A 115343-nucleotide genomic window follows, 5' to 3' on the forward strand; every position below is an offset into this window, starting at 1 on the left:
ACTCGGATCAAGGAAGTATTTATACAGCAAAAGAATTTCAAGCGTATGCCAAAGAAAACGGCATGATCACCAGCATGTCCCGGAGAGGAAATTGCCATGATAATGCCGTCATGGAAAGCTTCTTTGGTCATTTAAAAAGTGAAGCTTTCTATTCACAAAAGATAACAAAAGTATCCAACACAACTGTGCGAAAGATTGTGCTAGAATACATTCATTACTACAATTGTGTGCGAATTCAAGAAAAATTAAACCACCTATCCCCTAAAGAATTTAGGGAACAAGTGGTTTAGGTGTTTTGATTGGTGTCCCGTTTTCGGGGTTCACTTCAGTGCCTACCGAGGTTTTTTATTTACACTTCACACAATATAGGCATTCTACATAAACTATAACTAAATGCCTATAGTTTACGAGGTGATCCATATGAATACGCAATTACAACAAAAAATAGAAGAAGCTAGAGAAACGTATATTGGCCGGATATTTACATTTGGCGGCTCAGTTTTATTTTTAATCGGTTCATTCCTCGCAGTCACCACAGCCTATAAAGCGTATAATCGTCTATTACATTCATCAACATAAAAAAAGACGGGAGATCCCCGCCTTTTTTTATGCAAACATTTTAAATACACCTATCGCATTTAAAAATACAATTATTACAGTTACTGGAATAACATAACGAAGTAAGAAGAACCAAATGTTAAATAGCGTTTTCCCTTTCGTTTCCGTCACTTCTAATTCTTTCATTAACAATTCTTTACTCATTTTATTTGGTACAAATAATGAAATAGCTAGTACTCCTAACGGTAGCAATACGTTACTTACCGAAAAGTCGACTAAATCAAAGAATGTTTTCCCAAATATTTTCACGTCACTCATAATCCCAAATGATAACGCCGATGGAATACCGACTGCAAAAATAAGAATACCAATTAATAATGATGCTGATGGACGCTTCTTCTCATTACCTTTCGCAACAGATGCTACTACAATTTCAAGCATTGAAATTGCTGATGTTAAAGTCGCAAAGAAGAATAAAATTAAAAACATAATAAAGAAAAATTGACCAAATGGTATTTTTGCAAATACTGCTGGAAGGACGATAAACAGTAATCCTGGCCCTTCAGTCGGTTTAACTCCTAATGCGAAAATCGCTGGGAAAATTGCTAATCCTGCAAGTACTGTAACAAAAACAGTTAAACTTACAATAGATGTTGCTGATTTCGTTAAATGTTCCTCTTTCTTTAAATACGAACTATACGTTACCATTACTGAGGCACCTACTGTTAGCGAGAAGAAAGATTGTCCCATTGCATATAAAATCGTATCTGCTGTAAGCTTTGAAAAATCTGGCTTTAAGAAGAACTCTACTCCAGCAAAAGCACCATCGAGTGTTAGCGCACGAACAATAATCGCAATAAATAAAATAAATAATAGCGGCATCATGTACTTACTTGCCTTTTCTATACCTTTCTCTACACCTTTACTTACAACAAAAATCGTACAAAGCATAAAGATAAATTGTGCTCCAATCGCACTTAATGGATTTGAAATCGTTTCACCGAACAATTGTCCATAATCAGCTACTCCATTCCAGAAACTTCCTGTCACACTATAATATAAATAAAGTAAAATCCATCCACCTACAACACTATAAAAAGATAGTACACTAAAACAAGTAACAACTCCCATACGACCAATCCAAGGATATAATTTGCTATTTGGCACTAGTACTTTATAAGCTGTAACCGCCTCTTTTTGCGTGCTACGTCCAATAACAAACTCCGCTATTAGAAGAGGCATACCTATAAATAAAGTTAATAGTAAAAATACAAGGAAGAATGCGCCTCCCCCGCCATTACCTGCAACATATGGAAATTTCCATATCGCACCAAGACCTACTGCGGCTCCGGCTGCTGCGAGTACAAAGCCTATTTTCGACGTCCATTGCTGTGTTTCTTTCATCATAAATTCTCCTTTTCTGAATATTTAAACTTTTGTTAATTATACACTTTCATTTCATACTCGCACACCTCCTTTAGAAAATAAAAAAGTCCCCTACACGCAAATATGCATGTAGAGGACGATATATGTAATGTAAATACCGTGGTACCACCTCAATTGGATTGATAAATCCCACTTGTTCAAGTACAGGAATAATTCCGATACTCTATCCTTTTAACGGCGGAACCCGGGTTGCCTACTACAATGTTCAACATACCTCTCGCAAGCCCATTCTGTATATTTTATCGTACCGGGCTCCCACCTAATCCCAGCTCTCTGAACGCATCAAATATACGTACTCTTCTTGCTCATCGATTTCATCTATTGAAGTTACTTGTGATTATAAATTATATTTTTATATTTGTAAAGCGCACTTTATCTTTTATTATTTTAAAACCTTTTCCTCTAACTCTCGTAAAAAACTTTCTCTTTTCCCCTCGTTTTGCACATATACTGATTTCAACACTTCTTGGAGCAATATATTTCGTTCCCTCTTTTCTAACTGTAAATCTTTTAACTTCAACCTTACTTCATATAAAAAATCTAAATACGATTCATATGTCTCATCATATTTATTTGCAATCTCATCTCGAATTTTTTTTGCGAGCTTTGGGCTCGCTCCCCCAGTAGAAACTGCTATATTAAGCAAACCACGATGAATCGCTGCCGGAAAGTGAACATTACCACTTTCCGGATTTGTAATAACATTTACTAATTGATTCTCGGCGGCATCTTCAGCAACTTGTTCATTTAATATTGAATCACTACTCGCTGCAACAACTAAAAAAGCACTTTTAATATCACTTTTTTCATATTCTCTTTGATACCAACGAATTTTCTTTTCTTCCACAAGTTTTACTAAATTCGCATCTAATTCTGGACTTATCACAACTATATCCGCACCCTGTTTGAGTAAAGGAATAATTTTAAATCCTGCAACTTTTCCCCCGCCAATAACAACAACGCGCTTCTCATTAACTCGCACTGTAAGTGGATACATACTGATCTCCTTTCAATAACTCCGTCGTTTTCTGAATTAACATATCTTGAAACGCTTCATTCTTCCCTAAATATGGAGTGATTTTTATCTCTTCCAATTCATATTGGCGCACTTCTTTCTCAATATGTTTCATAAGTAAACCTGTAAATAACAAGTAAGGCAGTACAACGATGTTCTTTTCTTTTCGTTCTACAACTTCCTTTAACTTCTCCTCAAATTTTGGCTCTGCAGCTGCTAAATAACAAACTTCTACTTTTTTAACCTTCTCTTTTGTTTGAAATAAAGAAGCAATCCAGTTTATATCTCTTAATACTTCAGGATCACTGCTCCCTCTTGCAACGAGAAGTAACGTCACTTCATTTTTATCTTCCTGTTCGATGCCACTTCCGCTATACACCGATTTAACAAGTGTTTCTGATACACCAAACGGATTACCATAAGTCACTTTAACATTCGGATATTGATTCTTGAGCTTTACCAATTCAAACGGAATATCTTTCTTCACATGACCTGCCGCTAATAAAAAAACAGGGATAGCAATAATCTCCGTGGCCCCACGCTTCACACATGTACGAAAACCATCTTCAATAGAAGGATTCGCTAACTCTAAAAAACAAACTTCTTGAATAGTCGCTTCTATACGGCTCATGCACGATGTAATAAATTGAATCGCCTCTTCTTTCGCTGTCTTCAAACGACTTCCATGACATATATATAAGACGGCTTTCATTTTACAACACTCCACTTACTTGATAAGCATTTTCTGTTTGCTTCTCAAACCAATGGATTTTTTCTCTAAAACGGACAACTTCTCCAATTACAATCATGCTCGGATTTTGAATTTGCTCTTTTTTCGCAACATCTACAATTGTCCCTAACGTTCCAACAACTGTGCGTTGCATAGACGTCGTCCCCTGCTCAATAATAGCAGCTGGCGTACTTTTATCTTTTCCATGCTTCATAAGTTGCTCACATATGTAGGGCAAATTACTAACCCCCATATATACCGCTAAAGTCTCTACACCTTTCGCTAAACTTTCCCATTTCACTTCTTCTTCAGCACCTTCTTTCCTATGCCCAGTCACAATAGCAAAACTTGCACTTGCATCACGGTGCGTCACTGGAATGCCCGCATAAGCAGGAGCAGCTATTCCAGCTGAAATACCAGGAATGATTTCAAATGGTACACCTTGCTTTGCTAATGCTTCAGCTTCTTCTCCCCCTCTACCAAACACAAATGGATCGCCACCCTTAAGCCTCGTTACAACTTTTCCTTTTTTCGCATACTTAATAAGAAACGTGTTAATTGTCTCTTGCTTCATCGTGTGATAATTCGGGAGTTTTCCGCAATAAATTAAATCCGCGCCAGGCTTTGCGTGTGAAAGCAGCTCTTTATTCACAAGTCGGTCGTATAAAATAACATCTGCCTTCTCAATACATTTCAACCCTTTAACAGTAATTAAATCTGGATCGCCAGGACCTGCTCCAACAATATAAACCTTTCCCATCATCTCTCCTCATTTCTTCTATTAAAATGAAACTTCCATTCGTATATAAGAATGGAAGTTTTTATTTTTTCGTATTACTGATCTCTACTCATGAATAACAAATGCCCCACCTTTTCGAATCTTCTTTTTTTCAAACAAAGAAATCTCTTTTACCTCTGGCAACGGTAAAAAATGCTTTTCAAGCTCAATCTCCGCAAGCTTAAATGCCTGTTCTTCACTTTGAGCAACAACAACAATCGGAACAATACTATTTACTAACACAGCTTCAAATCGATATAAATCCATATCGTCCCTCCTAAGACGCTATTACTTCTTCTAGCACGTTATTTAACGCTATTTGTAATGTATCTACACCAACACGACCTACAAAATCATAAAATGTCTCGGCTGGTAATTTATTCTCTTTGAAATAACTTATAAATGATGCAAGTACATCTGGTAAATCTTCGCCATCTATTTTTCCTTTTAACTTTTGATTATAAGCACCACCATCTAACAACGTTCCACCTACGTATATTTCAAACGCTTCAACAATGCCTTTTTCCTTCGTTTTCATTTTCACCCCTTGTAACCCAATGTCAGCAATTTGACGTTGACCACATGAATTCGGGCAGCCTACCATATGAATTCGAACTGGAACATCGAGTGCAATTTGTGTATCTAAGTATTCTGCAATTTTTCGTAATCTTTCTTTCGTTTCTACTAGTGCAAGATTACAATATTCAATACCGGTACATGAAACCGCATGACCAATAAATGATTTCGGGCTAGCAGATATCGCTTCAAACAGCCGTTCACTAAGTAATCCTTTTACATTTTCCGGAGGAACATTCGGAATAATGAAGTTTTGCGAGTTACATGTACGAATTTGTCCATTTCCATATTGCTTTGCGATTCTTGCAATCTCAAACATTTCTTCTGCATGTAAACGACCTACCGGTACATTAAAACCTACATACTTTAATCCCTTTTGTTTTTGGTCTTGAACACCATAAAAATAGCCTGCATTCCATCCTTTGAGTGCACTTTCCCCTTTACTTTGTAAAGGCCCTGTATACTCTATTAGTTTCTCTTTAAATTTCGCTGCTCCCCAGTCCGCAACAAGAAATTTCAACCGAGCTAAATGACGTTTTTCACGATATCCAAAATCACGGAATATAGTAGCAATCGCAATCGCCACCGCCTTCACTTCTTCTGGTAAAACGAACACATCTAATTCATCAGCTAAATACGGTCGAGCTGATAATCCTCCACCTACTTTTATATGAAAACCAACTTTTTTCTCACCATCTATTTCTTTCGTTGCAGGCGTAAATGCAACACAGTTAATTTCTGCGTTTGCTGAATTATAAATATTAGAACTAATAGACATTTTAAATTTACGTGGCAAGTTAGAAAACTCTTCATTATGTTGGAAGTAATCATATACTTCTTTTACAATATGCGTTGTATCGAATAGTTCATTTGCATCAATTCCAGCAAGCGGATTACCTGTAATATTCCGCGTTATATCACCACAAGCCCCCGCTGAAGATAACCCAACTCTTGCTAATCTTTTAAAAATATCTGGAATTTGCTGAATTTCTAACCAGTGAAACTGAATCGCCTGTCTCGTCGTAATATCTATTACATCACGTCCATAATCTTCAGCGATAGAAGCAAGTACTTCTGCCTGTGCATTTGTAATAATCCCTGACGGAATATTTACCCGCATCATAAAATAACCAGCTTCTTTCGGTCTTTGTAAATACAAGCCTGCCCATTTAAAGGCATCCCACTCTTCTTTCGGAATAGATTCGAAACCATTTTCCGCATAGTAAGGAATATCATTAAAAATTTCTAAGCCATCTTTTTCTAATTTATTTTTCTCGGTCTGATTTAATTTTTCATTGTTAGCCCATACTTTTTCATAACTCATTGTTTATCCCCCTATATAAAACTACGCTCTTGTAAGTACTTCACGATTTGTTCTGCACATTCTTCAATAGAATATTTGTGCGTTTCTACAATTAATTCTGCTTGCTCTGGCTCTTCATAAGGCGAATCAATACCTGTGAAATCCTTAATATCACCTTTTCTTGCCTTTTTATAAAGCCCTTTCGGATCACGTTTCTCACACTCTTCAATCGGACACTTCACAAAAATTTCAATAAATTCATCTGCCGCTAATAAATCTCTTACTTGTCTGCGGTCTACTCGAAATGGTGAAATAAATGCTGTAAGGACAACTGCTCCTTGGTCTACAAATAACTTTGCCACTTCGCCAATACGTCTTATATTTTCCATGCGATCACTTTCAGAAAATCCTAAGTCTTTATTTAAACCGTGGCGAATGTTATCCCCATCCAGCACATAATTTCCAATATTCTTTTCAAACAGTTTACGAGCGACCGCATTCGCTACTGTAGATTTACCCGAAGCTGATAAACCAGTAAACCAAATTACAAAACTGTGATGCCCATTCTTCACTCTTCTATCATCTTTTGAAACCGAAGCTGTATGCCAAGTAATATTCGTATCCATCTCGTTCTCTCCCTATTCTGTTACTACTTCTTTTTTTAAACCTTTAATTAGCACTTCTACTACTTCTTTACGACTAAATGTACTTGGCGGAATCTCACCGTTTCTTAATAATTCTCTTACTTTCGTACCCGATAAAATAACATGATCTTCTTTTCCGTGCGGACATGTTTTCGTTGAAGCCATCGCTTCACATTTCGTGCAGTAAAAACTATGTTCAAAGAATAGTGGTGTAATTCCTAACTCTTCTATCGTAAAATTTGTGAAGATTTCTTGCGCTTCGTATGTTCCGTAATAATCTCCTACTCCAGCATGATCACGCCCTACAATAAAGTGTGTACATCCAAAATTCTTTCTTACTAACGCATGAAATATAGCTTCCCTTGGTCCTGCGTAACGCATTGCAGCAGGAAATACACTTAAAAAGACACGATTTTTCGGATAATAGTTTTGAAGGAGTACTTCATAGCTTTCCATTCTTACATCAGCAGGAATATCATCCGATTTCGTTTCTCCAACGAGTGGATTTAAAAAGAGACCATCTACAATTTCAAGAGCAGATTTTTGAATATACTCATGGGCACGATGTACCGGGTTTCTCGTTTGAAATCCGACCACTGTTTTCCACCCACGTTTTTTAAATGCTTCCCTCGTTTCAATTGGGTCTAAATGATAAGAAGGAAATTGATTATTTTCAAAGCGTTTTGTTAGAATAATAGTTCCTCCAACGTAAACGTTTGGTCGTTCATATAATTTTTTCACTCCTGGATGAGCCTCATCCGTTGTTTTATATACAAGTAACGCTTCTTTTTCTTTATCTGGTACAAAAATATCTTCTATTTGAATGACACCGTATATATTTCCATTGTTGACAAGCTTTACTTCCTCTCCAGCCTTCAGGCTTTCTGCGACTTTTTCTGTTACCGGTAATGTAATCGGTATACTCCACACACTACCATTTGCTAAACGAAGCGTTTCTACAACTGAATCATAATCTTCCTTCCCTAAAAAACCAGTAAGCGGGCTATATCCACCTGTCGCCAATAGTTCTAAATCACTTAACGCAATATTGTCTAATTTAATTTCTTTTTCAATTTGTGATACGTCATATGTCTCATCTATACGGTTTACTAATTCGTTTACTATGCTCATTTTTCTATATCCTCTCTTAGTTTTATTTCAAGATTCATCTTATTGGTAATGAAGACCACATTCAGTTTTCATTTTTCCAGCCCATCTACCATCTCTTAAATCGCCACCATCCCCTACAGGTAACGTACATTTCTCACATCCAATACTTGGATAGCCAACATCATGCAACGGGTTATACGGCAAGCTATGTTTGTATACATATCGCCAAACTTCTTTCCACGTCCAATGAATGAGTGGACAAACTTTAATAGATTGAAAACGATGATCTTGATTTATAAACTTTGTATGCTTACGTGTTTCTGATTGTTCCCTTCTTAAGCCCGATATCCATGCTTTTTCCACGACTAATGATTTTTCTAAAGGTAAAATTTTTCTAATCTTACAACAAAGATTCGGATTGCTCTCCCACAGTTTTTCACCATGCAACTTCGCCTGTTCATCAAGTGTAAGTTCTGGCTGTTTTTCTATAATATTCAATGAAGGAAATCGTTCCCGCACTTTTTGAATTAATTCATACGTTTCTTGAAAATGAACATTTGTATCCAAAAATACAACTTTAGCAGATGGATTTACTTGGTTTATAAGGTGCAGCAATACCATACCTTCCACCCCAAAGCTACATGCGTAGACAATCTCATCTTTATATTCTTTATAAGCCCACTTTAATACTGATAGCGCACCTTTCGTTTCATCTTCTTCCGAAAATGAAACAACATTTTCTTCCCACGTTTCATACGTCAACATGTTTTTTCCCCCTGTAAAAGCAAAAAGACGGTTTTAACCTAATGAAATAGGTTAAAACCGCCTCTAGTTTTTCTAGTCAGCGCTTTTCACTTTAAACGTACTTTTTCACTTTTCTCTAACTGAATTACTTTTCCATCTTGCACAACAATTGTAATCGAACCATATTTCATATCAGCAAGCATCGCTTCAATCTTCTCGGATACTTCATCAAAATGTTCCCGTACACTCACGCGAACAGCCCCCCTTTTTATTCATAAAAAAAATCTTTCCCATTTCGAAAAGACTGTTCGGTAATATATTTTACCTTATCTTTCAAAATGGATTCCATTTTGCTGGATTTAGCACCTTGCTTTCTATAAGCAGGTTGCCGAGCTTCTTCGGGCCAGTTCCCTCCGCTTCTCTTGATAAGCTTTGTATTTGTATTTTATCACAATTCTGATTTTTTTCAATCCTAGTTTTCCGATATATTTTAATTATTTTATTTTACAAAAAAGGAATTGCCCATCCGAACAACTCCTTTTTCTATTTAGACAAGCTCTTTAATACGTATGCGATCGTTCCCAATAATATTTTCATATGTTTCGCGTTCCACAACTACTTGCGATGTTCCGCCTTTTGCAAAGACAACGGCTGGTCTTCGAATCCGATTGTAATTATTCGCCATCGAGTACCCGTATGCTCCTGTACAGGAAACTGCTAGTAAATCAGAAGCAGCGACTTTCGGTAAATGAATATCCCAAATCAACATGTCTCCACTCTCACAGCATTTCCCGGCAATCGAAACGAGTTCCTCATTCTCATCATTCCCTCGATTCGCTAACATCGCTTCATAACGCGCACTATATAAAGCAGGTCTTAAATTATCTGTCATTCCACCATCGACTGATACATATTTCCGAATACCAGGAATATCTTTCACAGATCCAACTGTATAAATTGTTGTCCCAGCATCACCTACAATGCTACGGCCTGGTTCAATCCATATTTCTGGCAATGGATATTCACATACAGTAAATTGTTCTCTCACTGCACTTGTTACAGCTCGCACATATGTCTCAAGAGTTAATGGTGTATCCGACTCTGTGTAGCGTATTCCAAATCCCCCGCCTACATTTAACACTTTTACTACATAGTTTGTTTGCTCTCTCACTTTTTCTAAAAATTGGCGAAGAACTTCAATTGCTCGAACAAAACCAGCTGTTTCAAATATTTGCGATCCGATATGTGAATGAATCCCTAGCACATTATAATTTGATTTTTGTAAAGCAAATCCAATTGCCTGCATCGCTTGACCGTTTGAAACGCCAAATCCAAATTTCGAATCATCTTGGCCTGTTGTAATATATTCATGTGTGTGCGCCTCTACTCCAGGCGTTACACGAATTAATATGTTCACAAATTTCCCATGTTGCATCGCTAAATCGTGTAAAACTTCTAATTCAAAGAAATTATCTACGACAAAACAACCAATATTCGCCTGAAGAGCCATCACTATTTCTTCTTCTGTTTTATTATTTCCATGAAAATGAATACGTGATGCTGGAAATCCTGCTTGGAGCGCAGTATATAATTCTCCCCCAGAAACAACGTCTAATGACATATTCTCTTCACGAACTACTCGGCACATCTCCATGCACAAGAACGCCTTGCTTGCATATGCTACTTGATAAGAGAAACCACTTTCTTTAAAAGCACGATGAAACGCTCGGCATTTTCCTCGAATAGACTCTTCATCGTATACATAAAGTGGTGTTCCGTATTGCTTTGCTAGCTGCGTCGTATCGCACCCTCCAATTTCTAAGTGTCCTTGCCCATTAATTCGGCTTGTGCCGTGTAAATACATTTAAATTCCTCCCTTATTTCCTCTAAAACTCATAACCCCAATCTTCTATTCATTGCAGCACGCTTTTAGATAGACAAAAAACGCGCGGAACAATGTTCACACGCGTTTCTTATTAGGAAAAATATATATTGAAAAAATAAACGAGTTGTTATCTCCTCAAAATAAGAAACCGCATCAACATCTCCAAATAGCTCTCCATAAAATAAATCTTATGACAGTACTACATTTATTCAATGCAGTCCCAATATATGAATAAGATGGTTATTCTTATATTTCGGCAATAGTCCCTTTCAACCTATGATCACAGATTCCATTAAATCTCCCATAGCTTACTCTTTCCTATCGCGGCCTCTACCTTTGAGAGTAGATGAGGTAAGTCTATTTAATTTTCAAACATCTAATTGTTGCTATTAACAATACCAAAGGACCATTTTATTTGTCAAACAATTTTTTATATTGTTTTTTTACAGTTTAACTTTGTATCGTTTGGTAAGCGCTTTACTGAAATCTTTGTCACTTCCCATTCGCCTTCTTCGTTATTAAATGTAATCGTTACCTTCTCAAATGGCGGAGCAATTTTCCCAGCAACACGTTCATACTTTGTCACTTCAATACTTGCTTGAAATAAATATGTACCGCTATACACTTTTTTTAAACTAATAATTTTAGGACATTGATACGGTTTCAAACTTCCATATTGTTTTTCAATTGCTTTATTTATTTTTGGAAATAAAACAGAATAAAGTGCATCTTCCATAAGAGGTGCATCATATTGAGCTATTGACACACTCGGTGAGGTAAAAAGTATAACAATACCGCATGCTATAAAATATAATAATTTCCGCATTATAACCTCCGTATTATCACGCGATTCTTTCTGCGTACGATAATTATCATACATAGAAATTCTGTTTTATTGTCTCCCACCACTCTTTTTCTACTCGATTATTATAAAAAAGCCCACAACTCTCTTTTATTTTCGTATAATGATACTCATAGTATAATAATCATAATAACAAAGGGCTGTTCGTATATATATAATGAGTCGTTAAGCAAACTGACTCACAAGAACTGTCATGCTTTTTAGGAGAGGAGTATATTATGCTACAACATCTGTTTCCAAAACTGCGATTTGCACTCGTTGCAGTCGTTTTACTATGGATTAAAACATATATTGTGTACAAGCTAGCATTTGATATTAAAATTGATAATTTCTTTGAAGAATTCATGCTTTTTATTAATCCACTAGCTGCGTTACTTTTATTTTTCGGCTTAGCTTTACTTGCATCTAAGCACCGAAACCGAATTATAATTGGAATCAGTTTTATACTGTCATTTATTTTATTTGGAAACGCAATGTTTTATGGGTTCTATAACGATTTCGTTACTTTCCCGGTTTTATTCCAAACAAACAATATGGCTGATTTAGGGACAAGTATAAAAGAACTCTTTACGTACAAAACATTACTTTTATTTGCAGATGCAATTATTTTAATGTTTATTTCGCGTAAATTCCCATCATTTGGTGACAAAACACCACTTTCCCGCTCAGAGAAGCGAACTTTCTTTAGCGGTGTAACAGCTTTATTAGCACTACAAATTGTTGTATCAGTTATTTATAAACCACAAATGTTCTCACGCTCATTTGACCGTCAAACTGTCGTGAAGAATTTAGGTTTATACACATATCATCTATTTGATATTACGCTTCAATCCAAGTCTTCAGCTGAGCGTGTATTTGCAAGTGGGGATGGATTTTCTGAAATCAAAAACTATACAGACTCAAAAGACAAACAAGTTGATAAAAAATTATTTGGAGCTGCAAAAGGTAAAAATGTAATTTTAATTTCAATGGAATCTACGCAAAGCTTTGTTATTAATAAAAAAATAAATGGAAAAGAAATTACACCATTTTTAAATGAATTTATTAAGGATAGTTTCTATTTCGATAACTTCTATCATCAAACTGGACAAGGCAAAACTTCTGATGCCGAATTTATCGTTGAAAACTCACTTTATCCGCTAGATCGTGGTTCTGTATTCTTTACTCATGCAACAAATGAATACACAGCGACACCAGAACAATTAAAGAAATACGGATATTCTTCTGCCGTCTTCCATTCAAATGATAAAACGTTTTGGAATCGGGATGTAATGTACCCTGCGCTTGGATATGATCGTTACTTTAATTTAAATGATTACGCAGGAACGGAACAAATGTCTGTCGGTTGGGGATTAAAAGATAAAGAGTTCTTTGAACAATCTATTCCAAAGTTAAAATCTTTACCGCAACCGTTCTATACAAAATTTATTACATTAACAAATCATTTTCCGTTTCTTCTAAATCCGGAAGACCAATATGTTGATGAATTCAACTCAGAAAGTGGTGTTGTAAACCGCTACTTCCCAACTGTTCGTTACACAGATGAAGCTCTTAAATTATTTATTAAACAATTAAAAGAAGAAGGACTGTATGATAATTCCGTTATTGTCATTTATGGTGATCATTATGGTATTTCCGAAAACCATAACGCAGCTATGGCACAGTTCCTAGGAAAAGATACTATTACACCATTCGATTCTATGCAATTACAACGCGTTCCTCTTATTATTCATGTGCCTGGTCAAGAAGGAAAAGTTGTTTCTAAAGTATCTGGTCAAATTGATATTAAACCAACGCTCCTTCATTTACTTGGTATTAAAACAAATAAATCCGTTGAATTTGGAACTGACTTATTTATTAAAGAAAAAGACCCGCTTATGGTAATGCGTGATGGTAGCTTTGTTTCTGAAGAGTATGTTTATACAAAAAATATGTGCTACAAAAGAAGTACGGGTGAAGAAGCTGACATGACGCTATGTCAGCCGTATATTGAAAAAGCAAAAACAGAATTAAAACTCTCCGATAAATTAATTTATGGAGATTTATTACGTTTCGATCCTAATAATCGATATAAAACCGGAACGATGACAACGAAATTTGAATAGTAAAGGAAGCAACTTTATACAAGTTGCTTCCTCTTTTTATTTTCACTTAATTTATTCCTCATCCTTCTATGAAATCTTTCACAAATTGGTAATTTCTTTCGTATGAGGAATAAATTTATGGTATGATAAAATAAGTAAACTTTCATACACTAATTAAGAATTTATTACAGAAAGCAAGGGATCAGATTTTGTATAGAGCAGCTATTCCAAACTTATTTACGCTCGGAAATTTATATAGCGGATTTTTATCAATCGGCTATGCATCTTTAGGATATTATAAATCAGCTGCTATTTTAGTACTTATCGGGATGATGTTAGATAGTCTTGATGGTCGTGTTGCTCGTTTATTACGTGTTGATTCACAAATGGGAAAAGAGCTCGACTCGCTTGCAGATGTCGTAACATTTGGTGCAGCACCTGCTGTTTTAATGTATTACACATCTTTCTCAAACTACGGAATCATCGGATTATACATAGCGGGATTATTCCCTCTTTTCGGAGCATATCGTTTAGCACGATTTAATGTAACACCATCTTCTACTTCAATGAAATATTTCACTGGAGTACCGATTACAGCAGCGGGAGGGCTTGTTGCTTTCTTAACATTATTTTCACATACCATTCCAAAAATCGTTCTTATTACCGTATTTGTAACGTTCGCATTTTTAATGGTGAGCCGCATTCGTATCCCAAGTTTAAAAGATGTACCAATTCCACGATATAGCATCATTATTACACTATTTTTAGTTGGAATCATTATTACAATGTATCAAACAGGATTTGGCAATTTTTCTGTTTTCTTATTCATTGCCATTCCACTATATATTTTGTACATGTTATCTCAATTCATTAGACAAAGACCGTCTAAAAAAGCGAATAAAGAAAAATAAGAAAACCTTCCGAGTCCGGAAGGCTTCTTTTTATTTTGTGACTAATACCTTTTGATTTACAGGTGTTACTGGCTCTTCGCCGTTTAATACAGCTAAAATATTTCTGACAGCCATTTCAGCCATCGCATCACGAGTTTCAAACGTTGCATTCCCTACGTGGGGAGCAAGTACTACATTCTTTAACTCTTTTAGCTCTTCTGTAATTTTCGGTTCAAATTCAAACACATCAAGAGCTGCCCCTTCAATTTCATTCGTTTTTAATGCATGAGCAAGTGCTGCTTCATTCATAATTGGTCCACGTGAAGCATTTACAATATACGCTGTTTTCTTCATCATTTTAAACTGCTCTTCATCAATCATATGATGTAATTTCGGATTATAAGCACAGTTAATTGTAATAAAATCTGCTGTTTGTAATAATTTTTCCAACGTCACATACGTTGCTCCCAGTTCACTTTCAGCTTCAAACTTACGATTTGGCCCTGTATATAAAACATCCATTCCAAATGCTTTCGCACGTTTTGCAACAGCCTTCCCGATTTCTCCAAGACCAATAATTCCGATTGTCTTACCGTGGACTTCTCGTCCTAAGAAAAATAACGGTGCCCATCCGTTAAATCCAGTCGTACGACATAACGTATCCCCTTCAGGAATTCTACGCGCCGCTGCTAAAAGAAGTGCAAATGTTAATTCTGCAGTCGCTTCCGTTGATACTTTCGGTGTATTCGTTACTGCAATTCCTTTTTCACCCGCATACGTGTAGTCAATATTGTCGTAACCAGCACCATAGTTTGCAACAATCTTTAAATGAGGCGCTGCATCAATAACTTCTTTTGGCACCTTTGTCGAAAGTAAACTTAACAATGCATCTTTATCTTTTACACGCTCTGTTAATTCATCTATAGAAATTAACTCCTCTTTATCGTACATTTCTACATCATGATCTTTTAATAGTTCTAATCCAATTTCCGGAATTTTTCCCGCTACTAATATTTTTGCCACTACTAACACCTCTTCTATAGAAAATAAGATATCTCTTATATTTCATTGTAAGAAATCCACATATAAAAACCAAGGAATTTGATTATAGTTTTGAAAATCGACACTTTTCCATAAAAAAAGAGGAGATGCAACTCTCCCCTCTTCTTACGCTTTTTCCTGCGATTCTTTTCCGAGCTTCACATCAATCGTTCCTTCTGCAACCGTATCGCTAATTTGCTCCTCAATAACCGATTGAGATGCAGCATTCGTTTCAGAAGTATAAGCTTGTTGCTGTGCAACTTGTACATTTTGTACATTTTGTTTATTTTGTTGTTTCGCCATTTCTTACCCTCCTTTTCATTCTTTCTTATTTTGAACAAAAAGGGTGGTTTTCATCAAAAAATTGCGTTTCATTTTGAATTTGTTACTTCTTCTTCAAGCGACCTCATTACTCTTGCTCGCTTCGTAAATGTTGCAACCTGAGTAACACCGTGAGCTCGTAGTGTTTGTACATTTTCTTGTACATAGTTCCCTAAATCATTTGGATAATGGGCATCCGAAGAAATCGTAATTGGAACACCATACTTAGCTAATACTTGTAAATATAGTGGACTTGGGCACATTTCACGAACAGGATAACGATAGTACAATCCTGCATTTATTTCTGTTGCCGTATTCGTTTCTACTAACGCACAGGCAATTTCCTCATAATAAGAAAGCTGTTCATTCTCATCCAATCGATAATTAAATACCTTTATATTATCTAGATGAGCGATAATATCAAATAACTCGGTACGAATCGCACTCTCAACTGTTTTAAAAAACGTATCGTATAATGCGCGTAGGTCATGCACCTCAAAATATTCTTTCGTATCTGGATTATCAAATCCCCAGCCATTTAGAAAATGAACGGAACCAATTACATAATCAAAGTCTCCTAGCGCTAATAATTCTTTTAACTCTCCTTCACAACCAATAAAATAATCCGCTTCAATTCCAAGTTTAAGTGTGACACCTCTTTTACTCCATCGTTCTTTCGCCTCTTCAATTGCCTTTGTAAAATCATACAGTGAAACTACCCTTACTTGATCTAACCATTCTTTCTGTATACGACCGAGCTTAGAATCACTAATATCTACATATTTTTCATAATATCCTTTTGCTTCATGAAAACGATATAGATGATCAACAATTCCCACTTCTTTTATTCCTTTTCGCACAGCTTCTTCTAAATATAGATCTATCCATTCTGTTGTAAATGGCCCTTCCTTCACACGCTTTTGCAAACGCTCTTGTGTTTTCATAAGCCAATCAATAGAATGCCTTTCTTGAAGCGGTTCATAACATTCCAACGCTTCATTTATTTTAGCAAGCCACCCTATTGAATACGGTCCTTCTTCTAAGTGAAGATGATAATCTACTTTCATATACATTCCCCCTTATAATGTATCTATTTCCCTTCTATCCCCAATTCTCGAAAGCTTTTCATTTCGTTCTTTCACCTCTCGCATGACATCTTCCAATGCGATATTTTTTTCAGCTAATAAAACGAAACAGTGATAAAATACATCAACCATTTCTTTCACTACTTCTTCTTTATCATTATTTTTACATGCGATAATTACTTCAGCACACTCTTCACCAATTTTCTTTAAAATTTTATCTTCTCCTTTTGAAAATAAATAATTTGTATACGATTCAGGAAGTGGGCTTTCCTTTCGTTCTTCAATTGTTTTATACAGCAACTTAAAGGCATTTTCCATATGTATCCCCCTATATAATTTGATAGTGAAAACATGTCTTCTCCCCCGTATGACAAGCAGGTCCTACTTGTTTCACATTCACAACAATTGAATCTTGATCACAATCTAAGTATAGAGATTGCACATATTGAACATTCCCTGATGTTTCTCCCTTATTCCATAACGACTGCCTCGAACGAGAGTAAAACCATGTTCTTTTCGTCTCTAACGTTTTTTCATATGCTTCTTCATTCATATAAGCTAGCATTAAAACTTCTTTCGTACCTTCTTCGACGACAATTGCCGGTATTAATCCTTTTGAAAAATTAGGTTTCATAATCGCACCTCAACATTTGCATCTCTTAATTTTCGCTTTACACTCTGCACTGTCGCCTCACCATAATGAAAGATGGATGCCGCTAACGCTGCATCAACTGTTGTCTTTTGAAAAACTTCTATAATGTGATCCGTATGACCACAGCCTCCTGATGCGATGACTGGAATGGAAACACTTTTTGAAATTTCTTCTGTTAAACGAAGGTCATATCCGCTTTTCGTTCCATCTGCATCCATACTCGTTAACAAAATTTCACCTGCCCCGAGTTTAACAACACGCTTCGCCCATTCTATGGCATCCATTCCTGTGTCAACTCTTCCGCCGTTGACGTATACGTTCCATTTACCTTCTGCAACTTTTCTAGCATCAATTGCCACGACAATACATTGTGATCCAAAGTGTTCTGCCCCTTCTTCTATTAGCTTCGGGTTTCGCACTGCCGCTGAGTTTATTGAAACTTTGTCTGCTCCAGCTCTTAGTAAATTGTACATATCTTTCACACTTGAAATCCCCCCGCCAACCGTAAGAGGAATAAATACTTTAGCTGCTGTTTTTTCTACAACATCTATAATCGTTTTTCTTCCTTCATGAGTCGCTGTAATATCTAAAAATACGATTTCATCTGCCCCTGCCTCGTTATATGCTTCAGCTATTTCAACCGGATCACCGACATCTTGTAATCCTATAAAATTTACACCCTTTACGACTCGCCCTTCTTTCACATCTAGACATGGAATAATTCGTTTCGCTAACATAACTTCGTTACCTGTAACACTTCTTCTAAATCAATCGTTTTCTCGTAAAGCGCCTTTCCAATTATGACACCATATATATTCATATCATTTAACTTTTTCACATCTTGAATAGATGCCACTCCTCCAGAGGCAATGAGACGAATGCCCACACTTTTTTGAAGTAACACCAATTGTTCAAAATTTGGCCCTGCAAGCGTCCCGTCTTTCGAAATGTCTGTAAACACAATCGTTTGAACACCTAAACTTTCCATTTGTTTCGCTAAACTAATATAAGAAATTTCAGACAGATCAAGCCAACCTCTCGTTGCTACGAAACCATTTTTCGCATCAATTCCAACAATAATTTTCTCTTTATATAGACGAACTGCTTCCTCTAAAAATGACTTATCATAAAGAGCTGCTGTTCCTAAAATCACTTTTTCTACACCTACTGACAATAACTCCTCCACCGCTACAAGTGAACGAATTCCTCCTCCCACTTGCACAGGAATACGTACCGCCTTGCAGATTTTTTCAATGACGGGCAAATTTAACGACTCGCCAGCAATTGCACCGTCTAAATCAACAATGTGTAGTATTTCCGCTCCAAGCTTTTCAAATATGATTGCCTGCGCTACCGGATCTTCATTCATCACCGTTTCTTTACTAAACTCTCCTTGATAAAGTCTAACGCATCGTCCTTCTTTTAAATCGATAGCTGGGAAGATTTCCATGTTTCTACCACCCCTTGAAAATTTTTTAATATTTGCATGCCAATTTCGCCACTTTTTTCTGGATGAAACTGTGCACCAAATACATTTCCTTTCGCTACAAACCCTGGTACTTGCATTCCATAATCACTTACTCCGCATACAATTTCATCTGGACAATCCGCGTAATATGAGTGAACATAATACACGAAAGAACCATCCACTAATCCATTCCAAAGCGGAAATTCTCTTTCCTTCCTTAATTCATTCCATCCCATATGAGGAATTTTATACGAAACTTTTAACTTACGAATTTCCCCTGGTAGTAAACCTAGCCCGCTACAATCTTTTAGTTCCTCACTTCGTTCAAATAAAAGTTGCATGCCCAAACATATACCGAGGATTGGTTTTCCTATGTCACAAACTTCTTTTAATACACACACTAAATCTCTTTCTTCTAATACGTCCATCGCTTTCGGAAATGCACCTACTCCCGGTAAAATCACGCCATCGCTTCTCAATATCTCTTCTTTATCACTCGTTACAATGTACTCTGCCCCAATATATTTTAATGCTTGCTCTACACTGCGAATATTCCCCATTCCATAATCTATAATGGCAATCAATTACAACATCCCTTTCGTTGAATTTACACCAGTAATGTTGGCATTTTTTTCGACCGCTTCTCTAAGTGCTCTACCAAAAGCTTTAAATAATGCTTCAATTTTGTGATGTGTATTACTTCCATATAGAACGCGCGCATGTAATGTAATATTGGCAGCATGTGCAACTGCTCTAAAAAATTCTTCCGTCAATTCTGTATCAAAATCCCCGAGCTTCGGATTTGTTAATTCCCCTTGAAATACACAATATGAGCGTCCACTTATATCAATTGCGACAAATCCTAAAGATTCATCCATCGGTACATACGCAGAACCGTAACGATTAATTCCCTCTTTATTTTGCAATGCTTCTTTCAAGCAATTTCCGAGTACAATTCCAACATCTTCAACGGTGTGATGTGCATCGACAAATACATCACCTTCTGCTTCAACTTGCAATCCAAATCTTCCATGTCTAGCAAATAAAGTAATCATATGATCGAAAAAACCAACCCCCGTTTGAATAGATACATTTGTACTTTCATCAAGCTGCAAACTTAATTTAATTTTTGTTTCTGTCGTCTGACGTACTTGACTGGACTGACGCATTATTTTTCCTCCTCAAACCTTATTTGGATTGCTCTCGCATGTGCATGTAACCCTTCTTTATTTGCAAGCTCTGCAATATGATGCTGTACATTTTTTAATGCTTCCTCCGTATAAGAAATAAAACTTGATTTTTTCACGAAATCATCGACTGATAACGGAGAAAAAAATCTTGCCGTTCCGCTCGTTGGTAATACATGATTCGGTCCCGCTAAATAATCCCCGAGCGGTTCAGGTGCATATGGCCCAAGGAAAATAGAGCCTGCATGTTTCACATAACCTAGAGCATTCATCGGTTCTTTTATATGTAACTCTAAATGTTCTGGAGCAATTTCATTTGATAACTTTAGTGCCTCCTCTAAAGAAGGAACGATAAAGATGGCTCCATTTCTATTTATCGATTCACGTGCAATTTCACTTCTTGGTAACGTTTCTAACTGTCTTTCTATCTCTTTTTCTACTTCTTTAGCTAGTTCCATATTCGTTGTAATACAAATCGCCGTCGCCCTCTCGTCATGCTCTGCTTGCGATAATAAATCCGCTGCGATATATTTTGCATTACCTGTTTCATCCGCGACAACTACAATTTCTGATGGACCAGCAATCATATCGATATTTACTATTCCGTATACTTCTCGCTTCGCTAGAGCGACATACAAATTTCCCGGTCCAACTATTTTATCCACTTTCGGAATCGATTCCGTCCCGTATGCTAAAGCAGCAATTGCTTGCGCGCCACCTATCGTATAAATTTCATCTACTCCCGCAAGATTTGCAGCAGCTAATATATGCGGATCAATTCCTCCTTTCCTCGGCGGTGTTACCATTACAATCTTTTTCACACCTGCGAGTTTCGCCGGCAATACATTCATTAATACTGAAGAAGGATATGAGGCTGTCCCACCCGGTACATATACACCTACATTTTCTAACGGCCGAATGAGTTGCCCTCTAATTATCCCTTTACTTTCACAATCGAATATTGAGTGCTTCTTTTGCTTCTCGTGATACGAAACAATGTTTTTCTTCGCCTCTTTTAAAGCTTCTAAAAATGAATTCTCTACAAACATACTCGCTTGCTGTATTTCTTCTTCACTTACACGAAAATCTTTCATCTCTATACCATCAAACTTTTTTGTATAGAAAGATAAAGCTTCATCTTTCCCTTCCCTTACATTTCTAATGATTTCTCTTACACTTCTTTGAACAGTTTCTTCTATTATATTAGCGTTTTCTCTTAGCACTTTTACTTTAGATAATGCCTCCTTAAAGTCTTCATAAATGATTTTCATTTTAAGTCCTCCTATTTCCCTGATAAGATTTCTTGCTCCATCATATTTATAATACTGAATATTTCGTCTTTTTTAGTTTTTAAGGCTGCCTTATTTACAATCATCCGAGCCGATATAGAGTGCATTTCCTCAAATACAATAAGTCCATTCTCTTGTAATGTTTTTCCTGTTTCAACAATATCTACAATCGCATCTGCCAATCCAAGAAGAGGAGCGATTTCTACAGAACCTTCTATTTTAATAATTTCTACATCCTCTCCCTTATCATGAAAATAAGTAGAAGTAATATGTGGGTATTTCGTAGCAATTCTTTTCTTCCGGTAACTCTTCGGATTATACGTAGGAATAGAAGCAACACAAAACTTACAAATCCCCACTCCTAAATCCAGCATTTCATAAATATCTTTCTCGTTTTCCATTAAAATATCTTTTCCAACGATCCCAATATCAGCTACCCCATGTTCTACATAAGTAGCAACATCAACCGCTTTTACTAAAATAAATGAAACATTTGTATTTTTACTTTGAAATACAAGCTTCCGACCTTTATTTTTGAGCTCAAAACAATCAATTCCAATCTGCTCAAAAAGTGAAATGACATGTTTTTCTAATCTTCCTTTCGTTAACGCAATTTGAATGTTACGCATGAAGCCTCTCCTTCTTTCTGGACTACCCATTTCTCATTCCATACATATTCCACTAAATATTCATTCTTTGCCTCAACGACCGTTCCTATTTTATTTTTCCTTGCAAATTGAAAGGTATCGCTTAGATTAGAGAATAGAGATAACCAAGCATTCTTCCCATCCTTTCGAAGTAAATTTCGTAACCTTTCTGCTTCCGCTAATCTATTTAACTCATAATGAATCACAATATCAATTTGATTTCGTTCATATGGTTCTTGCTGCTCTTGCAGCGCCTTCACAATTTGATTTACTTGTACCGCGAGTCCAACAGCTGGCAGCATTTCTCCAAAATTCCCAATTAGCTCATCGTATCTTCCGCCACTAACGATTTCTTCTCCAATTTCATATATATATCCTTTGAAAATAACACCCGTATAGTAATCTAAGTGTTGAATCATGCCCAAATCAATTGATATGTAAGAACCATATCCTAACGTTTCAATTGTTTCATACATTTCTTTTACTCTTGCAATTGCCATTTTCATTTCATTACTTGAAGCAAGCTTTTCTGCCTCCTCAATAACTTCTAAATTTCCAAATAGCCTTGGTAATTTCTCAAGTAATCTTACTGTCTCATCGCATCGATCTAATTTCTTTTCTCCGATAAAATTTGAGAGGGCAGCATAATTTTTACTTTCTATATACGTTCTAAGTACCCTTTCTTCTTCATCATGGATGGAGAGTTTTTTTACAATACATTTATATAACTGTACTTGCCCAATCTCAATTGTAAAAGATTGCACCTTCAACTTTTGAAGTGCTTGAATGACACTTATTACACATTCAATTTCAGCTCTTACATTATCAATCCCGATAACTTCAATACCACTTTGTACGATTTCATTATATTTTCCAGAATGGGATTCATTCGCTCGAAATACATTCCCGCTATACGTCACTTTAAGTGGCGTATCCCATCTCTGTGTTCCAATCACTCTTGCTAAAGGAATTGTCATATCTGGACGTAAAACGATAATCCTTCCCTTTTCATCAAAAAATTTATACATCTTCTCTTCATCTATCGGTCTATTTTGAAATGCAAAAACATCATAAAATTCAATTGTAGGTGTTCTTATTTCCTCATAACCTCTCTCTAAAAAAGTAAGCCTTAATTTTTGCTCCACTTCTTCAATTAACGTACATTCTTCGAATAAATAATCTCTCGTTCCATTCGGGTTTGCCCGTTTCCATTTTGTCATCTGAATTTTCACACCTTTCCCCTTCTAATGTATGCCTATTTCATTCACCTAAGCCGAAAATAAAAAGAGCCTTGTAGACAAAATACCTACAAGGCTCTTCAGTAGAGTGTAGGTACAACGGGAATACCCCTTGTACCTACACGTTTTCACGCTAGGTTCAAGGGTTTCATGTATGATGATGTAGTTGTGTAAGCATTGTAATAGATTTTATTGTATTCATAATACTTACTCCCTTTCTCCTCTGATTTTCACATAGTATATAACAGTTAATTTTGAATGTAAATACATTTTTAATATTCCGTCACTTTTTTAAATATAAAGCCACTTTTCTTTCATACTCTTTTATTTCTTGTTCATATTGCATTGTAATACTAATTTCATCTAAACCATTCAATAACTTCTCTTTCCACATTTTCTCGATTGTAAAATGAAATCTGTGCATATTCGTTATAATTATTTCATTTTCTAAATCAACTGTGATTTGTTCCCTCGCATCTGTTTTTGCAAGTTGTTCACGCATATCTTTGTCCATTACAATCGGTAACATGCCATTCTTCATACAATTCATATAAAAGATATCGGCAAATCCTCCAGCGATAATAACGCGGAAACCATAATCAGCAAGCGCCCATGGAGCATGTTCTCTAGACGAGCCACATCCAAAATTATCACCTGTGATTAATATGCTGGCTCCTTTTCTTTCTTGCGCATTAAGCGGGAAATTAGGGTTTTCTTGGCGATTATTATCATATCGCCACTCATCAAATAAAAACTTCCCAAACCCAGTTCTTTCAATTCTCTTTAAATATTGCTTCGGAATAATTTGATCTGTATCAATGTTATCATTCATCAGTACTGCGGCAGTACCTTTATGAATACGAAATGGCTCCATCATAACTCTCCTTTCTAATATCAACAAAATGACCATGTAACGCAGCCGCTGCCGCCATTGCCGGGCTAACTAAATGCGTTCGTGCTCCCTTTCCTTGTCTTCCTTCAAAATTGCGATTTGACGTAGAGGCACAATGTTCTCCTTCAGGCACTTGATCTGGATTCATACCTAGACACATTGAGCATCCGGGCTCTCTCCATTCAAATCCAGCTTCTTCAAATATGCGATGTAATCCTTTATGCATCGCTGCTTCTCTTACCCTTTGAGATCCAGGTACAACAAGTGCTCGCACACCTTCTTTTACTTTTTTACCTTTCACGACAGATGCAGCAATTTCTAAATCAGAAAGCCTAGAATTTGTACAAGATCCAATGAAAACATGTTGAACTGGAATGTCATACGTACTTTGTCCGGGACTCAACCCCATATAAGAAAACGCTCTTTCGTCATTTGCATCATGCTTTTCTGGCAATTTCTCATCAATCCGAACACCCATACTAGGATTTGTTCCCCACGTAACGTACGGCGCTAAATCCGTAACATCTACTAGAATATGTAAATCATAAACTGCATCTAAATCTGTATAAAGTTCTGACCATTTTTCCTTAATAGATTCATAGTCTTTCGGCGCATATTTACGCCCTTTTACGTAAGCAACCGTTTTTTCATCTGGTGCAATAATGCCAGCCTTTGCTCCCCCTTCAATTGCCATATTGCAAAGCGTCATCCTCTCTTCCATATCCATAGCATGAATGGCCTCTCCGTAAAACTCCATTACGTAACCTGTTCCAACTGCTACTCCGTACTTTGAAAGGAGATGTAAAATAATATCTTTCGCATAAACACCTTGCGGTAACTTTCCTTTTAACTCAATGCCCATCGCTTTCGGCTTTCGTTGCCATAACGTTTGCGTTGCTAATACATGTTCCACTTCACTCGTACCAATACCAAACGCTAGTGCGCCAAAAGCACCGTGTGTTGCTGTATGACTATCACCACAAACAATCGTTTTTCCTGGCTGTGTGAGTCCAAGTTCTGGTCCTATAACATGAACGATCCCTTGCTCTTCATCTCCGATATCCGCTAATGGCACCTGAAATTGTTTACAGTTTTCCCGGAGTGTATCTAGTTGCTGCTTCGCAATGCGATCGGTAATATTCCAAACATCTTTCGTTGGAATATTATGATCCATTGTTGCAAATGTTAAATCTGGTCTGCGGACTGTTCGATTTGTAAGCCGCAAGCCTTCAAAGGCTTGCGGTGACGTTACTTCATGAACAAGATGTAGATCGATATATAATAAATCCAATCCATTTTCATTTGTCGCAACTACATGTCTTTCCCAAAGCTTATCTAGTAACCTTTTCCCCATTATTTTCCTCTCCCTACTAACGCTTGCTCTTCCATTTCTTGCATAACTGCCTTTGTAAATGAAGTTGTCGTTTCAGTCCCCCCGATATCTGCTGTACATTTTCCTGATTTAAGGACTGCAGAAACTGCTTCTTCAATTGCATATCCTTCTCTCGTTAATCCGAACGATTGCCCAAGCATCATTGCAACAGAACGCATCATCGCAATTGGATTTGCCTTATTTTTCCCCGCAATATCCGGTGCTGATCCGTGAATAGGCTCGTATAATGAAGGCCCCTTTTCAGCGTGACTTGCTGATGGAAGCATTCCTAATGATCCAGCTAATACTGAAGCCTCATCACTTAAAATATCACCAAATAAATTTTCCGTTACAATAACATCAAATCTTCCTGGATTCCGAATTAATTCCATAGCCGCTGCATCTACTAAAATGTGTTCTACTTCCACATTTGGGTAACGAAGTGCTACTTCTTCTGTCACAGTTCTCCATAGTTTACTAGATTCTAAAACATTCGCTTTATCAATAGATGTTACTTTTTTCTTCCGCTTATTTGCTAATTGAAAGGCATACGAAACGATACGTTCAATTTCATGTCGATGATACGTAAGTGTATCTGTCGCCACTTCTTCCGTTCGCTCTTTCGGATAAGAAAAATAAATTCCGCCTGTTAATTCACGAACGACAACGAAATCAATTTCATCAGCATTTTTTAATGGTGATAAATGTGCAGTTGCACTTTCTACCGTTACAGGGCGAACATTCGCAAATACACCGAGTCCTTTTCTTAATGCTAATAATCCTTTCTCAGGCCTTTCTTTCGCACTATCCCACCTTGGTCCACCTACTGCTCCAAGTAAAACCGCATCACTCGCTAAACAGGCGGCAAGTGTTCGCTGTGGTAATGGTTGCCCAGTTAAATCGATAGCAACACCACCAAAGTACTCATCTTGCAAATGAAAATGATGTCCATATAGCCTTTCTACCATATGCAATACTTCCTTCGCACTTTCCATAACTTCTGGACCAACACCATCACCAGCTAAACAAACGATACGTTTTTCCATTTTTAACACTCCTTTTAACTGAATTTTCAGAACTTCGATTTGATAGGTGAGGAAAGCTTCTCTCACCTATCAAATATTTATTTCACAAGCGCTATAAGAGATTTTAATTTCCCTGCTGCATGGACATAAGCTCTCGCCGACGCTTCCAATACGTCTTGCGCAACTCCGAAACCTGATATTTGGTGACTACCTTCTTTTAATTCAACATGAACGTGAGCAAGTGCATCTTGACCTTGTGTAATAGATTGTATGCGATAATCTGCCAATTCACATTCTAATCCTAAAATTCTTTGAATCGCATTGTATATCGCTTCAATACTACCAGAACCAGTGGCTGCATCTTCATATACATTTCCTTCCTCATCCTTCAGCACAACTGTTGCGCATTGTGTACTATTTGATACGAAATGCACTTGTAATTGCGTAATGTTATATTGCTGGGCTGCAAATGCTGCTTCACCAAGCATAATTGCGCGTAAATCTTCCTCAGTAATTTCCTTTTTACGATCCGCCAATTTTTTAAATGCTTCGAATGCCGCATCTCGCTCTTCATTTGTAAATTCATAACCAAGCTCTTTCATTTTTTCCGTAAACGCATGACGGCCAGAATGTTTCCCAAGTACAAAGAGATTTTGAGATTCTCCTATAAGCGCTGGTTCGATAATTTCATAAGTTGTTACTTCTTTTAGAACCCCATCTTGGTGGATGCCTGATTCATGAGCAAATGCATTCGCTCCAACGATTGCTTTATTTTTCGGTACAACCATACCCGTTAACCTGCTTACTAATGTACTCGTTGCCTTAATCTCTTTTAAAGTCATCGAAGGTTCTGCTTTATAAAAATCTTTTCTAATATGAAGAGCAACCGCAACTTCTTCTAACGCTGCATTCCCTGCTCTTTCTCCAATGCCATTAATCGTTCCTTCTACTTGCAATGCTCCACCTTCAACCGCAGCTAACGAATTTGCTACTGCCATACCAAGATCGTCGTGACAATGACAAGAAAAAATCGCTTTTTCATATGATGGAACGGATTCTTGTAAGTATCTAAAAAGAGAATAATATTCTTCCGGATTCGTATATCCAACTGTATCCGGAATATTAATTACATTCGCTCCTGCGCGAATCGCAGTTTCTACTGCTTCAGCTAAAAATGCTCTCGATGTTCTTGTCGCATCTTCTGCAGAAAATTGTACTGTCGGAAATAATGATTTTCCAAGCGTAACCGAACGATGAATACTATTTAACACATCTTCTTTTGACATACAAAGTTTATATTTCATATGAATATCACTCGTAGCTAGAAATACGTGTAGACGAGGAGATACAGCACCTTTCACAGCTTCATATGCTCTTCGAATGTCACTTTCTTTCGCTCTAGCTAAACTCATAACCGTAGCATTTTGAATTGTATTCGCGATGCGTTTTACCGATTGGAAGTCACCTTCGGAAGCTGCCGCGAATCCAGCTTCCATTACATGAATACCAAGCCTCTCTAATTGCCTAGCAATTTGTAACTTCTCTTGTTCATTTAAATTTACTCCTGGTGATTGTTCGCCATCACGAAGCGTTGTATCCATGAACAAAATCTGCTTCATATTATTTAATCCCTACCTTTACTCGCGGCTGTACGAAAGGCATCATTTCACGTAATTTACGTCCAACTACTTCGATTTCATGTTCATTCTCTTTCTCATTTGTCGCATGGAAATTTGGTTTTCCTGCTTTATGCTCTGCAATCCAGCCTCTTGCAAATGTACCATCTTGAATTTCTGCTAATACTGTCCCCATCGCTTTCTTCGTATCTTCAGTCACAACGCGCGGTCCTGATACGAAGTCTCCCCACTGCGCTGTATCTGAAACTGAATATCTCATATTTTCAAGTCCACCTTCGTACATAAGGTCGACAATTAGTTTTAGTTCATGTAAACATTCAAAATATGCAAGTTCCGGTTGATAACCAGCATCAACTAACGTTTCAAATCCAGCTTTTACTAGCGCAGTTACTCCGCCGCAAAGCACAGCTTGCTCTCCAAATAAATCTGTTTCTGTTTCTTCTTTAAACGTCGTTTCTAATACACCGGCTCTCGTCGCTCCAATTCCATCAGCATAAGAAAGTGCCTTTTCAGTCGCAACTCCTGTTGCATCTTGATATACGGCAAATAATGCAGGAACAGCCCCGCCCTCGGCGAACGTACGACGTACGAGATGCCCCGGTCCTTTTGGCGCTACTAGAAATACATCTACATTAGCTGGTGGTTTTACTTGATCAAAGTGAACATTAAATCCATGTGCGAACACGAGAGAGTTTCCGGCCTGTAAATTTGGTGCAATTTCAGCTTCATATACTTCTGGTTGTAATTCATCAGGTAGAAGAATCATTACTACATCAGCTTTTTCCGCTGCTTCTGCTACTGTATATACAGAAAACCCATCTTCATTCGCTTTATCCCAAGACTTACCTTTTCTTAAACCTACTACTACATCAAATCCGTTATCTCGTAAATTTTGCGCATGCGCATGACCTTGCGAGCCATATCCGATGATTGCTACTTTCTTTGCCTTTAATACATTTACTGTTACATCTTTCTCATAATAAACTTTTGCCATTTTCATTTCCCCCTATATTTAAATGATTATTGAATTAACATAACTTGCTTATCCTGTTTTTTCATACTACGTGTAAATGCTGTTACACCTGTTCTCGCAATTTCTTTCAAACCGTATGGACGAAGTAATTCAATTAACGCTTCTACTTTATCTTGCGTACCTGTTACTTGCACAACTATGGAATCCTTCCCAACATCTATTACAGCGGCTCGAAACGGTTCAATTAAACTATATAATTCTGCCCTCGCTACAGAAGTTGCTACTTTAATAAGAGCAAGCTCTCTAGCAATCATTGCTTCTTCTGTAATATCTGACACTTTCAGAACATCGATTTGCTTATGAAGTTGTTTAATTAACTGCTCAACTTGCTGTTCACTTTCCACATGCACAACTATCGTCATTCGTGAAATATCCGATGATTCCGTATGCCCCACTGAAATACTTTCAATATTAAAATGTCTTCGGGTCATAACACCTGTAATTCTATTTAACACACCGCTCTGATTACGAACTGTCGCTGTAACAATTCTCTTCACCTTTTTTCCACTCCCTCCATTTGGTGAACACCTTTCCCGGGCGCAACCATCGGCATAACTTTCTCAGATTGAAGTACACGGCAATCAATTACGACTGGTTCTTGTAATTCGATCGCATGCTGGATTTGCTTCTTTGCAAGAAGTGGATCATCAATACGAACACCTTTTATACCATACGCATTCGCAAGAGCGACGAAATCTGGTTGGCATAGCAATAAAGAATGTGAATATCTTTGATTATAAAATTCGTCTTGCCATTGCCTTACCATCCCTAAAGCTTCATTATTTAAAATAAATACTTTAACAGGTAAAGAATGTTCTTTTAATACACTTAATTCTTGCAGAGTCATTTGAAACCCAGCGTCACCGACAATTGCAATGACTAGTTCATCTGGCTTTGCAATTTGTGCACCAATTGCTGCCGGAAATCCAAATCCCATCGTCCCTAATCCTCCAGAAGTTACCCATTTATCTGGATTTTTCAACGGATAGTATTGTGCTGCCCACATTTGATGTTGCCCAACGTCTGTTGTTACAATCGCTTCTCCTTTCGTGATTTCATATAGCATATCAATCGCGTATTGAGGTTTAATACTTTCAGAATTTCGTTTATAAGAGAATGGATACTTTTCTTTTCTACTCTTTAATAAAGAGAGCCATTCATGATGATTTTCTTTCTTTCCTTCTGATTGAAGCAATACTTCTAACGCCTGCTTAGCACTTGCAACAATAGGAATCTCTGTTGGCACATTTTTCCCGATTTCTGCTGGATCAATATCAATATGTGCGACAGTCGCACCTTTAGCAAAATAAGCTAAATTCCCAGTAAGACGATCGTCAAATCTCGCACCTATATTAATCAGTAAGTCGCATTCATATAACGCCATATTAGCTGTATAAGAACCGTGCATTCCCCCCATCCCTAGAAATAGCTCATCATCTGGTGGAAAACCACCAAGTCCAAGTAATGTATGCACAACAGGGATTTCATATTTACGTGCAAAACTTGTCAATTCTTTCGAAGCTTTCGCATGCAATATACCTGCTCCAGCTAAAATTAACGGTTTTTTTGCGGTTTCAATTGCTTGTAGTAATTTGTTTATTTGAAGTAGATTCGGTTCATAATTTGGATTATATCCTGGTAAATCCATTTGTACATTGCTACATCGCTCACCTTTCTCGACTACCATATCTTTCGGAAGGTCAATAACGACTGGTCCTGGTCTTCCTGTTCTAGCAATATGAAATGCTTCTTTAATAATTCGAGGTAAATCTGAAGCCTTTCGCACTTGATAGTTATGTTTTGTCACCGGCATCGTAAGCCCCATAATATCAGCTTCTTGAAAAGCATCACTTCCAATTAACGTCGTTGCTACTTGGCCTGTAAATACTACAAGTGGCAATGAATCAATCATCGCGTCTGCTAGACCAGTAATAACATTTGTAGCACCTGGTCCACTCGTTGCAATGACAACCCCTGGATTACCAGTAATTCTGGCATATCCTTCAGCAGCGTGAATAGCCCCTTGCTCATGCCTTGTTAAAATATGCGGAATTTCACAATCATACAGTGCATCATAGAGAGGTAAAACGGCACCACCCGGATAACCGAAAATCACTTCTACGCCTTCCTTTTCTAGCGCTTCTAACAATAGCTGTGCACCAGTTGCCAGTTTCTCTTCCGTTTTTGAAGACATTGTTCTTATAAGCCCCCTTTTTCAAACTTTTATACAATAAAAAAATCCTACGTCCACACTCCAGCTATGTGCTGAAGGGACGAAAGATTTCGCGGTACCACCCTTCTTTGCAAGAATACTCTTGCCTCAGTGATCCATAAATGGATCTAGCTAATAACGGAGCTACCGTCTAAGCCTAGACAAATGCTTTAGCTTAGCACTCAAGGGCGATGTTCGTCGACGTGAACCATCGGTTTTCAGCAACCACCGACTCTCTGTGAGGCTTCACAATCAACTACTCCTCCCTATCAACGCTTTCTTATGTTAAAAAAGTTGTTATCCAACTTTATTTTCTTCGTAAATTTTCTCTCCATCTTCTACAACTAACTTACGAAACTCTTCTAATAAACGGTTCGTATGTGGACCTGTTTGCCCTAAGCCAATCGTTCTACCATCTACTGTCGTAACAGCAATAACTTCAGCAGCTGTTCCTGTTAAAAACACTTCATCAGCTACATATACATCATGTCTTGTAAATAACTCTTCTCTTACGTCATACCCAAGTTTTTCGCCGATTTCTAAAATAGCGTTTCGTGTAATACCTTCTAACGCTCCAGCAGAACTTGGTGGTGTAATTAATTTATTTCCTTTTACAATAAACACGTTATCTCCTGATCCTTCAGCTACATATCCTTGATCATTTAACATAAGTGCTTCTTGTACTCCAGCTAATTTCGCTTCAATACGAACTAAAATATTGTTTAAGTAATTTAAAGATTTTACTTGAGGGGATAAAACATCGGGACGATTTCGGCGCGTTGCAACTGTTACAACTGGAATCCCTTTCTCATAATATTCTTGTGGGAATAAAGATAATTGTTCTGCAATTACTACTACATTCGGCTTCTTACATGAATCGGGATCTAATCCAAGATTTCCTGCTCCTCTCGATACAACAAGGCGAATGTATCCATTAGATAATTTATTTTGTCGAATCGTCTCAACAACAATATTTGTTACTTCATCTAATGAATATGGAATTTCTAAAAGGATTGATTTTGCTGATTCATACAACCGGACAAGATGCTCTCTCAAACGGAAAACATTACCGCTATAAACTCTAATTCCTTCAAATACTCCATCGCCATATAAATAGCCATGATCATATACTGAAACTTTTGCTTCATCTTTTGGAACAGATTCTCCATTTAAGAAAATCCATTGCTCATTCACTGGAAGCGCCTCCTATGTTCTATGAATTTTTTATTGTTTCCTAGTTTACTCTCCTTTTTAAATAAATCAAGTGAATTTTTAGAAAATTTATAATCTTTAATCGTACGTACATCTTAAATTATATTGATTTAACAACATTGTTAACGTTTACAAAAAGTTCAAAATTTTTTTCGCCAATTTTCACTAAAAAAATATTTGTTTAAAAGAAGGATTTTCATCAATTAATACGAATCTATTGTATTCAATAAACGGACGTCCGATTTTATAAATCCGGGAATATATAACGACTTTTGCTGAAAAAGGGGGAAAATAACAAAAATAGCGCTGTCTAAAAATAACATTCATATTTTTCATTTCGTAATCATAATCCTATTTTTAAAAAACAATTTGTCAAAATGAAGGAGGAAATAAATATGGCGTGTGTACAAATTAAAGGAACGAGACAAGAGGTAGTAGAAATGCTGCAATTATTTGATCTAATGGACACGAAAGGTTTTTGTAAATTCGATAATTACGTAGAGGTAGAACCAAATACGCAAGAACATAATCATTTTATTGCTTCAATCGACATCCATTCAAATACTTCTTCTGCACAAGATACATTAAACGATCAATTCGTTAGTCAAATGCTTACTGGCGTATATAACGACTAAACAAAGATTTACTTCCTACCGTCTTTTCATAAATATATGCAGTGAACTTGAGCATACTAGCAATTAGATGGTAGGAGGTGAGAATTATGGCTAGAATTGGCGTTGAAAACTCATTAACAGACGTTCAACAAGCTCTTCAGCAACAAGGTCATGAAGTTGTTACACTTAACTCAGAACAGGATGCACAAGGGTGTGATTGTTGCGTTGTAACTGGGCAAGATTCTAATGTGATGGGCATTGCAGATGCATCAATTAAAGGATCAGTCATTACAGCTCACGGTTTAACAACGGATGAAATTTGTCAACAAGTTGAAAGTCGCACTTAAAAAATGAAAGAGGACTCCTTTTAAAAGGAGTCCTCTTTTTTATATTCACCTAACGGGAAAGTAACATATACTGGATGAAAGCCCTACCTCTCTCTCATCATTACGGTTCCACTGACCGCTCCTTGATTCACTAGTATACATATATAGCTTACAAATACAATTTATAGGGTTTGTTCACAAAAGTTGTTGATAAAATTACCCGATCTTTCGCAAACTTTTCGTATTGCATTCATAAGAGATATTTACTTTACACTAGCTGTAACCGAGACACGAACTAAAATTCTAACACCAATACAATAACTTGTCAACTTTTTTCCACAAATTAAAAACAGACAGTAACGGTTTGTCTGTTTTAGAATGGAGCTTTTTCTTTTATTACATATACAACAAAGCCGCTTACTAACATAAATAAGCCAACTACTAAGTTTTTGATATTAATCATAAATTCCTCTCCCTTATTCCACACATCATATATATTTACATTTCAATTATTCCGATCATCCTAAAGCGCACTTTTTCTAATATATCATAATTCCTAAAAAATGCAAGTTCACTTTCGACGACCATTCACAAATTTATCTACAGTGCTTGGTACCGTATTTAAAGCCTTTTCAATTAAATGTGTACTACTATTAAGGTGTAATACTTGCACACCGTTAGAACCGACTACTAAAAAAGCAACTGGGCTAATAGAAACCCCAGCCCCGCTTCCTCCTCCAAATGGATGCCCTTGCTTGTTCTCTTTATGCTGATTTTGCCCACCGTTATGTTTTTCAGTAATGAAATCCCCTTTAAAATCACTTCCACCAGCTCCAAAACCAAAAGCCACTTGAGATACTGTTAATACTACATTTCCGTCAGCTGTTGAGACCGGGCTCCCAACAATTGTATTTACATCTACCATCTCTTTTAAATTTGTCATTGCCGTTTTCATTAAATTTTCAATTGGATGTTCCATTATGTATTGCACCCTTTCCTCATTATTCCTTTTTATACTTTCCAAAATAGAGGAAGTCATACTAACTTTTCCTATTTCAAGAAAACATTTTCCTCCTTTTATAAGATACTACTCCCTGTACATGCTCCGGTATAGTGAAACTTTAATCAGTGGGATGTGTACGTAGCTCGACTCCCACAAATAGCAGGATAAAAAAGAAAAAGAGATACATACTACTATTGAACCTTGTTATGAAAGGAGTCATGACTTTGACTGAGAAATTTGATGATTATAAAAGAAGAGATAGAATAGATAGTGATTATAGTGACTATAAAGAAGAGTACGCCGCTGAGGTTGCACCACAACGCATTGATTATGATTACGATGATAAAGACGATAAAGATGTTGTAAAATCATCCGCCGCTGGATCAACTGCTGGTTTTATCGCTCTTGCGCTATCTATCTTATCGCTATTTACATTCCCAACACTATTTGGTCTTGTTTCTGTTTTACTCGGTATTTACGCTTATAATCGCGGAGCTACTGTAACTGGCGGTATCGCTGCAGTTGTCGGTGGGATTGCTGCACTTATCGCAATTTTATTCCGAGTAGCACTAATTGGTTTACTGTTCTCTCTGTTCTAAAAAAGAAAAAGGTATCTCGCTTAACGGGGGATACCTTATCCTGTAAACACATCTTCCGATGGATATTTTATTTTTTGTTTTGCTGGTCGTGCTAAAGAGAACACAAGTGTTAATGGTCCAATTAATCCGCAAAACATAACAAACATAATAATACATTTTCCTAATGCCGATAGCTTTGCAGTAATTCCCATCGTTAACCCGACTGTGCCAAACGCTGATATTGTCTCAAATAATAATTGAATAAAGCTGAAGTTTTCTGTAAGCATTAATATAAATACCGCTGCAAAAATAAGTATTTGACTCGCAACAGCAATCGCTAAGGCCCTCGTTACTGTCGACATTTTAATTGTACGCTGAAATAAAACAATTTCCTCCTTTTTTCTAAAGAAAGAAAGGACAGATGTAATTAAGATAACAAACGTTGTTAATTTAATCCCTCCACCTGTTGATACACTTCCTGCACCAATAAACATTAAAATCATTGTAAATAATATAGATGATTCTTCCATACCTCCATAGTCAACCGTATTGAATCCAGCTGTCCGCGGGGTAATACCTTGAAAGAAGGAAGCCCATAGTTTTTCATTTAAAGATAAATTCCCTAACGTCTCAACATTATTATATTCCAATACGAAAATTACAATCATTGCTATAACATTTAGCACTACTGTTCCAATAATCATTATTTTTGAGTGAAGTGATAATTTTCGAAAACTACGACTATACCATATATCAATTAATACGGTAAAACCGAGTCCCCCGATTACAATTAAAGAGCAAATCCCAATATTAATAATGGGATCCCCTACATATCTTGTTAAATTATCTGGCCATAAAGCAAATCCTGCATTATTATAAGATGCAATTACATGAAAAATACTATAGTATAAACCTTTTCCAAAACCAAACTCTGGAATAAAGCGAAACGATAAAAAGATGACCCCAATAAGTTCAATACAAATCGAAAATATAAAGACACGCTTTACTAATTTTACAAGACCACCTATATTTGTTTGATTAAATGCTTCTCCAATTAATAAACGATGGCGTAATCCGATTTTTTTACCTAGTACCCAAACAATTAAAATGGCAATTGTCATAAGACCTAGACCACCTGTTTGAATTAAAAACATAATAACAATTTCGCCAAATATCGTAAATGTACTTGCTGTATCCACTACTCCCAAACCAGTTACGGTCGCTGCTGACGTTGCTGTAAAGAAAGCATCTACCCAACTAATATGTGCTTTCGTTGCGAATGGTAATTTCAACAACAAACCGCCAACCACAATTAAGCAGAAAAAGCCTAATGCTAATATTTGTGGTGGGTTTAATCGTATAAGACGATTATACAGCCCTTGTTTTTTTGCTACGTCCATATCACTAACTCCCTTATTAAAGTGAAGCTTTCCCCTCATACAATAAAAAGCTTTTTAAAAGCCCTTAAATAATTGGGACAAACCTTATATTCTCATAATATAGTTGAGCATAATCCTTTTTTTCATAGATTACAACTTTTATTTATATTCAGATTCCTTTTCATTTTATGCTGGAAAACTCTATATCCTAACTCAATATTGTTAGCAATAACAATTTCATATGTACTATTTTTCAAATCCCCATATCTTTCACTCTATGTTCACATAGAGGTCACATCCACCTTTTATAGTATATGTATCGAAGCTGTTCCTCCCTAATTTATAAGACATTCCCCAGTGTCTTTGAATAGCTTCCATCCCTAATTAAATTGACATAAATTGTCCCCTTCCTTGACCATCTTATAAATGATGGTCTTATTTTTTTTGTCTTTCTATCTTTTATTTAAAACTCCCTCTCTCTTTCACCCTATGTTCACATGAGAGTCACACCTACCTTTTATAGTATATGTATCGAAGTTGTTCCTCCCTAATTTATAAGACATTCCCCAGTGTCTTAAAGCAACTTCCATCCCTAATTAAATTGACATAAATTGTCCCCTTCCCTAGACCATCCTATGTGATGGTCTATTTTATTTTCCAAACACAAAATCAGTCTATCTACACTTAAATAAAAACCAAAAAATTCAGAAAATATTGTCAAATTAGGTATTTTTTCGGTATAATTACTTTAGAAAGAAATTTCGCAAAAACAAAAGGGGGGATTTTATTGAAACAAACAAAAGCAATCTTAATCGCATTATTTCTAGGTCTAGTTGTTGGACTCACTCTAAATTTAGCTGCTCCATCTATCTTTGAGCCACTAAATCAATATGTGTTCAACCCAATTGGTCAATTATTTATTCGACTTATTAAAATGCTAGTTGTTCCTGTTGTGTTCATTTCTATCGTACTTGGTGCTGCCGGCCTTGGAGATCCGAAACAACTTGGAAGAATCGGTTTTAAATCAATTTCATTCTTTCTCGTAACAACTGCGGTTGCCATCTCTATAGCGGTTACATTTGCACTTATTATAAAACCAGGAGCTGGCGGTAATTTTAAAACAGAAGGTCTTAAGTATGAAGGTGCAAAAACTGAAACATCTTTCGTCGACACATTGCTAAATATCGTACCAGATAACCCAGCAAAAGCGATGGCTGACGGAAACATGTTACAAATCATTGCCTTTGCCGTATTGATTGGACTCGGTATAGCTATTTTAGGAAAACGAGTTCAAGGTATCCATTCATTACTTGAACAGGGCAACGAATTAATGCTGTATCTTGTTAATCTCGTTATGAAATTAGCCCCAATTGGAACATTCGGTTTGCTCGCTTCATCCGTTGGTAAAATGGGGCTTGCAGGCGTCGCTGCGATGTTCAAGTATATGATTGTCGTTATGTTAGTACTCATTATTCACGGGGTCTTTGTATATGGTGGCTTATTAAAGGTATTAGCAAAAGAAAGTATTGTTCGTTTCTTTAAACATTTCGGACCAGTAATGGCAATTGGCTTTAGTACATCTAGCTCTAATGCATCGCTTCCATTTGCAATGAAAACAGCACAAGATAAGCTTGGCGTTCCAAAAGCGATAAGCTCATTTGTACAACCACTAGGGGCAACTATTAATATGGATGGTACTGCCATTATGCAAGGGGTAGCCACTGTATTTATCGCTCAAGTATACGGTGTTGAACTTACATTACCGCAATTAGCTATGGTCGTATTAACTGCTGTACTAGCTAGTATCGGTACTGCTGGTGTGCCAGGTGTTGGACTTGTAATGCTTACAATGGTTTTAAATCAAGTAAATCTACCAGTAGAGGGTATCGCTTTAATTATCGGTATTGACCGTATTCTAGATATGTCTAGAACAGCTGTAAACATTTCTGGTGATGCAATTTGCGCAATGATTGTCGCAAAATCAGAAGAAAAATATAATACTGATCAATCGGCAGCATCTTAAATCAAAAAAGGAGTGAAATATATTCACTCCTTTTTTGATTTACTCCTTTTTTGATTTACTCCCTTTTTTAGAACGATATTCTTTCCCTTTATTATCATTACCAGTTTCAAATTCAGTGCTAAATTCCTGATTGAACTGGCCGGACTTTGGTGATCCTTGATTACCGCTCCCTTTACTACCGTTACGATTCGTCATATTTCTCCCTCCCTTCCTTGTATTAGTAGTATGGCGCTCTATCTTTTTTCATACACATTTTATTTTTTAACATCTATTACACACGAAAGAAGACCTCCCATATATAAGGAAGATCTTCTATTTCATCACGTAAGCGTTTTCTTGTTTATAATCACTTAAATAAGTTTTTTGGAAATTGAAATCATTACATTCATTTCATCTTCTGAAAGTGCAGAGAATCTTTCTTGTAAATATTGTTTTTTCGCATCTTCCATTTTCGCAACTAAATCTTTCCCTTGTTCTGTAATCTCTAAATACACAACTCGGCGATCTGATGTAGAACGTGAACGAGTTACAAAACCTTTATTAATTAATTTTTCTGTAACAGCTGTAATATGACTATTCGACACATTTAATTCATTTGCTACACGCGATACCATTTCTTTATTCGTACGATTTAATATTCTCAGGACGATGAATTCATTCCACGGTATGTAACCACCGAATATTTTTCCGATATCATTACGCAATGTGCGAAACATAGCAAACACATTTGTCGATAGTTCTTCCATTAATTGCTCTCGATTTTGAGACAACATTGACAGCTCCTTTTATTTCATTTAGTTAAATAAAAACCTTATTAATAATTTTACATGAAATCTTACTTTTTGTCACCTTATTTTCCCATAATTCGTAGTTTTTTAATATGTATTTCATGATAAAATGAAGTCAACTTCCAGAAAAAGGGGGTATTTTAATGCGTGAGGAGGAGAAGTTCTCAAATCTCAGCCTAAAAGATAAAACGATTATCATTAGTATTATTGCTCTTTTTCTCATTATAGTTTTTGCATTTATATTTTTTGTATATGTAGGAATCTTTCAAATTACAGGTATAGAGTATAGTTCACGTAATGCGTTACTTCTCTTTTTTTTATTAATCACTTTCTTAGACAGTATTACATTTTTCATCTTCAGTTTCTTCAAAGCGCTGCTATATCCACTGACACAAAACATGCCAAATTGGATTTCTATTACTCTTTTCTCATTCATTGAAATTACACTAGATTGGTTCGTCATTCATACTGCTGATGATTGGATAGAAAGCGTACAAATGTCCAACATAGCTGAATTATGTGTCGTACTATTCTTTTTCCTCTTAAATAAATTATTAAGTGACGAGAAAGAGTAAGAATACAAGCTTTTCTATATAAAAATTGGTACAATGAAAGCAAATCTTACTAAAGAGGTGCTAATTATGAACTTACAACAATGGGCTGATAAAGGTATGTCCTTTGATACATATGTGAATGAAATGCAAGTAAACCAATATGAGCTACTACACATTTACAATAACTTTTTAATTCCAAATGAATTACTCCCTGTATTAGAAGAACGTCAAAATGACGGCTGGCGTGTTATCGTATTAACTGCTGATTGGTGTGGCGATGCTCTTTTATGCGTACCTGTTATGAAACGAATTTCTGAAGTTGCAAATATTGAAATGAGTTTATTAATTCGCGACGAAAACTTAGAATTAATGGATCAATATTTAACAAATGGAACAGCACGTGCGATTCCAATCTTTATTTTCATTGATAAAGATGGAAATGAACAAGCCGTCTTTGGACCACGCGCTCCAAAAGTACAAGAATTAGTAACTTCAATGCGCGCTACATTACCTGAAAAAGAAGATCCAACATTCGAAGAAAAACAAAAAGAAATGTATGCTAATTTCCGTGCTACATTAGCTGATGATACTTCTCTTTGGGAGCATGTAATGGAAAATATGGTGGAAAAAATAGTAAAATAAAAAAACTGCCGAGCTCGGCAGTTTTTTTATTACATAATGAAGAAATAGAATACCGCAGCTAAAATGAAACGATAATAAGCGAACGGTGTTAGTTTCACACGAGATAATAATTTCAAGAATGAAACAATTGCAAGCATCGCAACAACGAATGCAGTTACAAATCCTGTTACAAATAGCGTTATATCTGCCGAGCTTAATACATCCCAGCTTTTAATTAAATCTAATCCACTTGCAGCTACCATCATCGGCACCGCTAAAATGAACGTATATTCAGCTGCCGCTGTATGCGACACGCGAGCTAATAAACCACCACTGATTGTAGAACCAGAACGAGAAAATCCTGGCCAAAGAGCTAAACATTGAAACATTCCAATTGTAAATGCCTGTTTATATGTGATTTCATCTAACGTTCTTGCTGTACTTGGTTTTGAAAACTTCTCAGCAACAATCATTAAAATACCACCGGCTACTAAGCTAATAACAACTGGTCCTGGACCAAATAAAACCTCTTTAATAGTGCTATGGAATAATACGCCAAGTATCCCGGCAGGAATCATCCCGATAATAATATGTAATAAATTTAACGATGGTCCGTCTGTTACTTTACCTATTCCAACTAACGACCATAGACGCTTCCAAAATATAACAACAACTGCTAAAATCGATCCCAATTGGATAACAACTTCAAAAACTTTCGCTCTCTCATCGTCAAATCCAATTAAATGTCCTGTTAAAATCATATGTCCTGTTGATGATACTGGTAGAAACTCTGTTAACCCTTCAACAGCACCCATGATTAAACCAATTAACCAATCAGCCACAAGTAGTGCCTCCTTAATAACAAATAATATGTAATTTTTTCACACCTTATCATAATACCTTATCCCTTTTCAAAGTGCATCCTTTTTTTATTGGTTTCATATGTTGTAGGCGCGTATTTCTTTTCTAATCTTTGATTAAATTGTATGATAGTAAGAGTTTGTTTTTTTATATGGAAAGGGGATTTTATGAAAGAAACTACTTCATTTTCACAAAAGTTAAAGCAATTTGTATTACTATTTTTTCCGATTTTCGTAACGCAAATGTCATTATTTGCGATGAGTTTTTTTGATACAACAATGTCAGGACATGCAAGTCCAACTGATTTAGCAGGTGTTGCAATTGGAACAAGTATATGGCTTCCAGTTAGTACGGGATTAACAGGAATTTTAATGGCTACTACTCCCATTGTTGCACAGCTCGTCGGATCCAAGAAAAAAAAGGACGTTCCCCACGTTGTCATACAAGCAGTTTATTTAGCAATTTGTGCTAGCTTCGTTGTTATCCTCATCGGTTTCTTCGTCGTTTCACCTATTTTAAACGGCATGCGCTTAGAAGAACCTGTGGAACGAATTGCAGCTCAATTTTTAAGTATTATCGCAATAGGAATTATACCTTTATTCACTTACACTGTTTTACGTGGATTTATTGATGCATTAGGAAAAACTCGAACAACGATGATTATTACATTGCTATCATTACCAATTAACGTAATATTAAATTACCTATTAATTTTTGGTAACTTCGGTTTCCCAAAGCTTGGTGGTGTCGGAGCAGCAATTGCTTCCACTGCAACATATTGGTGCATTTTAATTATTACAGTCATTATTATTCAGACGAAAGAGCCTTTTGCCTCTTTCAACATTTTCAAACAATTATATTGCCCTTCTCTTTCTAGTTGGACAGCATTCTTAAAGCTTGGCGTTCCTATCGGATTTGCTATCTTTTTTGAAACGAGTATTTTTGCTGCGGTAACGCTCATGATGAGTAATTTTAGTACGACAACTATTGCAGCTCATCAAGCAGCTATGAACTTTGCTTCCTTGTTATATATGACTCCGCTCAGTTTAGCAATGGCAATGACTATTGCAGTCGGATTCGAAGTTGGAGCAAAACGTTACGATAATGCAAAACAATACGGACTGATTGGAATTGGATTAGCCCTTGCCTTTGCTTTATTATATTCGATTCTTCTCTACTTCTTTGATAATCAAATTGCTTCTATTTATACGACAGATGCAAAAGTTCATCATTTAGCAAAAGAATTTCTTATCTTTGCGATTTTATTTCAAATTTCAGATGCAATTGCAACCCCTGTACAAGGAGCTCTGCGTGGTTATAAAGATGTAAATGTTGCTCTAATTATGACTTTAATTGCTTATTGGATAATAGGTCTACCACTAGGTTACATATTAGCAACGTATACAGAATGGGCCGCAAAAGGCTATTGGATCGGTCTTATTATCGGTCTAGCATTTGGCGCTGCCTTCCTACTTATCCGTCTCTTTCAAGTACAACGAAAATATACAACACAAAACAGCCGCTAATAATAAAGTGGCTGTTTTCTTTATGCATATTTTTTCTTGTAACGTATAATATAATGAAAAAGAAAGGTGGGTACATATGGACGAAAAAGAAAAAAAGCAACCATTCGATGAAGAATTTGCCCCTGAAATTTCACCTGGATATCGGCAAGATGTACATAAGCCACCTAAATATAAAAACACTTCGTTTTTAATGGGCATTACCATTTTCGCTGCTGTATTACTCATACTTATCATTTTCGTTTATTTTTGATGAAAGGTGGCCTATTATATGAAGAAACAAAATTCCAATCGTTCCAAAAGAACTGTTAAAACACAAAAAGGATATGCAGGCGATTCTGTTCATACACTTAAACAAGTAGAGCAAGGAAATTTATATATTGCTCAAAAAGAACTTGGTCAACAAAATGAAAATCTTTAAAGGTCCTTGATTCCTTGAGGGCCTTTTTATTCCGCATTAAGTAGTACACCCCCAAATGATCTATTGAGCAATGAATTTCCTTTATTGTACGCGCTGCTTTTGTTCTAGCACCATAAATATATTATTAACCTTTACAATTTTCACTTCATAATTCAATTTCATTTCGCTTCTCTTACCATTTTCAGTACCCGCAACGTACGCTACAGCTTGATAGAGAAAACTCTCATCTGTCTCTTCACGTATCTCCTCGTTTGTAAATTTATACTCTAACTCTTGAAAACGATTTGGATAATAATTTTCCATTAATTGTTCATACCCTCTATTTAAAAATATTTCTTCACCTTTTCGTTTCACATCTTCTTTATTATTAAACTCAAACACTGATAGTTGTTCAGTCACAAAATGCTCTCCTACCTTTTTCATTTCATTATGAGTTAAATTTTCTATACTTTTATTCTTTAACTCCTTATTTAATCCGTACTGATCAATCGGTTTAAAGGTAGCAAAAACCTCCTCTTTATATGACCAAAACAATACAAAAGCGATACATAGAGAAATGATTAACAGTCTTTTTTTCGTAATACTCCCGCCCTTCTTCATAATGATAGCTATATTTTAACATATAGAAAGAAAATTCTGATATCATAAAGTAGAATAACTTAACTCAGAAACGAGGAACAATTATGGACTCTTACAAACATTATATAAAAGAAGCTTTGCCTAATCTTTCTATACGTTCATATAAACAAAATGAAGAAGGATGGGATAATGTAGCAGTTATAGTAAATGATGAGCTACTGTTTCGTTTCCCGCGAAAACAGGAATATGCAATGCGAATTCCGTTAGAAAAAGAACTATGCACAATTCTCACTCAATCACTACAAGAAATCGAAGTTCCACAATATCACCTAATTTATAAAAATGAATCTGAGGAGGTTCCTCTTTGTAGTTACTATACTCTCATTCATGGTGAACCATTAAAAACAGAAACAGTTGCCAATCTGGAGGATACAGAGCTAAAAGCAATTATTACACAATTAGCTACTTTCCTTACGGTACTACATAGTATTCCTTTAAACCAAGTTACACCGCTATGTTTCCCTATTGAAAAAACATGTACCTACTGGAAAGAGCTACAAACAAAATTAAATCAATATCTCACTACTAACCTTACTTCATTACAGAAACTAGCCTTAAATCGCTTATTTGAAAATTTCTTTGCATGTTTAGCTACATCCACTTTTCAAAACACAATCATTCACGCTGATTTTACACATCATCACATTTTATTTAACAAGCAGAACAAAAGCATTTCAGGTGTTATCGATTTTGGTGATGCGCAAATTGGCGATCCTGCTTTTGATTTTGCAGGACTATATTATGATTTCGGACATGAGTTTACTACTTCTGTATATGAACAGTACAGTACACTTATTTCTCATCATGATCCATTACTCATTCACCGCATTACTACCTTTTATCAATACAGTCCTTTATTACATAATATTATTTATAACTTTGAGTCAGAGAATGAACTCGAATTCATTACAGGTACAGAACAGCTAAAAATGATATTACAGGGATGAGATTACATTCTCTCCCTATATACTCTCTCCTCATACATCATTAACTTTTTATCCATTTCAACAATAACTTTATACAATTGAAATGCCTGTAAGATTTGCAGTTGAATTTCAAAAGGAGCATTTTGTTCTTTTAACCATTGAAATACTTTCGTTTCATCTTTCATTAATTATTCCTCCCTTTATCCCGCTATTTGCGGGCAGTAAGACCCCCACCTCAAAATTCAGCGGAAGCAAAGAAGTTAGGTGGGGGGCGGGCTGCCCGTTAAAGCCCGATTGGTTAAGGCTAATAATCAGTGGGGGATGAACAACCCCCCCACTGATTAAAGTTTCACTTTATTAAAATCTGCTACAAATATACCGTAAATGATGAAAAGCTTTTCATGTCAATAACAAAAAAGGATGCAAAATTGCATCCTTTAATGTACGATATTTTTCTTCTGCTTCGCTTCTTTCTTTACTTCTTCCCTTTGGCATTCGCTACGAAACGCGCAACTCATACACTCAGAACGAAAATGACGCTCTGTATAATGCTCAGGTTGCTGTAACATTTCTTTCATTCTAGATAAATCAGCCATTCCAGTTATAATATCTTCCTGTTTCGGAATGTACTCATACTTAGTTCCTTCTATTAAATTAATAACTTCAATTTTTCCTGGAAGAACGCCGAAAGCTTTATAACTGAATACTGTTATTAGCTTCTGACAAAGAGCAAGCATTTCCTCATCTGCATCGACAACATACTTTTTAATTACAAACGACTCAGCACTCCACTCACCAACTTCAAATGTCAATGACATGTGGACACCTAACTCTTCCATATATGTTTGAAACTTCTCGTATAAAAACAATGGTGGTGTCTGACTATCATCCCTTTCAACAAACTGTAATAAGTGATCCGTTAGCTTCGCTAATACAATATAGTACTCTGTCTTCGAAGCAAACATATTAATCCTTACTTTTTTCCAACACTTTTCTATTAATATTAAAAGTACAATTTTCGTTTGTTGACCCGCAGGTAGCGTGTAATACTCGTTAATAATTTGATTCACAATCATTTGTGCTATTTGTTGCCATTCAAATGAAGAAGGTTCTCTTCTTTTTATATGACGAAAATAAAATTTATGCGGACACCGCATAAAATCATACAAATGATAATCTGTCATCGTTTTAATTGAGATTTTCTCATGCACTTGCTCTTCATCTCCCTTCTGCCATTAAGAAAGGTGTTTTACAAATTCAGCTCCAAACTGTAAACATTTCTCTACATCTTCATCTTCTGGCGTTAATTCTACTTTTAGTCCTTCTAACACAACTGCTGCACCGCGCTCTTGTAGCTTTTCTATTAAAATGTCAACCGCCACTCCGTATTTCGGATAAGCCGAATCACATGATCCGAATACTGCCGCTTTTTTCCCAGTTAAATCAATAGAATCCATTGCATCATAAAAATCTAAGAAATCATCAGGAAGATCACCATCTCCCCAAGTGTATGCACCTAAAATAATTCCATCATACTGTTCTAATATAGAAGCTTCTGGTGAATCCATAATATCAATAACTTCAATTTCATTTTCTGTTTCACGAATTACGCCGGCAATATGGTCAGCCATTTCCTCTGTATTTCCACTCATACTTGCAAAAATCATTACTAACTTACTCAACTGAACCTCTCCCTTTACTTTGTATCTCTTTTTCTGTTTGAATACTCTTCTTCTCATCTACATATTCAGACCGAATTATATTTCGTTGCCATTCCATATGCTGATCAACATCTTTATTTTTATCTTTTAATCCCCTCCGTAGAAGGTGAAATTTTTTTCTCATTAACATGTCGCATCCATCCTATTGATAATAATTATCAATTTCAACTACATTTAGATTAATTGACATTGATTATCAATGTCAACAACTATTTTTAAAAAAATGATTAAAATGTACAAGCTTGTCCGTTAGCTATTCATATACTATGAATGAGCATAGTTCTTTCTCAGCCCTCTCTGACGGAAAGAAATAAAAGCAACTGCAATAGAGCGCAGTTGCCTTTTTTTGTTTTTCTATGATTTTATTAACCTTATAGTCGTCTCTAAAAATAGCTCCACTCCACAAATTAATGCTGATTCATCCACATCAAATTTCGGATGATGGTGTGGATAACAAGTATCTATATTTTCATTACCTGTTCCTAATTTAATGAAACAACCCGGCGCTTTTCTTAAATATGCTGAAAAATCTTCTCCTCCCATAGAAGGTTCAAGCTTCACAACACGCTCATTCCCAAACAAATGTAGTGCACTTTCTTCTACTACTTTCGTAATATATTCATCATTAATAACAGGATCATATCCGTAACGATACGTATATGTATAATCTCCTCCATGTGCTTTTGTAATTCCTTTCACGATTTTCTCAATTTTTTCTTCCGCTTCTATTCTTAATGTTTGATTAAAAGAACGTACAGTTCCCATTAAAGTTGCTGTACTTGGAATAATATTATCAGCCATTCCCCCATGAAACTGCGTAACTGAAACGACTCTTTGCATGAAAGCACTTGTATTTCTTGATACGATATGTTGTAAATTTGTAATAATCTGTGCTCCGATAACAATAGGATCAATCGTTTCTTCTGGACGTGCTGCATGTCCTCCTTTGCCTTGAATCTCAACTGTAAATACGTCTGGAGCTGCCATCATTGGCCCATACGCAATGCCTATCTTTCCGCTCTCCAATCCAGACATAACATGTAAACCTATTACATAATCAACACCGTCCATAACGCCCGCCTCGACCATTTCTTGTCCACCACCAGGGTATACTTCTTCTGCATGCTGAAAGAATAGACGAATTTCCCCTACAAACTCTTCCTTCATATTTGATAACACCTCTGCTGTACTTAATAAAATAGCTGCATGAGCATCGTGCCCACATGCATGCATCACTCCTTTATTTACAGACGTATAAGATTTCCTTGTCTCCTCTTGGATTGGTAAAGCATCTATATCAGCTCGAATCGCAATCACTTTCCCTTGCTTCACGCCTCTTTTAATTGCTAGTACACTATACTTCGTCGGTCTCGTTACTTCAAAAGAAGAAAACGAGCATAATGTATCATATATAAATTTCGAAGTTTCTTTTTCATGAAATGATAATTCCGGATACTTGTGGAAATGTCGTCTCCATTTTATAATGTTTTCTTCTGAAATAAGATCCTTCCAAACCCTCTTCATTAGAGATTCCTCCTTTTAAGAAACTTTAGGAATTCATACATTAACTATGAAAAAATGCAAACAAATATTGCATTTCTATACATTCTCTCAGGGCAATTTTATACATTCACACAATCCACTTCCTATTTACATATCAAACCCATTACAAATTCATGCTGAATGTAATATAATTGCTAAGTTAGGGATTTTCTTTTTTAGTATTTAGTGCTAATATCAGAAAAGAGCCTTTTGACTTATTTTTACCTAAAATGTGGGATTTTGTTTTTTTCACAATAATGTAGGACATGATACCTACAAAGAGCTATTATTTCATTAAGAGAGGGAAAGACATGGAAAGATTAAAAGAGATATGGTCTCGACCACTCACACAATGGATTGCAAAGACGGTTTATTACCTTGCAATTTTATTTGCATTACTTTGGTTGTATGGATTCCATGATACAAACACAAGTACATTTATTTACAATGAATTCTAGGGTGGGAACGTTATGAAGTTATTAGAACTAATTGAAAAGTGGGCTATTGAAACGCCTGATCAAACTGCTTTTGTTTGGCGAGATGCGAAAATTACGTACAAACAATTAAAGGAAGATTCTGATGCGTTAGCACATTGGATTTCTTCTGCGTATCCAGATGATCGTTCACCAATTATGGTGTATGGCCATATGCAACCTGAAATGATTATTAACTTTTTAGGATGTGTAAAAGCTGGACATGCTTATATTCCTGTAGATTTATCTATCCCAGCTGATCGTGTACAACGTATCGCTGAAAATTCTGGTGCGAAATTACTTTTATCGGCAGCAGCAGTAACTGTAACTGATTTACCAGTTCGCATCGTAAGTGAAGACAACTTAAAAGATATTTTCTTTACTCATAAAGGGAACACTCCAAATCCTGAACATGCGGTAAAAGGTGATGAGAACTTCTACATTATTTACACATCAGGAAGCACAGGTAATCCGAAAGGGGTTCAGATTACTTATAACTGCCTTGTTAGCTTTACAAAATGGGCTGTAGAAGATTTCAACTTACAAACAGGGCAAGTATTCTTAAACCAAGCACCTTTCTCATTCGATTTATCTGTCATGGATATTTACCCATCATTAGTAACAGGTGGTACACTTTGGGCAATCGATAAAGATATGATTGCGCGTCCAAAAGACTTGTTTGCTTCTTTAGAGCAATCGGATATACAAGTATGGACTTCCACACCTTCTTTCGCTGAAATGTGTTTAATGGAAGCATCCTTCTCTGAGAGTATGCTACCGAACATGAAAACATTCTTATTCTGCGGTGAAGTATTACCAAATGAAGTAGCTAGAAAATTAATTGAGCGTTTCCCAAATGCAACAATTATGAATACGTACGGTCCAACAGAAGCTACTGTCGCTGTAACAGGTATTCACGTTACAGAAGAAGTACTTGATCAATACAAATCACTTCCAGTTGGCTATTGTAAATCAGACTGTCGCCTTCTTATTATGAAAGAAGATGGCACGATTGCACCTGATGGTGAAAAAGGTGAAATCGTAATTGTCGGTCCAAGCGTAAGCGTTGGATATTTAGGAAGCCCTGAATTAACAGAAAAAGCATTTACTATGATTGACGGTGAGCGCGCCTATAAAACAGGCGATGCTGGCTATGTAGAAAATGGTCTTCTATTCTATAATGGTCGTCTTGATTTCCAAATTAAGCTGCATGGTTATCGAATGGAATTAGAAGAAATTGAGCATCACCTTCGTGCGTGTTCTTACGTAGAGGGAGCAGTTATCGTTCCAATTAAAAAAGGTGAGAAATACGATTATTTATTAGCGGTTGTTGTTCCTGGAGAGCATTCGTTTGAAAAAGAATTCAAATTAACATCTGCAATCAAAAAAGAACTCAATGAGCGATTACCAAACTACATGATTCCACGTAAATTCATGTATCAATCTTCTATTCCAATGACACCAAATGGAAAGGTAGATCGCAAAAAATTATTGAGTGAGGTTACAGCATGACCGCATATGGATCATTTTATTTTTTCGCTATAGTGGGCATTTTATTAATACCTACTATCATAGCTGGATTAAAAGGTAAAATGTTGCGTAAATATAATGCCGTTTTAACATTAGTCATGCTTGCTATTATCTTCTCAGATAAACCAAAGCAAGCAATGATGTTAGCTGCATTTATTATTTGGCAATATGCCCTTATTAAAGGCTATTTAATTTTAAGAAAGCAAAATAATAGTACATTCACATTTTGCATAGCTGTTATTTTATCGATTTTGCCTCTTATTTTGGCAAAAATCGCACCCTTTGCATCGTTATTACCTGAGTTAAAACTTGTTGTTTTTCTAGGTATATCTTACGTAACATTCAGAGCAGTTCAAATGGTATTTGAAGTTCGTGATGGTTTAATTAAAGAGCTTTCTTTCTTTAACTTCTGGGAATTCGTTTTATTCTTCCCTGCAATTTCAACAGGACCTATCGATCGTTACAGAAGATTCCAAAAAGATATTCAAAAGCCACCTAGCGCTGAAGAATATCAAAATTTACTATATACAGGACTAAATCGTATTTTCCAAGGTTTCTTGTATAAATTTATTATTGCTTACTTAATAAAGCAATATTGTATGGATCCAGCATTCGCTCAACACGATACAATCTTTTCAAATATGATTTACATGTATAGCTATAGCTTATATCTATTCTTTGATTTTGCTGGTTATAGCTCTTTTGTAATTGGTGTAAGTTATATGATGGGAATTAAAACGCCAGAAAACTTTAATAAGCCATTCCTTAGTCGTAATATTAAAGACTTCTGGAACCGCTGGCACATGAGTTTATCATTCTGGTTCCGTGATTTTATTTACATGCGTTTCGTCTTTTTTGCAACGAAGAAAAAGTTAATTAAGAACCGTTACACAATTTCATATATCGGTGCATTTTTAAACTTTTTCATTATGGGAATTTGGCATATCCAAGGAAGCGCTGTTGCGCAGTATATTATTTATGGTCTATATCATGCCGCACTGTTTATTTTATTCGATATTTTCGAACGAAAAAACAAAAAGCATAAGTTTTGGCCAAACAATAAATTCACACGCATCCTTGCGATTGTAATTACGTTCCACGTTGTATGTTTCGGTTTCCTAATCTTCTCTGGACACCTTAACAGATACTTTTAATGCACCCTTCTTATTCCATTAAGAAGTTGCACATATAATAATTTCGGATATAAAGGAGATTTTAAAAATGGCAGAATTCAAAGAGCAAGTATTAGATATTTTAGAAGAAGTATGTGAAAACGATATTGTGAAAGAAAACTTAGATGTTCAATTATTTGAAGAAGGTATCCTTGATTCTTTCGCTGTAGTATCTTTATTAGTTGAATTCCAAGAGCGTTTAGATATTGAAGTTTCTATTTCTGATTTTGACCGTGACGAGTGGGCTACACCAAACATGGTTATTAAGAAGTTGGAAGAAATCCGATGAACAAAGCAAAATTTGGTCCGATGCTTTTAGCATTGGCCCTTTTTGCTGTATTCTTACTTATTCCAACGCGCTTCCTACTTCCACTTTTAAGTGATGAAAAAGTAGAACAAGCTGCTACTTCTTTAAAAGAAGAAAAAATTCAAAGTATGATTTTACAGCAAAAGATGTTAGCAAATCCAAAATATCTTCCGATGTACGGTTCATCGGAATTCGCACGTATGGATGCTTTCCATCCATCTAATTATTTTAAAGTAAAGCCTGAAGGATTTACGCCATTCCTTCTTGGACGCGGCGGAACACAAGATCTTGTACATGTGTTAAACTTCGCATCTACAATGGATCAATTGAAAGATAAGAAAATGGTATTCGTTCTTTCTCCGCAATGGTTTGTACCACAAGGTATTGATGAAACGCACTTTGCACCTAACTTTTCAAAACAACAAGGTTACCACTTCATTTTCAACAATGATTTACAACCTGAAATGAAAAAACAAATTGCAAAGCGTTTATTAAACTTTGAGATTGTAAAAAAAGAAACTTTATTAAAAATTTCGCTTGAAGGTATCGCTTATGATGATACGAAGTATAAAGTAAAAGCACTTGCAGCTAAACCTTTCGCTTATATTTACCGTAACATTTTAGATCGTAAAGATTTATTTACAGCCATGTTTAATATTAAACCCCACAAAGAGAAGCTCGATCCTTCATTAAAACAAATGAACTGGGAAGAAGCTCGTAAACATGCGGATCAAACAGGTGCAACAGAATCTGGATCTAATGAATATGGTATCGAAGATGGTTACTTCAATAGCAAAATTAAGAAAAAATTAAAGCAACGTGAAGGTTACTTAAAAAATGATGCTTACGACCAATCGCCAGAATATGAAGATTTACAAATTGTACTTGATTTATTAAAACAATCTGGTGCAAAACCACTCTTCATTTCTGTTCCTGTAAAAGGTCCTTGGTACGACTACGCTGGCTTCCCGAAAGAACGCCGCGAAGCATACTATAAGAAAGTTCATGAGCAAATTGAAAAAGCTGGTTATCCAATTGCCGACTTCTCAAATCATGAATACGATAAATACTTCTTAAAAGATCATATGCACTTAGGTTGGAAGGGCTGGGTTTACATCGACGAAGCCATCCAACAATTTTATAAAGCAAATTAATGAAAAGACCGCTTGAATTACTCAAGTGGTCTTTTTGTATATATTTTGTAATTGTTCGATTGCATTCTCCGCTTCTTTCATAACTCGCTCCACTACATGCTGAGCTGATTCGATTCGTGCCAACGATGCTGCCTGTCCTGCCCAAAGTGACATATATTCTTCCTTATTTTGCTTCGCTGCCTCTTGGCGTATTTTAGAAGTTAATACGTTTTGCACTGGATACATCGGAAGCCCTTCTTCTTTTCCTTCATGTCTCTCTATAAATTCATTACGGATACCCCGTGCATATTTCCCGGAAAACGCACGAGTTACAGTTGTGCTCGTATCTGTACTATATAAAATCGCTTCTTTATACACATCGTGCGTAATACTCTCTTCACTTATTAAAAAGGCGGATCCCATTTGAACACCTTCTGCTCCTAGTGCCAATGCCGCAACAAGCCCTTGCCCGTTCATTACACCACCTGCTGCAACAATCGGGATATCCGGAACTGCTCCTACTAACTGAGGTATTAACGCAAAGGTACCGATCATAGCATCTCGTTCTTTCCCAATAAACGTTCCTCTATGCCCTCCGGCTTCGCTACCTTGCCCGACAATAATATCTACTCCTAGCTCGGCAAGTACTTTCGCTTCCTTCACATGGGTAGCTGTTCCGATAACTTTTATTCCACTTCTTTTCAAATCATTTATTTCTTCTTTTTCTAACGTTTGAAATGCAAAACTAACGACCGGTACTTTTTCATCTAATAGCACTTGTAATTGTTCCTTATAGCTTTTTGGAAGCTTTAACGTCCCTTCTACTTCTATACCTAATTCTCTATTCACTCCACTTAGTAATACTTTCGCCTCATTTACCTTCTCTTCTTCTATTTGTATCTCTTTCGTTACAAGTAAATTAACACCGAAAGGCTTATCTGTTAGTTCTCTTATTCTATAAATTGCTTCACGAATTTGTTCTGGGCTCATATAGCCCGCTCCAAGCATCCCTAACCCTCCGCTATTACTTACTGCTGCAACAAGTTCTGGCGACGTAATCGCGCCTGCCATACCGGCTTGAACGACGGGATACTCAATTTTTAATATGTCTGTTACTCGACTTGTAAACATCATTTTCCCTCCTATTTCCCTTATATCTTCTTTATTTGATAAGCTTTCCCCTGCTTTTGCAAGGGTTGAACTTCATATGAAGCGAATATATTGAAAGAGAAGGAGGCTGAGCTTAATGATTTATCCAAATGCATTAAAACAAGGTGATACAGTAATGATTATTGCACCATCTGGTCCACCTACAATCGAAAATGTATTAAAAGGTGTGAATATATTACAAAAGATGGGGTTATCTGTAATAATCGGGAAGAGTGTTTACGAGAAATATGGATTTTTAGCCGGAAGTGATCAGGTTCGGCTTGACGATATACATGAAGCATTTACAAATAATGAAGTAAAGGCAATTTTTTGTGCACGAGGTGGTTATGGAAGTGCTCGTCTTCTTCCTCACATTCAATATGAAGTTATTAGGCAGAATCCAAAAATCTTTTGGGGATATAGCGATATTACAGCTTTGCATACTGCTGTTTCACGTTATGCAAAGCTTATAACATTTCATGGTCCGATGATTGAAGAACTAGGAAAAGGTATTGATTCCCTATCTTTCTCCTCTTTCAATCAGCTATTCCATCCGTATTCAACCATTTTATCTGCATCAGAATGTATCGTGCCTAGCTCTCACAGTAAAGTTACAGGTACGTTAGTTGGAGGAAATTTAGCTGTGTTAACGAGTATAATTGGCTCGCCCTACGAGATAAATACGGACAATACACTTTTATTACTTGAAGACATTGGTGAAGAACCGTACCGCATTGACCGTATGTTAAATCAGCTACTTTTATCTGGAAAGTTTAATGAATGCATGGGCGTTATTTTCACAAGTTGTCACGACTGCCCCCCTTCAAAGCCATCTCAATCATTGCAAACAATATTATATGAATATTTCACGCCATATCATATACCTGTCCTATTCGGTTTACCAATTGGACATATAAGTCCAAACATCGGTATTCCACTTGGAGCTACAGCAACAATAAACACAAATAATAAAACAGTCTCTATTTCTTCCGGTATAGCCACTCCATGTTCAAATTAAAAAGGAAAAGCGATTACGCTTTTCCTTTTACTTATAATAATTAAAAATTCGTCCAGATGCGATATCTGCAATTTCTTCTGGAACAAATGTTTTACTTATATCAGTGCCAACATTTAATACAGCTGTAGCATCTTTCTCAATGCTACCAAATAACTCTTTCCCACGTATCGTAATAAGGGGCGTTCCTTCTGGCAACACATCTTTTACAAATTTCATTTGTGTAAAGAACGGAACGATCCATCTACCCTCTCCTTGGAAATGACGCAAACGAAGTATTCCTTCTGCTGCCCCGTCCTCTGCTTCTAGTGAACCAGCAACATAAAACTCAGTAGATAAGAGCAGTTCATAAAATTCCTTTTGCTTCTGTTTATCATCCCCTGCTACAACAAGTACTTCTTCTATTCTCTTTACCGGAATTTGCTCCATATGATGCCACCCCTATTTCAAAATGATTGTACTTAGATTATACGAAATATTCTTATTTTTTTCTATATAATTCGCAATTATTTTTTTAAAATAATTTTAATGCTTCTTTTGTCGTCACAATCGTAGCAAACTCTTCATGTAAATTTACAAGCGTCATATTGTGAATATCTTCTGCACTATACTCTTTACCATCTAAACCTTTACGGTTAAAAGTAGCCGTTGCATCACTCACTAAATACGTTGTAAATCCTAAATTCCCTGCCATTCGTGTCGTAGTTTCCACGCAATGATTTGTCGTTAATCCCACAACTACTACTGCATTACATTTCTTCTCTCTTAATTGCTCTTCTAAATTTGTCCCAATGAACGCGCTATTAACGAACTTCTGAATAACCACTTCACCAGGTAGTGGTTGCACTTCTTCTTTAAAGTTTACCGTTTCCGCTCTCTCATAAAACATTGACTGAGCATTTTCTTTATTTACATGTTGAATATGAAAAACTGATTGTTTCCTTTTTCTCCATTCTTCTAACAAAATTCTCATATTTTCTTCAGCAAAAATATTATTTCTCTCGCCCCAATCTGGTAATTGAAATGCCTTTTGTACATCGATTATGATAAGTGCTATTTGATTTGTCATCATTTCCCCCTTAATTTGGCTGTAATTGAAATAGAAAACCAAGTTGTTGTGACGCAGTAATAAAGCAAACATAGGCGCAAAGCTCTACAATTTCTTTTTCTGTCCAATATTGTTTTAATACGTGAAACATAGTATCATCTATCGCTTTTCGGTCATGAACAAATGTATGCGCAAAAGTAACGGCTACACCTATCTCCTCTGCCTTTTGCACACCTTCAGGTCTTCCCTTTGCCATACAGTATGGACATTCATTCCCATACGCTAATGTTCTTCTCACTTGCTCCTTCAACTCTGCTGAAAGAGTTCCTTTATTGTACAGTGTATCCTCTAACGTACTCCACGAATGTAATATATCCGAATTATGCCCTAATAACTTTTGAAACTTTGTATCTCCTACATTTGATAATGAAATTCTCTCCATCATTTCCCCTCCTATTTCCTTCTGTTTTATTGTAAAATAAATAACGTTCACTTTACATTTCATATGAATCTTAATTTATATTTTTCCTTTACAAAAATCATTATTTTACTGGAGGTATATTTACAAATGCAACTAGACCGTGTTGATCGAAAAATTTTAAATGAATTATATAATGATAGTCGCCTTTCTATGCGTGAATTGGCGAAACGAGTAAACTTATCTGCTCCGTCTACTGCAGAACGTGTTCGTAAACTTGAAAGTGAAGGCGTTATTCAAAAATATACAATCGATATCGACTATAAAAAAGCAGGGCTAGTTTTAGATTGTATTTTAGAAATCACTTTAAAAAATGGTGATACAACACGTATGCAACAGTTTATTCAGTCTTATCCATCTGCAAGTTTTTGTTACCGAGTAACAGGAAGCTTATGCTACATTGTAAAAATTTCTGTTCCTTCACTCGTTGAACTTGAAGAATTTATCAATGATGTTTCTTCATATGCAACGACAGTTTCTCATATCGTATTATCAGAAGTATCTCTTACTCCTGATATTGAACATATCTTCCCAGAAAATTAATTTATTTTTATTCATAAAATATAAAAAAACCCCTTACATTAAGAATAAAAATAATATATCATGTATTAAAATACATAAAGTTCGAGAAAGGGGCCTTACATTGAAAATCTGGTTTTATGAAAAAACGGCACAATTAGATGACTTACTTGGTATTTGGGACAATGTTCCAACCATCCCGCGAATTGGTGAAAAAGTGGAGATTTTAAAGACGGTCCGCACTGTTACAGATATTAAATATGTAAAGAACGGTAATAATTTTCGTGTGGAAATTATTACAAATTAAAAAGCAGCTCCTAAGGAGCTACTTTTTAATTATCTATTATGTGCTTTCTTTATAATGATTTTATCTTCTTCCACAGATACTGTTACATAATCATTTTCTTCTAACCGAAGCTTATTTACAACCTCATCTGGTAACTCTATAGCCATCAATCTATCGGTTATGATCACTTGACTATACACTTCATTTTCTTGTGATGCACTCACTACTTTTAGCTCATTTATAAACCGTACTGGTGGCACGCCAACTTCTTTTACTGTACGCCATTGTTTCCAAATGTAAGGAATTAACCAAAGTAATCCGACAATCGTAAGACCGATACCAATCCATAAATTACTTTGCGCTTGTAATTCAGTAATTGAGATTGTACCACTTTCTTCTCCACCGAAAAATTGCATACTTGTTGCAATCAAATTATTTAGAGCGTGCACAGCTATATTCGTCCATATATTTTTTGTGTTTATGTATAAAAGACACATAACGACACCAAACATGAACGCACCAATAACATCAAAATGTCCTAGGCCAAAAATAATTGAAGATATAATTACAGCTTTTTTAATTCCCCATTTATAAGCCATTCGCTGTAAGAAAAATCCCCTAAAAATAACCTCTTCCATAATAGGCGCTAACACACATGCTGAAATGAAAGTAAATATCGTCATATATATGTTACTCGTATTAATAACATTTCCGTCTTCTAACATAGTAACTAAGAAATTCGGTAACGTATGTGCTAATATGTAAAATTGAATCTGAGATATGCCAACCGAAAAAATCATTCCCATTATCGTTGCTAATACAATTAATCCCCAAGGTAAACGTCCTGGCTTATCAAAAAAACTGTTAAATACAACATTATTTTTATTTGTTTTTACGTATAGCCAAAGTAACGGAAATACAAAAAATACAGTTATTTGTGAAATAACCTCCATCGTATTCTCAGAAACATTTGCTAGACCTAATGGAATCATTGTAAGGAACACCCCTATAATCATCCATCCAAAAAAACTACGTAGTCTTATACGTGAAAATGCATAGTGCACATGAAACACCCCCAAAGATAGTAAAAAATAAAGTAAAACTTGAATCAATATTTTATAGGCGTCCTTTCCTTATAAATAATTGGATAACTAAATTACAATATGAATCTAGTTGAAATTCTTCCTATTTTTCTCAAATCATTTCAAACAGCATATCTCTTAAAATACCATATCTCTGTTCTTCAAGTTGCAATCTAAGAGAAATTTATGTAATAAAAATCCCCGTTTTTACAAGCGGGGATTTCTTTTATTATAATACGTCACGTTTTTGGAATAATGCACTTGAAGCTACAAGTAACACAACAAAGTATGCAACTACAAGTAATAATGAAGTTGTAAACGTAAATTCTGTAAATGTAGGTTCTACTCCACCACTAATTAATTTATTACTGTCGTAAGCTCTTAAATCCAAATGGAAGAATACTACAAACTTCGCTACACCTTTTGCAAACATCATTAGTGCCATATTAATTGCTCCTTGTAAGAATAATAGGAACATCGTAATAATTAATGGTAATACAGACTTTCTAAATACGTTTGCTAAGAAAAATGCAAGTGTTGCAAAGAAAAATGGCGATAGCAACTGATATAATATTGTTTTCAAAACAATTCCTAACGTTAATTCAGTTTTACTACCGTCCATTACAATTAATCCAATAATCATGGCAATTAACATACTAGCAAATACAATAAATAACATCGTTAATAACACTGTAATATATTTAGAAAATAAAACTGTCATTCGTTTTCTTGGACGAATTAATAATTGTTTAATCGTTCCTTTTTGGAATTCATCTGTAATTGTACGAGAAGCTGTTGTAATTCCAAAAATCGTTGTGAATATCATAATTAAGCCGATATCTGAACTTACAAAATCTAAGTAAGATCCACTTAAACTACCAGCTTCACCCCATTTCGCCAGTACTACAGCTCCTAAAATCTCCAATAAAGCAATGACACTAATTAAAATATACATACCTTTTTTCGCATGTAATTTTAAAAATTCATTTTGAATTAATTTAAACATTACGCTTTCACTCCCCCAGTAATCGCTAAGAACTCATCCTCTAACGTTTTATTTTGAACAGTAACTCCGTATACAAGCACCTCAGCATGAACAAGTTTTTTGACAAGTTGCGGAATGTTTTCTTTTGTTACAGATGCTACAATCACATTCCCTTTTGCTTTACCTTTAATAATTTCATTCGCTTTCTGAACTTCATCTACTTCAAACGCTACAACGACTGCCTCATCATGTTTCACTTTTTCATGTAAGTTGTACTCTTGTACAAACTCACCTTGTTTAATAATAACAACGCGATCACACATTAATTCAATTTCACTCAATAAGTGACTTGATACGATTACAGCAATATTCTCTTCTTTCGCTAAACGTTGTAAATAATCACGAATTTGGCGAATACCAGCTGGATCTAATCCATTTGTCGGCTCATCTAAAATTAAGATTTTTGGCTGATGAAGTAATGCCTGTGCAATTCCTAAACGTTGTTTCATACCAAGTGAATATGTTTTCACCTTTTTATGAATTGCATGCTCTAATTCAACAAGCTTTACAATCTCAGCAATACGCTCTTTACTAATCGGTGTAATGGCCATGTTCGCAAAATGCTTTAAGTTTTGCATTCCTGTCATATAATCATATAGTTCAGGATTTTCTACAATCGCTCCAATTTGCTCTAGTGCCTTTTCACGCTCCGAGCGAATACTATGTCCACAAATTGTAATATCGCCTTCTGTCATTGAAATAAGACCTGTCATCATACGGATCGTCGTCGTCTTACCGCTACCGTTCGGTCCAAGGAATCCGTATACTTCTCCTTCACGAACCTCAAATGATAAACCACGAATAATTTCCGTTCCACCAATCTTTTTTCGAACATTCTCTAATTTTACTACTACGTTTCCCAATGCTGATTCCTCCTTTAGACTTCTAGTTTTTTATCGATAATATAAGCAATTACATATATTATTAGAGCACTAACCATTACCATGAAACTTATATTAAAAATATTAAATCCATTTTCTTGAAACATATTAATAAACAGACTCTTGCTTTCACTATGATATTCTACTCTTCGCAATACTTGGAAAGCTGGAGCTAATTTTCCTAGCAAAGTTGTCGCTAAAGTAATTGCGATATTTATTACTAGAAAAATAATAACGATTAGTATATTTTGCGCTTTTTTCTTTTTAACAAGTAACTTAACTAAAGTAATCACTAATATAATTTGTAACACACTAAACAAAAATTCAAATAAATCGCTTATTGTATATATTAAATTGTTTATTATGCCCATTTGCATAATCTCTTTTGCCTCTATATATACAGAAGTCGTAGGAAAAGCTAATACATAACTTACGTAGAAAAGAATTCCACATATCCCATACCATATAGCCATTGCGATAAATGAGAAAATAAGCATAGAAATTACATATTGTTTCCCAGATATTGCTGTAAGTCGTAACATTGGATTAGTTAGTAAGCGTGAATATGATTTCATTGTTTGTATAAACATATAAACAACATAAAAGAAAAATATAATCATAATGATTCCAAATATGCCCTCTTGTCTACTGATAGCCGCATCACTTTTTCTTACAATCATTTGTGAAAATAACACAGCTTCAATTAGCACAAAGAGTAAAAAAGTAACAATATATCTTTTCTTATTTACATTCCATAAATAGGAAAGTACTGACTTCACTTACTAAACACCTCCTTAAACAATTCATGAACCGCTTTTCCTCTCTGAAAACGAATTTCTTCTACATTTTCATATAGAACCATTTCTCCATCTTTTAAAAAGATCACTTCATCAAAAATATTTTCAATTTCATTTATTAAGTGAGTGGAAATTAATATCGTACAATCTTCTCTATAGAACTGTAGAATTAGATTCAATACATGTTCTCTAGAAAGAGGATCTATCCCGCCCAATGGCTCATCCAGTACGTATAGTTTCGCTTTTCGAGAAAACGTTAAAATAATCTGCAGCTTCTCAACCATACCTTTTGACAATGCTGTAATTTTTTCTTCTAACGGTATTTTAAATTCTGCAATCGTATCTACCGCTTTTTGAATATCGAAGTCTTTATAAAAATCTCGGTAGAAAAATAAAGCGTCTTTTATAGTCATCCAATCATCAAAGACTGGCTTATCGGACATAAATGAAACGATTTCTTTCGTCTGTAATCCTACCTTTTTACCGTCTATTGTAATACTACCTTCAGAAGGGTGTTGCAAACCTGCAATTATTTTCAATAACGTCGTTTTCCCGCTCCCGTTATCTCCAACAAGCCCAACGATTTTCCCTTCCGTAATCTCTATGTTTAATTCACGGATCACTGCTTTTAATCCGTATCTCTTCCATAAGTTTTCTATTTTTAATAGCTCTGTCATTGGCTCTCCTCCCTCTTATCATGTAATGAAGAACGAAGAATTGTAAGAATTTCTTCTTCTGAAAAACCTAAATTGTCCATTCCATCTATAAAAGAATGAAGTAATTCTTTCGCCATCTCTTTTCGCAGCTCCATAATTTTCTCCCCTTCATTCGTTACATACCGGCCCATTCCTCTACGTGTTACAACAACTCCATCCCGTTCTAGCTCTTGAAATGTACGCTGAATCGTATTTGGATTCACTTGTAATTCACTGGCTAATTCACGGACAGAGGGAATTTTATCGCCAGGCAATAAATGTCCTGTTACGATCTCTTTTTTTATGTATTCCATTACCTGAATGTAAATTGGTGTATTTGGAGAAAACTCTATTTTCATTTCTTCCCTCCTTTTGTATCGGTGTACTAGTTAAATAATACACCGATACAAAAAGTTTGTAAATACCCATTTAATTACAAAAAAGTTCTATCCGTTAACTGAATAGAACTTCCAAAATATTAATCACTATACAAAAATAATAGTGTTATGTAAACAAAATTATAAAGAAAAGCTGTCTTATCAATCAATAAGACAGCTTTTCTTTATAATCCTATATTAAAAGTTAAACACGAAGTCATCGTCAGCTAACTTTTCAACGTTCGTTGCTTTTACGTAACCATTTCCTTTTACAGAGAAGAAATCATGGTTTTTCGTATCTGTACGTAAACCATTTAAAACGATTGGGTTAATTTCTTCTTCTTCAAACTTCGGCTCAAGTCCTAAGTTCATAAGCCCTTTATTCGCATTGTAACGAACGAAACGATTTACATCTTCTACAAGACCGATAGAAGTGTAAATTTCTTCTGTATAGGCCATTTCAATTTCATATAGTTCCATTAATAACTCTTTTGTTTCCTTCTGCACTTCTTGTTGCTCTTCTGCAGAAAGTTCTGCGAAGATTTGTTGTGCTAAAATACCGACGAATACGCCGTGAATTGACTCATCACGAATTATCAAGTTGATAATCTCACCACTTGCTGTTAGTTTTCCTTGACCAGCTAAGTAAAGCGGATAGAAGAATCCACTATAGAATAAGTAACTTTCTAAGAACACACTTGCTACCATTGCCATATATAGCTCTTTTTTCGTCACTTCAGGCTTTAACAAACGACGATAATAACCAGTAATAATACCGGCCTTTTTCTCAAGTAATGGATGATTGTCTACCCAGTCAAAAATATCATCAATTTCTTCTTCTGTAGCTAATGTTGTGAAAATGTGACTATAACTTTTCGCATGTACTTCTTCCATAGCTCCCATGAAAGCTAATACACTTTTCGCTTGTAAATTTTCAAGATGAACAAGTACAAGAGGCATACCTTCGCCGCCTTGTTTCGTATCTAAAAGTGTTAAACCACCTAATACACGCTTATAAGCAATCTGCTCTTCTTTTGATAATTGTGCCCAAGTATTTTTGTCAGAAGATACCGCGATTTCTTCTTCTGTCCAAAACTGAGCGATATTTTGCTTCCAAAACATTAAACTAAAATCATCTTCTTTTTTGTTCCAGTTTACCGCACGCATTAAATCGCCCCTTCTCTAAATATGATAACTAAGCATGAGCAGGGTTCAGAAAACCCTGCTCATCATGTCTCACTTTTTATATTAAACGGTACAAGCCACACACTCTTCCACACTTAATTTACGTGTTCTCGTATAATACAGACTCTTTAAGCCTTTTTTATGTGCATAGATGTAGTAACGTGCTAATTCACGTGTTGAAATATCACTATTAACGTAAAGAATTGTACTAATTCCTTGGTCAATATGTTCTTGAATTTCTGCGATTAAATCAATTAATTTAAACTGATTCATATCGTAAGAAGATTTATAGTACCAGAACGTATCTTTTGATAAATACGGCATTGGATAATATGTTGTCGCATTCGCATATGTTCTTGATTCGATTTGACTTACGATCGGCATTACGCTTGAAGTTGCATTTTGAACGTAACTGATTGATTGTGTTGGAGCAATGGCAAGACGATATGAGTTATATAAACCATTCTTCTGCACTTGCTCTTTTAAACTTGTCCAATCTTCTTTTGTTGGAATATGAATTCCTTCAAATAGTTGCTGAACTTTTTCAGTTACTGGGCTGTAATCTGTCGTTTCATACTTTTCAAAGTATGTGCCATTCGCATAATCAGATTTATCGAAGTCTTTAAATGTCTCGCCTTTTTCTGTAGCGATTTCCATACTTTTCTCAATAGAGTAGTAATTTAACATCATAAAGAATGTACGAGCAAACTCTTTCGCTTCTGCACTTTCATAAGCGATTTTATTTTTTGCTAAATATCCGTGTAAGTTCATTGCTCCAAGTCCAACTGAATGAAGCTCATCATTTGCTTTTTTCACAGTTGGTGCATTCGGAATGATCGTCATATCAGAAACAGCTGTTAAAGCTTCCATTCCTGCATGAACCGCTTCACGAATTTCTTTATTTTCCATTACGTTTACAATATTTAACGATCCTAAGTTACAGTTAATATCACGACGGATAATGTCATCTGTACCGTAATCATTTATTTCTGAAGTTTCTTGAAGCTGGAAGATTTCTGTACATAAGTTCGACATCTTCACAGTTCCAATATCCTTCAATGGATGTTGATTATTTGCATTTGATTTAAACATTAAGTATGGGTAACCAGACTCAAGCTGAATCATAGCGATTTTAATAAGCATATCACGTGCACTAATATCTAGTGGCTTCTTCTTCACTTTCGGATTGCTCATTAATTCATCGTACATTTCATCAATGTCAATATCATCTAAATGCTTGCCATATTCTTTATAAACCGTATAAGGCGCGAAAACATGGAAAGGTTCGTTTTTCTCAGCAAGCTCAAAGAACTTACTTGGAACGATAATTCCGATTGATAGAGACTGAATACGGCTCTTCTCATCGGCATTTATTTTTTTTGTATCAAGGAATTCAATAATATCCCAATGGAAAATGTTTAAATATACTGCGCCGGCACCTTTTCGTTGGCCAAGCTGATTCGCATATGAAAACGAATCTTCAAGCAATTTCATAACAGGCACTACACCACTTGCAGCGTTATCAATACCTTTAATTTGCTCACCACGTGCGCGTAGTTTAGATAAGTTTAAAGCTACTCCCCCGCCGATTTTCGATAATTGCATCGCAGTATTAATGTTAAAGCCGATTGAATTTAAGCTATCGTCCATCTCTAACAAGAAACAAGACACCATTTCTCCTCTTCTGCTTCTTCCCGCATTTAAAAAGGTTGGTGTCGCTGGTTGGTAGTTTTGTTTTACAATCATGCTTGCGAATTGTCTTGCCTTCGAAACATCACCGCGTCCTAAGTATAATGAAACAATTGCTACACGATCTTCATAGCTTTCTAAGTATTGTTTTTGATCATTCGTTTTTAACGCATAATCTTTGTAGAACTTAGATGCTGCCATATAAGATTGGAACTCGAAGTTTTCACCATAAGCGATGTTATATACTTCCTCTACTTCCTCCAAGCTATACTCGTCCAGAACGTTGTAATAGTAATCATGTTCTTTCATATACTCCATTCGCTCTGCCACGCTATTAAAAGGAACGGTATTCTCTCTAGCTTCTTCCATAAAGACTTCTAATGCCTCTTTATCTTTATGAAGCTGATAAAAACCGTCCTGCATTTGCGTGATTTCATTATTCAGTTCAATGTGTCGCAATCTCCCGCACCCTTTCCTTAAAATATTCTACATCGTTATTTGTTCCAGATAACTCAAATTTTGATACAATAGGCACTTCATATTTAGTAGAAATCTTGTCAGCACTTGCACCGAACATGTCTCCCCAGTTACGATTTCCGCTTGCAGATACGCCTTTTAATTTTTCATTATTGCGCTCTAAAAAGTCTAAAACACGTTCTGGTACATTGCCAAAACCTGTTGTATACGTAATAAGAATAAAGTCTTCATCTATTACTAGATCTTCATCAATTTGAACGGCCGGCATATTTAATTTGTGAATGAAACGCTTCACGTTTCCTGTCATAGAATCATATGCAACTAACATTTCCGACCCTCCCTCTCAAATCTATATTCTCTATATGTTGTTCTTGATTTCTCTATATATTGTATTACGTTTCAAAATAAGACACAAGATATATGTATAAATTCTTTCTTTTTTTAACTTTTACTTTTCGACATGATAGCCGTTTTTTTTCAATACAATGACTATGAAACAACATTCTAAAACTCATGTCAATAAAGTGCTTTTCAAAAAAGTTGTCAACGAATTTAACCTTATTTTTTAAAAAGTTAACAATATATTTTGTCATAAAACGTTAGATACTGAAGAAATATATTTCTCCAGCATCACGCAAAAAAGAACAGATATGAAACTATAATCTGCTCTAAAAAACGATTACATTTATCAAATCTACCTTATTAAATATATTATACATATACTTTCGTTTTTCGTTACATACTAAAAGATAACTATTATAGAAAAAGATTATTATTATGGAACTTCAATTTATTTATGAAAAGTTTATTCAGAGTGCTCAATACGCAAAATATCTTTTACAAATATGTGATGTGGATTTTCATCTTTATCAAGCATTGTACATACAGGAGCCTCTTCATCAAAGTATACAATCATTCCTTCTACGTACTGATATGTATGTTGAACTTGTACAGTTACTTTAATTTCTATCGCTTCTTCATATGCTCTTTTTATTTTCTGAAGCATTTTTGCTGAACATTTTCGTTTCTCTGGATACATAACCATTCCCATAAATCTATTGCCGGCTCTATCTTTCCACATATAATCCCAATGTGGTAAAATGCCTTGTTTAAAATCGCCCATAATTCCCCTCTCCTTTATCTTTTATTTATCCCGCATTAAACGTTCGATTGGTGTTGGCTACTAATCAGTGAGGGATGCCCTGCTGATCAAAATTCCCCTTTATGAACGTGGCGTTTCTGAATATGTATAAATCACTTGCCCGCCTCGCTGTGCGTTACCAATGAAATGCTTAAAGTCTTCTCTATTTACAACAACTTCTCTGAACGTATAAAATACATCTTTCGTAACAACATACTCCGTTATTTCACCATTTTTCAGCTGATCTAAAATTGTATTTGCTAATTCTTTATCCATGTATTTCACCTCTCTGCAATATTTTATTTTATCGTATATTCTATAGGTCAACAACTGTAAAATTATCCCGCTATTTGCAGGCGGTCCGATTGGTGTTGGCTACTAATCAGTCGTGGAATGAACAAAAAGTCTTACTGATTAACGTTTCATTTTATCTCGTTGTTATGCCATGATTTTATTTTCGTTATTTCGCAAACAATATCGTTTTACTATATGTCCACTAAATATCATATACTAACATAGCTACTTCTCTATATCAAACATTTCGGCATTCAATTATGCAAAGTTCAATACCACTATGCTACAATATACAAATAGAACTAGGAGGGATACTATGATTCGGAAAGCAAAAAAGACAGATGCAATGGCAATAGCTCCTTTATTGTATAATGCTCTGCATGAAATTGCTGAAAAAATCACAGGTAGCACAGTTAAAGCAGAAGTATTACTAGGACTTGAGACATGGTTCTCAAAAGAAAATAACCGTCTGAGCTACGAAAACTGTTTTGTCTATGAACAAGACGAGAGTGCAGTTGGAATTATTGTCGCTTATCACGGTAGTGAAGCAACACAGCTTGACGCACCAATCGTACATCACTTAAGAGAATTACATAAAGATGAATCAATTACGTTAGAAAAAGAAGCTGAGCTTGATGAGTATTACATTGATACATTATCAGTTTCAAGTGCACACGGCGGAAAAGGTATCGGTTCTAAATTAATTGAAGCTGCCGAAATCTATGCAACTGAAAAAGGGTATGAAAAAATCGCTTTACTTGTTAATTTAGAAAACACACGCGCCTATTCACTATACGAAAAGTTAGGTTATAAAAAAGATGAAATTGTTATGCTAGTAGGCGAACCTTATGCTCATCTCGTAAAAACATTAAACGTCAAAATTTCTATATCTTAAAAAGAAAGCACACGATTTATATAAATCGTGTGCTTTTATGTTAAATTCGTATTTAATATATTTCCATCCATCGCCTCGTGAAACGTATATGTTGTACATCCCCATGGCTTTCTATGCAAAACAGGAGAACCAGACCATCCCATTGCCCTCAGCTCCGTTCCAATCATCGAATTAAAATACTTATGACCTACAAGAGCAATACTTCCATGTACGAGAGCATAACGATGTAACAGGTAAGCCGCTTGCCTTGCCCTCTCTCTTATTTCCTTATAAGACTCAACATCTTTATGGTAGCCAAGTATCCATAATGTTCGTCCAATGAACATCCATACCTTAATTGTGCATTTCAACCACTTCGGAGCAAAAAAGCATGAAGGAACTTCAGCTTCTCTAAAAAGAGAATTTTGCATAAAAGATAAAGAATCCGTCAATTCAGCTGCTGATTGTACAGCACGCCTTTGATCACTTGTTAAGACAAATTTCGCTGCTTCAATTGCCTCTATTGTTTCTATCGGCATTTTAGCTTTTTGTATCATTGACTCGGAATCATACTGTTTCATCCATTCGTGAAATGAATTAATTGTCATCGGTTCTCTTATACGACCTAAACAACCATGACGAATAAAAGAAATCTTCATTCTTTTCACTCTCCATTCATCACTTACGAACTCTATTATGCACTAGTTCTAAATATCATACCACGCAAGAAAAGAAAGTTATATACCTTTACATCTCCCCACCACTATCATGTGTTATCGAAGCATGGATACCATCCATCCCATCAAAATATGTACTCGTATCATATTGACGAATCTTTTTTAAATGCATATAAGAAAATAAAAATAAAATTAAAGCTATAACACTCCCCACAAATTCAAACATCATTTTACCGCCTCTAATTTCTCCCACTTCAGCAGGTTATTCTACTTTTTCATTATACCTCGATATAAAGATTCCCGCATTTTTGCTATTTTTTTCAAATAACATGGATTTTCTACATATTTTCTTACAAAAAGTGAATATTTTTCGAATTTTCACTTTGGAAACATTTACAAAGTAGGAAATATGGTTCAAAATAGGAGGAAATAAAAAAACCCAAATTTATTCTTTTTTTGGGAAAACTGTAACAAGGAGAGTTGCTTATGCAGATCGCAGAAACTGGAGATATCATCGAATTTAAAGGTGGAATGCAAGGCCGTGTTCAAAAAGTAAATCAAAACTCTGTTATTGTTGATATAACAATTATGAAGAATTTTAGAGAACTAGATATGGAACCTCTTACAGTTGTAAGTCATAAAAACTATACTGTCATTAATCAAAATGCATAATATAATAAAAAGAAAGGGCCTGTATAGTATACAGGCCCTTTCTTTTTATTAACGATTATCAATTGTTTCCGGATATAGATCGTGGTTCATCATGCGGTAGTCAGCCATTTGTTCATACTTCGTCCCCGGGCGACCGTAGTTGCAGTATGGATCAATTGAAATGCCACCACGTGGTGTAAATTTCCCCCATACCTCAATGTAACGTGGATCCATTAATTTAATTAAATCGTTCATAATAACGTTCATGCAATCTTCGTGGAAATCACCATGATTGCGGAAACTAAATAAATACAACTTTAAAGATTTACTCTCTACCATTTTTTGCTCTGGAATATAGCTAATATAAATTGTTGCAAAATCTGGTTGTCCTGTTTTCGGACATAAACTTGTAAATTCAGGACAATTGAATTTTACAAAATAATCACGGTTTGGATGATTATTATCAAATACCTCTAATATTTCTGGGCTATATTCAAATAAATATTTTGTATTTTGATTTCCTAGTAATGTTACATCTTTTAAATCTTCATCTAATCTTCCTGTCATTTTAAACATCCCTTCTCGTTATACGCCGCGTTTATTTCCCCATACTAACGCATGAAGCTGGGGCAATACTTTTGCATCATTCATCTCTTTACAATTTACAGCTTTATCAATCAGCCACTCATACTTATCTAATAATTTTTTAATAAGCATCGCATCATCCACTGTTTTTGTATCATCGTTTCCTACTTGTAAGAAAAATGGTACATCTGGATAACGTTCGTGCATCTTAACTGCATATTCAAAATCATGATCATCGAATACTACTACTTTTAAACTAATATCTTTTCCTGCTAGTTTCTGAATAATAGCATCTAACTTCTGAAAATCTGTTTTCATCGTCGAACTTGGTGGTTTTGGAGAAATTGTTACTTCATCAATTTGAAGTAACCAATTTTGCCATTTACTCCCTTGTGTTTCAATTGCCGTCCGCATTCCATTTTCTTTTAATATAGAAAGAAGAAACTCAATATTTTTCAGCAATGCCGGATTTCCGCCTGAAATCGTAACATGAGAAAAATTTTCTCCTCCAATTGTAACAAGCTCATCCCAAATATCTTCTGCTGTCATCTGTCTAATTTGATTTTTAGCTGATCCATCCCATGTAAAAGCAGAATCACACCAAGCGCAGCTATAATCACAACCAGCCGTACGGATAAACATTGTCTTTTGCCCTACAACCATTCCTTCACCTTGAATAGTCGGACCAAATATTTCTAAGACAGGGATTTTACTCATCGAGCATCCACTCCCGTCTTACTTCCGCATAACTAGTCGGCGTCTCAAATAGACGAACAAATTCTACGCGAGCTCCTTTATATTCGTTCACTCGATTCTCTTTAGTTAGTGCCTCTGCCATCTTTTCATAAATCCAAACGACCATATTTTCAGCAGTCGTATTCATTGCAGGTAACGTTTCGTTTAAATAACGATGATCTAAATAAATTTCGATTTCATTCTTCCAAATCTCTTTTATATCACCAAAGTCAATTGCAAGTCCTATTTCATTTACATATCCACTAATTCCAAATACAACTTTATATGTGTGACCATGTAAGTTTTTACATTTCCCTTCATAACAGTGTAAATGGTGTGCTGCATCAAATGTAAATTCCTTGCTGACCATTACTCTTTTATTATGGTATTTGAGCTGTTTACGCTGAATATCCTTGTCCATTTTTTGCAAATTTTCTACGATGCGAAATCCAAAGAAATTATCCATTAGTTGTTCGCTCCTTCGCGTTCTTGTAGGTACGTATCTAATCCTGCTTTACGAAGTTGGCACGCTGGACATTCACCGCAACCATCACCAATGATTCCGTTATAACATGTTAATGTTTTTTCTCGAACAAACTCAAATGCTCCAAGTTCATCTGATAATTTCCATGTTTCAGCTTTATCAATCCACATAAGTGGCGTGTGAATGACAAACGGGTAATCCATGGATAAATTTAAAGTAACGTTTAACGATTTCACAAACACGTCACGGCAATCTGGATAACCACTGAAATCAGTTTCACATACACCCGTTACAATATGACGTGCTCCAACTTGTTTTGCTAATACAGCAGCAAATGATAAGAAGAGTAAATTTCGTCCATCTACAAATGTCGATGGCAATTCACCTTCTTCATGTGTAATCTCCATATCCGTTCTCGTTAACGCATTTGGAGCAAGTTGATTTAATAGACTCATATCTAGTACCGTATGCTTTATTCCTAGCTCTTTTGCAATTTTCGCTGCACAATCAATTTCTAGCTTATGACGTTGATTGTAATTAAACGTTACAGCTTCTACCTCTGCAAACTGCTCTATTGCCCAAAATAAACATGTTGTACTATCTTGTCCTCCACTAAAAACAACAACTGCTTTTTCTTTTTTCATTTCACTCATTCTCCTTCTCTACTATAAATAAGAAGAAAGAACGTTCTTGAACTGTCACAATAAAAAAACAAAACAATACCTAAGGATATTGTTGTTTCCATAGTTTTTTATAGAGGGAGTTCGCGAACCTCTCCCGCGCGGTGCACGGAATTTCTTCTTTCATTGACACAGCTTATTGTAACATATTGTATACTAGCGTAAAAATTTCTGATTTTTCCGCTATTTATTATTTCATTTCTTTCATTTTATAGTATGATTAATTTAATATAAGAAGAGAGGAGGCATCCCACTGAAATCCTTTATTATTTATCTCTTTTTAAATATATTATTCATCCTTATTACAATGCTCGTATATCATTTATTTTGGAATCAAAAAGGGAAACGCTCTCCTAAATTAAATTCAGCTATATTTATTGTATTGTGTTGCCTCGCTACCGTACTCTGTATTACATTTGCAGCAAAAACAAATAATGGTTTTCAATTTGATATGCGCCATATTGTATTAATTGTCGGTACATTAACGGGAGGGCCTATTGCTGGTGGTTCTATCTTAGTTGTATTAAACATATATCGCTTATTATTAGGTGGGGTAGGTGTTTTGCCATCTCTTATCGGTTCTGTTCTTCTATTTATTGTTCTACTATTAACATATAAATTTTTCAATCGAACTTCTAATCGTATAAAAATAACACTTGCTATTATCTACAGTCTCACATACGGATTTAGTTGGATACCTTTCTTCCTTTCAAAGGTTACAAATAAGACTGATTATATACCGCATATTATTGTATATGAGTTATGTTCAATGCTTGGTACGATCCTAATTTTATATTTACTACACATATTACAAACTCAAGTTCGTCTCCAAAACGAACTTATAAATGCTGAAAAGTTTCATTTAATTGGTGAAATGGCAGCGTCTATCTCTCATGAAATTCGCAATCCATTAACTTCAACGAAAGGGTTTTTACAACTGTTACAATCAGATACATGCACTGCGCAGGAACGAAAATTATATATCGACATTGCCATTAACGGCATCGAACAAGCAAATCATGTTCTTACAGATTATTTAACTTTTGCCAAACCAAGCATTGAAAAAGAACAAACATTACAGTTAGAAGAAGAATTACTACATGCATTGTCGTTAATTACACCGCTTGCTAATTTAACAAATGTACGTACTCATTATATAAAGCAAAGCACTTCTTTTTTTATCGCTGGAGAAAAACAAAAACTAAATCAATGTTTATTAAATATTTTAAAAAATTGCATTGAGGCTATGCCAAAAGGCGGTGATCTTTATTTCACATTAGTTCCTGATCATAAGCATATTCAGTTATATATAAAAGATACAGGAATCGGTATGGAGTCAGAACAAGTAAAACGGCTTGGTTCGCCTTTCTATTCAACGAAAGAAAAAGGCACTGGACTTGGAATGATGGTCGTATTCAGTGTTGTTCAAGCTATGAACGGAAAAATTGATATTATAAGTGAAAAAGGAATCGGTACAACCTTTTTATTAACTTTTCCACTCATACAAAAAACGTGATGAAATAATCATCACGTTTTTTCTATTCCTTCAACTAATTCAGCAAAAGCTTTCACTTTTCCGTGCGGTTGTTGATTTTCTTTACGCGCTTTCCAGGCGCGCTCCTCTTCTCGCTTCTTCTTAGACATATTTTTTCAACTCCTTCTTTTCTTTCTCCATGTAGTATTCCAAAATAAGAAAGAAAACTATGCACATATCAAAAAAGAAGTGGTTTCCCACTTCTTCCACTTTAGCGTTGCAAAATTGCATGTTTCGCCTCTTTTAACTGCGTAAGATGTCTTTGTTCATGCAAATCAAGAAATTGAACCCATTGATACAAATTCAGATCATTAAAAACAGGATGCTTTAATCCATTTTCAAATAGATCTTTTTCATCTATAACACTATGAAGCGCGTGTAATAGTTCTTGTCGTGAATGTTCTAGTAATTGAATTCCTTGCTGTTTTTTCATTAAAGTTTCTGTTGGTTGCATTTGCTGAGGAGCTTCTCGTTTATGTGTGCGATCAAGCGTAAGTTGGAGGTCTTTAAATGGAGTCATGTTTCTTTCGTTTTTTTGTAAAGCATATACAAGGGCAGACGTGACAGATTGTTCAACTAAATGCAAGTGGTGTAAAATTTGAGTAATACTCCATTTATCACGGCGTGGCTTTACATTCACTTCTGTATCATTTAACATTTCAATTTCTGATAATAGCGTGCTTCGGGTAGACTGTAATGAGTTTACTAAACTTTCTAAACTCACATCCATATTAGATTGAAGCATACTTGTTCCCCCCTTTTGTTGGTGAAAAGAGGTGCTCCTTATTAGAAACACCCTTCAGTATTCTGAATTTTCTTTTATTATCTCATCATTTCCCCATTATGTCGATGTTAAACATGTGAAAAAAAGCGCATGTTTTTTACAATTTTGTGTCGTCAATCGCATGTAACCATGCTTCAATTTCTGTAATAACACTTTTCACACAGCCTTCAACAAATGGTGATGTTAAATTTGCAACTTCTACTAATTCTAAGAACGATTTACTTCCACCTTGTTGGCACAGATTCACATAATCTTCCCATGCCTCTTGTCTATTATCTCTTGCACGTTTCCAAAATTGTAGCGCACAAATTTGAGCAAGCGTGTAATCAATATAATAGAAAGGTGAGCTATAAATATGCCCTTGACGTTGCCAAAAACCACCGCGCTCTAAATAATCATTATCCTCATAATCACGATGCGGTAAGTATTTCTTCTCTATGTTACGCCATGCTGTCTTACGCTCTTCAGGTGATGCTTCTGGATTTTCATATACATAATGTTGATATTCATCAACTGATACGCCATAAGGTAAAAACAGAAGTGCTGAACTTAAGTGAGAGAAGTAATATTTATCTGCATCTTCTTCAAAGAATAGCTTCATCCATGGCCATGTAAAAAATTCCATACTCATAGAGTGGATTTCACACGCTTCATATGTTGGCCAATTATATTCTGGAATTTCAAATTTACGACTTTCATATACTTGGAAAGCATGACCTGCTTCATGTGTTAATACATCAATGTCACCAGATGTTCCATTGAAGTTTGAGAAAATAAATGGCGCTTTATAATTCTCAATATATGTACAATATCCGCCACCAGCTTTTCCTTTTTTCGCAACTAAATCTAATAAATCATTATCTAGCATGAAATTGAAAAATTCATCTGTTTCAGCCGATAACTCTTTATACATCGTCTTTCCATGATCAACAATCCAATCCGCATCTCCTTTTGGAGTTGGGTTCCCTGTAGCAAACTCAAAGTTTTCGTCGTAATAAGCTAACTTCTCTACACCGATACGTGCTTGTTGTCGCTTTCTTAATTCCGTTGTAACGGGAACGATATAATCCAGCACTTGCTGACGGTAATTAGCCACCATCTCCGCATTATAATCTGTACGGTACATTCTTGCATATCCAAGTTCAACAAAGTTTTTGAAACCTAAAGATTTTGCGATTTTCGTTCTCACTTTAACAAGTTCATCATAAATACGATCTAGTTCTTCCTCATTTCCAGCTAAAAATCCGTAGTATGCTTCACTTGCTGCTTTACGTTCGCTTCTTTCTTTTCCTTGCATAAACGGAATCAGTTGCGATAACGTTCTTTCTTCTCCAGCAAAGTCAATTTTTGCCGATGCTAATAACTGTGTATATTGCGACGATAATTTATTTTCTAATTGTAAATCTTTCACGACTTCATCTGAATATGTTTTTAAATCACATTCTGCTAGAGCAAATAATTGTTTTCCATAATACGCCTCTAATTCTTCACGAAATGGAGAATTAATGAGTGCCTTATAATATTTTGTACCATATCCTTGTACAACTGGAGAGAATTCATCAAAGAAATCCTGCTCCTCCTTATAAAAAGTATCCGTCGTATCAACAGAATGGCGAATGTAACAAAGGTTTCCCATTGTACCAAAATCGTTGCGAATTTCATTAATTGAATTAATGACTTGTTTTTGTTCTTCTACAGTTTTTGCTTTATCAAACTTCTCTAAAGCAACAGTAAATTTCTCTTTTAACTCTTCAATATTTGGGCGTTTATATTCATAGTCTTTAAATGACATGAACGAGCCTCCTCTCCATTACATACCTTTACTATAATTCAATACGTATTCCCGAATTCCCTCTTAATTTTCAACAAAATTCGGCAGTTACTACCCTGAGTTCATTGCAAATAAAAAAGCCTTGGATTTATTTATCCAAAGCTCCTTTGGAACATATTATTATTTTTCATACTTCCCAATTTTTTTTAATAGATCAAGTAATTCATCTTTTTCATCTTTCGTTAACATTTCAAAAGACTGATGTATAACTTTCTCATGCCCCGGAAAAATAGAAGCAATAAAGTTCTCGCCAGACTCAGTTAATTGCGCGTAAATAACACGTCTGTCATTCGGACATGGGATTCTCTTTACTAATCCCTTTTTCTCCAGCTTATCTACAACATATGTAATGCTGCCACTGGCTATTAAAATGCGCTCACCAATTTGCTGGAGTGGTTGACCGCCTTTATGATATAGCAGTTCTAATACAGCAAATTCAGTTGGATTTAACCCGTTACTTTGTATAGATCTATTTGTAGTATCCATAACAGAACGATGTACACGAGATAATGCAATAAATACTTTTAAAGATTGAGAAATATCTTCTCGTTCATTATTTGATGTCATACAACTTTCAACCCTTCACTTAAATTCTCAGCAATAAAAAGAAAATGCCACTTCATACTTCATGTGAATTCCGAATGAGCATTCACTCATCCATTTCCTCTCCCCTAATATATTAAGAATCATTCTTGAATAAAAACATGACAATTTTAACATAGTTTATATATAATGATAATAAAAAAAGAAGGAGTACCACATTTGAAAGTCAAATTCCAAAGCATAATTATATATATATTGCTTGTTATCCTACCGACGATAGGGATTGGTGCTACATTTTATTCGTATCATACATATAAAATGAAACAGGAAAACAAATTATCCGCTCATACAGTTCTCTTTTTATATAGAGACTATTTAGATCATCATCTTGGTGAAGCAATTTCTGCTTTAGACATGCTTGCAAAAGTTGTAGGCACCGAGACTGGTAATATAAATGGCATTAAACAAATTGTACATGATACAGATGGAAACGATGCACGCTTTTCTGGTCTATATTACGCTACACCAAAAGGGGTCATTACAATCGCATCTGAAGATGAATCAAAGCCTATAGATGTTTCAGACCGTAAATATATTCAAGACGTGCTACAAACTAAAAAAACCACTGTATCATCAGTCATTACTGATCGCGTTCTTGGACATAAAGCTATTATGATTGCTGCCCCCATATTCAATAAACAGAAGGAGCTCTCAGGATTATTATTAGCTAGTTTACGCTTTGATTACATTTCATCTTCTTTAAATGCCATTAAACCACAATACCATTTTGAGGTAACTGATAAACATGATGTAGTTTTTCTAACCGATGATAATAATGACACAAGTGATACGCATTCTAATATGCTTACTACCCCACTCCAAAGATTAAATTGGAAGGTCTCTGTTTCACCATTACCTATTCATCAAAAAACCTTATACCAGTGGGTTGCAATAGAGTGTATCGCTACTTTATTTTTAATGTCTATTTTATTTTTACTTGCTCAATATATGTTGTTAAAACGTCAAACAAAGCTTGAAAGACAACAAAATGAACTACAGAAAATTGAATTAGTTGGAACTTTTGCAGCAAGTACAGCACACGAAATCCGTAATCCTCTTACTGGAATTAAAGGACTCGTCGCTCTATTAAAAGAGAAATATAAAGATGAACAAGATCAGTTCTACTTTTCCGTAATTGAACAAGAAATAGAGCGAATCAATGAAATTGTAAGTGAATTTCTTATTCTCGGCAAGCCAACCGCCATCATCGAACAAACATATGACGTAAGAACAATTCTAAATGAGGTAGCATTAATTATTCAATCTGAGGCGAATTTACATAACATTGTATTCCATTTACATTTGCCAGACCATCCTGTTCATATCCGTTGTTCGAAAGACCATATGAAACAAGTGGTTTTAAACATTACAAAAAATGCAATTGAGGCCATGACTTCTAGTGATACACTAACCATTGTAGTAAAAAACAATGAAACACACGCACAATTGCAGATTATAGATACTGGAAAAGGGATTCCACAACATATTCAAAAACACCTCTTTCATCCGTTCTTTACTAATAAAGATACTGGAACAGGTCTTGGACTTGTCATATGTAAACGAATTGTAGAGATGTATAATGGGCATATTTTTATTGACAGTACAGAAAACAAAGGAACGACAGTTCATATCGAAATTCCGTTACACATAGTATAATTATCCTTATCCTATAAGGGTAATTATACTTATTTCATAAAACCAGCGACAAGCATTCGCCAAAAATTATTCGATTTTCCTTCATACCCGATTTGGAAAATTGGTATTTTTATAATTGAAAACCATTTCGGTGTTTGTTTTTCTTTATAACACTGATATTGTAAAATAAGCTTGTCCAATTCTTGACTAACTTGAATTGTCTCCCTACTATTTAGCCCACTTGTTAATCCTAGTTGAATCATTTCTTCACGTTTCATATGAATATCACGTGAAAGCTTTTCTAATGTGTACTTCCTTTTTACAGTAAACATCCATATCCCCCTTATTATACTTCCATGCTCTCAACTTCACTTCTCCATTGACTTTTTTAACTACTTAATCATATGCAAATTTGAAGAATCAGAAATTTTAACATTTTCTCCCTGTAATTTACAAATCTTTACCCTCACTTTGAGAATTATTACAAATTATTCTATCTTTGTAAATACATTCGCAATAATAGACATTTTTTTCATCTTCTTTTTTTACAAATTCTACGTAAACCGGGGATTCTTAATTTTCCACCTACTTTTCTTCGACATTTTTTGTTTAATTTATATAAAAAAGCAAAACATAATGATGATTGATAAAGTGAAACTTTAATCAGTGTTTTTTGTTCAGCCCCACTGATTATTAGCATTCACCAATCGGGCGTTTATCGGCAGTGACTCTCCCACCTATCCAGCCCAATGTTGAGGTGGGAGTCTTACTACCCACAAATAGCGAGATAACAATAGAAAGGAAATATTTATATGCGAAAATATACGATTGCATTGTTCATCATTGTTTTGTTTTTACCGTCCTTCTTATTTCCTATTCAAGCAAATGCTCATACGAATAAAGTTGCTATTGTCATTGATGATTTCGGCAATAATATGAAGGGGACTAATCAAATGTTATCACTTCCCATTCCACTCACTGTTGCTGTTATGCCTTTTCTTCCTTCCACAAAAGAAGATGCAATAGCTGCCCATAAGAAAGGCCATGAAGTTATTATACATATGCCAATGGAACCTATTAAAGGTAAAAAAGAATGGCTTGGACCGAAAGCAATTACAACCGATTTAAGCGATGAAGAAATAAACAACCGACTTGAACAAGCGATTCAAGAAGTTCCGCATGCAATAGGAATGAACAATCATATGGGGTCAAAAGTAACAGCGGATGAAAGAATTGTTCGCCTTATACTTGCTGCTTGTAAAAAACACGGTTTATTTTACTTAGATAGTAAAACTAATCCTAATAGTGTCGTCCCAAAAATCGGAAAAGAATTAGGAGTTCCTATTATTGAAAACCAACTATTTTTTGATGATGTGTATACAGCAGGACATATTTCAAAACAAGCCCAATTACTCATCAAAAAAATTCAAGAAAAACCTATTATGGTAGCTATCGGGCATGTGGGCCCCCCAGGTGAAATTACATCACGCGTTATTGAAACTTCTATCCCTAAAATTCGTGAGCATGCAGACTTTATTTTTTTATCTGATCTAGCATTATCCCCGCCTCCTGTTTCAAAATAAAGTTTATTACTCACATAGAAAAGTACCTATCTATATAACAGATAGGTACTTTTCTTTTTAACTTAAATATAATCTACATGACTCACTCTGAATCCTTTTTTCTCTATTTTTCCGATTAATTGCTTTAATCTTGTTTCATCTAACTCATCTGATATATTTACAATAACGCGGCGGATATATTGATCACCGTTATCGAGTGTAAACAACCCACCGATATTATATGCTTTTAACAATGTCCCAAGCTCTTTAATCGTTCCCTTACAATCTTGTGTTGCAATTGTTAATATATAACCACCTGTTCGCATACCAAATGAATCTTCAATAACATCAAATATATTCGAATGCGTTAACATACCGACAAATTCATTATAATCATTTAGCACGGCTAAAAACGGAAGCCGACGAATTACATAAAAGGCTCTGAAGAAGGAATCCTTTTCAAAAATAAATGCATTGGAATTGTCAAGCATATCTCCTGCACTTACATGCTCTAATCCGCTATTGCATTTTTTTTCTAATAAATCTACTTTATAAATAATCCCCGTGAATTTCTTCTCATCTTCTGCTAATACCGGGATGGCTCGAAATCCCGTTTTGTTCATCGTTTGCAGTGCCTCTTCACCAGAATCATTTATTTTGCAAAATGTTACTTGCTGCTTTGGCAGAAAATGATATTTAACTCGCAAAATATGTTCCTCCTTACATGTCAACATGTAATCTATATATAATAAGGAGACCTATATTTTATGAGTGAAATTATTTTTAAAACGCTTTCATTTATTTATTAACTTGTAGCCATATCACATTCATTTTTATATAACAGAGCTTCTTGCGCCCTTAATCATTAATAACTTTACATGATAGTTCATTAAATATTCTATACCCTCTAGCCATTTTTTCGCTTCTTCTGGCGTTTTTCCCCACACAATCATGCCGTAATTATGAACAAGAACTACTCCTCCACCTTCAATGAAATTCGGAACATTTCTTTCTAATAAATCAGCGAATTTTTTTTCATCTTCTACAATTGGAATTGTCATTTCTGTTATACCTTCTTTTCCGAAAACACGTTCCACACTGCGTTTATCGAACGTTACTTCTCCTTCTTCTCCATATAACTCAGATATTAAATGACTATCTACAGTCTGCACTTGTAAAATACATCCTGCACTACTTTTTTTATAAATATCCGCATGCATAAATGACTCTGCAGCTGGTTTTTCTTCATTTTCAAATACTGACTCGCACATGCAATTTACGACAATAAAATCTTCTTCCGAAAATAGCCCTTTATCTCTTCCCTCAACATTTACTAAAAATGTTAACGGCTCTTTTGACGTACATAGCGACAAACTAATTTTGGTACCATAAAACCAATCACGAAGTGCCAATTCAGATTTCACATCTTTTAATTCATTCCATTTCTTCAGAAAAAATAACATTTCGTCACCCCCGGCATAATATTCATATAAGGTTCGAATCCTTTCTATGTAAAAGGAATATTTTTTGATTATTCTAAAAATTTAATTGAATTATCACATGAGAATGCTTTTTTGTCAATATAGTTTCGCGGTTCTTCTTTAAAATAGGCTATTCATATGTCTATACTCCTATCTATTGTTTGCACATAAAAAAATGCACTATTCTTTAATTAAAGAATAGTGCATTTTCCTCACTTTTTATCCCGCTATTTGCTGAGCAGTAAGACCCCCACCTCAAAATTCAGCGAAAGCAAAGAAGTTAGGTGGGGGGGCGGGCTGCCCGTAAAAGCCCGATTGGTGAGGGCTAATAGTCTGTGGGGGATAAACAAAACCCCCACAGATTAAAGTTTCACTTCATTTCTTTATTGCATTATATAAAAACTGTGCATATTGTTCACGTGTTACGAAATTATCTCCTAAAAAATTCCCTTCCCCGTCACCTTTTGATATTTTATTATCTACTAGAGCTTTCACATATCCTTTCGCCCAATGGCCATTTGGTATATCTTTGAAATTCTCTGCACTATTTTCATTTTCTTTTAACTGAAATACTCTTTGTAGTACTACTGACATTTCATATCGAGTTAATACTCCATCTGGACGGAATATATCATTTCCATACCCTGTCATAATACCAGCTTGAACCACTGCATCAATAGCCGTTTCATACATATTTCCTTTCGTATCTGTAAATGCCGTTTTTGGTTCTAGATTATTTTCTAATTTTAAATACCTTTGTATTAGAAGAGCTACTTGTCCACGAGTAATGTTATCACCAAATCCAAATTCACCATTTCCATAGCCTATAAATAACTTTTCTTTCGCTAAGTAATTAATTGCTTCTTCTGACCAATGTCCCTTTGGTACATCTTTAAATTCTACCACTTCTGTTTTCTCATCTTCTTTAGATGTATTACCGTCTTTACTTTCTACTACATTTTGAATAACAGACCCTGTAAAGAAGATTCCTGTATCCGCAAATGGATCTTTCACACCAAATTCATATACTTTCTCACCTGGTGTACTCCATTTCACTACACCATTACTATACGTACCGTTATCGCTCTTCAGACGGATTTTCGTAGAAACCTCACCATCTTTTTCATATATAGGTACTTTTACTTCTTTATTTACTTCTGTTTCCTCTAAAAATACTTTTTGGTTTTGGACATTGATATAAGCCGTCTTACTTAGTTCTATAACTGGTCGGACATCACGGATTTCATTTGCAACAAAACTTAGAAATACTAATTTTTGCAAATTGCTCACTGGTGATAAGTCTGAAATATAATTCGCTTCTAAATCAAGCTTTTGTAAGTTTACTAGACTTGATAATGGAGTAATATCTTTTAATTCATTATTAGGTAAATCTAATTCTGTAAGCTGAGTCATTTTAGCAAGTGGTGTCACATCTTTAATTTGATTTTTCCCGACAAATAATTTATTTAATTGATTCATTTGATCAATACCCGATAAATCTTTAACATTATTACGCGTTAATACTAAGTCTTTTAAAGGTAATGAATATAACGGTTTAATATCTTCAATTTGATTACCTGCTAAAGTTAAGTATGTTACATTTTTTAAAGCACTTAATGGAGCAACGTTCTTAATTTTATTATTTGCTAAATTCAAGTAATCTAGTTGTTCCATTTTCGCTAATGCTGTTACATCTTCTATTTGGTTGCCTGATAGATATAAAGTTTTTACATTTTTCATTTCAGTTAGTGGTGCAACATTTGTAATTTTATTATTACTTAAATCAAGAGACTCTAAATTATTCATCTTAACAAGTGGCGTTACATCTGAAAATTCATTACCACGCAAAGCTAAATGATTTAATTGCTTTAGGTTCGCAAAGAACGACGGATCTTTTATCTTTGCATTCGCAACTGTTAAAGATTTTAAATTTGGCATATATTTTAATGCACTATAATCAAGTATCTCGTTTGTATTTAAAAACAAATCCTTTACTTGTAATAACTCTTCTTTCGTAATTGGTGTATTTAAATCTTTTCTATTAAATACTTTTTTATTAACAAGTTCTCTTAATTTGTTATCTGTTATCATGTTTTGATTATCAACTGGATTATCCGTTTCCGTATTGCCTGAATTAGAGTTATCATCTGGTTTCTCTGTTTCTTTGTTACCTACAGTTGGATCTTTAATTTCAAATTGAACTTGATATTTGTGATCATATCCAATAGCTGGAATAAGTATATGCATTTGCATATTGTGCTTCTTCTCAAACTCGCCAATTTCAAATTGAACTACTTTCGTTCCATTCTTCCTCTTATCTTCTGACAAAACTTTCACATCATGAAATACACCAGGCTGGTTTCTATCTTCTATTCTAAGATATTGAAAATAATCGCTATCTTGCATTGTTACAGTGACAATTTTTTTGCCAGCTACAATTGTTACTTTAGGATCTTTTATATATTGAGAAACCATAGATGGCTCGTCTTTTTGATCCTTATATATTTTAATCTCAGTATCATACGTGCGATCACTCGCTGCTGCTACCGATTGATTTGCTTCAACTTTTAGTGCTGCTAATGCTGGAGTAGAGTACGTAGCAAATGGAATTGCTAATGTTGTCGCTACTACTAGCGCCTTCATATAATTTTTTTTCAAAATAATATCCCCTATCATATATAATTTTTATAATTGATAATACTTATCAATTATCCACAAATAAATGATAATGAATCTCATTATCAATGTCAATGAGAACATTACATTAAATTTATATTTTTAAAGATAAATAATAAAAAGCCCTTTATTCAAAGGGCTTTTTTACCTATCGTATGAAGAATTTCACTTTTTTCCTTCTCATTAATGACACCGATTTTTTGCAAAATATTCGCGTACAATACAAGTTTATTATATATTCGTTCTGACATGTTCGCCCTTCTTTCCTTCGACCAACTTTTTTTGTATTGGTAAATTATATGAAAGAGATGAGAAAATGTGTCCACTTTTTGCATAAATGCAAATCTTTTATTTTACGATTTACAGACAATAAAACTCCCTCCTAAAAATTAGGCGGGAGTTTAGGTACTTTCACTGTATTTAACAAACTGTCCACTGAATATTATGCTTCATAAGTTCTTCTTCAAAACTATATGGCATTTTTTTATCACAAATTACATGTTGAATACGTGAAAATGCTGCTATACGATAATTCCCTTTCACGCCTACCTTCGTATGATCACATAAAATATATGTTTTCTCAGCTAATTTCATCATCGCCTCTGACAATTTCGCTTTCTCTAATTCAAAGCTGGAAACTCCAAAACTAGGTAATAGCCCATCAATCGAAACGAACGCTTTATGAAAATGGAATTGCTGTATTACTTGCTGAGAAATAGACCCTGATACACGCGAATGCTTTGGAGATACTTTTCCACCTATAAATAAAACTTCACCGTGAAACATCTTTTTATTAATAGAAGAAATTAATTGTGTTGCGACTGGAAATGAACTTGTTACAATCGTTAAGTTTTTACGATGAACAAGGTATGGAACCATTTGAAGCGGTGTACTTCCATCATCAATTGCAATAACATCACCATCTTCTACAAATGTCGCTGCTTTATAACCAATTCTTTTCTTCTCTTCTATATGTAGCATTTCTCTTTCTAACATTGGTGCCTCTACCCCAGCGCCTGGAAGTTGAACAGCTCCACCATACACTTTCTTCAGCTTCTTTTCACGATCTAATTCTTCTAAATATCGACGAATCGTTTCTGTTGATACAGCAAATTCTCTCGCTAATTCTGAAACCTTTACTTTCCCTTTAAACTCTACCTTTTCAAGAATGGTTCGCTTTCTTTCTTCTCCTACTACAGACATAGCTTCACCTCATTTATATCTCCCTCATAAACTTCCTTATTTATACAAGGTTGTAATTTTCTTTATAAGCAGAAACTTCTTCATGAATATGAATACCGCGCTTTGCTAGCTCATCAAAAATCAATTGTGGATTTTCAAAAGCTTCTTCAGGCGTAACAACACCCACCCTATTTACATTTCCATTTGCAATTAACTCTGCAGCAATCCCAAATGGAATACCGACGTTTCTCGTATACGCTCTTAACTTTTCCCATCCTACAACAGAACCATCAGATAACGGATGTGTATGATATAACACATGTCTTTGCTTCTCATTATTTTTCATACCTATTACTTCTACATGAAGTGCATAACCATAAACCTCTGTTTCTTGTCCTTCTTTCGATTGTAATAAATACTGCGAAATACAATCCATAATACCAATTTCTTTCCCATTTATTTCAATCTGATCATTACGCAATATGCCGTAATCATATAAAGCACGTACAAGTTGCATATTTTGCTTTGGCCAAGTTCCTCTCGTCTCTATCAGTTTGATACCTTTATTTTCTAGTGCCTTTGCTAACGTAATTGTTTCAGAATGCGGGATTATATACTGCGTTGTCTTACCATAAGGCGCTGGCAATTCTATTTCTCTCGGACGCGCAAACGGAAGTACTTGCTTAAATTCACCATCTTCATACACTGTACGCGATGGTAAATGTGGATCATATTCATATGTCGTTGTCTCTGTAATTGATGCAGAAAAAGCAATCGGACGATACGAACCGTGACTTACGCGGATCGACTCTACAGTATCCAGTTGATTTGCTGCATGCATTGCCATCATTTGTGTTACACCTGGCGTCATGCCAAATCCAGGTAAACATGTTTTTTCGTTTTGAACAAATATAGCATGCGATTCATTTTCTTCACCAAATCCATTTAAGTTCACACCGTGACAGCCTGCTTCTGCAATACAGCGGGTCGACAATCCGTTTAGCTTTATCGTCGTACCGTCCATTACAATGTCATAACCAATCATTTTTGCAACCGTATCCTCGTGATTCGTTACATCTACTTTTACAAAATCAACACGAGGATCGTTGAGCCATTCTACTACTTTACGGCCCTCTTCCTCGTTAAAATCAGCTACTGTAATCGTCTCAAAAGATGAAAATTGAACTAAATCCAAAATAGCTTCACGACAAATTTTACCTGCTCCACCTAAGCAAAATACTTTCATCCAATAACAGCTCCTTTAGCAATACTATCAACTAAGCGATTAATATCTTCTTCATGTACATCACCGATATTTCCAATGCGAAACGTATCTACTTTCGAAATTTTTCCAGGGTAAATAACAAATCCATAACGCTTTAATTCGTTATATAACTGTTGAAACTCGAACCCCTCTTTTGGATAAATGAAAGATGTAATAATAGGAGATTGATATTTCTCATCTACTAGTGGCTTAAATCCGATTTCTCCCATTCTATTCACTAGTAGTTTTTGATTGTTGTAATATCGATTGTAACGCGCTCTCACTCCACCCTCTTTTTCTAGTTCAAGTAGTGCTTGATAAAAAGCATGTACAACATGTGTAGGTGAAGTAAAACGCCATTTCCCATTTTGTTTTTCCATCGTTTCCCATTGATCATATAAATCAAGAGATAAAGAACGTCCTTTTCCTTTACACTTCAATAATTCATCACGTTTTGCGATTACAAATCCGAATCCAGGAACCCCTTGAATACACTTATTTGCACTACTAATTAAAAAATCAATTTGTAAATCAGCAATGTCTATTTCAATCCCGCCGAAACTACTCATCGCATCAACAATTGTAACCTTCCCATACTGCTTCCCTAATTTACATACATCTACAATTGGATTTATAATACCTGTCGTTGTTTCACAATGAACAACTGCAATATGCGTAATCTCTTTATCTTCTTGCAATAACTTTTCTACTTCTACAATATTAGTAGGTTCCCACTCTTCTGTTTGACTGACCACTACATCAATCTGTAACATCTCTGCCATTTGCACAATGCGCTTACCGTACGCACCATTTGTACAAACGAGAAGCTTCCCATTTGCCGGAATAACAGAACCAATTACTGCTTCAACTGAAAACGTACCGCTTCCTTGCATTAACACTGTTGTATATTTCTCTTCTTCCTTCGTCGCTAACGATACAAGTTTAGCTCTTACTTCTTGCACCATCGTATTATATTCAACATCCCACGTACACCAATCGTATAGCATAACTTCTTTTACTGATTTTGTTGTCGTTAATGGTCCTGGTGTTAATAATAAATAGTGATTTTCATTCATGATCCAGTGCCCCTTTTATGAAATAATTAGTTCTTGTTTCTCGATATGTTCTATTACGTTTTCGAGCTCCTGCATCGTTTCAATCGTAAAATGAGCCCCATTTTCAACAAACCGATTACGAACTACTTCTATTTTTTCACGAAGCTCTACCGAATCCATACTCTCCACTTCCTCTTCCGTTAAACCGAGCTCACTACTTCCAAGAATTACACCAACTGTCCACATTCCAGCATTTCTACCTTCTTTCATATCTGATACTGTATCCCCTACTTTTATCATATGGTTCATCGGATACACATCAAGTTCCATTGCATTTTTATAGCACATCCATGGATATGGACGGCCTGCTGGAACATCATCTGGCGTAACAAGAAAATCAGGTTTATATCCTTGTAACGCCGCTTCCTTTGCTACAATATCCATCATTTCTCTCGTATAACCAGTTGTTGAACCGATTTTAATGCCTCTCTCACGTAAAGAAGCGATTACTTCTTTTACCCCATCAATCGGCGTAGCATAACTTGGCAAAATAGAAAAGAGAATTTCTTCAAACTCTTCATACATCTCATGAATGTCTGCTTCTGTTGGTAATTGACCGAAGACACGCTTCCACTCATCCGCAATACGAGGCATTTCTGTTAGTGCCCTTACATGATCTATTTTTAATAATCCCATTGGCTTACGTGCTTCTTCTGCTGTAATTTCAACGCCGCGTTTATGAAAAATCTTCATGAATACTTCTAGTGGTGCAAAACATCCGTAATCAACTGTCGTACCTGCCCAATCAAAAATAACTGCTTCAATTTTCATTCTGTCCATCACCCTTCTTACTTATCTTTTTTGCCATTGTGAAGTTCGGTTACGAAGTGCTTTCGTTCCCCATTCATATACAACTCTCACTACAATATTTGTAACAACAATAAGTACACTCATTGCAGCTGCTGGCGCTACATTTCCTGCATCATCCATATTTACGATTGATACGGCAGCTAGTTTAAAATCAGCTGCATATAAGAATACAACTGCTGACACAGTTACCATCGAATTTACGAAGTAGTACATTACCATTTCTAAAATTGCTGGTAAACACATTGGTACTGTTACTCGGAAGAATGTTTTATAAAACGGAATACCCATCGACTGCGAAACAAGCTCAAACTCTCGGTCTAATTTCTTTAAGGCAGTCGTTGCCGTGACAAATGTTACAGAATAAAAATGAATGATATTTACTAGTACTAACACAGCGATTGTTCCGTATAAAGAATGAAACGGATTCGTTACTGATAGTCCCAGAATTTGAATCGTTGGTTGACTAAAGAAAAAGACATATCCTAATCCGAGTACTAAACCTGGTATCGCTAACGGCACTATAGAGAAAAAGTAACCTGTTTTTCTAAAAAATTGTAGCTGGTCTATTTTCTCAATTGCATATGCGAATACAAATGTTAAAATCGCCCCAATAACTGCTGTAACTGCTGAAACAATTACGCTATTTTTAAATGCTTCAAGTCCATCTCCTGTTAAACTCGAAAAATTAAAATGCTCAAATGTAAAACTCATATTATATGGCCATACTTTCACACTTGCAGCAATACCAACTGCAACAAATAATAGAATGATCATAAGTGTAATTACACTACAATATATGAATGAGATTACATCTCTTTTCTTATTAGCTATTATTCTGTATGGTACTGCTTTTGAAGATAAGAAATTCGCCTGCTTTCTTTGCGTAATACGATCAACTACAAATGCGAATATAGCTGGGATTAATAAAATCATTCCGACAGTTGCACCCATCGGCATATTTTGCTGCCCAATTACTTGTTTGTATACGTCAGTAGCAAGCACATTATATTGCCCACCAACAATTTTTGGTGCCCCAAAATCAGTAAAACTAAGTGTAAACACAACAAACATTGCACTAATTAATCCGTACTTTACACTAGGTAAAGTAACAGTGAAAAATTGCTTTGTTTTACTCGCCCCTAACATATTAGAAGCTTCATATAAACGATAATCAGATCCTTGAAAGGCAATTAGCAATATAAGAAATGCTTGCGGAAATGTATACATAACTTCAGCTATTACAATTCCTACTGGTCCATATAAAGGGATTTGTATACCTTCAAATAACCCAAACATTCCTTTCGTTACTAGCCCTTGATTACCAAATAAATATGTAAGTGCTATACCGTGCATCATCGTTGGTGCGAACAATGGTAATAACGCTACATACTGAAATACACGCTTTCCAAAAACATTCGTACGGGCAATTGCATATGCGTAAACGAATGCGATTGCAACTGAAATAATTGTTGTTGCGCCCGAAATCCATACTGTATTTTGTAAAGACTGAACTAAAGTTGGTGTTGTGAAATATTTACTGAAATTCGCTAAACCAATGAAAACTCCATCTTTATTATAAAAAGCTTGTGTAAATAGTTGTAATAGCGGCAATACAAGTATGATAAGGAAGGAAAGAATCATACCGATAATTACGAGCCTTTGGATCCATTCCTCTTTCCCAATACTTCTCTTAATCTTTTTTTTCGTACTTTCTACCTTATAGTTTTCTAACATCTCCATCTATACAATGACCTTCTTTCCATATGACAACATATGATTTTCTGAGAAAGAGATTTGAATCGGCTTTCCTTTTCTAATAGCGGTTGCTTCTACTTCTGATGCTAATATATCCACTACAATTTTTTCATTATAAAGGTGTGTGTTTTCTTCTACGACTCGCACTTCCGTCCGATATACGGATCCGCGAAATTCCATACTTTCCACAACTGTTTTAATACCTTCCTTTTGTACAATTGTTACATGTTCGGGACGAATTGCATGTTCTTCGTTATTTTTCGAAAAGAAATTAATAGAACCAATAAAATCTGCCACAAACGGATTGGCTGGTCTTTGATAAATCTCCTCTGGTGTTCCAATCTGCATAATTTCCGCATGATTCATTACAACAATTTTATCAGCCATCGTTAATGCCTCTTCTTGATCATGCGTTACCATAATCGTCGTTACTCCTATTTCCTCTTGCAAATCACGCATTTCTCTACGTAATTTTTCACGCACTTTTGCATCTAAAGCTGATAACGGCTCATCGAGTAACAAAATATCTGGAGACAGAGCGAGCGCACGTGCAAGTGCTACTCGCTGCTGTTGTCCACCAGACATTTGAGCAGGATATTTATCTTTTACATTCAGCAAATCTACAAGTTTTAACGCATCTAGCGCTTTCTCTTTCACTTCTGCTTTCCCATATTTTTTTGTCCTTAAGCCGTATTCAATATTTTCAAGTGCTGTTAAATTCGGAAATAAAGCATACGATTGGAAAACCATTCCGAAGTTTCTCTTTCCAGGAGGCAATGCTGTAATATCTTTGCCATTCACAGCTATACTGCCAGTCGTTGGTTCCTCTAGTCCCGCTAAAATGCGAAGCAACGTCGTTTTCCCACAGCCACTTGGGCCTAATAAACAAACAAACTCATTTTTGTTCACAGTAAAAGAAATATCTTTTAACGCTGTAAATGCATCAAACTGTTTTTGAATGTGTTGAATTGATAAATATTCGCTCATTTTTCTCTCTCCCACTCACTTACTTTTTCGGTTCTGCTTTTTGGCCAAACTCTTTTTCCCATTTTTCTAAAATTTTGTCACGATTTTCTGCTGCCCATTTAAAGTCATTCTTTTTATATAATTTTTCAGTAACATCTTTCGGGAATCCCTCTGGAAGTTTATAGTCATTTTTAATTGTCGCAAATCCATTTTTCTCAAAGTATAACTTCATTATATCATCAGTAATTGCCCAATCTAAAAATGCTTGCGCTAATTTATCATTTTTCGCATTATCTTTCTTAATAAGTGCGTTCGCTTCTACTTCCCATCCTAATCCTTCTTTCGGCAGTACAACTTCAACTGGGGCACCTTTTTGTTTCTCTTTTAAAGCACTATAAACCATTGATACACCGACTGGATATTCACCTGCTCCTGCTAATTTTGCTGGTTTTGATCCTGAATGCGTATAACTTGCCATATTATCATGAAGTTTCTTCATGTAATCCCAGCCTTTATCTTCACCCATGATTTGTAGCCATGCAGAAACTGTTAAAAATCCTGTTCCAGATGATGCTGGATGTGGCATAACAAGTGTTCCTTTATACTCTGGTTTCGTTAAATCTTCATATGATTCTGGCATCGGTAAATTTTTCTTCTTTAACTCTTCTTTATTTACAGCAATCCCCGTCATAAATGCAGTATTTCCTACCCATTTTTCAGGTTGCTTATCATCTTTAAATTGCGGAAGAACACGATCTGCTCCTTTTGGAGAGTATCCTTTTAACATATCTTTTTTATCTAAAGCTAATAGACTTGATGCCGCAGTTCCCCATACAACATCTGCTTGTGTATTTTTCCCTTCAGCTAGCAATTTCGCAGTAATAACTCCTGTTGAATCACGTACAATGTTTAATTTCACATCAGGATATTTCTTTTTAAAGGAATCAAGATAAATTGGTACAAGCTCTTCTTCAATTGCTGTGTAAACAGTTAATGATCCAGATAATTTGTCATCTTTCACTTTCGCTCCAGCACTTTCTTCCTTCTTTGCACCACACCCCATTAATAACGAAAATACCATTCCAGTCGCTACAGCTTTAAAGATTGTTTTTTTCACTGTTTCTCTCTCCTTTTACAAATCTTATGTACAACTCAAATATAAACAACTAGTGTAAAAGCAGTATTAAACCAACATTAATCTTTTATTTGTTGTTTGTTTTTGTGTAATACGTTGCTACTTCTATGTTTTTTCGCATTTTTCTGCTAATAAAAAACACTAAATTTACAAATAATTAAAAAAACCTTTATAATCCCACAAAAAAATGAGGCGTTTGTAAAAAACGCCTCATTTTTGTTTCCCTTTTTTTGAATTACGATTAGCATACTTTGCGCTATTTTCTCCTTCATACTCTAATGCAAATTCTGCATCTGGTAAGCTTTCTTTCGGAGTTTTATTATTATTGATTGCCGCATTTTGTTTCACTTTTCTTTTTACCAATACATTCACCTGCTCTCAAGAAATCACTTTCTACTCTAGTTTGAAACAATTTAAAATAATTATTACTGGCAAGTGTTAACAAGTACATAAGAGGCATTCGATGGAAATACTACGTATGAAGAAATCATTATAAAAAGGAGCGATGATTTTGAAGAAAAAAGAAAAGATTCAATCACCAACTTTAGACGAAACGCTCCCGCATCAAATGCATTTTCCATCTTTTAAAGGAACAGGAAAAACGATGCAACAACCTTTTGTGAATCAATATGATGTTGTAATTGGAGACAGTAAATATAATTCCGAGAACAGTCCACTTAACAATTGGAGTGATGAAGTAGATCCTGCCATTATGGCTGGTGATGAGTGGATCCATCCTACAAATGATATTGGGTGGATTTCAGAAGAAAATCAAGAGTTGCTAAAAAACGAATCAGATAATAAAAATGAAACTTTTATGCATCCACAATTTGGCATTAACGACTAAAAAACCATTCTACCTAACGTAGGTAGAATGGTTTTTTACTATCCAATAATAATCCGTTCTTTCGGGTATTTATAGCGAGGTGGTTGTTCCCTTCCACCACTAGCTAAAATAAATGTTAAAATACCAACGCGTCCGATAAACATAAGCACAATGAGTACAAGTTTCCCAACAGTTGTTAAATCAGGCGTAACACCTGTTGATAGTCCCGTCGTTCCGAAAGCAGAACAAACTTCAACAATTAAGCTCATAAGCGGTACATTTTCCGTAATAGATAAAATGAATAGCGCAGTAGCACATAACAAAATCCCCATCGTCATAACGACAGATGCTTTCAGTACATCCTCTTCATGTAACTGACGTTTGAAGACTCTAACTGTTCTACCGCCCCTTGCAAAGGTGTATAGTGACAATATACTAACAGCAAATGTTGTTGTACGTATTCCGCCCCCAACCGAACTTGGAGATGCCCCTATAAACATTAATATACTCATAAATAAAAGCGTCGGTTGTGACAATTCACGTATATCCATCGTAGCAAGTCCACCACTTCGCGTCGTCACAGATTGGAATAATGTATAAAATACAGTTTCATGCCATGACTTTCCTACTAAAAAATGATTTCTCTCCAGTAAAAAAATCATAATTGTACCAACAACAACGAGTGCAAAAAATGTTGTTGTCGTCAATTTTGTAAATAATGAAAAACGAAATAATTGTTGTCCCCTTTTACTAAAGAATTGTTTCACTTCCATTAGCACTGGGAAACCAATCGCTCCTAAAATAATTAGTAACATATGAATCATTTGAACAATATAATCTTTTTTATACGGAATTAATGATTGTCCTGTTAAATCAAATCCGCCGTTCGTAGTCGCACTAACCGCTGCAAAGAAACCGTGAAAATAAGCTTCTTGCCAAGTCGGAAAATAAAGTAAAAATCTTGTACCTAATAGGATTGCTCCAATAAGTTCTATCGAAATAATTACAATTAAAATAGAACGCATCAATTCTACAAGCCCCGATAAATTTCCTTGATTATGGTCTGCCATAATTAATCTTCTTCTTTGCAAACCAATCTTTTTCCCCGTAATGATCCAAACAAATGTACCAAGCGCCATAATTCCTAAGCCGCCTAATTGTAAAATAAGGGCTAAAACAATAATTCCTGCTGTAGTAAACGTATCTGAAATCGTAATAACAGACAGTCCCGTAACACTTACCGCACTAACCGATGTAAAAAGGGCATCTATAAATGTCCATTTCACACTAGGCTTCGTAACAAACGGTAAACTAAGCAATATTACCGATACAACTACCGCTAATAAATAAAACAAAACAATGAGTTGTACAGGACGTAATTTTTGTAAAAACTTTTTTATATCTCTCATTCCATCACTTCGCTACCTTTTTTCTATCGATTAAATAAAGAAAAATCTTTACTTTCTTTATTTGTAAATAACTGCTCAAATAATTTGGCAAAGACCATTCCATATACAGTTCCATTACCTCCATACGGCAATGCGTAAAACAAATTATGTATCTTTTCGTCTTCTTTTAAAATGGGGAGACCATCATGAGTACCACCAAATGCGGCTGCCCAATAGTAGTCTGCCTGTATATTTTTATACTGCGGGAACAGTTCTTTTACAATATTAATAAGGATATCACGCTTATGCAATAATTTCGTATCACCGATTGTTTGAATTTGCATCGCTTCATCTAATCCGCCTACAATAATGCGGTTTCGATACGTTCGAAAATATAAGTAGGGCCGTGCCGTTTCCCAAATTAACGATCGCTCATGCCAGCCTTCAAACTGATCTATTTCATTTGTTACAATTGCATAAGAAGTTTCTACTGTTGTATTCTTTTCTTTCTTTCCAAAAAGCGCTTCATAACCTGTCGCCATAATAATATTCTTTGCTACAATTTGATTTCCTGTTTTCGTGTAACAAATTAAATCATTTTGGTGTTTTTTTATATGTATTGCCTCTGTATGTTCATATATATTGGCTCCCATTTGATTTGCTTTATGCAAAAAACTATGCGCTAGTAAATACGGATTCACCTCAGCATCACCTTGCGTATATAACGCTGCTTGTTTTGCAAAAGAATAACGTTTCTTAATATCAGCTTCTGTAAAATATTCAACTGGAAATCCATAATTCTGTAACGTATTATATTCCTCTTGTAAAAATGAGACATCCTCACTTTTACTTGCATAATATAAACTATTTCGCAGAATAAAATGGGGATCAATATCAAGAGTCGGTATAACCTCTTCCATTGTTCTTAGCGCTTCATAACAAAGCTTATATGCTCGTAGCCCTTTTTCTTTACCAAATGTATGAATAAGAGAGGTTAACGATTTATCATGAAGAAATTGTAGTAAACCTGTATTAGCAGCTGTGCTACCACACGCAATTGCTCTTTTTTCAATAAGTGTAACACTCATGCCAATTTTCGCTAACGAATGCGCTATATGAGCACCTGCTTCGCCACTTCCGACTACAAGTACATCACATATCATATCACTTTCTAACGGTGGATAACAAGGTACAGAAACTCCTGTATTCCAAAACAACTTACCGGTCATAAGTTTCATAATCATACTCCTAAAATATAAATTTCTCCTTTCTATGTTTTGTTATTTTCCATAAAAAAATCCAACTAACATAGGCTAGTTGGATTTTTTATTTTTAATTAGAACGCTCTTCAAGCCAATTTCCAATCGTCGGATATGTTTGTTTTACAGCTGTTCCACCGTAAACAATAGACATATGCCCTGTCGGTAAACATACATATTGTTTATCTGTGCTAGAAATATGGTCTAGTAATGCTTCTACTTGACATGGCAAAGCGATATGATCACGTTTCCCGGAAATATTTAAGACATTCGCCTTAATATTTGCAAGGTCTACCTTTTGTCCGCGAATAACAAGTTCACCCTTAACCAGTTTATTATTTTGATAAAAATCACGAATCCACTGTCTGTATGATTCACCTGGGAACGGAATACCATCACCAACCCACTTTTGAACCAATCTCCAGCTTTCGACGAAGCGCTCATTCTCTGAACGATCTACTAAAGCAACATATGGACCAACAAAGTTCGTAATTGGTTTTAACATTTTGTTTCCGAAATCAATCATTTCTGGCGGGATATTTCCAAATGTATCAACCGCTTTATCTAAATTGAAGTATTTCTCATCTAATAAAGGACCATACAATCCTGTTTCAGAGAAATCAAAAGGACTTGTCATGAAAATTAAATTACGAATTGGCATGTGCGGATGAAGTGCTGCATAAATGGAAGTTAGCGTTCCACCCATGCAATAACCAAGTAAAGAAATCTCGTCCGCTTTTGCAGTTCGCATTACTTTTTTTACTGCTCTTGCAATATAATCAAACACGAAATCATCAAATTTCAAATGACTATCTTCTAAACCAAATGTGCCCCAATCAAGCATATACACATCAAAACCACGATCCACTAGATATTCCACTAAACTATTTCCAGGAGTTAAATCCATAATATATGGTTTATTAATAAGAGCATATATTAACAGAATTGGCACTCTTTGTGTTTTTTCTTGTTTTGGAATGTAGCGATAAAGCTTCGTCTTATTCTTCGTCCAAATAACCTCTTTCGGCGTTAATCCTACTTGCGGCTCTGGTTCACGTAATAAAATTTCACTCGCCCTTTTCACTCGGCGGTATGCTTTTCGGTACTCTTCTGGGTATAGCTCTAATTGCTTTTCCCATTCTGTTGCGAATGTAGTCATTTTCCTATCTCCTTTTTGGTCGATTTCCTTCTAAAAAAAAGAAGTGCATTCCTGCTATGGATATGCACTTTTTTCTTACTTCATTACATATATAATCCGCCGTTAATGTTTAATTGCTGACCTGTGATATACGCACCGTCACGGCATAGGTATACTACACCTTTTGCAATTTCATCAGCTTGACCAAAACGTTTTTTCGGGATTTTTGCAACGATTTTTTGACGTACTTCTTCTGGTACTTCTGCTACCATTTCAGTATCAATAAATCCAGGACAAATTGCATTTACAGTGACATTTGTTTTTGCAAGTTCTAATGCTAATGATTTTGTAAATCCTAACATACCCGCTTTTGCTGCTGAGTAGTTTGTTTGGCCAAATCCACCTGCTTGGCCAATAATAGAAGAAATGCTAATAATTCTTCCTTCTTCCGCTTCCGTTATGTATGGAAGAACCGCGCTTGTCGTATTAAATACGCTACTTAAATTCACGTCAATTACGCGCTCCCAATCTTCACGATTTAACTTTTTGAATGTACGATCTCTTGTAATACCAGCATTATTAACAAGAATATCAACTTTACCAAAATGATTCACAGCTTCTTCTACAAGTCGGTTTGCATCTTCTACTTTAGAAACATCCGCTTGCACTGCATAAACGTCATGTCCGTCTTTTCCTAGTTCATTTACTAAATTTTCAGCTGCTTCTTTACTGCTATTATAGTTAATAACTACTTTCGCTCCCTCTTGTGCTAATGCTACTGTAATTGCTTTTCCAATCCCTTTTGCTCCACCTGTTACAATTGCTACTTTGCCATTTAATTGAACCATTTCTTTTCCCCCTTAAATGAATTTGTGAACGATTGTTATGAATCATTTTGGTACTCATACTGTAGAGTCCCTATATAATTATGTTTCGCTGTTTACACGTGAAAGAGATTCTCCCTCTCTCTTTTACCTGTTATAAACAAGCGCTTTTATCATTTTTTATTTTCCGGCTTATTCGCAGGCTTTATCTCTTCTTTTACAGGTACTTGTAGTTTAGCTAGTACTGCATTTTGCTTTTCTAGCAATTCTAAAATTTGATCTACTTTTGTTTCAAGCGTACGAATATCTTGTTTCACTTTCGTCACATCACGCTTTAATGTAGGAGCTTGTCCTAAAGAATCTACTTTCTCCTCTAGAAACTCCTCAATGTTATCTACTTTATTTTCTAAGTTAATAACAAGCGTAGCCACTCTTGCGATATCCTCTTTCGTCGGCACATTTACTTGTTCTAAATAGTTTTTTGTCGTATCATTTAATGCTTTTTGATAAAACAAATTCAAATCTAGAACGCTGCCCATCCAAGCAGAATATTCTTCTGTTTTAATTGTTTCATTGAGCGCTTTTCCCCAAAATGTTTCGGTTTGTTCATAAGCATTTTTCCATGCTTGTAGTGGATCGAATTTTTGATCAATCACTTTACCTACACTCCCTTTTTCGTTTTTGAAACAATTCAACCTATTCACTATTTTCTAATATTCTGAATAAAACTTCAAGTCTATATTTTATTTTTTCTATTTTCTAACAAATGTGTTGACTTTAAAAACAGATAGGTGTAAATTGCACTTATAAGCAAAAAATTCCATCTAACTGATTCATGAGGTGATGCACAATCATGCTACAAAATGAACCAGAACAACGCGAAAGTTTGGAGAACAACCAAGCGAAACAACCAAACTCCATGCCAAAAAACTTCTTAGTTCCCTTCTTACTTCTCTGTCTAAAAGACTGGAGTCTTCATGGTTACAAACTTATTCAAATGCTAATGGATATCGGCTTTTCTTCTGTTGACCAAGGTAATGTTTATAGAACACTACGCAAATTAGAAAAAGAAAACCTTATTTCTTCTACTTGGGATACAAGCGATGGAGGGCCGGCAAAAAGAATTTATTCTTTAACTGAATATGGAGAGCAATATTTAACAACATGTGCGACTTCTTTTGAACATTATCAAAATATGTTGCGAACGTTTTTCACGTTATACACCAATGCATTCTTTCCATTTTCTACTTCTCCAGAAAAGGATGAAAAGGATTCTTCATCTTCACCTGGTGGTACAGCAGAGTAATCTGCGTTCACAATATGCAAAAAAACATTTGGGGGTCAAACAATGGAAACTAAACCATACGAATTAGTCGATGCATTTTGGAAAAACTGGTCTCAATCACTTTCCCTTTTCTCTTCAGCTGGGAAACAATTAGAGCAACTTACTTTAGAAACATTAAAACAACAACAAGACGCTTTGCATAAATTAACATCAGGAGTAGATGAACTAGAAAAAGAACTACAACAACTCACTGCTCAGTTCAATAACCAATATACAGATTACGTGAAACAATTAACTGGAAACTCCTTAAATGATCAAATTAACGAGTGGCAAGACAAGTGGAAGGAACTTTCTGCTCATATGCAGCAACTTACTGTTTCTCCTACAAAAACATCTTTGTCAATCCTTACACAAACAAGCGGTCAATTTGAAGAAACAACAAAACAATTTATTGAGCAACAACAATTACAACGTGAAGAGGCTCAAAAACAGTTAGAGGGTTTTTTGGAAGAGTTCAAGTCAAAACAGTTGGAACTCGCAAAAAAGTTCGAGGAAAATTCAAAAAATCTATTTACTTCCATCAAGTAAGAAAAATGTGGGAGCTAACTGCAGCACAAACAAAACTCTTTCTTCCTCCTACTACATCAAGATGGCTAGCATTTTTCGATATGGAAAAGAAGGAGGACAAAATGAATCCATTTCAAGAAGCACAAACTGTTCCAGAGCTTCGTTATGATGAGATTCAAGTCGGTGATCAAGCATCCCTTACAAAAACAATTACGGATGAAGATGTTATCAATTTTGCAAAATTGACTGGAGATGTGAATCCTATTCATATTTTAGATTCTTTTGCAAAAACAACAATGTTTAAAGAACGTATTGCTCACGGTATGCTCGTTTCGAGTTTTATTTCTACCATCCTTGGAACGAAACTCCCGGGCAAAAATACGATTTATTTATCCCAAAATGTTTCATTCCGTGCCCCTGTCAAAATCGGTGATACACTTCGTGTTGTGGCAGAGGTTATTAAGAAGCGTGACGATAAAAAAATCATTACGTTGCAAACAAACATATATAATCAATCAGATGATATTGTCGTGGAAGGAACGGCGACAATACTAAAAAAAGAGTAGCAAATTTGCTACTCTTTTTTCTATCCAAGAACTTCTAATCGCACCGATTACTTCCGCGTATGACTACGTCATTTCCACATAAAATAACGTTACCAGTTTAGATAAGAACTTAGCTGAACTGGACTACTCATAAGGATGTGTATCAACATGGTAAAAACAAACAAATTATTAGTTCCAGGTGCAGAGCAAGCGCTTGAACAATTTAAATATGAGATTGCACAAGAATTTGGTGTAAGCTTAGGATCTAATACAGCATCTCGTTCTAACGGTTCAGTTGGCGGCGAAGTAACAAAACGTCTTGTTGCTTTAGCTCAACAACAATTACGTGGATAATAATATAACATATGGCTTAGAGGCAGATATTCTCTGCCTCTTTCTATTTTCAACATACATAATAGTGCTTTTTCACATACTAATCAAAGCAAAATGAAAGGAGCGATATGTGAAATGAAACGGATTAATATTAGCATGAGCCCTCCCCGCGTTCTTACTTTATCTTTTCTTCTATTATCAGTTGGCGGCACATGCTTATTAAAACTGCCCATTGCTACGACAACGTCCATTTCATGGCTCGATGCCTTATTTACAACCGTTTCCGCTTGTACTGTTACTGGGCTTGGTGTTGTAGATACCGGAAAAATGTTTACTTTATTTGGACAATGTGTCATTTTAACGCTTATACAAGTTGGCGGGCTTGGCATTATGAGCTTTGCTGTCTTAATTGCGATTATGCTCGGAAGAAAAATCGGTCTTCAAAACCGTATTTTATTACAACAAGCATTAAATCAAACGAATATCGGCGGCGTCATCCGTCTTGCCAAATCGTTATTTTTATTCTCTTTTACAGTCGAATGTATCGCTACTTTAATTCTTTCTTTTGAGTGGGTACCAAAATATGGGGTTACCAAAGGGATCTATTATAGTTTTTTCCATTCAATCTCAGCCTTTAACAATGCTGGTTTTTCTGTGTGGAGCGATAATTTAATGTCCCATTCTCATAGCATTCTTGTCAATTTCGTCATTTCCTCTCTCATCATTTTAGGTGGAATTGGTTTTACAGTAATCGTAGACATAAAAAGAAAGAAAAACTTTAAAAACCTTACACTACATTCAAAACTTATGCTTTCTTCTACTCTAATCGTCAACATTATTGCTACCCTTTTTATTTTTATATTCGAGTTCCATAACTCCCTTTCTATGAGAGGTTTTACCCCATTTGAAGAAGGAATGGCCTCTTATTTTCAAGTAATTTCAACGCGAACTGCCGGATTTAATACAGTTGATATTTCTACATTGTCAAAACCTTCCCTCCTATTAATGATGCTCCTTATGTTTATTGGTGCTGGTAGCGCTTCAACGGGTGGTGGGATTAAGTTAACAACATTTTTAATCATATTTTTTGGCGTATTTAAATTTTTACAAGAACAAGAGGATATTGTCGTATTTAAAAAATCCATTAAAGATACTCTCATTGTCAAATCATTAACCATTACTATTATTTCCATTTCATTTATCTTTTTTGCTATTTTAATTTTGAGTATTACTGAGCGAGTTCCTCTATTGATGAGTGCTTTCGAAGTATTTTCAGCATTTGGGACTGTTGGCCTCAGTATGAACTTAACACCCCACTTAACTATAATCGGAAAAGCTATTATTATCTTTATGATGTTTTTTGGGAAAATGGGTCCTTTAACATTGGCTTTTTCATTTGCTCGTAAAAAGAACCGGAAAATAAAATATCCGAATGAAGATATTTTAACAGGTTGACAACCGTAGAAATTATCCATATAATGAGAATACAATAGCATATCTCCAAAGGGGAGTAGCGTCCAAGAAAATTTCTTGGAAACAAAGTCGTCATTACGTAGAACTTAGTTCTTCCGGCTTTGTTGGCATTTTCATTACATATGTCTAGCAAGACCTTTGCCTATTAACGGCAGAGGTCTTTTTTGTATTCATTTCCAGATTCTCCCAAAGTTAATAGGCAGGAGTATGGGGAAACTAAATAGTGGGGAAATTCTTCACTTATTTAGAACTTATAGAAATGAGAGGAGAATGTACATGGATGTATCATTATTATTGGAGTATGGTTGGGTATTACTCATCCTAATTGCACTTGAAGGGATTTTAGCGGCTGATAACGCTCTTGTTCTTGCAATTATGGTAAAACATTTACCAGAAGAAAAACGAAAGAAAGCACTATTTTATGGATTAGCAGGGGCATTTGTTTTCCGATTCGGATCGTTATTTATGATTTCGTTCTTAGTCGATGTATGGCAAGTGCAAGCAATTGGTGCCATCTACCTTATGTTTATCGCTGGTAATCACTTATTTAAAACGTATGTTAAAAAGAATACGGATGAAGAAACAGAAGAAAAAGAAGCAAAGAAAAAACAAGAGAACTTTTGGTGGACTGTATTTAAAGTTGAGGTTGCTGATATCGCCTTCGCAGTTGATTCAATTTTAGCTGCTGTTGCACTAGCAATGACTTTACCAAAAACAGGATTAGGTACAATTGGTAGTCTTGATACTGGGCAATTCGTTGTTATCTTTGTGGGTGGACTTATCGGATTAATCATTATGCGATTTGCAGCAACTGCTTTCGTACAAATCTTAAAACGTAAACCAGGACTTGAAACTGCAGCATTCTTAATTGTAGGTTGGGTTGGTGTAAAGCTAGCAGTTTATACATTAGCACACCCTGCATTAAATGTAATTCCACATTCATTCCCAGAATCCACTCCGTGGAAGCTTACATTCTGGATTGTATTAGTCGGAATCGCAGTTGGTGGTTGGTTCTTCTCAAAAGAAGTAGAAGTAAAAGTAGAAAAGAATTTAGACGAAAAAGCGCTGTAATTACAGTGCTTTTTCTTTTTGCTTTCTTCCTCTCAATATCCAGAAAAATTCCATTATACTATTTTTTGTAAACGTTTTCTTAATATATGTATGTCCTTTTTGTGAAACATTGCACAAACTTATTGAAAGTGAGAACAATTCCATGTACTTTATTCATATAAGGAGTATTTATAGAAGATTTACTAAAGGAGCGTATTACTCATGCTAGAACAAGGACTAGATTATGTTGTCAAACTGGCTAAAAGCAAAAAGAAAATGCTAGATACAAACCCAATGCAATATTTCATTCGTGCTGCACTTGCGGGTATTTATATCGGTTTTATTATTGTACTATGTTTTAAATTAGGTAACTTTTTTCACATTGCAGATTCACCAGCAACTTATTTAGCTGCTTCTATGTTTTTCGGGATTGCTCTCGTACTTATTATATATGGCGGTGCTGAATTGTTTACTGGAAACACAATGTACTTTACTGTAGCAACTTTAAGAAAGGAAACAACGATTTCTGATACACTTCGTAACTGGGTTGCTTGTTACGCAGGTAACTTAGGTGGCGCGTTATTCTTTGCCTTACTATTTTACGCAACTGGAATTTTTGAAGCAATTGATCACGGTCACTTAATGAGTAAAGTCGTTGAAGGAAAGATGAACACACCTACAATGCAGTTATTCTTTAAAGCCATTTTATGTAACTGGCTCGTATGTCTTGCTTGCTTCTTACCTTCTCAGGTTAAAGGTGACACAGCAAAAATAATGGTCATGATGCTACTTGTTTTCACATTCTTCTTATCTGGTTACGAACATAGCATTGCAAACTTATCACTCTTTGCTTTATCTTTAGTTTCACCGCATCCTGAGACAATTTCTTTTTCAGGTGCTATTCATAACTTAATTCCTGTTACAATCGGTAACATTATTGGTGGATCAGTATTTGTCGGTATGGTATACCACTACTTAACTAAGAAAACACCTGACGTTCAACAGGAAGAAACTGAAATCGCAGCAGCTCAGCAAGAAGAGATTATTCCTTTACAAGCACATATGAAACATTAAAAACTCCAAAGTTTTACTTTGGAGTTTTTAGCTTCCCACATATTTAACAACAAGGTGAGGATTAATTTCTCCTTCTTCCTTTCCCTTGTCCATTCTTTGTTTCATCTTATGCATACCGCATGATATCATTCGTATGAAGGTGAATTTCATTTACATATAACCCCTCTGTACGAAAGGCTTCTACAAAATCTAGTCCACTTTTTTCTCCCCATCCCATATTAAAATCAAGGGAAAGAATATTCACACCATAATCCCGAACCATTTGTAAGGCACATTCTACTGTAGTTGCCGGCACATACCCGAACGGACAACTTCTTTGATCATCCATATATACGTTCATTTTCTATTCCCTCTCTACTTTGAATATGCGACCAATACATAACATATTGCCCCAAGGCTAATAAAAGGACCAAATGGAATGGGCTTTCGTACTTCTATACGTTTTAATACGATCCCAATCCCGAAAAAACAAAGACTAAAACAAGAGGCTAAAAATAAAATGATAAAAACTCCCTTCACTCCTACTATAAACCCAAGCAACGAAAGTAGTTTTATATCTCCACCGCCAAGCCCTTCTGGATATATCTTTTGCATGCAATATAACAAAATGAATATAACACCACTACCAACTATACTATCTGTCCAAGTAACTAATTGTACAAAAACACTTTCGAGAATGAGTAAAACGGCAAACGAAATTAAAATACAATCAGGAATTAACATATATAAGTAATCTGTAAGTGAAATAATAAGAAGTAGCGAAAAAAGGGATAAAATGATAATAAGCTCTCGTTCTATTCCAATCATATACACGGTAAGAAGAAATATACTTCCTGTTATACATTCAAATGCTACATACATAATCGGAATTTTCCTCTTACAATTCGTACAACAGCCTCTTTGTATATAAAATGAAATGATGGGGATTAGTTCTTTTGGCCTTAGCACATATTTACAATAATGACAATGTGAACGCGGGGTAATGATAGACTCCCCTAATGGAACCCTCATCGCAACTAACATAAAAAAAGAACCAAACACCATCCCTGCTAACAGTGCATATAAATAAGTGAACATCCCTTCCTCTCCTTTCCAAAAGAACATAGCAAAAAAAGGAGAGAACTTCTACTTCATATTATCCTTTATTCTACTAAAAAAGCAGGCCATTTTCTGGCCTGCTTTCCCCTCTTTTATACGATGAAATATACTGCTTTTAATGGTCCGTGTACTCCGACAACAAGATTCATTTCAATGTCAGCCGAATTACTTGGTCCTGTAATAAAGTTAATACAAGATGCCGCTGTCTCTCCATTTTCTACACGTGAGTTCATATCTTTAACTGCTTGTGTAATACGAGGCACAAGTGTTTCACGTGGAATAATAGCAAAATATACAGTCGGTAAAAAGTGTAAAGAACGTCCTTGTCCTTTATGACTTTGTACGACAATTGTTCCGGATTCAGCTAATGTATAATCACTAAATGCAATACCAATATTCGCTTTTTCAGCTAAACGCATATTTTCATCTTTTCTCTCTGGATCCCATACGTTTACTTCAACGTCTCGCTTTGGAAGTTCTTCTTTAAATAAAGATGTTAAACCATATGCATCAAAACGCTCATCTGCTGATAATAAAATAGGTCCCCCGCCGTTTTCCATGATTACTTTTTGAAGGTCTTCACCTAAACGGTCATTTGTCGTTTCTACTACAGTTGTATGAATGTTTGTACATTGATTTTTAAACACTTCTAGTAATTCTTCTTGTGAATAATCTTTTAACGTTTCTACATTCACATTACTTTTCCATACTGGGCGTTCTACACCTTCCGTTTTACGCGCACGCCCAAGTTCTTTTGCAATATTATCTAGAAAGGCATCACGGTTTTGAATTAATCCTGCCATTATTTATCCCCGCCTTTCTTATGATCTTTATACCAATCACGGAATCGTTCTTTACTTGGAGCTGGGAATTCACGAATATCCGTCCAGTTTTTAAGTGGTCCAACACCTTTTGATACACGATTACCAGATGTAAATGGACTCATTGCTGCTGGTGCCATTTTTGAACCCATTTTATATAAAGCAGCTGAAGAAGCACCCATACTAAACATTTTCATCGCTAGTTTTTCTGCAAGTGGTGCACGCCCTTCTTGCTCAACGATGACTTGACGATGTTTTAATAATAAATCATGCAATGGAATTTTTACTGGACAAGCTTCTGTACATGCTCCGCATAAACTAGATGCATAAGGAAGCTCTTTGTAATCATCATATCCACCTAGAAGCGGTGTTAATACCGCGCCGATTGGTCCTGAATAAATCGATCCATATGAATGTCCACCAACGTGACGATATACAGGACATACATTTACACAAGCAGCGCAACGAATACATTGTAATACTGAACGGAATTCAGATCCAAGAATTTGAGAGCGACCATTATCAACAACAACTAAATGGAATTCTTCAGGTCCATCAACTTCCTCTTCTTGAATTGGTCCTGCTACTGTTACATAACTTGTTAATTTTTGACCTACTGCACTACGACATAATAAACCAACTAAAACATCTAATTCTTCCATTGTCGGAACCATACGTTCCATACCCATTACTGCAATTTGTGTTTTCGGAATTGACATAACAAGATCTGCATTACCTTCATTCGTTACTAAACAAAGAGAGCCCGTATTTGCAACAGCAAAGTTACAACCAGTTACACCAATTTCTGCATCCATAAATTTCTCACGAAGTTGTTTACGAACAAACTTTGTCATTTCATACGGGTCATCAGAATTTTCATAGCCTAGCTTTTCTTTAAATACATCGCGAATTTGCGTTCTATTTTTATGAAGTGCGGGTGCAATAATATGTGAAGGTGGATCGTTATCTACTTGCAAGATATACTCTCCTAAATCACTCTCTAACACTTCACAGCCAATCTCTTCAAGCGCATGGTTCATACTGATTTCTTCTGTTACCATCGACTTTGATTTTACTACTTTTTTCGCTTGTTTCTTTTTGGCGACGTCTTGAATATACTTTGCTGCTTCCTCTTTCGTCTTCGCAAAGTACACGTGTCCGCCTCTTTTTGATACATTTTCACTTAACTGCATTAAATAATAATCAAGATTTTCTAACGTATGTTGACGGATTTGTTCACCTAGTTCACGCCACTCTTCCCAGTTTCCTAATTCATCTGCGGCTTTTAAGCGATTCGTATATAAACGCGTTTGTGCAGAAGATACTGCTCCGCGCATAAACGAATCTTGAATTCCATCACCAACGCGATCATTAAATTTTTTCTCACTGATTTTCATAGACATAGCTTATGTTCCCCCTTCATGAGCGACTATTCAGTACCTCAGCAATATGCATTACTTTTACTTCTTTTCCTAAACGCTCAATACGTCCGCCAATGTTTAACAAACACCCACAATCTGCACCGATTAAATAATCTGCACCTGTTTCCATTACACTATCTACTTTTTCATCTACCATTTGCTCAGAGATTGGAGTCATCTTAACTGAAAACGTTCCCCCAAACCCACAACAATTTTGCACGTTTGGCAAATCTCTCACAGTTAATCCTTTTACATTTGATAATAAAATCCCTGGTGCTTCTTTTACTCCAAGCAGGCGTGTCATATGACATGATTTATGAATAGTAGCTATCCCTGATAAACTTGCACCAACATCTGTAACTTTTAAAACATCTACAATAAACTGTGTAAATTCATAAGTTTTATCAGCAACTTTTTGTGCACGTTTAGCCCACTTTGGATCATCTTTGAAAACATGCGGATACTCATGAAACATTGTCGCACACGAGCCAGATGGTGTAACAATATATTCTGCATCTTCAAAAGTTTCAATCATATGTTTCATCGCTTCTTTTGCTGCTTCTACATGGCCGCTATTATAAGCAGGCTGACCACAACAAACTTGTGCTTCTGGAAATTCAATTTCACAACCTAAACGCTCCAACACTTCAACTGTTGCTTTGCCGACATTTGTTTCAAACATATCGACTAAACAAGTAACAAATAAAGTAACTTTCATAACTATTACTCCCCCTTTTTACAACTTCACCAACAAACATATGGTCATCAGATAACTGAGTAGAGAAGAAATAGGCTCAACCATAGCCTATCCTCTCCCTCTTCTAAAGAAAACGCTTACTTAATCTTTCTCTATTTTATCAGAAAATTAAATTTTTAAAAGATTAAATTACGAATTTATATCGTTTTTACCTGTGACAATATGTTCTACATTTGTTAAATGATCTAGCATTGCTTGCTGCGCTAATTCTACATCTTGTTTTAACACCGCATCATATATAACTTGATGCTCTTCTATAAGTCGTTCTGATGTCGTTTGTTCACCATATAAAATAATGCGTCTTGATTCACCAATCGTTTCAGCAATCATCTCTGAAACATGATTCATGAGTTCAAGCAAAATGTTATTATGCGAAGACTCTGCAATTCCCATATGAAATTGAAAATCGGCTTTTTCGCCAGCCTTTTCATCTCCAATGCTCTTTGCCATTTCATCTAACCAATGTTTCATATTTTGTAAATTATCTTCCGTACGTTTTGCCGCCGCTACTCGAACTGCCCCCACTTCAAGCACCTTTCGTACTTCTAATAAATTCAAAATATCCTCTTTCTTCATTAATAATCTATTGTTTAATGATTTTGTTAATGAAGAAGAATCGAAGTTCTTCACATATGTACCTTCTCCTTGTTTCATCTCAATTAAGCCCATCGCTCTTAGCGCACTTAGCGCTTCACGAACAGCAGATCTGCCAACTTGAAACTGCTCAGCTAATTGATGCACAGGGAGTAGTTTGTCACCAGGTTTTAACGTACCATTTTTAATCATTGTTAAAATAGCTTCAGATACTTCTTCGTAAATTTTTTTCGGTTTAATAGATTTGTACTCCAGTTAAATCACCTCAGTATCTTCCAAACAACAATTGAAACGATTTATAAGAACTTTGCATCATAACTATTTTAGACCGAATTGATAAGAAGTACAAATGTTTTGTTCATAAAATAGTCAAATTTTCGATATTTATTACATATTAATTTATATTTTTACGTATAAAGTGAAACTTTAATCAGTAGGGGTTTTGTTCATTCCCCACTGATTATTAGCCCTCACCAATCGGGTGTTTACGGGCAGCAGGGCCCCCACCTAACTTCTTTGCTTCCGCTGAATTTTGAGGTGGGGGGCTTACTGCCCGGCAAATAGCGGGATAAATATTTTCTTCAATATAAAGAACATGTCCTAAAAATTAGAACATGCCCACATCATCCTGTACATTCAGTTTAATAATAACCGTTGTTCCCGTATCTTTTTCACTTTCAATTTGCCACTGTCCACCATGTATATGGACAATTTGTCTCACAATAGCAAGGCCTAAACCTGTTCCACCATGTTGACGACTTCTCGCTTTATCAACTCGGTAAAAGCGCTCGCCAAGATTTTCTAAATGCTCTATATCAATGCCAATTCCTGTATCTTTTATTTTTAATTCACAGTAATCATCGATTTGCTCTAAAGTTATAACGATATTTCCGTTTTGATTTGTATACCGTATCGCATTATCTAACACATTATGAAGCACCTGTTGCATACGATCCTCATCAATCATGACAATGACCTCTGGATTTAAATTGGTTGAAATATGAATTTCCTTTTCTATAAACTTAATCTCATACGTATCTAATACGTCTTCAATCAGCTGTGAAAAAACGATAGGTTGCTTCTTTAACGGAAAGTGCTCACCTTCTAATTGTGCTAAGTCTAACAAGTCATGAACGAGACGCTGCATACGACCTGCTTCTTTATGAATTAGCTGCGTTACTTTTTCCTGCTGTGGTCCCTTTGCAACGCCATCTAAAATAGCCTCGCTATACCCTTTTATATAACTAAGTGGTGTTCTAAGTTCATGCGAAACATTTGCTAAAAATTCCTTACGCTTTACATCTTCTGTTTCCAATGAATTTGCCATTTTATTAAATGCTTTTCCTAGTCGTCCAATTTCATCCTCTGAAGAAACGGTAATCCGCTCCGAGAAATCTCCCGTAGCCAAATGGTTTGCAACCCGCTCCATTTGCGAAAGCGGCTTCGTTATTGCAATTATAATTTTTCTTCCAACCCATATCGTAATTAAAATCATCGCAATTGCTAGTGGTGCTAAAATAAGACCCATATCATATATTAAGTCTTTTATACTTTTTAAAGGAATATAAGAATATACAATTCCGACTAATTTTTTATTTTCCAATACAGGGATGACAACCCCCATAATATTACGTTCAAAATGTTCTTCATATCCTATCTTTGTCACAGTTTTCCCATCTAATAGCGTTTGCCTATCTCCTTCGCTTATAAGAGAATGATGATGCACATCAAAAGGTAAACATGCACTTAAATCACGCGGATTAGACACGAAAAGAACGTCTGAACTAGATATTTGATCAAATGATCTTACTTTCTCTTCAAAAATTGATATTCCTTCGCGCTTATCATACTGAGCAGCAAGATTTTTCCCTTCCATTACTAATGAACCTTTTAAATTATCAACGTATAGTTTTTCATATGAGTATAAAGATACGAAATAAAGAAAGGACACTGTTACACATACTGCACATACTACTGTAAGCCAAAGTTTTTGTACCATCGTAAACATACGTTACACCTCGAATTTATAGCCTACACCCCAAACAGTTTGAATGTAGTTTCCACTTTCTCCAAGCTTCAAGCGCATCGTTTTCACGTGCGTATCTACTGTTCTTGTACTTCCCGCATAATCATATCCCCATACCTTTTCAAGTAATTGCTCCCGGCTAAATACTTGTCCTGTATGCTGACAAAGAAAATATAGTAAATCAAACTCTTTTACAGTAAGAGAAATCGGCTCACCATCCGCCTCTATTCGTCTACTTTTTTCATTGATAAGAATTGGTCCAAATTGAATCTCTTCTTGCTGTTCTTGCTTTGTATATCTTCTTAACACAGCTTCCATACGGGCAACCAATTCACCAGGACTAAACGGTTTTACAATATAATCATCCGCTCCCATACGTAAGCCGTTCACCCTATTCCACTCTTCACCTTTTGCGGTTAAAAATATAATCGGCACATCTGACGTTTTTCTAATTTCTTTACAAACTGAAAGTCCATCCATTTCTGGCATCATAATATCTAATACAACGAAATCATAATGATCTGTTTCTAGTTTTTTAAGAGCCTCTTTTCCATCTTCAGCTTCTCCCCACTCATATCCGAAGTTGTCCAAATACATTCCAACAAGCTGCCTCATATCACTTTCATCATCTACAACTAGCACTCTATATTTATTCATTGTCCTTCCCTTCCCTCTCTATGAGTTGAAACGGTCCTTTTCCGACTTTAATTGTTTGTTTTATTTTCAAATTCCTCATATCCATAACGCACACTTCATCACTATCATAACTTGCTACATATCCTTCTGCTCCGCTCTCCAAAAATGCAAATGGATTCGATCCTACTTCTACAGAAGCTATTTCTTTATATGTGCTAATATCAAACTTTCTAAGTGTGTTCGAACCATGACTTAGTGCATATACGTACTTACTATCCTTCGTTATATTCACAGGCATAAATGGAGCGTGTAAAGAGCGCACCATTTCTCCCCCCTGTAAAGAATACACTAACACTTTCTCATTTACTTGATTTCCATCACCATGTCCGCCAATCCATATTTCTTTCCCATCAGGACTAATCGTTGCTCCGGTTGATGCTGGCGGAATCATAAAGGATTGAACAACTTCTTTTTTCTTCGTATCAATTGTCGTTAGTTTCGTATCATAAAAGTTTAGTACAGATAACCGATTATGATACTCTACCATCGTTATAGGACCTTTTCCTGTTGAAACATTTCCGGTCTCTTTCCCATTTATCGTAAAGAACCTTACCTTTTGAACATTTTGATCGGCAGCAAATAATTGTTTTTTATCTTCTGATACGACCACATTTACAATGCCCTTTCCAGTTTTATATTTTTCCACTTGCCTTCCTTCCGCCAGTGAATATACATACATATATTCTAATTGCTTACCGTATACAAGGATTTCCTCACCGTTTGGAAGCAGTGTGATTCCGGCCATTGGCTCATTTAGTTCCCATGTCGTGATTAACTTTTTATTTTTTTTATCAATAAAACTAATGCTGCCTTCTTTTATATTCGTTGTTATAATAACATTTTTATCTTTAGCAATTGGTGTATATGAACTTCCTTGACACCCTACTAATAGAAATAAAAAACAGAGAAGAAAAACATACTTTCTCAAAAGATTCCCTCCATCTTCGGATGATTTCGTTATAATTGTAAAATAACAAATAAATGTGTGGAAAGTGTGAAATTTTCCTTTCTTACTCAATTTACATATATAATGTACAACAAATAGAATTTGAGGTGTGTCAATTATGCTATTTCCTGATTTAGCGAATAAAATTGTACGAGAAGTACGCAGACTAATTACAGAAAATATTATTATTATTAATATACAAGGCGTTATTATTGCAAGTACAGATACAGAAAGAATTGGTCAATTTCATGAAGGTGCACTCCGCTGCGCCAACCAAAAGAAAACTGTCATCATTACAACAGAAGATGAAAGGCAGTTGCAAGGTGTAAAGGCTGGGATGAATCTTCCTTTATTATTTCATGACGAAGTAATTGGTGTTATTGGAATTACAGGAGAACCTGAAAATATTTCACGCTATGGAGAAATATTGCGTAAGATGACCGAGTTATTAATTCATGAAAACTACTTTTTAGAGCAACTAGAACTTGAGCATCGTTCTTATGAAGCTTTCGTCTTTGATTGGCTTCAAAATACAGAATGGTCTCCAAGTTTTCTCGATCGCGCCAAAACACTTGGCATTGATTTATATAAGAAGAAACAACTTATTTTGTTTTCTATTGGCCAAAATGACACGATGCTCCAGCGTAAAATATGGCAACATATACGTAATATATTAACAAAAGAGCATCTATTTGTTCGGTGGGGAAATGATCGTTTTATTTTATTTACAGCGATGAGCTCCAACGAGCAAACATACCAATTTTTAAAACGATTAAAACAAGACTGCGAAGCTTTATTTTCTATTCCTTTATATATCGGGATTGGACAAACAGTTACCCCAAACAATATGAACATATCTTACGAACAAGCATTACGTGCTCTTTCTGTATCATTGGAAACGAAACAAATTGTATTTAATGAAGATTTACGTTTAGAAATGTGTTTACAAGATATTTCTGCCGAAACGCGTGAACAATTTCTAGAGCGTACCATCGAAAACTTACTATCATCTTCTGAGCTTATGCACACCTTACGCTTATTTATCGATTATAACCAATCTTATAAACAGACAGCTAAACAATTACATATACACATTAACACATTACATTACAGGCTAAAAAAGATTGAAGAACATACAGGACTTGATCCAAAACAATTCAAAGACTTAAACGTTTTATACTTCGCACTCCTCCTATTAGATAATCATACAAAAAAGAACGATAAAACAGATTAATCTTTAGATGATTATACATAGAAAGAATCCCTCGACTTTTTTATCATTATAACGAAAGCACTGTTACCACGTTGTTTATTATAACTAAACACGTTAACAGTTTGAGGGGGATTTCCAATGTTAGAAAAACAAATTATTCATTCATTCGTATCTATTGTTGGCGAAGGTAATGTAGATACATCCAATATGGGGCGTTTAACTTATAGTTATGATGCCACTCCAAACTTCCAAGCAATGCCTGATGCAGTCATTGCTCCTCGTAATACAAATGAAGTAGCTGAAGTGTTAAAAGTATGTAACACTCACAAAATTCCTGTGTATGTGCGCGGGTCTGGAACAAACCTTTGCGCAGGAACATGTCCACTTGAAGGCGGTATCGTCCTTATTTTCCGCCATATGAACAATATTTTAGAAATTGATGAAGAAAACTTAACAATTACTGTACAAGCTGGTGTCATTACACTTGATATTATTAAAGCGGTAGAAGAAAAAGGTTTATTTTATCCACCAGATCCAAGCTCGATGAAAATTTCTACAATCGGCGGTAATATTAATGAAAACTCAGGTGGATTACGCGGTTTGAAATATGGCGTAACACGTGATTATGTAATGGGGCTTGAACTTGTCTTACCAAATGGTGATATTATTCGTACTGGCGGCAAATTAGCAAAAGATGTAGCTGGTTACGATTTAACTCGTTTATTTATCGGCTCTGAAGGAACACTTGGCGTGGTAACAGAAGCCATATTAAAACTTGTTCCTATGCCTGAAACAAAGAAAACAATGCTTGCATTATATGAAGATATTAATGAAGCTGCACGTGCTGTTTCTTCTATTATTGCAAATAAAATCATTCCAGCAACACTGGAGTTTTTAGACCAACCGACAATTGAAGTAGTAGAAGAGTTTGCACAAATCGGTTTACCTACAGATGTAAAAGCAATTTTATTAATCGAACAAGACGGCCCGCCCGAAGTAGTCAATCGAGATATTGAAAACATGGCTAACGTTTGCCGCTCTATGAATGCAGTTGATGTTCGCATTGCAAAAGATGAAACAGAAGCAGATGCGCTTCGTACTGCTCGCCGTAGTGCTCTATCAGCGCTCGCACGATTAAAACCTACTACAATATTAGAAGATGCGACTGTACCACGTTCACAAATCGCTCCGATGGTTGAAGTTATTAATGCCATTGCAAAAAAATATAATATTCCTATTTGTACGTTTGGACACGCTGGTGATGGTAACTTACATCCAACTTGTATGACAGATGCTCGTAATGCAGAAGAGATGCACCGAGCTGAACAAGCTTTTGCTGAAATATTTGCGAAAGCAATTGAACTTGGTGGCACAATTACTGGTGAACACGGTGTTGGTGCGATGAAAGCTCCATATTTAGAAATGAAATTAGGTAAAGAAGGTATTGCAGCTATGCAAGGAATAAAGCAAGCTTTCGATCCAAATAACATTATGAATCCTGGAAAAATGTTCGCGAAAGACACTCGAAAAAGAGTGGTGGTTGAGCGATGACCACATTAAATAAAGAAAATATTCAAAAAGAATTTAAAGAACGATTAAGTGAAGATGAATTACTAAACTGTATGCGATGCGGTTTTTGTTTACCTACTTGTCCTACCTACATTCAATCCGGATATAAAGAGTCACATTCACCGCGCGGACGTATCGCATTAATGAAAGCAGTCGTTGATGGTTTAATCGAACCAGATGAAGATGTTGAAAA

General features: G+C 35.5%; 132 protein-coding genes, 1 pseudogene, 4 riboswitches and 2 other annotated features (1 of these 139 running past the window's edge). Of the genes and pseudogenes, 38 read left to right on the forward strand and 95 right to left on the reverse strand.

Annotated features, from left to right (window positions below):
• Both C4S65_RS04930 and C4S65_RS34260 read left to right on the forward strand, forming a co-directional pair.
• On the forward strand, positions 1–290 hold a 290-nt coding region (locus C4S65_RS04930; protein WP_142391523.1), incomplete at its 5' end, for an IS3 family transposase.
• A gap of 130 nt (positions 291–420) precedes the next feature.
• A complete protein-coding gene (locus C4S65_RS34260) occupies positions 421–579 on the forward strand; it encodes a hypothetical protein (RefSeq protein ID WP_001096001.1) in 159 nt (52 codons plus the stop codon).
• Between the two features lie 27 nt (positions 580–606).
• On the opposite strand, the gene C4S65_RS04935 is transcribed toward C4S65_RS34260, so the two are convergent.
• The 12 genes from C4S65_RS04935 to C4S65_RS04995 all read right to left on the reverse strand — a co-directional run bounded on the left by C4S65_RS04935 (position 607) and on the right by C4S65_RS04995 (position 11615).
• Positions 607–1962, reverse strand: a complete 1356-nt coding sequence (locus tag C4S65_RS04935; RefSeq protein ID WP_000665435.1) for a sodium-dependent transporter — start codon at positions 1960–1962, stop codon at positions 607–609.
• Positions 1963–2073: 111 nt separating this feature from the next.
• Positions 2074–2322 (reverse strand) — a binding site (T-box leader).
• 64 nt (positions 2323–2386) lie between these two features.
• The gene (locus tag C4S65_RS04945; protein ID WP_000283359.1) at positions 2387–3001 is read right to left on the reverse strand and encodes an NAD(P)-binding protein; all 615 of its coding nucleotides are present in this window, start codon (positions 2999–3001) and stop codon (positions 2387–2389) included.
• Complete coding sequence (locus C4S65_RS04950) at positions 2976–3731, reverse strand: sirohydrochlorin chelatase (RefSeq protein WP_103945156.1); 756 nt, start codon at positions 3729–3731, stop codon at positions 2976–2978. Before C4S65_RS04950 ends, C4S65_RS04945 begins: the two co-directional genes overlap by 26 nt.
• Before the next feature lies 1 nt (position 3732).
• Positions 3733–4509, reverse strand: a complete 777-nt coding sequence (gene cobA, locus C4S65_RS04955) for a uroporphyrinogen-III C-methyltransferase (RefSeq protein ID WP_000521260.1) — start codon at positions 4507–4509, stop codon at positions 3733–3735.
• An 84-nt stretch (positions 4510–4593) separates the two neighbouring features.
• The gene (locus tag C4S65_RS04960; RefSeq protein WP_000366914.1) at positions 4594–4794 is read right to left on the reverse strand and encodes a DUF3906 family protein; all 201 of its coding nucleotides are present in this window, start codon (positions 4792–4794) and stop codon (positions 4594–4596) included.
• 10 nt (positions 4795–4804) lie between these two features.
• Positions 4805–6427 carry a ferredoxin--nitrite reductase gene (locus C4S65_RS04965; RefSeq protein ID WP_086406012.1) on the reverse strand — a complete coding sequence of 541 codons (1623 nt, stop codon included), beginning with the start codon at positions 6425–6427 and terminating at the stop codon, positions 4805–4807.
• Between the two features lie 11 nt (positions 6428–6438).
• The gene (gene cysC, locus C4S65_RS04970; protein WP_086406011.1) at positions 6439–7032 is read right to left on the reverse strand and encodes an adenylyl-sulfate kinase; all 594 of its coding nucleotides are present in this window, start codon (positions 7030–7032) and stop codon (positions 6439–6441) included.
• Between the two features lie 12 nt (positions 7033–7044).
• Entirely contained in the window at positions 7045–8181 is a 1137-nt protein-coding gene (sat, locus tag C4S65_RS04975; protein ID WP_000029491.1) for a sulfate adenylyltransferase, read from the reverse strand.
• A 39-nt stretch (positions 8182–8220) separates the two neighbouring features.
• Positions 8221–8925, reverse strand: coding sequence for a phosphoadenylyl-sulfate reductase (locus tag C4S65_RS04980; RefSeq protein WP_000959012.1), 705 nt, complete (start codon positions 8923–8925; stop codon positions 8221–8223).
• Between the two features lie 86 nt (positions 8926–9011).
• Entirely contained in the window at positions 9012–9155 is a 144-nt protein-coding gene (locus C4S65_RS04985; RefSeq protein ID WP_000116158.1) for a YezD family protein, read from the reverse strand.
• 72 nt (positions 9156–9227) lie between these two features.
• A riboswitch (SAM riboswitch) is annotated at positions 9228–9336 on the reverse strand.
• Positions 9337–9451: 115 nt separating this feature from the next.
• Positions 9452–10768, reverse strand: coding sequence for a diaminopimelate decarboxylase (gene lysA / locus C4S65_RS04990; protein ID WP_086406010.1), 1317 nt, complete (start codon positions 10766–10768; stop codon positions 9452–9454).
• Positions 10769–10948: 180 nt separating this feature from the next.
• Positions 10949–11130, reverse strand: a riboswitch (Lysine riboswitch).
• 89 nt (positions 11131–11219) lie between these two features.
• A complete protein-coding gene (locus C4S65_RS04995) occupies positions 11220–11615 on the reverse strand; it encodes a DUF3888 domain-containing protein (RefSeq protein ID WP_001228817.1) in 396 nt (131 codons plus the stop codon).
• Between the two features lie 254 nt (positions 11616–11869).
• Here C4S65_RS04995 and C4S65_RS05000 point away from each other — a divergent pair, with 254 nt between their 5' ends.
• Both C4S65_RS05000 and pssA read left to right on the forward strand, forming a co-directional pair.
• Positions 11870–13756, forward strand: a complete 1887-nt coding sequence (locus tag C4S65_RS05000; protein WP_061666722.1) for an LTA synthase family protein — start codon at positions 11870–11872, stop codon at positions 13754–13756.
• 188 nt (positions 13757–13944) lie between these two features.
• Positions 13945–14646: a CDP-diacylglycerol--serine O-phosphatidyltransferase gene (pssA, locus tag C4S65_RS05005; protein ID WP_000285417.1), complete on the forward strand. Its 702-nt coding sequence runs from the start codon at positions 13945–13947 to the stop codon at positions 14644–14646.
• Between the two features lie 30 nt (positions 14647–14676).
• Here pssA and C4S65_RS05010 read toward each other — a convergent pair whose 3' ends face one another.
• The 20 genes from C4S65_RS05010 to ilvE form a co-directional block, all read right to left on the reverse strand.
• Positions 14677–15648 carry an NAD(P)-dependent oxidoreductase gene (locus tag C4S65_RS05010; RefSeq protein WP_001062833.1) on the reverse strand — a complete coding sequence of 324 codons (972 nt, stop codon included), beginning with the start codon at positions 15646–15648 and terminating at the stop codon, positions 14677–14679.
• Positions 15649–15792: 144 nt separating this feature from the next.
• The gene (locus tag C4S65_RS05015) at positions 15793–15969 is read right to left on the reverse strand and encodes a DUF4025 domain-containing protein (RefSeq protein ID WP_001118890.1); all 177 of its coding nucleotides are present in this window, start codon (positions 15967–15969) and stop codon (positions 15793–15795) included.
• Positions 15970–16037: 68 nt separating this feature from the next.
• Positions 16038–17054, reverse strand: a complete 1017-nt coding sequence (locus C4S65_RS05020) for a histidinol phosphate phosphatase domain-containing protein (protein WP_000861840.1) — start codon at positions 17052–17054, stop codon at positions 16038–16040.
• Between the two features lie 12 nt (positions 17055–17066).
• Complete coding sequence (gene hisE, locus C4S65_RS05025) at positions 17067–17390, reverse strand: phosphoribosyl-ATP diphosphatase (RefSeq protein WP_086406009.1); 324 nt, start codon at positions 17388–17390, stop codon at positions 17067–17069.
• A 10-nt stretch (positions 17391–17400) separates the two neighbouring features.
• The gene (gene hisI, locus C4S65_RS05030; RefSeq protein WP_000803966.1) at positions 17401–17706 is read right to left on the reverse strand and encodes a phosphoribosyl-AMP cyclohydrolase; all 306 of its coding nucleotides are present in this window, start codon (positions 17704–17706) and stop codon (positions 17401–17403) included.
• The gene (hisF, locus tag C4S65_RS05035) at positions 17703–18461 is read right to left on the reverse strand and encodes an imidazoleglycerol phosphate synthase cyclase subunit (protein WP_000880109.1); all 759 of its coding nucleotides are present in this window, start codon (positions 18459–18461) and stop codon (positions 17703–17705) included. The genes hisI and hisF overlap by 4 nt, the downstream gene beginning before the upstream one ends.
• Entirely contained in the window at positions 18455–19174 is a 720-nt protein-coding gene (gene hisA, locus C4S65_RS05040; protein ID WP_086790438.1) for a 1-(5-phosphoribosyl)-5-[(5-phosphoribosylamino)methylideneamino]imidazole-4-carboxamide isomerase, read from the reverse strand. The genes hisF and hisA overlap by 7 nt, the downstream gene beginning before the upstream one ends.
• Complete coding sequence (gene hisH, locus C4S65_RS05045; RefSeq protein ID WP_000560352.1) at positions 19147–19776, reverse strand: imidazole glycerol phosphate synthase subunit HisH; 630 nt, start codon at positions 19774–19776, stop codon at positions 19147–19149. Before hisH ends, hisA begins: the two co-directional genes overlap by 28 nt.
• Positions 19777–20361 carry an imidazoleglycerol-phosphate dehydratase HisB gene (gene hisB, locus C4S65_RS05050; RefSeq protein WP_001249963.1) on the reverse strand — a complete coding sequence of 195 codons (585 nt, stop codon included), beginning with the start codon at positions 20359–20361 and terminating at the stop codon, positions 19777–19779.
• A complete protein-coding gene (gene hisD / locus C4S65_RS05055; RefSeq protein ID WP_000692517.1) occupies positions 20361–21650 on the reverse strand; it encodes a histidinol dehydrogenase in 1290 nt (429 codons plus the stop codon). The genes hisB and hisD overlap by 1 nt, the downstream gene beginning before the upstream one ends.
• A gap of 11 nt (positions 21651–21661) precedes the next feature.
• Positions 21662–22297 (reverse strand): ATP phosphoribosyltransferase, encoded by a 636-nt coding sequence (gene hisG, locus C4S65_RS05060; RefSeq protein WP_001244496.1) that lies wholly within the window; start codon positions 22295–22297, stop codon positions 21662–21664.
• Positions 22273–23535, reverse strand: coding sequence for an ATP phosphoribosyltransferase regulatory subunit (locus tag C4S65_RS05065; RefSeq protein WP_000170292.1), 1263 nt, complete (start codon positions 23533–23535; stop codon positions 22273–22275). Before C4S65_RS05065 ends, hisG begins: the two co-directional genes overlap by 25 nt.
• Before the next feature lie 301 nt (positions 23536–23836).
• Positions 23837–24427, reverse strand: a complete 591-nt coding sequence (gene leuD, locus C4S65_RS05070) for a 3-isopropylmalate dehydratase small subunit (protein ID WP_061666725.1) — start codon at positions 24425–24427, stop codon at positions 23837–23839.
• Positions 24405–25799, reverse strand: coding sequence for a 3-isopropylmalate dehydratase large subunit (gene leuC, locus C4S65_RS05075; RefSeq protein WP_000518099.1), 1395 nt, complete (start codon positions 25797–25799; stop codon positions 24405–24407). The genes leuD and leuC overlap by 23 nt, the downstream gene beginning before the upstream one ends.
• Positions 25799–26863, reverse strand: a complete 1065-nt coding sequence (gene leuB / locus C4S65_RS05080; RefSeq protein WP_000415385.1) for a 3-isopropylmalate dehydrogenase — start codon at positions 26861–26863, stop codon at positions 25799–25801. The genes leuC and leuB overlap by 1 nt, the downstream gene beginning before the upstream one ends.
• A gap of 77 nt (positions 26864–26940) precedes the next feature.
• On the reverse strand, positions 26941–28461 hold the full coding sequence (leuA, locus tag C4S65_RS05085) for a 2-isopropylmalate synthase (RefSeq protein WP_042972357.1): 1521 nt from the start codon (positions 28459–28461) through the stop codon (positions 26941–26943).
• 1 nt (position 28462) lies between these two features.
• The gene (ilvC, locus tag C4S65_RS05090) at positions 28463–29473 is read right to left on the reverse strand and encodes a ketol-acid reductoisomerase (RefSeq protein WP_001151716.1); all 1011 of its coding nucleotides are present in this window, start codon (positions 29471–29473) and stop codon (positions 28463–28465) included.
• Between the two features lie 26 nt (positions 29474–29499).
• Positions 29500–30009 carry an acetolactate synthase small subunit gene (gene ilvN, locus C4S65_RS05095; RefSeq protein WP_000822952.1) on the reverse strand — a complete coding sequence of 170 codons (510 nt, stop codon included), beginning with the start codon at positions 30007–30009 and terminating at the stop codon, positions 29500–29502.
• Positions 30006–31706 carry an acetolactate synthase large subunit gene (ilvB, locus tag C4S65_RS05100; RefSeq protein WP_000095840.1) on the reverse strand — a complete coding sequence of 567 codons (1701 nt, stop codon included), beginning with the start codon at positions 31704–31706 and terminating at the stop codon, positions 30006–30008. Before ilvB ends, ilvN begins: the two co-directional genes overlap by 4 nt.
• Before the next feature lie 72 nt (positions 31707–31778).
• Positions 31779–32006 (reverse strand) — a binding site (T-box leader).
• A gap of 15 nt (positions 32007–32021) precedes the next feature.
• Positions 32022–32918, reverse strand: a complete 897-nt coding sequence (ilvE, locus tag C4S65_RS05105) for a branched-chain-amino-acid transaminase (protein WP_103945158.1) — start codon at positions 32916–32918, stop codon at positions 32022–32024.
• 413 nt (positions 32919–33331) lie between these two features.
• On the opposite strand from ilvE, the gene C4S65_RS05115 reads away from it, so the two are divergent.
• Positions 33332–33571: a DUF3911 family protein gene (locus C4S65_RS05115; RefSeq protein WP_000752514.1), complete on the forward strand. Its 240-nt coding sequence runs from the start codon at positions 33332–33334 to the stop codon at positions 33569–33571.
• 86 nt (positions 33572–33657) lie between these two features.
• Positions 33658–33897, forward strand: coding sequence for a YkuS family protein (locus C4S65_RS05120; protein WP_000101021.1), 240 nt, complete (start codon positions 33658–33660; stop codon positions 33895–33897).
• Positions 33898–34249: 352 nt separating this feature from the next.
• On the opposite strand, the gene C4S65_RS05130 is transcribed toward C4S65_RS05120, so the two are convergent.
• Both C4S65_RS05130 and ytfJ read right to left on the reverse strand, forming a co-directional pair.
• The gene (locus C4S65_RS05130; protein WP_000608227.1) at positions 34250–34339 is read right to left on the reverse strand and encodes a hypothetical protein; all 90 of its coding nucleotides are present in this window, start codon (positions 34337–34339) and stop codon (positions 34250–34252) included.
• 108 nt (positions 34340–34447) lie between these two features.
• The gene (ytfJ, locus tag C4S65_RS05135) at positions 34448–34915 is read right to left on the reverse strand and encodes a GerW family sporulation protein (RefSeq protein WP_042972355.1); all 468 of its coding nucleotides are present in this window, start codon (positions 34913–34915) and stop codon (positions 34448–34450) included.
• Between the two features lie 188 nt (positions 34916–35103).
• On the opposite strand from ytfJ, the gene C4S65_RS05140 reads away from it, so the two are divergent.
• Positions 35104–35478, forward strand: coding sequence for a hypothetical protein (locus tag C4S65_RS05140; RefSeq protein ID WP_000136546.1), 375 nt, complete (start codon positions 35104–35106; stop codon positions 35476–35478).
• Positions 35479–35513: 35 nt separating this feature from the next.
• On the opposite strand, the gene C4S65_RS05145 is transcribed toward C4S65_RS05140, so the two are convergent.
• On the reverse strand, positions 35514–36857 hold the full coding sequence (locus tag C4S65_RS05145; RefSeq protein WP_086406007.1) for a TrkH family potassium uptake protein: 1344 nt from the start codon (positions 36855–36857) through the stop codon (positions 35514–35516).
• A gap of 766 nt (positions 36858–37623) precedes the next feature.
• Here C4S65_RS05145 and C4S65_RS05150 point away from each other — a divergent pair.
• Positions 37624–38859 (forward strand): dicarboxylate/amino acid:cation symporter, encoded by a 1236-nt coding sequence (locus C4S65_RS05150; protein WP_103945159.1) that lies wholly within the window; start codon positions 37624–37626, stop codon positions 38857–38859.
• Positions 38860–38898: 39 nt separating this feature from the next.
• On the opposite strand, the gene C4S65_RS05155 is transcribed toward C4S65_RS05150, so the two are convergent.
• Both C4S65_RS05155 and C4S65_RS05160 read right to left on the reverse strand, forming a co-directional pair.
• Positions 38899–39054: a hypothetical protein gene (locus C4S65_RS05155; RefSeq protein ID WP_000184928.1), complete on the reverse strand. Its 156-nt coding sequence runs from the start codon at positions 39052–39054 to the stop codon at positions 38899–38901.
• 155 nt (positions 39055–39209) lie between these two features.
• On the reverse strand, positions 39210–39629 hold the full coding sequence (locus C4S65_RS05160) for a MarR family transcriptional regulator (protein WP_000081432.1): 420 nt from the start codon (positions 39627–39629) through the stop codon (positions 39210–39212).
• A gap of 161 nt (positions 39630–39790) precedes the next feature.
• Between C4S65_RS05160 and C4S65_RS05165 the strand changes: the two genes are divergently transcribed.
• Entirely contained in the window at positions 39791–40222 is a 432-nt protein-coding gene (locus C4S65_RS05165) for a regulatory YrvL family protein (protein WP_001206403.1), read from the forward strand.
• 33 nt (positions 40223–40255) lie between these two features.
• Entirely contained in the window at positions 40256–40843 is a 588-nt protein-coding gene (locus tag C4S65_RS05170; RefSeq protein ID WP_002040836.1) for a thioredoxin family protein, read from the forward strand.
• A gap of 29 nt (positions 40844–40872) precedes the next feature.
• Here the strand turns inward: C4S65_RS05170 and uppP are convergent, their stop codons facing one another.
• Complete coding sequence (gene uppP / locus C4S65_RS05175) at positions 40873–41664, reverse strand: bacitracin resistance undecaprenyl-diphosphatase (RefSeq protein WP_000796253.1); 792 nt, start codon at positions 41662–41664, stop codon at positions 40873–40875.
• A 186-nt stretch (positions 41665–41850) separates the two neighbouring features.
• Between uppP and C4S65_RS05180 the strand changes: the two genes are divergently transcribed.
• The 3 genes from C4S65_RS05180 (at position 41851) to C4S65_RS34265 (ending at position 43627) form a co-directional block, all read left to right on the forward strand.
• The gene (locus C4S65_RS05180; RefSeq protein ID WP_086406006.1) at positions 41851–43209 is read left to right on the forward strand and encodes an MATE family efflux transporter; all 1359 of its coding nucleotides are present in this window, start codon (positions 41851–41853) and stop codon (positions 43207–43209) included.
• A gap of 76 nt (positions 43210–43285) precedes the next feature.
• Positions 43286–43459, forward strand: coding sequence for a hypothetical protein (locus tag C4S65_RS05190; protein WP_000343556.1), 174 nt, complete (start codon positions 43286–43288; stop codon positions 43457–43459).
• An 18-nt stretch (positions 43460–43477) separates the two neighbouring features.
• Entirely contained in the window at positions 43478–43627 is a 150-nt protein-coding gene (locus C4S65_RS34265; RefSeq protein WP_000744623.1) for a hypothetical protein, read from the forward strand.
• Positions 43628–43708: 81 nt separating this feature from the next.
• On the opposite strand, the gene C4S65_RS33960 is transcribed toward C4S65_RS34265, so the two are convergent.
• Entirely contained in the window at positions 43709–44227 is a 519-nt protein-coding gene (locus C4S65_RS33960) for a hypothetical protein (RefSeq protein WP_061667997.1), read from the reverse strand.
• Between the two features lie 83 nt (positions 44228–44310).
• On the opposite strand from C4S65_RS33960, the gene C4S65_RS05205 reads away from it, so the two are divergent.
• The gene (locus tag C4S65_RS05205) at positions 44311–45213 is read left to right on the forward strand and encodes an aminoglycoside phosphotransferase family protein (protein ID WP_000378989.1); all 903 of its coding nucleotides are present in this window, start codon (positions 44311–44313) and stop codon (positions 45211–45213) included.
• 2 nt (positions 45214–45215) lie between these two features.
• On the opposite strand, the gene C4S65_RS34270 is transcribed toward C4S65_RS05205, so the two are convergent.
• From C4S65_RS34270 to C4S65_RS05230, 5 genes are all read right to left on the reverse strand, one after another.
• The gene (locus C4S65_RS34270) at positions 45216–45377 is read right to left on the reverse strand and encodes a hypothetical protein (RefSeq protein ID WP_000651086.1); all 162 of its coding nucleotides are present in this window, start codon (positions 45375–45377) and stop codon (positions 45216–45218) included.
• A gap of 252 nt (positions 45378–45629) precedes the next feature.
• Complete coding sequence (locus tag C4S65_RS05215) at positions 45630–46403, reverse strand: hypothetical protein (protein ID WP_000544568.1); 774 nt, start codon at positions 46401–46403, stop codon at positions 45630–45632.
• A 24-nt stretch (positions 46404–46427) separates the two neighbouring features.
• Complete coding sequence (locus C4S65_RS05220) at positions 46428–46874, reverse strand: flavodoxin (protein WP_000041153.1); 447 nt, start codon at positions 46872–46874, stop codon at positions 46428–46430.
• Positions 46867–47043, reverse strand: coding sequence for a hypothetical protein (locus C4S65_RS34275; RefSeq protein ID WP_000929008.1), 177 nt, complete (start codon positions 47041–47043; stop codon positions 46867–46869). The genes C4S65_RS05220 and C4S65_RS34275 overlap by 8 nt, the downstream gene beginning before the upstream one ends.
• A 224-nt stretch (positions 47044–47267) precedes the next feature.
• Positions 47268–48437, reverse strand: coding sequence for an amidohydrolase (locus C4S65_RS05230; protein WP_061667998.1), 1170 nt, complete (start codon positions 48435–48437; stop codon positions 47268–47270).
• A gap of 329 nt (positions 48438–48766) precedes the next feature.
• Here C4S65_RS05230 and C4S65_RS05235 point away from each other — a divergent pair, with 329 nt between their 5' ends.
• The 5 genes from C4S65_RS05235 (at position 48767) to dltD (ending at position 53091) form a co-directional block, all read left to right on the forward strand.
• Positions 48767–48913, forward strand: coding sequence for a teichoic acid D-Ala incorporation-associated protein DltX (locus C4S65_RS05235; protein WP_000440291.1), 147 nt, complete (start codon positions 48767–48769; stop codon positions 48911–48913).
• 12 nt (positions 48914–48925) lie between these two features.
• Positions 48926–50440 (forward strand): D-alanine--poly(phosphoribitol) ligase subunit DltA, encoded by a 1515-nt coding sequence (dltA, locus tag C4S65_RS05240; RefSeq protein WP_000770497.1) that lies wholly within the window; start codon positions 48926–48928, stop codon positions 50438–50440.
• Positions 50437–51612: a D-alanyl-lipoteichoic acid biosynthesis protein DltB gene (gene dltB / locus C4S65_RS05245; RefSeq protein ID WP_000127954.1), complete on the forward strand. Its 1176-nt coding sequence runs from the start codon at positions 50437–50439 to the stop codon at positions 51610–51612. The genes dltA and dltB overlap by 4 nt, the downstream gene beginning before the upstream one ends.
• 67 nt (positions 51613–51679) lie before the next feature.
• Positions 51680–51919, forward strand: a complete 240-nt coding sequence (gene dltC / locus C4S65_RS05250; RefSeq protein ID WP_000807310.1) for a D-alanine--poly(phosphoribitol) ligase subunit DltC — start codon at positions 51680–51682, stop codon at positions 51917–51919.
• On the forward strand, positions 51916–53091 hold the full coding sequence (gene dltD / locus C4S65_RS05255) for a D-alanyl-lipoteichoic acid biosynthesis protein DltD (RefSeq protein ID WP_001030288.1): 1176 nt from the start codon (positions 51916–51918) through the stop codon (positions 53089–53091). Before dltC ends, dltD begins: the two co-directional genes overlap by 4 nt.
• 21 nt (positions 53092–53112) lie before the next feature.
• Here dltD and C4S65_RS05260 read toward each other — a convergent pair whose 3' ends face one another.
• The gene (locus C4S65_RS05260) at positions 53113–54201 is read right to left on the reverse strand and encodes a nitronate monooxygenase (RefSeq protein WP_142391524.1); all 1089 of its coding nucleotides are present in this window, start codon (positions 54199–54201) and stop codon (positions 53113–53115) included.
• A 115-nt stretch (positions 54202–54316) separates the two neighbouring features.
• On the opposite strand from C4S65_RS05260, the gene C4S65_RS05265 reads away from it, so the two are divergent.
• Complete coding sequence (locus C4S65_RS05265; RefSeq protein WP_098301053.1) at positions 54317–55237, forward strand: LD-carboxypeptidase; 921 nt, start codon at positions 54317–54319, stop codon at positions 55235–55237.
• A 27-nt stretch (positions 55238–55264) separates the two neighbouring features.
• Here the strand turns inward: C4S65_RS05265 and C4S65_RS05270 are convergent, their stop codons facing one another.
• From C4S65_RS05270 to C4S65_RS05280, 3 genes are all read right to left on the reverse strand, one after another.
• Positions 55265–55663: an SseB family protein gene (locus C4S65_RS05270; protein WP_000435200.1), complete on the reverse strand. Its 399-nt coding sequence runs from the start codon at positions 55661–55663 to the stop codon at positions 55265–55267.
• Positions 55664–55748: 85 nt separating this feature from the next.
• Complete coding sequence (locus tag C4S65_RS05275) at positions 55749–56303, reverse strand: cysteine hydrolase family protein (protein WP_000184432.1); 555 nt, start codon at positions 56301–56303, stop codon at positions 55749–55751.
• A gap of 10 nt (positions 56304–56313) precedes the next feature.
• Positions 56314–56727 (reverse strand): carboxymuconolactone decarboxylase family protein, encoded by a 414-nt coding sequence (locus C4S65_RS05280; RefSeq protein ID WP_103945161.1) that lies wholly within the window; start codon positions 56725–56727, stop codon positions 56314–56316.
• Between the two features lie 123 nt (positions 56728–56850).
• Here C4S65_RS05280 and C4S65_RS05285 point away from each other — a divergent pair, with 123 nt between their 5' ends.
• Positions 56851–57303 (forward strand): Lrp/AsnC family transcriptional regulator, encoded by a 453-nt coding sequence (locus C4S65_RS05285; protein ID WP_001175499.1) that lies wholly within the window; start codon positions 56851–56853, stop codon positions 57301–57303.
• Positions 57304–57403: 100 nt separating this feature from the next.
• Positions 57404–57586: a DUF3913 family protein gene (locus tag C4S65_RS05290; protein ID WP_000707107.1), complete on the forward strand. Its 183-nt coding sequence runs from the start codon at positions 57404–57406 to the stop codon at positions 57584–57586.
• 29 nt (positions 57587–57615) lie between these two features.
• On the opposite strand, the gene C4S65_RS05295 is transcribed toward C4S65_RS05290, so the two are convergent.
• From C4S65_RS05295 to C4S65_RS05350, 11 genes are all read right to left on the reverse strand, one after another.
• On the reverse strand, positions 57616–58629 hold the full coding sequence (locus C4S65_RS05295) for a CPBP family intramembrane glutamic endopeptidase (RefSeq protein WP_000558814.1): 1014 nt from the start codon (positions 58627–58629) through the stop codon (positions 57616–57618).
• Between the two features lie 247 nt (positions 58630–58876).
• Positions 58877–59653 carry an ABC transporter permease gene (locus tag C4S65_RS05300; protein ID WP_061668002.1) on the reverse strand — a complete coding sequence of 259 codons (777 nt, stop codon included), beginning with the start codon at positions 59651–59653 and terminating at the stop codon, positions 58877–58879.
• The gene (locus tag C4S65_RS05305) at positions 59653–60555 is read right to left on the reverse strand and encodes an ABC transporter ATP-binding protein (RefSeq protein WP_000528789.1); all 903 of its coding nucleotides are present in this window, start codon (positions 60553–60555) and stop codon (positions 59653–59655) included. The genes C4S65_RS05300 and C4S65_RS05305 overlap by 1 nt, the downstream gene beginning before the upstream one ends.
• Positions 60556–60569: 14 nt before the next feature.
• Complete coding sequence (locus tag C4S65_RS05310) at positions 60570–61352, reverse strand: hypothetical protein (protein ID WP_000843924.1); 783 nt, start codon at positions 61350–61352, stop codon at positions 60570–60572.
• The gene (locus tag C4S65_RS05315; protein WP_061668004.1) at positions 61349–62047 is read right to left on the reverse strand and encodes an ABC transporter ATP-binding protein; all 699 of its coding nucleotides are present in this window, start codon (positions 62045–62047) and stop codon (positions 61349–61351) included. Before C4S65_RS05315 ends, C4S65_RS05310 begins: the two co-directional genes overlap by 4 nt.
• On the reverse strand, positions 62044–62424 hold the full coding sequence (locus C4S65_RS05320; protein ID WP_000687512.1) for a GntR family transcriptional regulator: 381 nt from the start codon (positions 62422–62424) through the stop codon (positions 62044–62046). Before C4S65_RS05320 ends, C4S65_RS05315 begins: the two co-directional genes overlap by 4 nt.
• Before the next feature lie 216 nt (positions 62425–62640).
• The gene (gene nrdF / locus C4S65_RS05325) at positions 62641–63609 is read right to left on the reverse strand and encodes a class 1b ribonucleoside-diphosphate reductase subunit beta (protein WP_098838523.1); all 969 of its coding nucleotides are present in this window, start codon (positions 63607–63609) and stop codon (positions 62641–62643) included.
• Positions 63610–63690: 81 nt separating this feature from the next.
• Positions 63691–65775 carry a class 1b ribonucleoside-diphosphate reductase subunit alpha gene (nrdE, locus tag C4S65_RS05330; protein ID WP_001215839.1) on the reverse strand — a complete coding sequence of 695 codons (2085 nt, stop codon included), beginning with the start codon at positions 65773–65775 and terminating at the stop codon, positions 63691–63693.
• A complete protein-coding gene (gene nrdI / locus C4S65_RS05335; protein WP_000959447.1) occupies positions 65762–66121 on the reverse strand; it encodes a class Ib ribonucleoside-diphosphate reductase assembly flavoprotein NrdI in 360 nt (119 codons plus the stop codon). Before nrdI ends, nrdE begins: the two co-directional genes overlap by 14 nt.
• A 477-nt stretch (positions 66122–66598) precedes the next feature.
• Positions 66599–66916 carry a hypothetical protein gene (locus C4S65_RS05345; protein ID WP_000502199.1) on the reverse strand — a complete coding sequence of 106 codons (318 nt, stop codon included), beginning with the start codon at positions 66914–66916 and terminating at the stop codon, positions 66599–66601.
• Positions 66917–67015: 99 nt separating this feature from the next.
• Positions 67016–67210 (reverse strand): hypothetical protein, encoded by a 195-nt coding sequence (locus C4S65_RS05350; protein ID WP_000356686.1) that lies wholly within the window; start codon positions 67208–67210, stop codon positions 67016–67018.
• A gap of 334 nt (positions 67211–67544) precedes the next feature.
• On the opposite strand from C4S65_RS05350, the gene C4S65_RS05355 reads away from it, so the two are divergent.
• Entirely contained in the window at positions 67545–68123 is a 579-nt protein-coding gene (locus C4S65_RS05355; RefSeq protein ID WP_000619551.1) for a GNAT family N-acetyltransferase, read from the forward strand.
• A 35-nt stretch (positions 68124–68158) separates the two neighbouring features.
• Here C4S65_RS05355 and C4S65_RS05360 read toward each other — a convergent pair whose 3' ends face one another.
• Together C4S65_RS05360 and C4S65_RS34280 are read right to left on the reverse strand one after the other, a co-directional pair.
• Positions 68159–68761, reverse strand: coding sequence for a hypothetical protein (locus C4S65_RS05360; protein ID WP_000703090.1), 603 nt, complete (start codon positions 68759–68761; stop codon positions 68159–68161).
• Positions 68762–68849: 88 nt separating this feature from the next.
• Positions 68850–69005 (reverse strand): hypothetical protein, encoded by a 156-nt coding sequence (locus C4S65_RS34280; RefSeq protein ID WP_000461432.1) that lies wholly within the window; start codon positions 69003–69005, stop codon positions 68850–68852.
• Between the two features lie 260 nt (positions 69006–69265).
• On the opposite strand from C4S65_RS34280, the gene C4S65_RS05370 reads away from it, so the two are divergent.
• Positions 69266–69451, forward strand: coding sequence for a DUF2187 family protein (locus C4S65_RS05370; protein ID WP_001165082.1), 186 nt, complete (start codon positions 69266–69268; stop codon positions 69449–69451).
• 48 nt (positions 69452–69499) lie between these two features.
• Here C4S65_RS05370 and queF read toward each other — a convergent pair whose 3' ends face one another.
• Genes queF through queC form a run of 4 tightly spaced genes read right to left on the reverse strand, consistent with a single transcriptional unit; the run spans position 69500 to position 71878 of the window.
• The gene (queF, locus tag C4S65_RS05375) at positions 69500–69997 is read right to left on the reverse strand and encodes a preQ(1) synthase (protein ID WP_001986050.1); all 498 of its coding nucleotides are present in this window, start codon (positions 69995–69997) and stop codon (positions 69500–69502) included.
• 18 nt (positions 69998–70015) lie between these two features.
• The gene (gene queE / locus C4S65_RS05380; RefSeq protein ID WP_000036304.1) at positions 70016–70732 is read right to left on the reverse strand and encodes a 7-carboxy-7-deazaguanine synthase QueE; all 717 of its coding nucleotides are present in this window, start codon (positions 70730–70732) and stop codon (positions 70016–70018) included.
• Positions 70725–71216 carry a 6-carboxytetrahydropterin synthase QueD gene (queD, locus tag C4S65_RS05385; protein ID WP_000368414.1) on the reverse strand — a complete coding sequence of 164 codons (492 nt, stop codon included), beginning with the start codon at positions 71214–71216 and terminating at the stop codon, positions 70725–70727. The genes queE and queD overlap by 8 nt, the downstream gene beginning before the upstream one ends.
• Positions 71216–71878 (reverse strand): 7-cyano-7-deazaguanine synthase QueC, encoded by a 663-nt coding sequence (gene queC, locus C4S65_RS05390; RefSeq protein WP_000711598.1) that lies wholly within the window; start codon positions 71876–71878, stop codon positions 71216–71218. The genes queD and queC overlap by 1 nt, the downstream gene beginning before the upstream one ends.
• Before the next feature lie 93 nt (positions 71879–71971).
• Positions 71972–72015: riboswitch (PreQ1 riboswitch) on the reverse strand.
• A 206-nt stretch (positions 72016–72221) separates the two neighbouring features.
• Between queC and kinB the strand changes: the two genes are divergently transcribed.
• Positions 72222–73430 carry a sporulation sensor histidine kinase KinB gene (gene kinB / locus C4S65_RS05395; protein ID WP_061668005.1) on the forward strand — a complete coding sequence of 403 codons (1209 nt, stop codon included), beginning with the start codon at positions 72222–72224 and terminating at the stop codon, positions 73428–73430.
• An 11-nt stretch (positions 73431–73441) separates the two neighbouring features.
• Here the strand turns inward: kinB and C4S65_RS34895 are convergent, their stop codons facing one another.
• From C4S65_RS34895 to C4S65_RS05415, 4 genes are all read right to left on the reverse strand, one after another.
• A complete protein-coding gene (locus C4S65_RS34895; RefSeq protein WP_086406004.1) occupies positions 73442–73558 on the reverse strand; it encodes a DUF6254 family protein in 117 nt (38 codons plus the stop codon).
• A 101-nt stretch (positions 73559–73659) separates the two neighbouring features.
• Positions 73660–74193, reverse strand: coding sequence for a DinB family protein (locus C4S65_RS05405; RefSeq protein WP_000941975.1), 534 nt, complete (start codon positions 74191–74193; stop codon positions 73660–73662).
• Between the two features lie 136 nt (positions 74194–74329).
• A complete protein-coding gene (locus C4S65_RS05410; RefSeq protein WP_000008566.1) occupies positions 74330–76024 on the reverse strand; it encodes a M3 family oligoendopeptidase in 1695 nt (564 codons plus the stop codon).
• A gap of 159 nt (positions 76025–76183) precedes the next feature.
• Entirely contained in the window at positions 76184–76630 is a 447-nt protein-coding gene (locus tag C4S65_RS05415) for a MarR family transcriptional regulator (RefSeq protein ID WP_000203350.1), read from the reverse strand.
• Positions 76631–76825: 195 nt separating this feature from the next.
• Between C4S65_RS05415 and C4S65_RS05420 the strand changes: the two genes are divergently transcribed.
• Positions 76826–78322, forward strand: a complete 1497-nt coding sequence (locus C4S65_RS05420; RefSeq protein WP_061668006.1) for a DUF3149 domain-containing protein — start codon at positions 76826–76828, stop codon at positions 78320–78322.
• Positions 78323–78351: 29 nt separating this feature from the next.
• Here C4S65_RS05420 and C4S65_RS05425 read toward each other — a convergent pair whose 3' ends face one another.
• Positions 78352–78633, reverse strand: a complete 282-nt coding sequence (locus tag C4S65_RS05425; protein ID WP_000495536.1) for an aspartyl-phosphate phosphatase Spo0E family protein — start codon at positions 78631–78633, stop codon at positions 78352–78354.
• A 480-nt stretch (positions 78634–79113) separates the two neighbouring features.
• Here C4S65_RS05425 and C4S65_RS05430 point away from each other — a divergent pair, with 480 nt between their 5' ends.
• Complete coding sequence (locus C4S65_RS05430; protein WP_001234107.1) at positions 79114–79884, forward strand: divergent polysaccharide deacetylase family protein; 771 nt, start codon at positions 79114–79116, stop codon at positions 79882–79884.
• A 62-nt stretch (positions 79885–79946) separates the two neighbouring features.
• Here C4S65_RS05430 and cbpA read toward each other — a convergent pair whose 3' ends face one another.
• From cbpA to C4S65_RS34285, 11 genes are all read right to left on the reverse strand, one after another.
• A complete protein-coding gene (cbpA, locus tag C4S65_RS05435; protein ID WP_001264214.1) occupies positions 79947–80570 on the reverse strand; it encodes a cyclic di-AMP binding protein CbpA in 624 nt (207 codons plus the stop codon).
• 126 nt (positions 80571–80696) lie between these two features.
• Positions 80697–81326 (reverse strand): class II aldolase/adducin family protein, encoded by a 630-nt coding sequence (locus tag C4S65_RS05440; protein WP_000896005.1) that lies wholly within the window; start codon positions 81324–81326, stop codon positions 80697–80699.
• Positions 81327–81719: 393 nt separating this feature from the next.
• On the reverse strand, positions 81720–84002 hold the full coding sequence (locus C4S65_RS05445; protein WP_103945162.1) for an NEAT domain-containing leucine-rich repeat protein: 2283 nt from the start codon (positions 84000–84002) through the stop codon (positions 81720–81722).
• A gap of 438 nt (positions 84003–84440) precedes the next feature.
• Positions 84441–85223 carry a DeoR/GlpR family DNA-binding transcription regulator gene (locus tag C4S65_RS05455; protein ID WP_000117666.1) on the reverse strand — a complete coding sequence of 261 codons (783 nt, stop codon included), beginning with the start codon at positions 85221–85223 and terminating at the stop codon, positions 84441–84443.
• 40 nt (positions 85224–85263) lie between these two features.
• Positions 85264–86448 (reverse strand): saccharopine dehydrogenase C-terminal domain-containing protein, encoded by a 1185-nt coding sequence (locus tag C4S65_RS05460; RefSeq protein ID WP_000862159.1) that lies wholly within the window; start codon positions 86446–86448, stop codon positions 85264–85266.
• Positions 86445–87542 carry a 2-aminoethylphosphonate--pyruvate transaminase gene (gene phnW / locus C4S65_RS05465; protein WP_001004779.1) on the reverse strand — a complete coding sequence of 366 codons (1098 nt, stop codon included), beginning with the start codon at positions 87540–87542 and terminating at the stop codon, positions 86445–86447. The genes C4S65_RS05460 and phnW overlap by 4 nt, the downstream gene beginning before the upstream one ends.
• A 15-nt stretch (positions 87543–87557) precedes the next feature.
• Positions 87558–88352, reverse strand: coding sequence for a phosphonoacetaldehyde hydrolase (gene phnX, locus C4S65_RS05470; RefSeq protein ID WP_000687384.1), 795 nt, complete (start codon positions 88350–88352; stop codon positions 87558–87560).
• A gap of 21 nt (positions 88353–88373) precedes the next feature.
• Positions 88374–90131, reverse strand: a complete 1758-nt coding sequence (locus tag C4S65_RS05475; RefSeq protein WP_000425530.1) for a putative 2-aminoethylphosphonate ABC transporter permease subunit — start codon at positions 90129–90131, stop codon at positions 88374–88376.
• Entirely contained in the window at positions 90132–91133 is a 1002-nt protein-coding gene (locus C4S65_RS05480) for a putative 2-aminoethylphosphonate ABC transporter ATP-binding protein (protein ID WP_000006199.1), read from the reverse strand.
• Positions 91134–91152: 19 nt separating this feature from the next.
• Positions 91153–92229 (reverse strand): putative 2-aminoethylphosphonate ABC transporter substrate-binding protein, encoded by a 1077-nt coding sequence (locus tag C4S65_RS05485; RefSeq protein WP_103945163.1) that lies wholly within the window; start codon positions 92227–92229, stop codon positions 91153–91155.
• A 228-nt stretch (positions 92230–92457) separates the two neighbouring features.
• A complete protein-coding gene (locus C4S65_RS34285) occupies positions 92458–92610 on the reverse strand; it encodes a hypothetical protein (RefSeq protein WP_000240799.1) in 153 nt (50 codons plus the stop codon).
• A gap of 148 nt (positions 92611–92758) precedes the next feature.
• Between C4S65_RS34285 and C4S65_RS05500 the strand changes: the two genes are divergently transcribed.
• The gene (locus C4S65_RS05500; protein WP_000726029.1) at positions 92759–93094 is read left to right on the forward strand and encodes a DUF3905 domain-containing protein; all 336 of its coding nucleotides are present in this window, start codon (positions 92759–92761) and stop codon (positions 93092–93094) included.
• 38 nt (positions 93095–93132) lie between these two features.
• Here C4S65_RS05500 and C4S65_RS05505 read toward each other — a convergent pair whose 3' ends face one another.
• From C4S65_RS05505 to phaR, 5 genes are all read right to left on the reverse strand, one after another.
• Positions 93133–94482 (reverse strand): TrkH family potassium uptake protein, encoded by a 1350-nt coding sequence (locus C4S65_RS05505; protein ID WP_061668011.1) that lies wholly within the window; start codon positions 94480–94482, stop codon positions 93133–93135.
• A 23-nt stretch (positions 94483–94505) separates the two neighbouring features.
• The gene (locus C4S65_RS05510; protein WP_086406002.1) at positions 94506–95699 is read right to left on the reverse strand and encodes an FAD-dependent oxidoreductase; all 1194 of its coding nucleotides are present in this window, start codon (positions 95697–95699) and stop codon (positions 94506–94508) included.
• Between the two features lie 94 nt (positions 95700–95793).
• A complete protein-coding gene (phaC, locus tag C4S65_RS05515) occupies positions 95794–96879 on the reverse strand; it encodes a class III poly(R)-hydroxyalkanoic acid synthase subunit PhaC (protein WP_061668013.1) in 1086 nt (361 codons plus the stop codon).
• Between the two features lie 83 nt (positions 96880–96962).
• Entirely contained in the window at positions 96963–97706 is a 744-nt protein-coding gene (locus C4S65_RS05520) for an acetoacetyl-CoA reductase (RefSeq protein WP_000250407.1), read from the reverse strand.
• 149 nt (positions 97707–97855) lie between these two features.
• Positions 97856–98338 carry a polyhydroxyalkanoic acid synthase subunit PhaR gene (gene phaR, locus C4S65_RS05525; protein WP_000566941.1) on the reverse strand — a complete coding sequence of 161 codons (483 nt, stop codon included), beginning with the start codon at positions 98336–98338 and terminating at the stop codon, positions 97856–97858.
• Between the two features lie 197 nt (positions 98339–98535).
• Between phaR and phaQ the strand changes: the two genes are divergently transcribed.
• The 7 genes from phaQ (at position 98536) to C4S65_RS05560 (ending at position 104009) form a co-directional block, all read left to right on the forward strand.
• A complete protein-coding gene (gene phaQ, locus C4S65_RS05530; protein ID WP_000939954.1) occupies positions 98536–98988 on the forward strand; it encodes a poly-beta-hydroxybutyrate-responsive repressor in 453 nt (150 codons plus the stop codon).
• 42 nt (positions 98989–99030) lie between these two features.
• On the forward strand, positions 99031–99555 hold the full coding sequence (phaP, locus tag C4S65_RS05535; protein ID WP_000448596.1) for a polyhydroxyalkanoic acid inclusion protein PhaP: 525 nt from the start codon (positions 99031–99033) through the stop codon (positions 99553–99555).
• A gap of 101 nt (positions 99556–99656) precedes the next feature.
• A complete protein-coding gene (locus C4S65_RS05540) occupies positions 99657–100100 on the forward strand; it encodes a MaoC family dehydratase (protein ID WP_001067916.1) in 444 nt (147 codons plus the stop codon).
• 147 nt (positions 100101–100247) lie between these two features.
• On the forward strand, positions 100248–100433 hold the full coding sequence (locus tag C4S65_RS05545) for an alpha/beta-type small acid-soluble spore protein (RefSeq protein WP_000241212.1): 186 nt from the start codon (positions 100248–100250) through the stop codon (positions 100431–100433).
• A gap of 114 nt (positions 100434–100547) precedes the next feature.
• On the forward strand, positions 100548–101867 hold the full coding sequence (locus C4S65_RS05550) for a TrkH family potassium uptake protein (protein WP_000822357.1): 1320 nt from the start codon (positions 100548–100550) through the stop codon (positions 101865–101867).
• 38 nt (positions 101868–101905) lie between these two features.
• Positions 101906–102079, forward strand: a riboswitch (yybP-ykoY riboswitch).
• 82 nt (positions 102080–102161) lie between these two features.
• Positions 102162–102956, forward strand: coding sequence for a TerC family protein (locus C4S65_RS05555; RefSeq protein WP_000383326.1), 795 nt, complete (start codon positions 102162–102164; stop codon positions 102954–102956).
• A gap of 201 nt (positions 102957–103157) precedes the next feature.
• A complete protein-coding gene (locus tag C4S65_RS05560; protein ID WP_000893035.1) occupies positions 103158–104009 on the forward strand; it encodes a formate/nitrite transporter family protein in 852 nt (283 codons plus the stop codon).
• A 27-nt stretch (positions 104010–104036) separates the two neighbouring features.
• Here the strand turns inward: C4S65_RS05560 and C4S65_RS05565 are convergent.
• From C4S65_RS05565 to C4S65_RS05605, 9 genes and pseudogenes are all read right to left on the reverse strand, one after another.
• Positions 104037–104349, reverse strand: a pseudogene (locus tag C4S65_RS05565) (cyclic-phosphate processing receiver domain-containing protein).
• 14 nt (positions 104350–104363) lie between these two features.
• On the reverse strand, positions 104364–105086 hold the full coding sequence (locus C4S65_RS05570) for an A24 family peptidase (protein ID WP_000495720.1): 723 nt from the start codon (positions 105084–105086) through the stop codon (positions 104364–104366).
• Between the two features lie 113 nt (positions 105087–105199).
• Positions 105200–105910 (reverse strand): lactate utilization protein C, encoded by a 711-nt coding sequence (locus tag C4S65_RS05575; RefSeq protein ID WP_000907753.1) that lies wholly within the window; start codon positions 105908–105910, stop codon positions 105200–105202.
• Positions 105910–107331: a LutB/LldF family L-lactate oxidation iron-sulfur protein gene (locus tag C4S65_RS05580; protein WP_000061930.1), complete on the reverse strand. Its 1422-nt coding sequence runs from the start codon at positions 107329–107331 to the stop codon at positions 105910–105912. Before C4S65_RS05580 ends, C4S65_RS05575 begins: the two co-directional genes overlap by 1 nt.
• A 16-nt stretch (positions 107332–107347) precedes the next feature.
• On the reverse strand, positions 107348–108067 hold the full coding sequence (locus C4S65_RS05585; RefSeq protein ID WP_000869151.1) for a (Fe-S)-binding protein: 720 nt from the start codon (positions 108065–108067) through the stop codon (positions 107348–107350).
• Positions 108068–108235: 168 nt separating this feature from the next.
• Positions 108236–108925, reverse strand: coding sequence for a FadR/GntR family transcriptional regulator (locus tag C4S65_RS05590; protein WP_254904515.1), 690 nt, complete (start codon positions 108923–108925; stop codon positions 108236–108238).
• A gap of 382 nt (positions 108926–109307) precedes the next feature.
• Complete coding sequence (locus C4S65_RS05595) at positions 109308–110708, reverse strand: ATP-binding protein (protein WP_000494815.1); 1401 nt, start codon at positions 110706–110708, stop codon at positions 109308–109310.
• A gap of 3 nt (positions 110709–110711) precedes the next feature.
• Entirely contained in the window at positions 110712–111383 is a 672-nt protein-coding gene (locus C4S65_RS05600) for a response regulator transcription factor (protein ID WP_001046394.1), read from the reverse strand.
• A complete protein-coding gene (locus C4S65_RS05605) occupies positions 111376–112350 on the reverse strand; it encodes a hypothetical protein (RefSeq protein WP_001234159.1) in 975 nt (324 codons plus the stop codon). The genes C4S65_RS05600 and C4S65_RS05605 overlap by 8 nt, the downstream gene beginning before the upstream one ends.
• 127 nt (positions 112351–112477) lie before the next feature.
• Between C4S65_RS05605 and C4S65_RS05610 the strand changes: the two genes are divergently transcribed.
• The 3 genes from C4S65_RS05610 to C4S65_RS05620 all read left to right on the forward strand — a co-directional run.
• Positions 112478–113602: a sugar diacid recognition domain-containing protein gene (locus tag C4S65_RS05610; protein ID WP_003306564.1), complete on the forward strand. Its 1125-nt coding sequence runs from the start codon at positions 112478–112480 to the stop codon at positions 113600–113602.
• 117 nt (positions 113603–113719) lie between these two features.
• On the forward strand, positions 113720–115132 hold the full coding sequence (gene glcD / locus C4S65_RS05615) for a glycolate oxidase subunit GlcD (RefSeq protein ID WP_098617802.1): 1413 nt from the start codon (positions 113720–113722) through the stop codon (positions 115130–115132).
• Positions 115129–115343, forward strand: partial view of a (Fe-S)-binding protein gene (locus C4S65_RS05620; protein ID WP_097888300.1) — the start only. It continues 1114 nt past the right edge of the window; the window shows 215 of its 1329 coding nt (coding positions 1–215); the start codon lies at positions 115129–115131; its stop codon lies off the right edge, out of view. Before glcD ends, C4S65_RS05620 begins: the two co-directional genes overlap by 4 nt.

This window comes from Bacillus sp. ok061 (genome assembly GCF_900108285.1).
GTDB classification, from domain to species: Bacteria; Bacillota; Bacilli; order Bacillales; family Bacillaceae_G; genus Bacillus_A; species Bacillus_A thuringiensis_S.

Excerpts from the sequence above, each read along its gene's own strand:
- C4S65_RS05020 (WP_000861840.1), bottom strand. The coding sequence starts at position 17,054 with ATGAAAGTAGATTATCATCTTCACTTAGAAGAAGGACCGTATTCAATA.
- sat (WP_000029491.1), bottom strand. The coding sequence starts at position 8,181 with ATGAGCATAGTAAACGAATTAGTAAACCGTATAGATGAGACATATGAC.
- phaC (WP_061668013.1), bottom strand. The coding sequence starts at position 96,879 with ATGACTACATTCGCAACAGAATGGGAAAAGCAATTAGAGCTATACCCA.
- lysA (WP_086406010.1), bottom strand. The coding sequence starts at position 10,768 with ATGTATTTACACGGCACAAGCCGAATTAATGGGCAAGGACACTTAGAA.
- leuA (WP_042972357.1), bottom strand. The coding sequence starts at position 28,461 with ATGAAGCAGATTTTGTTCATGGATACAACGCTTCGTGATGGCGAACAA.
- C4S65_RS04935 (WP_000665435.1), bottom strand. The coding sequence starts at position 1,962 with ATGAAAGAAACACAGCAATGGACGTCGAAAATAGGCTTTGTACTCGCA.
- C4S65_RS05265 (WP_098301053.1), top strand. The coding sequence starts at position 54,317 with ATGATTTATCCAAATGCATTAAAACAAGGTGATACAGTAATGATTATT.
- glcD (WP_098617802.1), top strand. The coding sequence starts at position 113,720 with ATGTTAGAAAAACAAATTATTCATTCATTCGTATCTATTGTTGGCGAA.
- C4S65_RS34260 (WP_001096001.1), top strand. The coding sequence starts at position 421 with ATGAATACGCAATTACAACAAAAAATAGAAGAAGCTAGAGAAACGTAT.
- C4S65_RS05235 (WP_000440291.1), top strand. The coding sequence starts at position 48,767 with ATGGAAAGATTAAAAGAGATATGGTCTCGACCACTCACACAATGGATT.
- C4S65_RS34280 (WP_000461432.1), bottom strand. The coding sequence starts at position 69,005 with ATGTTTGAATTTGTGGGGAGTGTTATAGCTTTAATTTTATTTTTATTT.
- C4S65_RS05600 (WP_001046394.1), bottom strand. The coding sequence starts at position 111,383 with ATGAATAAATATAGAGTGCTAGTTGTAGATGATGAAAGTGATATGAGG.
- C4S65_RS05475 (WP_000425530.1), bottom strand. The coding sequence starts at position 90,131 with ATGGAGATGTTAGAAAACTATAAGGTAGAAAGTACGAAAAAAAAGATT.
- leuB (WP_000415385.1), bottom strand. The coding sequence starts at position 26,863 with ATGGAAAAACGTATCGTTTGTTTAGCTGGTGATGGTGTTGGTCCAGAA.
- leuD (WP_061666725.1), bottom strand. The coding sequence starts at position 24,427 with ATGGAGCCATTTCGTATTCATAAAGGTACTGCCGCAGTACTGATGAAT.
- C4S65_RS05180 (WP_086406006.1), top strand. The coding sequence starts at position 41,851 with ATGAAAGAAACTACTTCATTTTCACAAAAGTTAAAGCAATTTGTATTA.
- C4S65_RS05280 (WP_103945161.1), bottom strand. The coding sequence starts at position 56,727 with ATGATGGAGAGAATTTCATTATCAAATGTAGGAGATACAAAGTTTCAA.
- C4S65_RS05550 (WP_000822357.1), top strand. The coding sequence starts at position 100,548 with ATGAAACGGATTAATATTAGCATGAGCCCTCCCCGCGTTCTTACTTTA.
- C4S65_RS05595 (WP_000494815.1), bottom strand. The coding sequence starts at position 110,708 with ATGTTTACGATGGTACAAAAACTTTGGCTTACAGTAGTATGTGCAGTA.
- C4S65_RS05000 (WP_061666722.1), top strand. The coding sequence starts at position 11,870 with ATGCTACAACATCTGTTTCCAAAACTGCGATTTGCACTCGTTGCAGTC.
- C4S65_RS05425 (WP_000495536.1), bottom strand. The coding sequence starts at position 78,633 with ATGTTTACTGTAAAAAGGAAGTACACATTAGAAAAGCTTTCACGTGAT.
- cobA (WP_000521260.1), bottom strand. The coding sequence starts at position 4,509 with ATGGGAAAGGTTTATATTGTTGGAGCAGGTCCTGGCGATCCAGATTTA.
- C4S65_RS04980 (WP_000959012.1), bottom strand. The coding sequence starts at position 8,925 with ATGTTGACGTATGAAACGTGGGAAGAAAATGTTGTTTCATTTTCGGAA.
- hisB (WP_001249963.1), bottom strand. The coding sequence starts at position 20,361 with ATGCGTCAGTCCAGTCAAGTACGTCAGACGACAGAAACAAAAATTAAA.
- ilvB (WP_000095840.1), bottom strand. The coding sequence starts at position 31,706 with ATGTCTTCAAAAACGGAAGAGAAACTGGCAACTGGTGCACAGCTATTG.
- queE (WP_000036304.1), bottom strand. The coding sequence starts at position 70,732 with ATGAGTAAAATCCCTGTCTTAGAAATATTTGGTCCGACTATTCAAGGT.
- C4S65_RS04965 (WP_086406012.1), bottom strand. The coding sequence starts at position 6,427 with ATGAGTTATGAAAAAGTATGGGCTAACAATGAAAAATTAAATCAGACC.
- C4S65_RS05455 (WP_000117666.1), bottom strand. The coding sequence starts at position 85,223 with ATGTCTGTAGTAGGAGAAGAAAGAAAGCGAACCATTCTTGAAAAGGTA.
- C4S65_RS33960 (WP_061667997.1), bottom strand. The coding sequence starts at position 44,227 with ATGAAGAAGGGCGGGAGTATTACGAAAAAAAGACTGTTAATCATTTCT.
- C4S65_RS05510 (WP_086406002.1), bottom strand. The coding sequence starts at position 95,699 with ATGAAACTTATGACCGGTAAGTTGTTTTGGAATACAGGAGTTTCTGTA.
- phnW (WP_001004779.1), bottom strand. The coding sequence starts at position 87,542 with ATGAATGAAAATCACTATTTATTATTAACACCAGGACCATTAACGACA.
- C4S65_RS05345 (WP_000502199.1), bottom strand. The coding sequence starts at position 66,916 with ATGGGCGATTTTAAACAAGGCATTTTACCACATTGGGATTATATGTGG.
- C4S65_RS05555 (WP_000383326.1), top strand. The coding sequence starts at position 102,162 with ATGGATGTATCATTATTATTGGAGTATGGTTGGGTATTACTCATCCTA.
- hisG (WP_001244496.1), bottom strand. The coding sequence starts at position 22,297 with ATGCGTAACATTCAAATTGCGTTAACGAAAGGAAGATTAGAAAAACAT.
- C4S65_RS05570 (WP_000495720.1), bottom strand. The coding sequence starts at position 105,086 with ATGTTCACTTATTTATATGCACTGTTAGCAGGGATGGTGTTTGGTTCT.
- C4S65_RS05260 (WP_142391524.1), bottom strand. The coding sequence starts at position 54,201 with ATGTTTACAAGTCGAGTAACAGACATATTAAAAATTGAGTATCCCGTC.
- C4S65_RS05585 (WP_000869151.1), bottom strand. The coding sequence starts at position 108,067 with ATGAAAGTTACTTTATTTGTTACTTGTTTAGTCGATATGTTTGAAACA.
- C4S65_RS05350 (WP_000356686.1), bottom strand. The coding sequence starts at position 67,210 with ATGGATAAAGAATTAGCAAATACAATTTTAGATCAGCTGAAAAATGGT.
- C4S65_RS34275 (WP_000929008.1), bottom strand. The coding sequence starts at position 47,043 with ATGTTAATGAGAAAAAAATTTCACCTTCTACGGAGGGGATTAAAAGAT.
- nrdI (WP_000959447.1), bottom strand. The coding sequence starts at position 66,121 with ATGTTAGTTGCATATGATTCTATGACAGGAAACGTGAAGCGTTTCATT.
- C4S65_RS05370 (WP_001165082.1), top strand. The coding sequence starts at position 69,266 with ATGCAGATCGCAGAAACTGGAGATATCATCGAATTTAAAGGTGGAATG.
- hisA (WP_086790438.1), bottom strand. The coding sequence starts at position 19,174 with ATGGAAATCTTCCCAGCTATCGATTTAAAAGAAGGACGATGCGTTAGA.
- queC (WP_000711598.1), bottom strand. The coding sequence starts at position 71,878 with ATGAAAAAAGAAAAAGCAGTTGTTGTTTTTAGTGGAGGACAAGATAGT.
- dltB (WP_000127954.1), top strand. The coding sequence starts at position 50,437 with ATGACCGCATATGGATCATTTTATTTTTTCGCTATAGTGGGCATTTTA.
- hisD (WP_000692517.1), bottom strand. The coding sequence starts at position 21,650 with ATGAAAATCATTTATGAAGACTTTAAGGAGGCATTATCTAAAGTAAAA.
- phnX (WP_000687384.1), bottom strand. The coding sequence starts at position 88,352 with ATGAAAATTGAAGCAGTTATTTTTGATTGGGCAGGTACGACAGTTGAT.
- dltD (WP_001030288.1), top strand. The coding sequence starts at position 51,916 with ATGAACAAAGCAAAATTTGGTCCGATGCTTTTAGCATTGGCCCTTTTT.
- kinB (WP_061668005.1), top strand. The coding sequence starts at position 72,222 with ATGCTCGTATATCATTTATTTTGGAATCAAAAAGGGAAACGCTCTCCT.
- C4S65_RS05190 (WP_000343556.1), top strand. The coding sequence starts at position 43,286 with ATGGACGAAAAAGAAAAAAAGCAACCATTCGATGAAGAATTTGCCCCT.
- C4S65_RS05540 (WP_001067916.1), top strand. The coding sequence starts at position 99,657 with ATGAATCCATTTCAAGAAGCACAAACTGTTCCAGAGCTTCGTTATGAT.
- C4S65_RS04950 (WP_103945156.1), bottom strand. The coding sequence starts at position 3,731 with ATGAAAGCCGTCTTATATATATGTCATGGAAGTCGTTTGAAGACAGCG.
- C4S65_RS05120 (WP_000101021.1), top strand. The coding sequence starts at position 33,658 with ATGGCTAGAATTGGCGTTGAAAACTCATTAACAGACGTTCAACAAGCT.
- C4S65_RS05315 (WP_061668004.1), bottom strand. The coding sequence starts at position 62,047 with ATGACAGAGCTATTAAAAATAGAAAACTTATGGAAGAGATACGGATTA.
- C4S65_RS05285 (WP_001175499.1), top strand. The coding sequence starts at position 56,851 with ATGCAACTAGACCGTGTTGATCGAAAAATTTTAAATGAATTATATAAT.
- C4S65_RS05015 (WP_001118890.1), bottom strand. The coding sequence starts at position 15,969 with ATGGCGAAACAACAAAATAAACAAAATGTACAAAATGTACAAGTTGCA.
- C4S65_RS04995 (WP_001228817.1), bottom strand. The coding sequence starts at position 11,615 with ATGCGGAAATTATTATATTTTATAGCATGCGGTATTGTTATACTTTTT.
- C4S65_RS05545 (WP_000241212.1), top strand. The coding sequence starts at position 100,248 with ATGGTAAAAACAAACAAATTATTAGTTCCAGGTGCAGAGCAAGCGCTT.
- phaP (WP_000448596.1), top strand. The coding sequence starts at position 99,031 with ATGGAAACTAAACCATACGAATTAGTCGATGCATTTTGGAAAAACTGG.
- leuC (WP_000518099.1), bottom strand. The coding sequence starts at position 25,799 with ATGGGGAAAAGGTTACTAGATAAGCTTTGGGAAAGACATGTAGTTGCG.
- C4S65_RS05405 (WP_000941975.1), bottom strand. The coding sequence starts at position 74,193 with ATGCTTCAATCTAATATGGATGTGAGTTTAGAAAGTTTAGTAAACTCA.
- C4S65_RS05520 (WP_000250407.1), bottom strand. The coding sequence starts at position 97,706 with ATGGTTCAATTAAATGGCAAAGTAGCAATTGTAACAGGTGGAGCAAAA.
- C4S65_RS34895 (WP_086406004.1), bottom strand. The coding sequence starts at position 73,558 with ATGTCTAAGAAGAAGCGAGAAGAGGAGCGCGCCTGGAAAGCGCGTAAA.
- C4S65_RS05505 (WP_061668011.1), bottom strand. The coding sequence starts at position 94,482 with ATGAGAGATATAAAAAAGTTTTTACAAAAATTACGTCCTGTACAACTC.
- cysC (WP_086406011.1), bottom strand. The coding sequence starts at position 7,032 with ATGGATACGAATATTACTTGGCATACAGCTTCGGTTTCAAAAGATGAT.
- C4S65_RS05270 (WP_000435200.1), bottom strand. The coding sequence starts at position 55,663 with ATGGAGCAAATTCCGGTAAAGAGAATAGAAGAAGTACTTGTTGTAGCA.
- C4S65_RS05480 (WP_000006199.1), bottom strand. The coding sequence starts at position 91,133 with ATGAGCGAATATTTATCAATTCAACACATTCAAAAACAGTTTGATGCA.
- C4S65_RS05230 (WP_061667998.1), bottom strand. The coding sequence starts at position 48,437 with ATGAAGAGGGTTTGGAAGGATCTTATTTCAGAAGAAAACATTATAAAA.
- queF (WP_001986050.1), bottom strand. The coding sequence starts at position 69,997 with ATGACAGGAAGATTAGATGAAGATTTAAAAGATGTAACATTACTAGGA.
- C4S65_RS05560 (WP_000893035.1), top strand. The coding sequence starts at position 103,158 with ATGCTAGAACAAGGACTAGATTATGTTGTCAAACTGGCTAAAAGCAAA.
- queD (WP_000368414.1), bottom strand. The coding sequence starts at position 71,216 with ATGGATAATTTCTTTGGATTTCGCATCGTAGAAAATTTGCAAAAAATG.
- C4S65_RS04960 (WP_000366914.1), bottom strand. The coding sequence starts at position 4,794 with ATGGATTTATATCGATTTGAAGCTGTGTTAGTAAATAGTATTGTTCCG.
- dltA (WP_000770497.1), top strand. The coding sequence starts at position 48,926 with ATGAAGTTATTAGAACTAATTGAAAAGTGGGCTATTGAAACGCCTGAT.
- nrdF (WP_098838523.1), bottom strand. The coding sequence starts at position 63,609 with ATGCGTGCGGTAAACTGGAACAAAAAAGAAGATGATTTTAGTTTAATG.
- ilvC (WP_001151716.1), bottom strand. The coding sequence starts at position 29,473 with ATGGCAAAAGTTTATTATGAGAAAGATGTAACAGTAAATGTATTAAAG.
- C4S65_RS34270 (WP_000651086.1), bottom strand. The coding sequence starts at position 45,377 with ATGAAAGATGAAACGAAAGTATTTCAATGGTTAAAAGAACAAAATGCT.
- C4S65_RS05275 (WP_000184432.1), bottom strand. The coding sequence starts at position 56,303 with ATGACAAATCAAATAGCACTTATCATAATCGATGTACAAAAGGCATTT.
- phaQ (WP_000939954.1), top strand. The coding sequence starts at position 98,536 with ATGCTACAAAATGAACCAGAACAACGCGAAAGTTTGGAGAACAACCAA.
- hisE (WP_086406009.1), bottom strand. The coding sequence starts at position 17,390 with ATGGAAAATGCCTTTAAGTTGCTGTATAAAACAATTGAAGAACGAAAG.
- C4S65_RS05440 (WP_000896005.1), bottom strand. The coding sequence starts at position 81,326 with ATGTTATTTTTTCTGAAGAAATGGAATGAATTAAAAGATGTGAAATCT.
- C4S65_RS05145 (WP_086406007.1), bottom strand. The coding sequence starts at position 36,857 with ATGGACGTAGCAAAAAAACAAGGGCTGTATAATCGTCTTATACGATTA.
- C4S65_RS05580 (WP_000061930.1), bottom strand. The coding sequence starts at position 107,331 with ATGTCTATGAAAATCAGTGAGAAAAAATTTAATGATCGCGTTGGTGAT.
- C4S65_RS05165 (WP_001206403.1), top strand. The coding sequence starts at position 39,791 with ATGCGTGAGGAGGAGAAGTTCTCAAATCTCAGCCTAAAAGATAAAACG.
- C4S65_RS05360 (WP_000703090.1), bottom strand. The coding sequence starts at position 68,761 with ATGAAGATTTCTTTTATTCGTCATGGTTGTTTAGGTCGTATAAGAGAA.
- C4S65_RS05205 (WP_000378989.1), top strand. The coding sequence starts at position 44,311 with ATGGACTCTTACAAACATTATATAAAAGAAGCTTTGCCTAATCTTTCT.
- C4S65_RS05410 (WP_000008566.1), bottom strand. The coding sequence starts at position 76,024 with ATGTCATTTAAAGACTATGAATATAAACGCCCAAATATTGAAGAGTTA.
- C4S65_RS05355 (WP_000619551.1), top strand. The coding sequence starts at position 67,545 with ATGATTCGGAAAGCAAAAAAGACAGATGCAATGGCAATAGCTCCTTTA.
- hisF (WP_000880109.1), bottom strand. The coding sequence starts at position 18,461 with ATGTTAGCGAAACGAATTATTCCATGTCTAGATGTGAAAGAAGGGCGA.
- C4S65_RS05430 (WP_001234107.1), top strand. The coding sequence starts at position 79,114 with ATGCGAAAATATACGATTGCATTGTTCATCATTGTTTTGTTTTTACCG.
- C4S65_RS05115 (WP_000752514.1), top strand. The coding sequence starts at position 33,332 with ATGGCGTGTGTACAAATTAAAGGAACGAGACAAGAGGTAGTAGAAATG.
- C4S65_RS05170 (WP_002040836.1), top strand. The coding sequence starts at position 40,256 with ATGAAAGCAAATCTTACTAAAGAGGTGCTAATTATGAACTTACAACAA.
- C4S65_RS05130 (WP_000608227.1), bottom strand. The coding sequence starts at position 34,339 with ATGATTAATATCAAAAACTTAGTAGTTGGCTTATTTATGTTAGTAAGC.
- C4S65_RS05460 (WP_000862159.1), bottom strand. The coding sequence starts at position 86,448 with ATGAAAGTATTTTGCTTAGGTGGAGCAGGTAAAATTTGTCGTGAAGCT.
- C4S65_RS34265 (WP_000744623.1), top strand. The coding sequence starts at position 43,478 with ATGAAGAAACAAAATTCCAATCGTTCCAAAAGAACTGTTAAAACACAA.
- C4S65_RS05415 (WP_000203350.1), bottom strand. The coding sequence starts at position 76,630 with ATGACATCAAATAATGAACGAGAAGATATTTCTCAATCTTTAAAAGTA.
- dltC (WP_000807310.1), top strand. The coding sequence starts at position 51,680 with ATGGCAGAATTCAAAGAGCAAGTATTAGATATTTTAGAAGAAGTATGT.
- C4S65_RS05155 (WP_000184928.1), bottom strand. The coding sequence starts at position 39,054 with ATGACGAATCGTAACGGTAGTAAAGGGAGCGGTAATCAAGGATCACCA.
- ytfJ (WP_042972355.1), bottom strand. The coding sequence starts at position 34,915 with ATGACTTCCTCTATTTTGGAAAGTATAAAAAGGAATAATGAGGAAAGG.
- C4S65_RS05320 (WP_000687512.1), bottom strand. The coding sequence starts at position 62,424 with ATGAAAATAGAGTTTTCTCCAAATACACCAATTTACATTCAGGTAATG.
- C4S65_RS05575 (WP_000907753.1), bottom strand. The coding sequence starts at position 105,910 with ATGGCAGGATTAATTCAAAACCGTGATGCCTTTCTAGATAATATTGCA.
- hisI (WP_000803966.1), bottom strand. The coding sequence starts at position 17,706 with ATGAAACCTAATTTTTCAAAAGGATTAATACCGGCAATTGTCGTCGAA.
- C4S65_RS05065 (WP_000170292.1), bottom strand. The coding sequence starts at position 23,535 with ATGACAAAATGGAAACGGGCAAACCCGAATGGAACGAGAGATTATTTA.
- C4S65_RS04945 (WP_000283359.1), bottom strand. The coding sequence starts at position 3,001 with ATGTATCCACTTACAGTGCGAGTTAATGAGAAGCGCGTTGTTGTTATT.
- C4S65_RS05300 (WP_061668002.1), bottom strand. The coding sequence starts at position 59,653 with ATGTTTAAATTAATTCAAAATGAATTTTTAAAATTACATGCGAAAAAA.